This is a genomic window from Arthrobacter oryzae (genome assembly GCF_030718995.1).
Lineage (GTDB): Bacteria > Actinomycetota > Actinomycetes > Actinomycetales > Micrococcaceae > Arthrobacter > Arthrobacter oryzae_C.
Genome location: NZ_CP132204.1, coordinates 2,774,762 through 2,890,104 on the forward strand (window position 1 = coordinate 2,774,762; position 115,343 = coordinate 2,890,104).

Annotated in this window: 100 protein-coding genes, 3 rRNA genes and 2 pseudogenes (2 of these 105 running past the window's edge); 56 read left to right on the top strand and 49 right to left on the bottom strand. The window is 64.2% G+C overall.

The genetic code is table 11. From position 1 onward, the window contains the following. Positions 1–238, top strand: partial view of a GNAT family N-acetyltransferase gene (locus Q8Z05_RS12805; RefSeq protein WP_305940012.1) — the end only. The gene continues 308 nt to the left of window position 1, outside the view; only the last 238 of its 546 coding nucleotides appear in the window; its start codon lies off the left edge, out of view; it ends in the stop codon at positions 236–238. Here Q8Z05_RS12805 and Q8Z05_RS12810 read toward each other — a convergent pair. From Q8Z05_RS12810 to Q8Z05_RS12830, 5 genes are all read right to left on the bottom strand, one after another. Continuing rightward, a complete protein-coding gene (locus Q8Z05_RS12810; RefSeq protein ID WP_305940013.1) occupies positions 233–760 on the bottom strand; it encodes a methyltransferase family protein in 528 nt (175 codons plus the stop codon). The genes Q8Z05_RS12805 and Q8Z05_RS12810 overlap by 6 nt on opposite strands. After that, positions 757–1,578, bottom strand: coding sequence for an alpha/beta fold hydrolase (locus Q8Z05_RS12815; protein WP_305940014.1), 822 nt, complete (start codon positions 1,576–1,578; stop codon positions 757–759). Before Q8Z05_RS12815 ends, Q8Z05_RS12810 begins: the two co-directional genes overlap by 4 nt. Before the next feature lie 39 nt (positions 1,579–1,617). Continuing rightward, the gene (locus tag Q8Z05_RS12820) at positions 1,618–2,511 is read right to left on the bottom strand and encodes a potassium channel family protein (protein WP_305940015.1); all 894 of its coding nucleotides are present in this window, start codon (positions 2,509–2,511) and stop codon (positions 1,618–1,620) included. Between the two features lie 120 nt (positions 2,512–2,631). Next, positions 2,632–2,985 (bottom strand): hypothetical protein, encoded by a 354-nt coding sequence (locus Q8Z05_RS12825; protein WP_305940016.1) that lies wholly within the window; start codon positions 2,983–2,985, stop codon positions 2,632–2,634. A 40-nt stretch (positions 2,986–3,025) separates the two neighbouring features. Continuing rightward, positions 3,026–4,489 carry a serine hydrolase domain-containing protein gene (locus Q8Z05_RS12830; RefSeq protein WP_305940017.1) on the bottom strand — a complete coding sequence of 488 codons (1,464 nt, stop codon included), beginning with the start codon at positions 4,487–4,489 and terminating at the stop codon, positions 3,026–3,028. A gap of 110 nt (positions 4,490–4,599) precedes the next feature. On the opposite strand from Q8Z05_RS12830, the gene Q8Z05_RS12835 reads away from it, so the two are divergent. Beyond that, entirely contained in the window at positions 4,600–4,725 is a 126-nt protein-coding gene (locus tag Q8Z05_RS12835; RefSeq protein WP_305940018.1) for a hypothetical protein, read from the top strand. Here the strand turns inward: Q8Z05_RS12835 and Q8Z05_RS12840 are convergent. Together Q8Z05_RS12840 and Q8Z05_RS12845 are read right to left on the bottom strand one after the other, a co-directional pair. After that, positions 4,722–5,723 carry a bile acid:sodium symporter family protein gene (locus Q8Z05_RS12840; protein ID WP_305940019.1) on the bottom strand — a complete coding sequence of 334 codons (1,002 nt, stop codon included), beginning with the start codon at positions 5,721–5,723 and terminating at the stop codon, positions 4,722–4,724. The genes Q8Z05_RS12835 and Q8Z05_RS12840 overlap by 4 nt on opposite strands. A gap of 116 nt (positions 5,724–5,839) precedes the next feature. After that, a complete protein-coding gene (locus Q8Z05_RS12845; protein ID WP_305940020.1) occupies positions 5,840–7,387 on the bottom strand; it encodes an alanine/glycine:cation symporter family protein in 1,548 nt (515 codons plus the stop codon). 868 nt (positions 7,388–8,255) lie between these two features. Between Q8Z05_RS12845 and Q8Z05_RS12850 the strand changes: the two genes are divergently transcribed. Further along, positions 8,256–8,828: a hypothetical protein gene (locus tag Q8Z05_RS12850; RefSeq protein WP_305940021.1), complete on the top strand. Its 573-nt coding sequence runs from the start codon at positions 8,256–8,258 to the stop codon at positions 8,826–8,828. Between the two features lie 268 nt (positions 8,829–9,096). Further along, a complete protein-coding gene (locus tag Q8Z05_RS12855; protein ID WP_371745977.1) occupies positions 9,097–10,170 on the top strand; it encodes a methyltransferase in 1,074 nt (357 codons plus the stop codon). Positions 10,171–10,193: 23 nt separating this feature from the next. Here the strand turns inward: Q8Z05_RS12855 and Q8Z05_RS12860 are convergent, their stop codons facing one another. The 3 genes from Q8Z05_RS12860 to Q8Z05_RS12870 all read right to left on the bottom strand — a co-directional run bounded on the left by Q8Z05_RS12860 (position 10,194) and on the right by Q8Z05_RS12870 (position 12,821). Next, positions 10,194–11,150, bottom strand: a complete 957-nt coding sequence (locus Q8Z05_RS12860) for a lipid kinase (protein WP_305940023.1) — start codon at positions 11,148–11,150, stop codon at positions 10,194–10,196. 34 nt (positions 11,151–11,184) lie between these two features. After that, on the bottom strand, positions 11,185–11,331 hold the full coding sequence (locus Q8Z05_RS12865) for a hypothetical protein (RefSeq protein WP_305943558.1): 147 nt from the start codon (positions 11,329–11,331) through the stop codon (positions 11,185–11,187). Positions 11,332–11,723: 392 nt separating this feature from the next. Beyond that, positions 11,724–12,821, bottom strand: a complete 1,098-nt coding sequence (locus tag Q8Z05_RS12870; RefSeq protein ID WP_305940024.1) for a LacI family DNA-binding transcriptional regulator — start codon at positions 12,819–12,821, stop codon at positions 11,724–11,726. A 363-nt stretch (positions 12,822–13,184) separates the two neighbouring features. Between Q8Z05_RS12870 and Q8Z05_RS12875 the strand changes: the two genes are divergently transcribed. The 5 genes from Q8Z05_RS12875 to Q8Z05_RS12895 all read left to right on the top strand — a co-directional run bounded on the left by Q8Z05_RS12875 (position 13,185) and on the right by Q8Z05_RS12895 (position 20,663). Further along, on the top strand, positions 13,185–14,465 hold the full coding sequence (locus tag Q8Z05_RS12875; RefSeq protein WP_305940025.1) for a sugar ABC transporter substrate-binding protein: 1,281 nt from the start codon (positions 13,185–13,187) through the stop codon (positions 14,463–14,465). 78 nt (positions 14,466–14,543) lie between these two features. Next, positions 14,544–16,160: an ABC transporter permease subunit gene (locus tag Q8Z05_RS12880; protein WP_305940026.1), complete on the top strand. Its 1,617-nt coding sequence runs from the start codon at positions 14,544–14,546 to the stop codon at positions 16,158–16,160. Further along, the gene (locus Q8Z05_RS12885) at positions 16,160–17,089 is read left to right on the top strand and encodes a sugar ABC transporter permease (RefSeq protein ID WP_305940027.1); all 930 of its coding nucleotides are present in this window, start codon (positions 16,160–16,162) and stop codon (positions 17,087–17,089) included. The genes Q8Z05_RS12880 and Q8Z05_RS12885 overlap by 1 nt, the downstream gene beginning before the upstream one ends. Further along, positions 17,086–18,936, top strand: coding sequence for a glycoside hydrolase family 13 protein (locus Q8Z05_RS12890; protein WP_305940028.1), 1,851 nt, complete (start codon positions 17,086–17,088; stop codon positions 18,934–18,936). Before Q8Z05_RS12885 ends, Q8Z05_RS12890 begins: the two co-directional genes overlap by 4 nt. Then, positions 18,933–20,663 (top strand): glycoside hydrolase family 13 protein, encoded by a 1,731-nt coding sequence (locus Q8Z05_RS12895; RefSeq protein WP_305940029.1) that lies wholly within the window; start codon positions 18,933–18,935, stop codon positions 20,661–20,663. Before Q8Z05_RS12890 ends, Q8Z05_RS12895 begins: the two co-directional genes overlap by 4 nt. 18 nt (positions 20,664–20,681) lie before the next feature. Here the strand turns inward: Q8Z05_RS12895 and Q8Z05_RS12900 are convergent, their stop codons facing one another. Both Q8Z05_RS12900 and Q8Z05_RS12905 read right to left on the bottom strand, forming a co-directional pair. Next, on the bottom strand, positions 20,682–22,340 hold the full coding sequence (locus tag Q8Z05_RS12900) for a thiamine pyrophosphate-binding protein (RefSeq protein ID WP_305940030.1): 1,659 nt from the start codon (positions 22,338–22,340) through the stop codon (positions 20,682–20,684). Between the two features lie 120 nt (positions 22,341–22,460). Next, entirely contained in the window at positions 22,461–22,964 is a 504-nt protein-coding gene (locus Q8Z05_RS12905; protein ID WP_305940031.1) for an Lrp/AsnC family transcriptional regulator, read from the bottom strand. A 93-nt stretch (positions 22,965–23,057) separates the two neighbouring features. Between Q8Z05_RS12905 and hisC the strand changes: the two genes are divergently transcribed. Both hisC and Q8Z05_RS12915 read left to right on the top strand, forming a co-directional pair. After that, positions 23,058–24,167, top strand: a complete 1,110-nt coding sequence (gene hisC / locus Q8Z05_RS12910) for a histidinol-phosphate transaminase (protein ID WP_305940032.1) — start codon at positions 23,058–23,060, stop codon at positions 24,165–24,167. A gap of 41 nt (positions 24,168–24,208) precedes the next feature. Then, on the top strand, positions 24,209–25,621 hold the full coding sequence (locus Q8Z05_RS12915; protein WP_305940033.1) for an amino acid permease: 1,413 nt from the start codon (positions 24,209–24,211) through the stop codon (positions 25,619–25,621). 217 nt (positions 25,622–25,838) lie between these two features. Here Q8Z05_RS12915 and Q8Z05_RS12920 read toward each other — a convergent pair whose 3' ends face one another. After that, on the bottom strand, positions 25,839–26,096 hold the full coding sequence (locus tag Q8Z05_RS12920; RefSeq protein ID WP_305940034.1) for a hypothetical protein: 258 nt from the start codon (positions 26,094–26,096) through the stop codon (positions 25,839–25,841). Positions 26,097–26,118: 22 nt separating this feature from the next. Between Q8Z05_RS12920 and Q8Z05_RS12925 the strand changes: the two genes are divergently transcribed. From Q8Z05_RS12925 to Q8Z05_RS12940, 4 genes and pseudogenes are all read left to right on the top strand, one after another. Next, positions 26,119–26,907, top strand: coding sequence for a hypothetical protein (locus tag Q8Z05_RS12925; protein ID WP_305940035.1), 789 nt, complete (start codon positions 26,119–26,121; stop codon positions 26,905–26,907). Between the two features lie 308 nt (positions 26,908–27,215). Then, complete coding sequence (locus Q8Z05_RS12930; protein ID WP_305940036.1) at positions 27,216–27,410, top strand: hypothetical protein; 195 nt, start codon at positions 27,216–27,218, stop codon at positions 27,408–27,410. A 367-nt stretch (positions 27,411–27,777) separates the two neighbouring features. Then, positions 27,778–28,029 (top strand): annotated as a pseudogene (locus Q8Z05_RS12935) (Putrescine importer PuuP); the annotation flags it as partial. Between the two features lie 65 nt (positions 28,030–28,094). Beyond that, entirely contained in the window at positions 28,095–28,313 is a 219-nt protein-coding gene (locus Q8Z05_RS12940) for an amino acid permease (RefSeq protein ID WP_305943661.1), read from the top strand. 161 nt (positions 28,314–28,474) lie between these two features. On the opposite strand, the gene Q8Z05_RS12945 is transcribed toward Q8Z05_RS12940, so the two are convergent. From Q8Z05_RS12945 to Q8Z05_RS21470, 4 genes are read right to left on the bottom strand one after another with little or no spacing between them, the layout of a single operon-like run. Further along, positions 28,475–29,308 carry a helix-turn-helix transcriptional regulator gene (locus tag Q8Z05_RS12945; RefSeq protein ID WP_305940037.1) on the bottom strand — a complete coding sequence of 278 codons (834 nt, stop codon included), beginning with the start codon at positions 29,306–29,308 and terminating at the stop codon, positions 28,475–28,477. Positions 29,309–29,349: 41 nt separating this feature from the next. Then, positions 29,350–29,841, bottom strand: coding sequence for a hypothetical protein (locus tag Q8Z05_RS12950; RefSeq protein ID WP_305940038.1), 492 nt, complete (start codon positions 29,839–29,841; stop codon positions 29,350–29,352). Then, complete coding sequence (locus Q8Z05_RS12955; protein ID WP_305940039.1) at positions 29,838–30,746, bottom strand: hypothetical protein; 909 nt, start codon at positions 30,744–30,746, stop codon at positions 29,838–29,840. The genes Q8Z05_RS12950 and Q8Z05_RS12955 overlap by 4 nt, the downstream gene beginning before the upstream one ends. Then, a complete protein-coding gene (locus tag Q8Z05_RS21470; protein ID WP_371745859.1) occupies positions 30,740–31,171 on the bottom strand; it encodes a hypothetical protein in 432 nt (143 codons plus the stop codon). Before Q8Z05_RS21470 ends, Q8Z05_RS12955 begins: the two co-directional genes overlap by 7 nt. A gap of 704 nt (positions 31,172–31,875) precedes the next feature. On the opposite strand from Q8Z05_RS21470, the gene Q8Z05_RS12960 reads away from it, so the two are divergent. From Q8Z05_RS12960 to Q8Z05_RS12970, 3 genes are all read left to right on the top strand, one after another. Continuing rightward, positions 31,876–33,777: a DUF262 domain-containing protein gene (locus Q8Z05_RS12960; protein ID WP_305940040.1), complete on the top strand. Its 1,902-nt coding sequence runs from the start codon at positions 31,876–31,878 to the stop codon at positions 33,775–33,777. 131 nt (positions 33,778–33,908) lie between these two features. Beyond that, entirely contained in the window at positions 33,909–37,064 is a 3,156-nt protein-coding gene (locus Q8Z05_RS12965) for a DUF3427 domain-containing protein (RefSeq protein WP_305940041.1), read from the top strand. 136 nt (positions 37,065–37,200) lie between these two features. Continuing rightward, positions 37,201–37,485, top strand: a complete 285-nt coding sequence (locus Q8Z05_RS12970; RefSeq protein ID WP_305940042.1) for a hypothetical protein — start codon at positions 37,201–37,203, stop codon at positions 37,483–37,485. A 23-nt stretch (positions 37,486–37,508) separates the two neighbouring features. Here the strand turns inward: Q8Z05_RS12970 and Q8Z05_RS12975 are convergent, their stop codons facing one another. From Q8Z05_RS12975 to Q8Z05_RS12990, 4 genes are all read right to left on the bottom strand, one after another. After that, positions 37,509–38,507, bottom strand: coding sequence for a competence protein CoiA family protein (locus Q8Z05_RS12975; RefSeq protein ID WP_305940043.1), 999 nt, complete (start codon positions 38,505–38,507; stop codon positions 37,509–37,511). A gap of 309 nt (positions 38,508–38,816) precedes the next feature. Then, complete coding sequence (locus Q8Z05_RS12980; protein WP_305940044.1) at positions 38,817–39,467, bottom strand: helicase associated domain-containing protein; 651 nt, start codon at positions 39,465–39,467, stop codon at positions 38,817–38,819. 883 nt (positions 39,468–40,350) lie between these two features. After that, on the bottom strand, positions 40,351–40,548 hold the full coding sequence (locus tag Q8Z05_RS12985) for a hypothetical protein (protein ID WP_305940045.1): 198 nt from the start codon (positions 40,546–40,548) through the stop codon (positions 40,351–40,353). 304 nt (positions 40,549–40,852) lie between these two features. After that, the gene (locus Q8Z05_RS12990) at positions 40,853–41,089 is read right to left on the bottom strand and encodes a hypothetical protein (protein WP_305940046.1); all 237 of its coding nucleotides are present in this window, start codon (positions 41,087–41,089) and stop codon (positions 40,853–40,855) included. A 789-nt stretch (positions 41,090–41,878) separates the two neighbouring features. Between Q8Z05_RS12990 and Q8Z05_RS12995 the strand changes: the two genes are divergently transcribed. Then, positions 41,879–43,768: a site-specific DNA-methyltransferase gene (locus Q8Z05_RS12995; protein ID WP_305940047.1), complete on the top strand. Its 1,890-nt coding sequence runs from the start codon at positions 41,879–41,881 to the stop codon at positions 43,766–43,768. Positions 43,769–43,772: 4 nt separating this feature from the next. Further along, positions 43,773–46,763 carry a type III restriction-modification system endonuclease gene (locus Q8Z05_RS13000; protein ID WP_305940048.1) on the top strand — a complete coding sequence of 997 codons (2,991 nt, stop codon included), beginning with the start codon at positions 43,773–43,775 and terminating at the stop codon, positions 46,761–46,763. Between the two features lie 545 nt (positions 46,764–47,308). Here Q8Z05_RS13000 and Q8Z05_RS13005 read toward each other — a convergent pair. Both Q8Z05_RS13005 and pdxA read right to left on the bottom strand, forming a co-directional pair. Continuing rightward, entirely contained in the window at positions 47,309–48,130 is an 822-nt protein-coding gene (locus Q8Z05_RS13005) for a DeoR/GlpR family DNA-binding transcription regulator (protein ID WP_305940049.1), read from the bottom strand. 64 nt (positions 48,131–48,194) lie between these two features. After that, positions 48,195–50,576 carry a 4-hydroxythreonine-4-phosphate dehydrogenase PdxA gene (gene pdxA / locus Q8Z05_RS13010; RefSeq protein WP_305940050.1) on the bottom strand — a complete coding sequence of 794 codons (2,382 nt, stop codon included), beginning with the start codon at positions 50,574–50,576 and terminating at the stop codon, positions 48,195–48,197. 184 nt (positions 50,577–50,760) lie between these two features. On the opposite strand from pdxA, the gene Q8Z05_RS13015 reads away from it, so the two are divergent. The 9 genes from Q8Z05_RS13015 to Q8Z05_RS13055 all read left to right on the top strand — a co-directional run bounded on the left by Q8Z05_RS13015 (position 50,761) and on the right by Q8Z05_RS13055 (position 59,790). Then, positions 50,761–52,335: an ABC transporter substrate-binding protein gene (locus Q8Z05_RS13015; protein ID WP_305940051.1), complete on the top strand. Its 1,575-nt coding sequence runs from the start codon at positions 50,761–50,763 to the stop codon at positions 52,333–52,335. 3 nt (positions 52,336–52,338) lie between these two features. After that, positions 52,339–53,274 (top strand): ABC transporter permease, encoded by a 936-nt coding sequence (locus tag Q8Z05_RS13020; RefSeq protein ID WP_305940052.1) that lies wholly within the window; start codon positions 52,339–52,341, stop codon positions 53,272–53,274. Further along, on the top strand, positions 53,271–54,218 hold the full coding sequence (locus Q8Z05_RS13025) for an ABC transporter permease (RefSeq protein WP_305940053.1): 948 nt from the start codon (positions 53,271–53,273) through the stop codon (positions 54,216–54,218). Before Q8Z05_RS13020 ends, Q8Z05_RS13025 begins: the two co-directional genes overlap by 4 nt. A 1-nt stretch (position 54,219) precedes the next feature. Further along, positions 54,220–55,149, top strand: a complete 930-nt coding sequence (locus tag Q8Z05_RS13030; protein ID WP_305940054.1) for an ABC transporter ATP-binding protein — start codon at positions 54,220–54,222, stop codon at positions 55,147–55,149. Beyond that, positions 55,146–55,976 (top strand): ATP-binding cassette domain-containing protein, encoded by an 831-nt coding sequence (locus Q8Z05_RS13035; protein ID WP_305940055.1) that lies wholly within the window; start codon positions 55,146–55,148, stop codon positions 55,974–55,976. The genes Q8Z05_RS13030 and Q8Z05_RS13035 overlap by 4 nt, the downstream gene beginning before the upstream one ends. A gap of 41 nt (positions 55,977–56,017) precedes the next feature. Next, positions 56,018–57,007 carry an aldo/keto reductase gene (locus Q8Z05_RS13040; RefSeq protein WP_305940056.1) on the top strand — a complete coding sequence of 330 codons (990 nt, stop codon included), beginning with the start codon at positions 56,018–56,020 and terminating at the stop codon, positions 57,005–57,007. Positions 57,008–57,075: 68 nt separating this feature from the next. Continuing rightward, entirely contained in the window at positions 57,076–57,855 is a 780-nt protein-coding gene (locus Q8Z05_RS13045; protein ID WP_305940057.1) for an HpcH/HpaI aldolase family protein, read from the top strand. 2 nt (positions 57,856–57,857) lie between these two features. Next, a complete protein-coding gene (locus Q8Z05_RS13050; RefSeq protein WP_305940058.1) occupies positions 57,858–59,117 on the top strand; it encodes a sialidase family protein in 1,260 nt (419 codons plus the stop codon). Next, on the top strand, positions 59,110–59,790 hold the full coding sequence (locus Q8Z05_RS13055) for an SDR family NAD(P)-dependent oxidoreductase (protein WP_305940059.1): 681 nt from the start codon (positions 59,110–59,112) through the stop codon (positions 59,788–59,790). The genes Q8Z05_RS13050 and Q8Z05_RS13055 overlap by 8 nt, the downstream gene beginning before the upstream one ends. 124 nt (positions 59,791–59,914) lie before the next feature. On the opposite strand, the gene Q8Z05_RS13060 is transcribed toward Q8Z05_RS13055, so the two are convergent. Next, positions 59,915–60,463, bottom strand: coding sequence for a hypothetical protein (locus Q8Z05_RS13060; RefSeq protein WP_305940060.1), 549 nt, complete (start codon positions 60,461–60,463; stop codon positions 59,915–59,917). Between the two features lie 176 nt (positions 60,464–60,639). After that, positions 60,640–62,226, bottom strand: coding sequence for an alkaline phosphatase D family protein (locus Q8Z05_RS13065; RefSeq protein WP_305940061.1), 1,587 nt, complete (start codon positions 62,224–62,226; stop codon positions 60,640–60,642). A 496-nt stretch (positions 62,227–62,722) separates the two neighbouring features. Between Q8Z05_RS13065 and Q8Z05_RS13070 the strand changes: the two genes are divergently transcribed. Beyond that, entirely contained in the window at positions 62,723–63,571 is an 849-nt protein-coding gene (locus Q8Z05_RS13070; protein WP_305940062.1) for an esterase/lipase family protein, read from the top strand. Positions 63,572–63,636: 65 nt separating this feature from the next. Here the strand turns inward: Q8Z05_RS13070 and Q8Z05_RS13075 are convergent, their stop codons facing one another. After that, complete coding sequence (locus Q8Z05_RS13075) at positions 63,637–64,044, bottom strand: hypothetical protein (RefSeq protein ID WP_305940063.1); 408 nt, start codon at positions 64,042–64,044, stop codon at positions 63,637–63,639. A gap of 333 nt (positions 64,045–64,377) precedes the next feature. Between Q8Z05_RS13075 and Q8Z05_RS13080 the strand changes: the two genes are divergently transcribed. Next, positions 64,378–65,655 (top strand): S8 family serine peptidase, encoded by a 1,278-nt coding sequence (locus Q8Z05_RS13080; RefSeq protein ID WP_305940064.1) that lies wholly within the window; start codon positions 64,378–64,380, stop codon positions 65,653–65,655. Here the strand turns inward: Q8Z05_RS13080 and Q8Z05_RS13085 are convergent. Further along, positions 65,652–66,389: an SRPBCC family protein gene (locus tag Q8Z05_RS13085; protein ID WP_305940065.1), complete on the bottom strand. Its 738-nt coding sequence runs from the start codon at positions 66,387–66,389 to the stop codon at positions 65,652–65,654. The genes Q8Z05_RS13080 and Q8Z05_RS13085 overlap by 4 nt on opposite strands. 171 nt (positions 66,390–66,560) lie before the next feature. Between Q8Z05_RS13085 and Q8Z05_RS13090 the strand changes: the two genes are divergently transcribed. Both Q8Z05_RS13090 and Q8Z05_RS13095 read left to right on the top strand, forming a co-directional pair. After that, positions 66,561–67,817, top strand: a complete 1,257-nt coding sequence (locus Q8Z05_RS13090) for an FHA domain-containing protein (protein ID WP_305940066.1) — start codon at positions 66,561–66,563, stop codon at positions 67,815–67,817. A gap of 148 nt (positions 67,818–67,965) precedes the next feature. Beyond that, positions 67,966–68,169: a cold-shock protein gene (locus Q8Z05_RS13095; protein ID WP_003806113.1), complete on the top strand. Its 204-nt coding sequence runs from the start codon at positions 67,966–67,968 to the stop codon at positions 68,167–68,169. A 951-nt stretch (positions 68,170–69,120) separates the two neighbouring features. Here Q8Z05_RS13095 and Q8Z05_RS13100 read toward each other — a convergent pair. From Q8Z05_RS13100 to Q8Z05_RS13110, 3 genes are all read right to left on the bottom strand, one after another. Continuing rightward, complete coding sequence (locus tag Q8Z05_RS13100) at positions 69,121–69,603, bottom strand: hypothetical protein (protein ID WP_305940067.1); 483 nt, start codon at positions 69,601–69,603, stop codon at positions 69,121–69,123. A 716-nt stretch (positions 69,604–70,319) separates the two neighbouring features. After that, complete coding sequence (locus tag Q8Z05_RS13105) at positions 70,320–71,426, bottom strand: IS110 family transposase (protein ID WP_305940068.1); 1,107 nt, start codon at positions 71,424–71,426, stop codon at positions 70,320–70,322. Between the two features lie 268 nt (positions 71,427–71,694). Continuing rightward, positions 71,695–73,497 carry an SARP family transcriptional regulator gene (locus tag Q8Z05_RS13110; protein WP_305940069.1) on the bottom strand — a complete coding sequence of 601 codons (1,803 nt, stop codon included), beginning with the start codon at positions 73,495–73,497 and terminating at the stop codon, positions 71,695–71,697. Positions 73,498–73,615: 118 nt separating this feature from the next. Here Q8Z05_RS13110 and Q8Z05_RS13115 point away from each other — a divergent pair, with 118 nt between their 5' ends. After that, entirely contained in the window at positions 73,616–73,765 is a 150-nt protein-coding gene (locus tag Q8Z05_RS13115; protein WP_305940070.1) for a hypothetical protein, read from the top strand. A 7-nt stretch (positions 73,766–73,772) separates the two neighbouring features. Here the strand turns inward: Q8Z05_RS13115 and Q8Z05_RS13120 are convergent, their stop codons facing one another. Both Q8Z05_RS13120 and Q8Z05_RS13125 read right to left on the bottom strand, forming a co-directional pair. Then, on the bottom strand, positions 73,773–74,120 hold the full coding sequence (locus Q8Z05_RS13120; RefSeq protein WP_305940071.1) for a DUF6176 family protein: 348 nt from the start codon (positions 74,118–74,120) through the stop codon (positions 73,773–73,775). 142 nt (positions 74,121–74,262) lie between these two features. Next, positions 74,263–74,568: a DUF1905 domain-containing protein gene (locus Q8Z05_RS13125; protein WP_305940072.1), complete on the bottom strand. Its 306-nt coding sequence runs from the start codon at positions 74,566–74,568 to the stop codon at positions 74,263–74,265. Between the two features lie 101 nt (positions 74,569–74,669). Between Q8Z05_RS13125 and Q8Z05_RS13130 the strand changes: the two genes are divergently transcribed. Next, on the top strand, positions 74,670–76,301 hold the full coding sequence (locus Q8Z05_RS13130; RefSeq protein WP_305940073.1) for an alkaline phosphatase D family protein: 1,632 nt from the start codon (positions 74,670–74,672) through the stop codon (positions 76,299–76,301). Between the two features lie 6 nt (positions 76,302–76,307). On the opposite strand, the gene Q8Z05_RS13135 is transcribed toward Q8Z05_RS13130, so the two are convergent. Next, the gene (locus Q8Z05_RS13135; RefSeq protein WP_305940074.1) at positions 76,308–76,925 is read right to left on the bottom strand and encodes a Gfo/Idh/MocA family protein; all 618 of its coding nucleotides are present in this window, start codon (positions 76,923–76,925) and stop codon (positions 76,308–76,310) included. Between the two features lie 283 nt (positions 76,926–77,208). Between Q8Z05_RS13135 and Q8Z05_RS13140 the strand changes: the two genes are divergently transcribed. From Q8Z05_RS13140 to Q8Z05_RS13160, 5 genes are all read left to right on the top strand, one after another. Beyond that, complete coding sequence (locus tag Q8Z05_RS13140) at positions 77,209–77,703, top strand: hypothetical protein (protein ID WP_305940075.1); 495 nt, start codon at positions 77,209–77,211, stop codon at positions 77,701–77,703. A 144-nt stretch (positions 77,704–77,847) separates the two neighbouring features. Next, positions 77,848–78,933 (top strand): LacI family DNA-binding transcriptional regulator, encoded by a 1,086-nt coding sequence (locus tag Q8Z05_RS13145; RefSeq protein WP_305940076.1) that lies wholly within the window; start codon positions 77,848–77,850, stop codon positions 78,931–78,933. A gap of 11 nt (positions 78,934–78,944) precedes the next feature. Further along, positions 78,945–79,943 carry an aldo/keto reductase family protein gene (locus Q8Z05_RS13150; protein WP_305940077.1) on the top strand — a complete coding sequence of 333 codons (999 nt, stop codon included), beginning with the start codon at positions 78,945–78,947 and terminating at the stop codon, positions 79,941–79,943. Positions 79,944–80,081: 138 nt separating this feature from the next. Beyond that, complete coding sequence (locus tag Q8Z05_RS13155; RefSeq protein ID WP_305940078.1) at positions 80,082–80,345, top strand: hypothetical protein; 264 nt, start codon at positions 80,082–80,084, stop codon at positions 80,343–80,345. Positions 80,346–80,347: 2 nt separating this feature from the next. Continuing rightward, positions 80,348–81,112 (top strand): hypothetical protein, encoded by a 765-nt coding sequence (locus Q8Z05_RS13160; protein WP_305940079.1) that lies wholly within the window; start codon positions 80,348–80,350, stop codon positions 81,110–81,112. Positions 81,113–81,163: 51 nt separating this feature from the next. Here Q8Z05_RS13160 and Q8Z05_RS13165 read toward each other — a convergent pair whose 3' ends face one another. The 3 genes from Q8Z05_RS13165 to Q8Z05_RS13175 form a co-directional block, all read right to left on the bottom strand. Then, positions 81,164–82,408, bottom strand: coding sequence for a flavin-containing monooxygenase (locus Q8Z05_RS13165; RefSeq protein WP_305940080.1), 1,245 nt, complete (start codon positions 82,406–82,408; stop codon positions 81,164–81,166). Between the two features lie 279 nt (positions 82,409–82,687). Then, entirely contained in the window at positions 82,688–83,068 is a 381-nt protein-coding gene (locus Q8Z05_RS13170; protein ID WP_305940081.1) for a type II toxin-antitoxin system VapC family toxin, read from the bottom strand. A gap of 8 nt (positions 83,069–83,076) precedes the next feature. Then, positions 83,077–83,343, bottom strand: a complete 267-nt coding sequence (locus Q8Z05_RS13175; protein WP_305940082.1) for a type II toxin-antitoxin system Phd/YefM family antitoxin — start codon at positions 83,341–83,343, stop codon at positions 83,077–83,079. A gap of 112 nt (positions 83,344–83,455) precedes the next feature. Between Q8Z05_RS13175 and Q8Z05_RS13180 the strand changes: the two genes are divergently transcribed. The 6 genes from Q8Z05_RS13180 (at position 83,456) to Q8Z05_RS13205 (ending at position 91,921) form a co-directional block, all read left to right on the top strand. Continuing rightward, a complete protein-coding gene (locus tag Q8Z05_RS13180; protein WP_305940083.1) occupies positions 83,456–83,848 on the top strand; it encodes a plasmid pRiA4b ORF-3 family protein in 393 nt (130 codons plus the stop codon). Positions 83,849–84,029: 181 nt separating this feature from the next. After that, positions 84,030–84,461, top strand: a complete 432-nt coding sequence (locus tag Q8Z05_RS13185) for a hypothetical protein (protein ID WP_305940084.1) — start codon at positions 84,030–84,032, stop codon at positions 84,459–84,461. Positions 84,462–85,020: 559 nt separating this feature from the next. Then, positions 85,021–86,544 (top strand): 16S ribosomal RNA (locus Q8Z05_RS13190). Between the two features lie 539 nt (positions 86,545–87,083). Then, positions 87,084–90,209 (top strand): 23S ribosomal RNA (locus tag Q8Z05_RS13195). A gap of 206 nt (positions 90,210–90,415) precedes the next feature. Beyond that, positions 90,416–90,532 (top strand): 5S ribosomal RNA (gene rrf, locus Q8Z05_RS13200). The 16S, 23S and 5S rRNA genes sit together here, the layout of an rRNA operon. A 456-nt stretch (positions 90,533–90,988) precedes the next feature. Next, positions 90,989–91,921, top strand: coding sequence for an SDR family NAD(P)-dependent oxidoreductase (locus Q8Z05_RS13205; RefSeq protein ID WP_305940085.1), 933 nt, complete (start codon positions 90,989–90,991; stop codon positions 91,919–91,921). 19 nt (positions 91,922–91,940) lie between these two features. On the opposite strand, the pseudogene Q8Z05_RS13210 reads toward Q8Z05_RS13205, so the two are convergent. From Q8Z05_RS13210 to Q8Z05_RS13235, 6 genes and pseudogenes are all read right to left on the bottom strand, one after another. Continuing rightward, a pseudogene (locus Q8Z05_RS13210) lies at positions 91,941–93,941 on the bottom strand (putative bifunctional diguanylate cyclase/phosphodiesterase); the annotation flags it as partial. A gap of 205 nt (positions 93,942–94,146) precedes the next feature. Then, complete coding sequence (locus tag Q8Z05_RS13215) at positions 94,147–94,416, bottom strand: hypothetical protein (RefSeq protein ID WP_305940086.1); 270 nt, start codon at positions 94,414–94,416, stop codon at positions 94,147–94,149. Between the two features lie 205 nt (positions 94,417–94,621). After that, the gene (locus Q8Z05_RS13220; protein WP_305940087.1) at positions 94,622–95,992 is read right to left on the bottom strand and encodes a UDP-glucose dehydrogenase family protein; all 1,371 of its coding nucleotides are present in this window, start codon (positions 95,990–95,992) and stop codon (positions 94,622–94,624) included. Further along, complete coding sequence (locus Q8Z05_RS13225; RefSeq protein ID WP_305940088.1) at positions 95,989–97,146, bottom strand: glycosyltransferase family 4 protein; 1,158 nt, start codon at positions 97,144–97,146, stop codon at positions 95,989–95,991. The genes Q8Z05_RS13220 and Q8Z05_RS13225 overlap by 4 nt, the downstream gene beginning before the upstream one ends. 237 nt (positions 97,147–97,383) lie before the next feature. Further along, positions 97,384–97,569 (bottom strand): hypothetical protein, encoded by a 186-nt coding sequence (locus tag Q8Z05_RS13230; protein WP_305940089.1) that lies wholly within the window; start codon positions 97,567–97,569, stop codon positions 97,384–97,386. An 86-nt stretch (positions 97,570–97,655) separates the two neighbouring features. Beyond that, complete coding sequence (locus tag Q8Z05_RS13235; protein WP_305940090.1) at positions 97,656–98,690, bottom strand: hypothetical protein; 1,035 nt, start codon at positions 98,688–98,690, stop codon at positions 97,656–97,658. A 187-nt stretch (positions 98,691–98,877) separates the two neighbouring features. Between Q8Z05_RS13235 and Q8Z05_RS13240 the strand changes: the two genes are divergently transcribed. Further along, complete coding sequence (locus Q8Z05_RS13240; RefSeq protein ID WP_305940091.1) at positions 98,878–99,057, top strand: hypothetical protein; 180 nt, start codon at positions 98,878–98,880, stop codon at positions 99,055–99,057. A 75-nt stretch (positions 99,058–99,132) separates the two neighbouring features. Beyond that, a complete protein-coding gene (locus tag Q8Z05_RS13245) occupies positions 99,133–99,924 on the top strand; it encodes a ZIP family metal transporter (RefSeq protein WP_305940092.1) in 792 nt (263 codons plus the stop codon). Positions 99,925–99,943: 19 nt separating this feature from the next. Here Q8Z05_RS13245 and Q8Z05_RS13250 read toward each other — a convergent pair whose 3' ends face one another. Next, positions 99,944–100,192, bottom strand: a complete 249-nt coding sequence (locus Q8Z05_RS13250; protein WP_305940093.1) for a hypothetical protein — start codon at positions 100,190–100,192, stop codon at positions 99,944–99,946. A gap of 8 nt (positions 100,193–100,200) precedes the next feature. Further along, on the bottom strand, positions 100,201–101,634 hold the full coding sequence (locus Q8Z05_RS13255) for a flotillin family protein (protein WP_305940094.1): 1,434 nt from the start codon (positions 101,632–101,634) through the stop codon (positions 100,201–100,203). Positions 101,635–101,884: 250 nt separating this feature from the next. On the opposite strand from Q8Z05_RS13255, the gene Q8Z05_RS13260 reads away from it, so the two are divergent. Next, positions 101,885–103,273, top strand: coding sequence for a phenylacetate--CoA ligase family protein (locus Q8Z05_RS13260; protein WP_305940095.1), 1,389 nt, complete (start codon positions 101,885–101,887; stop codon positions 103,271–103,273). Between the two features lie 135 nt (positions 103,274–103,408). On the opposite strand, the gene Q8Z05_RS13265 is transcribed toward Q8Z05_RS13260, so the two are convergent. Next, positions 103,409–103,870: a DUF4383 domain-containing protein gene (locus Q8Z05_RS13265; protein ID WP_305940096.1), complete on the bottom strand. Its 462-nt coding sequence runs from the start codon at positions 103,868–103,870 to the stop codon at positions 103,409–103,411. 121 nt (positions 103,871–103,991) lie between these two features. Between Q8Z05_RS13265 and Q8Z05_RS13270 the strand changes: the two genes are divergently transcribed. From Q8Z05_RS13270 to Q8Z05_RS13280, 3 genes are all read left to right on the top strand, one after another. Beyond that, complete coding sequence (locus Q8Z05_RS13270; RefSeq protein ID WP_305940097.1) at positions 103,992–105,308, top strand: cell division protein PerM; 1,317 nt, start codon at positions 103,992–103,994, stop codon at positions 105,306–105,308. 201 nt (positions 105,309–105,509) lie between these two features. Beyond that, entirely contained in the window at positions 105,510–105,854 is a 345-nt protein-coding gene (locus tag Q8Z05_RS13275) for a PadR family transcriptional regulator (protein ID WP_305940098.1), read from the top strand. Beyond that, positions 105,851–106,243: a hypothetical protein gene (locus Q8Z05_RS13280; protein WP_305940099.1), complete on the top strand. Its 393-nt coding sequence runs from the start codon at positions 105,851–105,853 to the stop codon at positions 106,241–106,243. The genes Q8Z05_RS13275 and Q8Z05_RS13280 overlap by 4 nt, the downstream gene beginning before the upstream one ends. An 84-nt stretch (positions 106,244–106,327) precedes the next feature. On the opposite strand, the gene Q8Z05_RS13285 is transcribed toward Q8Z05_RS13280, so the two are convergent. Further along, a complete protein-coding gene (locus tag Q8Z05_RS13285) occupies positions 106,328–106,759 on the bottom strand; it encodes a hypothetical protein (protein ID WP_305940100.1) in 432 nt (143 codons plus the stop codon). A 39-nt stretch (positions 106,760–106,798) separates the two neighbouring features. Between Q8Z05_RS13285 and purN the strand changes: the two genes are divergently transcribed. Together purN and Q8Z05_RS13295 are read left to right on the top strand one after the other, a co-directional pair. Next, positions 106,799–107,362 (top strand): phosphoribosylglycinamide formyltransferase, encoded by a 564-nt coding sequence (gene purN / locus Q8Z05_RS13290; protein WP_305940101.1) that lies wholly within the window; start codon positions 106,799–106,801, stop codon positions 107,360–107,362. 133 nt (positions 107,363–107,495) lie between these two features. Beyond that, positions 107,496–108,431: a hypothetical protein gene (locus tag Q8Z05_RS13295; RefSeq protein WP_305940102.1), complete on the top strand. Its 936-nt coding sequence runs from the start codon at positions 107,496–107,498 to the stop codon at positions 108,429–108,431. 75 nt (positions 108,432–108,506) lie between these two features. On the opposite strand, the gene Q8Z05_RS13300 is transcribed toward Q8Z05_RS13295, so the two are convergent. After that, positions 108,507–109,859, bottom strand: coding sequence for an MFS transporter (locus Q8Z05_RS13300; protein WP_305940103.1), 1,353 nt, complete (start codon positions 109,857–109,859; stop codon positions 108,507–108,509). A gap of 163 nt (positions 109,860–110,022) precedes the next feature. Between Q8Z05_RS13300 and purH the strand changes: the two genes are divergently transcribed. After that, positions 110,023–111,693, top strand: coding sequence for a bifunctional phosphoribosylaminoimidazolecarboxamide formyltransferase/IMP cyclohydrolase (purH, locus tag Q8Z05_RS13305; protein ID WP_305940104.1), 1,671 nt, complete (start codon positions 110,023–110,025; stop codon positions 111,691–111,693). Positions 111,694–111,778: 85 nt separating this feature from the next. On the opposite strand, the gene Q8Z05_RS13310 is transcribed toward purH, so the two are convergent. Together Q8Z05_RS13310 and Q8Z05_RS13315 are read right to left on the bottom strand one after the other, a co-directional pair. Next, on the bottom strand, positions 111,779–112,000 hold the full coding sequence (locus tag Q8Z05_RS13310; RefSeq protein WP_305940105.1) for a hypothetical protein: 222 nt from the start codon (positions 111,998–112,000) through the stop codon (positions 111,779–111,781). Then, entirely contained in the window at positions 111,981–112,955 is a 975-nt protein-coding gene (locus Q8Z05_RS13315; RefSeq protein WP_305940106.1) for a trypsin-like serine peptidase, read from the bottom strand. Before Q8Z05_RS13315 ends, Q8Z05_RS13310 begins: the two co-directional genes overlap by 20 nt. Positions 112,956–113,244: 289 nt before the next feature. Here Q8Z05_RS13315 and Q8Z05_RS13320 point away from each other — a divergent pair, with 289 nt between their 5' ends. Next, positions 113,245–115,343 carry the 5' portion of an NADP-dependent isocitrate dehydrogenase gene (locus tag Q8Z05_RS13320; protein ID WP_305940107.1) on the top strand. The gene runs 124 nt beyond the window's last position, so 2,099 of the gene's 2,223 nt are visible here — the first part of the coding sequence; the start codon lies at positions 113,245–113,247; its stop codon lies off the right edge, out of view.

The window sequence follows — 115,343 nt, forward strand, 5'->3', positions numbered from 1 at the left end:
GCCGTCCGATCGTGGGCGCGGGGCGGCGTCGTGGGCCCTGCATGAAGTGTGTGCCCGTTTGGCTGCGCAGGGAGAGCCTGATCGCGTTCTTCTGACCTGCGATGATGCAAACACAGCGTCCGCCAGGACTATCGAGCGCTGTGGCGGCCTGATCGAGGACGTGAGGATGGGCGCGAACGGGCGGCATTTTCGGCGGTACTGGATAGATGTGGCGCGCTCTGAGCCAGGCGGTTTATGAGTACTCTCCCGGACCGTGCCGCACCGGCAGCCCGAGGTAGCGCGGGACCCTTTCCGCGTAATCGGGGTAGGACCGTCCGAAGAGTTCGGCCAGTTTGGCCTCTTCACCGAGGACGAAGGGGTGCTCCACAAGTATTTCAGCAGGCAGCGTCGCGAGGACCCACGAGGAACCGGCCAGGGTCCCCGCTCCCAGCTGGATGAGCCACCAGCCCACATACATGGGATGGCGGCTGATGGCGTAAGGGCCGCTGGTGACCAGTTCCTCCGGCCGTTCCAGTTCGAAGGGGCCCGCCGAGTGGCGCCTCCGTTCAGCGAGCGCCCAAATATTAAGGCCGACGCCGGCGAGCAGCAGTCCTGCCCCCGCAACTCCGTGCAGGGAACGGGAGCCGGGGAGCGGCCGCGGACGGCGCCGGGCGAGGAGGGCATCCAGGGCAAGCCCGGCCACGACGGGCAGCGGCAGCGGAAGGTTTTCGTAGGCCTTCTTCAACCGGCCGGCCAGCGAGGGTGCAGAGCGGTCCGTCACGGTGCCTCCCGTGGCTTGCCGGCGTCAACAACGGAACGGAAGAACGCCGTCGTATCCTCTGCCACCCGGTCCGGGCACTCCCACAGGACCACGTGCGCCACGTCGGGGTAGACCTTCAGGATTGCGCCGGGGATCCGGGCGGCCAGGGTTTCCTGGTCGCCGCGCGGCAGCAGGGTGTCCTCGGCGCCCCAGAGGATCAGCGTGGGGGCTCGGATGGTTCCCGATTCGGTGGGCGGTGTGGCTTCGAGCAGGCCGTTGAGGATGGCTTTCCATGCGCGGGCGGGCATCCTGAGGCCGTCGCGCACACGGTCGTCGATGAACCATGCGGGAACCTCATGAAGCAGGGGAAACCAGGTGAGCGACTTCCGTACCCAGTCCGCGTCGAGCGGGTCGGTCAGGGCGTCCACTTCGTCGGCGAATGCGGGCCGGCCCTGCAGGCTCAGGGGAGAGCCCGCAAGCACCAGCGCCGCGACCCGCTCCGGGGAGGTAACGGCCAGTTGTTGGGCCACGTAGCCGCCGCTGGAGGAGCCGACGACGAACGCCCGGGGAACGTTGAGGGCATCCAGGATCGCCGTGGCGTCCTCGGCCTGCTCCGCCAGGGAGTAGCCGTCCTCCGGTTTGTCCGCCTCGCCCTGCCCTCGGAGGTCGGGGGCATAAACCCTGAAGCCGGTCAGCAGCGGTATGAGGCGGTCGAAGCTTCCGCGGGATTCGGCCCACGCGTGCAGCAGCAGCACCGGCGGTGCGTCGGCGTCGCCCTGAACGAGGCAGGGCACCCTGATGCCGGTGCGGAGCCTGAGATCCCGGACGTCGGATTCCATAGCCTCAGGGTACGCCGGGCACGTCATGGCGCAACGGCGTTAGTGTGCGTCGGGGTCCCCGCGCCGCACGTGCCTGTGGTGGAGTTCGTAGCTGTCGAACACATCGGAGGACGTGGTTCCTGAATGGCCGAATTTGCCGCGCAGGACGTCGGCGAGTCCGTCGAGGGCCGCGTGGAGCATCCGGCCGGCGAACTGGAGTTCAGGGCTTTCGCTGCGCTGGGCCTGGGATGCCAACTCCTGGGCGTAGGCCACCGTGGCCGGCAGGGATCCGCGCTGCTCCACTTCACGGAAGTAGTACGTTTCGTGAAACGCCAGCAGGTCGATGCTTACTGAGGCCACGTTTCCGGCCATCGACTCCAGCAGCCCGGCGGCATGCTTGGGGTCCAGTGACGAGACACCCGCCGGACCTGCGGCCTCCCGGAACAGGTTCAGTTCGTGGGCGAGGGCCCGGCGGCGGTTCAGGGCCGGGTACGTCTGCAGGATCCAGGTGACCGTTGCTGTCAGCAGCCCGAAACCGGTGACGGCCTGGAGGGCCACAACCAGCCGGAGCACCGGATGCCCGGGCACGATTTCGCCGAACCCCACCGTGGAGAGAGTGACGAGGGAGATGTAAAGCGCTTCGGCGAAGTCGCCCCGCTGCGGAACGCCGGCGGCGTGGACAAAGCCGGCCGGCAGGTGGGGCAGATAGAGCAGGGCCCAGCCGACGGCCGCCAGGCCTGCCCAGGCGCCAATGACCGCGGCCATGGCCAAAGGTGCTGCGATGAAGGAGCCCCGGCCCCGCAGTTTTCGCGACACCAGCCAGAATCCGCGCATGATCGCCCGGCCCACAGGACCGGATCCGTGCGGATAAAGGAGCGTGCGGAAGACGTCAACGAGCATCAGCAGAACCAGCCCGGCACCCAAAACCGTCCAGAGCGTGTCCTCGAAGTCCATGCCTCATCTTATGGGCGGCGCCCCGGTGCCTCGTCATGGCCACAGTGACAAAAAGAGGAACCCCGCAGTGCCGGTGAACTGCTCACGGGCACTGCGGGGTTCCTTGTTGACTGAGGCCGGTTACTCGGAATCGGGTTTCTGTTCCCGGTCCCGGAGGTTCTTCTTGATCTCGTCGAACTTCTCCTTGATGACCCGTTCCGCCTCCGCGAGGGTCTTCCCGGCGGTGCTCAGGGGATCCAGCTGAACGTAGACGTCCTGGCCCACGGGCACGTCGTACTCGTCCTTCAGGTGGGTGCCGCCGCCTACTCCCTGAAGGGACAGGTACACCATGGCTTCCGTCCGGGCAATGCCGGAGAGTGTTCCGAAGACAACCGTGAAGTCGTTCGATTGAAAGCTCACAGTCTGACCGATATGGCTGCGGTCCAGGTCACCGGCTGCCACCGGCTTCTCGGACGGGCTTCCGCTGTATGTCATGAACTTCTCCTAAATAGTCGAGGGACACGTACCCAGCAGTCTATACACGGGGCCGGTGGAGCTCCGGCGGTTTCGCTTCCGGCCCGGCCCTCATCGTCAGAAGCAGCCAGACCGTCCGCGGGATCGGCCACAGGACGGCCAGTGCGAGCGCCGGGCCCAGCGAGACGCCGACGTCGGGAAACTGGCGGACGATGACGGACAGGTGGGTGTCGAACCGGGCGGGGGCGTAAACGAGGCATAGCCACAGGGCAAACCCGTCGAGGGCGAGGGCCGCAGCGGCCCAGGCCAGGGGAGTCCACCGCTTTCCGGCAGGGGCATGTCTTCGCGCTAGCAGGAACCGGAGCGCCAGCCACAGGCTCAGCAGTTCCGCCAGCAGGAGTGCGAGCGACACCGCCCAACTGTACTGCTGCAGCCAGTCCTCGTGCACCACCGCAGGCACCGGGGGCCGGCCGTGGAGAATCCGCAGGAGGTTGGTGTCGATTGCCTTCAGCCGTGAGGGGGCAGCGGTGTCATTGCCGTTGATGACCAGGGCCACGCCAAGCCGGGCGGACGGAATCATGGCCAGGTAGGTGTGGCTGTTGCCCCACTCGCCCTGATGCTCCAGGAGAAGAGGCAGCGTTCCCTCGTGGACGGGCGGTGCTGCCGGATCGGCGGACTCCACAAGCGGCCGGGTGAACCAGCCCATGGCGTAGCGCTTGGATCCGTCCACCTGGACGCGTGACTCGAACATCGCCTCAACGCTGTCGGACCGGAGGATCCGGGCGCCACCGTACCGGCCGCCGTCGAGCAGTGCCATCAGTTCGTGGCCCAGGTCCTGGGCTGACGAGTACATCGTGGAGGACGGCATTCCGGTGGTGGGTGCGGGCCCGTCGGTCTGGCGCCAGAACGCGCCGAACCACCGCGAGTAGCCGTCGGCGGCGTTGTCTGCGCGGGCAGCAGCCCGGGTCGGATGGCTGTTCGCCATGTCGAGCGGCCCGAAGACGTGCTGTTGCATGTAGTCCGCGAACGGCTGGCCGGAGACCGTCTGCACCAGGAGGCCCAGGGTGTTGTAGTTGGCACTGGCATAGCCGAATGCTTCACCCGGGGTGCCGGCAAGCGGGGACTCCGACAGGGCCCGCACCCCTTCTTCGAGTGCCGCCACGTCCTGGGCTTCGGAGGCTTCGAATGCCGTGTCCTTCGAAGCCATGCCGCTGGCCTGGTGGAGCAGGTGCCTGACCGTGATGGCCGACGACCGGCTGTCTTTCAGCGTGAACCAGGGCAGGTAGGTCTGCACCGGTTCATCCAGCCGCAGTCTGCCGGCCTCAACCTGCTGCATCACGGCGATGGACGTGAGTGATTTGGTGGTTGAGGCCAGCAGGACGGGCGTCCGGGCGGTCATCGCCCGCCCGGACTCATCGGCCCGGCCAAAAGCGGCCGAGTGCACCTGGCGTCGGTCGCGGACGACGGCGACGGCAGCGCCGGGAACCCCGAGGACATCGATTTGTTCCCGCAGGAAGGAGTCCACCGCTGCGTAAGTACGCTCCGGATTCGGGGGTTCCGTGGCCGTTGTCCCGGCTGAGGCCGCTGCCGGGGGAGTGGCACCGCCGAGGATGCTTGCAAGGAGGAAGCACAGCAATGAGCAGCGCGACGTCCACCACACTGTCCGCATTCCTGCACCTGCTTAGGCTGACCGTTCCTTTACGGTACGGCGTGGCCGGGTGGGGCACAATGCATGTCCTGGCGGATGCCTACAAGGGTTAGTTTGCAGCCGCCGTAACCGGCTCGCCGTCGCGTACAGCAGGAGTGCTGCGGCGGCGCCAGTAGGCGGCCAGGACCGCGCCGGACACGTTGTGCCAGACGGAGAAGATGGCGCCGGGCAGGGCCGCTTCGGGAGTCAGGTACTGCCGCGCCAGCCCTGCTGCAAGGCCCGAGTTCTGCATGCCCACCTCGATCGCGGTGGTGCGCCGGGACGGAACCGGCAGCCGGAACAAACGCGCAGCACCGTAGCCGAGGGCATAGCCCAGGCCGTTGTGCAGGATAACGGCCACGAGAACCAGCAGTCCGGCGGCGAAGATGGCCTTGGCGCTTCCGGCAACCACTGCAACCACCACAAGGGTGATGGCGAGGACCGAAATCCAGGGAAGGGCAGGCAATGCCTTGTTGACCAGGCCCGGCAGGAAGAGCCGGATGACAAGTCCCAGCAGCACAGGGAACAGCACAATCTGGACGATGGACCACGCCATCGAACCGGCATCCACGGGCATGTACTGGCCGGCCAGCCACAAGGCCAGCACAGGGGTCAGCAGCGGCGCAATCAGTGTCGAAACGGTGGTCATGGCCACGGACAAGGCAACGTCGCCCTTGGCCAGGTAGGACACCACGTTGGAAGCTGTTCCGCCGGGGCAGCAGCCCACCAGGATGACGCCAGCGGCCAGTGCGGGAGGCAGCCCCAGCGCAGCCGCGACCAGCCAGCCCAGGAACGGCATGATGGCGTACTGGGCAATGACTCCGATCACCACCGGGATAGGTCGCTTGGCAATGACGGTGAAGTCAGGGGGCGTGAGTGTCAGCCCCATGCCGAACATGATGAGTCCCAGGAGGGGGTTGATCCAGGGGGCCAGCCCGGTGAAGGCCGTGGGGGCGGCAAGCGCTACGGCTCCTCCGGCCAGGATCAGGAGGGGGAAAAGCGTGACGGCGATGCGGGCGCTGCGTTCTTCGGCGGCTGATGCCGTCGTCGAAGATTCGGATAAGGAAGACATACCTACCGGATTATCACAGTGAGGGTTGGCTCCCGGAATCGGTGTGAGTTGATGACGCAGGGGCCGGCGCGGCACCGTGCGCCGAGTGAACGACGCGGCGCACGGTGCACTGCGCACTAGACTCGCGCGGATTCCTTCTCGCGGTCGGCATCGGCCGACTTGTAGGACTCCCAGAAGGTGGCCCCGGTGATTCCGAGGGGCCGGGGGTCGAAGACCGGGTCGAGGCCGAGCTTCTGCTGGCGCTCAAAGTCCTTGAGCGCCTTGAAAGCCGGCTTCTGCAGCACCAGGATGCCCACGATGTTCAGCCACGCCATGAGCCCGACGCCGATATCGCCCATCACCCACGCGTCAGCGGCCGTGTTCACGCAGCCGTACGCGGCGGCGACGAGGATGGCCACCTGCAGGGCGACGGTGGACGCGCGGCCGCGGCTGGTGCGGAGCCCCGGAATCATCCTGCTTGAGGAGTTGCCCAGCAAGAACCGCAGGTTGGTTTCGGCCATGTAGTAGTAGGCGATGACGGTGGTCAGGCAGAAGAAGACCAGTGTGATGGCGATGAACGCTGCGCCGACGCCGGGGAAGACGGAGTCGAACCCGGTCTGCACGTACTGGGGCCCCACGGTGGCCGTGGCCGAAAGCAGGCCGCCCTCGGCGAGGACCTCGCCGTCTTCGCTGCCGCCGGAGAAGACGCGGTAGGCGCCGGTGGAGAGGATCAGGAAGCCGGTGGCCGAGCAGACGAACAGCGTGTCAATGTACACCGCGAAGGCCTGGACCAGGCCCTGCTTGGCCGGGTGCGACACCTCGGCGGCGGCCGCGGCGTGCGGGCCGGTTCCCTGGCCGGCCTCGTTCGAGTAGACGCCGCGCTTGACGCCCCACATCACGGCAAGGCCGATGATGGCGCCGAGGGCCGAGTCCATGCCGAAGGCGCTGCGGAACACCAGTGAGAGGATTTCCGGGAGCTGGGCGGCGTTGATGACGACGACGATGAGGGCTAGGATGATGTAGCCGACGGCCATGAACGGCACCACGAACGCCGCAACGCTGGCGATGCGCTTCACGCCGCCCATGACCACGAGGGCCAGGAGGATGACCGAGCCGACGGCCACGGCCCAGGACGGGATGGTCCAGGCGCCGCTGATCGCGGTGGCCATGGAGTTGGTCTGAACGCCCGGCATCAGGACGCCGCAGGCCAGGACGGTCACGGCGGCGAAGACGTAGCCGTAGACCTTGAAGAAGCCGGCGCCCTTGGTGTGGGCGAACGCGCGGGAGAAGTAGTAGGCCGGGCCGCCGCGGTACTCGCCGGTCAGCGGGTCGCGAGTCTTGTACATCTGGCCGAGGGTGGACTCGACGAAGGACGTGGACGCGCCCAGGAAGGCGACGGTCCACATCCAGAAGAGGGCGCCCGGTCCGCCGAAGGCGATCGCGGTGGCGACGCCGGCGACGTTGCCGGTGCCGACGCGGCCGGACAGGGACATGGCCAGGGCCTGGAACGAGGAGACGCCGGAGGCGGACTTTTCGCCCCTGAACAGCTGCTCGATCATTCCCTTGACGTGCCGCACCTGCAGGAAGCGCGAACGGATGGAGAAGTAGACGCCGGTGGCGAGGCAGAGATAGACAAGCCAGTCGCTCCAGATCACGTCATTGATGGCTGATAAGACATCGCTCATAGGTGTGGGTTCCCTCCATGGAAGAGCGTGGGTGATGCGGTTGGTGCCGCGCGTGGTCGGATGGACATAGTGGCGTACACCACACCAAAACCTGTGAAGTGTCGCACAAAGTATCGTTGCTAGTCCATTTGGTCATCCCCCGGGCAGCCTCGGACACCGTATTGGCGAATTTGTGGTACTGGGCCTGCACAGGGGCAGCCGTCGTGATCGTCGGAAATTTACGCCTGTGATCCTGGAGGAAGGTGCGGTCCGGTTTGCGGGGGCTTGTCTTTCAGCAGGACTGTCGCCGCTATGGCGCCACCAGCTGCGAACAGCACCAGTGGACTCTGCACAATCGCGCCAAGGATAGCCAAGCCTGCATCGGCGACCGGTTTTGACGCAGCGAATAAGCAGGCTACGTCTATGGCCAATGCGGCTACATAGCCTGCGAAGAAGCAGATTCGCAGCGCACGGGTTCTGTAGGTCTTGGTGAAGGCCCTTACCGCAAAGTCGTAGGCCAGGTATTTAAGACCGATGATGGTGGGGGGGGGAAGGTCAGGACATAGAAGAAGTCCACGTCCTGCGGGAACCGAAAGAGAGGGACGTTCGCGTCGCCCCGATAAACGCCGGCAGAGTGGAACCACAAACCGGCCAGATGGGCTGCGACCAACAGGATGGCCACGGCACCGAACCGCAGCGCCGCTCCAGCCCGGGTCATTCCTGTAGCCATGGCGTCAGTATGGCATTGCGTACGACGACGGCACGTCACCTAGTGCGAGACGTCGCCACTGCGTTCCACGGGCGACGCATGCCCGGGGTGACTGGGATAGGCTCCCTTGGGACCTGAACAGGCATTGCTTGGGACCGGAACAAGCATCAACTGCAAAGGGTGGGGAATACCTTGGATCTGCTGGGCGGCCTGAGCCGCGACGAACTCCGCAACTTTTCCTGGGCTGCGGCCATAGTCTTCGCACTTGTGGCCGGCCTTTGGCGTTGGCGCAGGCTCCATTGGACTGCGCTTGGAGCCGTTCTGCTCTTCGCGGCCCTCAACGCGGGTGCAGGGATCTACGTCCTGAACACTTTCCGTGATTCGCGCTGGTCGGCGGGAGGAGAACCGCCGTTGAGCGCTCCGTCGTTTTCCGAGACGCCTATCGTGGGGCAGTACTTTGGCCCCCTGGACTCCGCCCTGCAGGGAATGGTCGGTGGGGTGAACGATTTCCTGGCATTCAAGCAGGCTCTTCCCGTGGCCCTGGACTTCCTTGCCGTGTCCGGCTGGGCCCTGCTGCTCTCGTTCCCGCTCGCCGTTCTCGCCGCAGTGATCAGTTTTGCCATGGCCAGGCGCCGGGCGGCGAACTTCGAAAAATACCGTGCCACCGTTGACCTGCTCAAAGATGAGCTTGAGCAGGTCAAGCGGCAGATCTCTGCAGCGTCGGATAGCGGCCACGGCGCACCTGTATCCTGAGAATGCAGGTTGAATGGCTACAGCGGCCATCAACCACGCTCGGTTCGCGGCCGGATGACGGTCCGGAATCTTGGGCCGTCGCCTTCCACGTCGTGGATCACCGCCGCAATCGTCAGTCGCCGATCGGCTCCTCTGACGCTTGGAATGGATCTTTATCACTACCGACACGCCAGCTCCCGCGGGAATCCCGACGCCGGTCCCCAAACTCTCGCGCACACCTGCGGTGGATGATCCCGCCGTCGTGACCTGGGTTGAGTCTGGTGAGAGCATGACCGCGCGGTGGCGTTCAGCGAACGGCAGACCGGCGCCGACGCGCGTCGAAGTGGTCTCCGACTCCCTCACGGCCGATGATGCGAACCGGATGGCGTCACAGGGGATCGCGATGCTCTGGCACGGTGACTTCCACAACGCACGGCAGATCCTCAACGCCCTGGACCGCCGGGTCGGCGCCGGAAAGAGGACCGCAGGAACGCCGGCCGATCAGTTCTATCGGCACCGCCAGTCCCGCTCGCACCGCGCACGCGTTCTCGGCCTGCTGCTGATTCCTCTTGATCCGGGCCCGGTGGTGCCGCTGCGCCGCGCACCGGACATCCGGCAGGCCGCCACTGAAGCGTACGGTGACATCGGCGAATCCTCCGTTGTGTCCCTGCATGAGCTTGTCGGGGCCATTGGCGCCCACGAGTGGCGACGGAACGGAGTGTACGTCGATGCCCTGCAGGACCGCATCCACCCGCACTACGGCACGTTCTTCCCCACCCGGAGTGAGTATGTGGACCTCGTGGCCGCCGCTGCGCTGCCCTCTGAGACGCTGGCCTTCGACGTCGGAACCGGCACCGGGGTGCTGGCCGCCGTTCTCGCGCGCCGTGGCGTCCACCGCGTGGTGGCGACGGACAATGAACCGCGTGCCATCGCCTGCGCCGCTGAGAATTTCCGGAACCTCGGTGTCCAGGACCGTGCTGAGGCCGTCCTGACCGACATGTTCCCGCCCGGGCGGGCATCCCTCATCGTGTGCAACCCGCCCTGGATTCCGGCCACCCCGCATTCCAGCCTGGACAGCGCCGTCTACGACCCCGGAAGCAGAATGCTGTTCCGCTTCCTGAACGAACTCACCGACCATCTGGAGCCGGGCGGTGAGGGCTGGCTGGTCCTCTCCGACCTGGCCGAGCACCTTGGCCTGCGGTCGCGTGAGGATCTGCTGGCCGCCATCGAGGCGGCCGGGCTGAAGGTGGTGGAACGGCTCGACACCAAGCCAACGCATCCGAAGGCATCGGACCGCGACGATCCTCTCTTCGAGGCGCGCACGGCCGAGGTCACGTCCCTGTGGCGGCTTGTTCCCCGATAGTCACAACCTTCCGCCGTCGGGAATCACGACGGCGGCCAGTTCGCGGCGCCCGGTCCGTCGAACAACGCGCTGGTGCTGCTCTGGGGTACGACGACGTGGACGGCGTTGCGCTGGACGGTGAAGTCCGCGGGCGTGGCGGTCGCGATTTCGCCGTCGAGGTTCACCGGCAGCGGCTGCTCAGTGACCAGCCGGACACTCCGGCTGGTCAGGTGGTACACCTTGTCGTGTTCGATGAAGCTGCCGTCCTTGAGCAGCCGTGCGATGCTCACGTGCTCCCTGAGCGGCCCCGCCAGGATGGCGTAGATGTCCAGGGTGTGGTCGTCTATCCCTGCAGTGGGGGAGACCGTGTTGCCGCCGCCGTAGTGCCGGCCATTGCCGACGGCCACCTGAAGCAGGTTGTCCAGTTCCAGCGGTTCGTGGTCCCCTTCCGGGAACTCGAGGCGGGCCCGGAACGGCTTGCGCCGGGCATAAGCCGTTAACGTGGCGATGCTGTACGCCAATGGCCCGATGTACCGCTTCAGGCGTGGGCTCAGAGCCTCGGTAACAGCCACCGAGAGGCCCACGGACGCGACGTTGAGGAATGGCTCACCGTTGGCCCGGCCGAGGTCGATGTCCACCACCTTCCCGTCAGCGACGGTGGCGCACGCCTCCGAAAGATTGCTCGGTATCTCCAGCGTGCGGGCGAAGTCGTTGGCGGTGCCCAGCGGAAGAACGCCGAGCACAACGTTGGTGCCGGCAACGCGACCGGCGGCGTAGGACACCGTCCCATCGCCGCCGCCGACAACCACCAGGTCGTGCCCGTCCGCCAGCACCCGGTCAAGCGTCCCGGCCAGGTCTGCCCCGGACAGCACGTGGTGCACGTCGGAGATCGGCACGCCTGCCTTGCGCATCGTGTCCACGGCAAGTTCGGGTGCCGCCCCTCGGCGTGATCCGGCGTTGATCACGACGGCGGCAGAGCGGGCGTCCCGGGCAGATTTCATGTGGGCCATGTTAGGCCGCGGACCTGTGGGTTTCCTATGGCGCCTGCGGAGGAGTACGACGGCGGCGCGTGAGTTCCAGCCAAAGGAACCCAGCAGCTCGGCCGGCAGCACCCGCGAGGGCCCAGGAGGAGCCGGCCAAGGAGCCTGCGCCGAGTTGAATGAGCCACCAGCCTACGTACATGGGATTGCGGGTGATCGCATAGGGCCCGCTGTCCACCAGGATCTCCGGGCGCTCCAGGTCGAAGGTGCCCGCCGAGCGCCGCCGACGTTCGGCCAGGGCCTAGACATTGAGGCCAGCCGTCCCCACGATTCGGCGGCATGGTCGGGGCGAAAAGAACGCCGGAGTTCAGTTTCTTAGTCCACAGCACCTCATGGAGCGACCGGATCTTCAGGCTGTCCCTGTCCTGCTTCCGCCAGACGATGTTCACTCATCTTTTTCCCCCACTATTTTGTGCAGGCGCCCGGGACAATAGGGGAGTGCGGCACCCTGCCAGCTGGCCGCCGTCGTGAATTACGACGGCGACCGCTGGCTGGGTGCCCCGGTGCGGGAGTCCGCCGCCTCCTGTCCCGATCTTATGTGCGTCCGGGGACCCGGGCGCTGGAGCGTGGAACGGCTGTGCTGCTCCGGACCAGAAACTCGGTACTGATGAGTTCGTGAAGGTTATCCAGGGGTGGGGACTCTTGAATGCCGGGACCAGCGACTGGGCTGCTTTCAACTGCGCCATTGGAAGGCGCGGCCGTCTCGGACAACTTCTGCAGGAGCCGCCGTGCCGCCAGTTGTCCTTGCTTGCGGGGAAATTGCTGGATGGTGGTCAGCCCGAAAGTCTCGCCGAGCTCATGTCCGTCGATGCCCACCACGGACAGGTCGTGCGGCACCTGGAGGCCAAGGTCCCGCGCAGCAAGCATCACGCCGATGGCCATCTCGTCGGAGGCGGCAAAGACAGCGGTGGGGCGTTCTGGCATGGCAAGAAGCGTCCGGGCTTTTTTGTAGGCATCCTGCACGGTGAAGTCCGACGCTATGATCCACTCCGGCCTGATGGGCGCTCCGGCTTTTTCCATCTCGTGTTCGAAGCCGGCCTGACGCTGGTCGGAAAGTTTGAAATCCCGGTAGGGGTCGGTTCCGCCGCTCACATGGGCGATTTTTTGGTGGCCAAGGCTTAGAAGATGCCCGGTGGCGAGGGAAGCCGCGGCGAAATGGTCGATCCCGATCGTGGGGACGCCCGGCATAGGTCCGCCGATGCCCACCACCGGGCGGCGTAGTGAAAGCATGCGCGTCAATTCTTCTGTTGTCAGCTCAAGCGAGACGGGCAGCACCGCGTCCAGGCGCTGCCTCATGAGGAAATCTCCGAGCACCGCGTCCTGATGGTCCCGGTCGCCAAAAATGTTGTAAAGCGCCAGATCGTAGCCGACCGTAATGAGTTCCTCGGCGATTCCTGCCACCACTTTGGCGAAGTACCAGCGGTCAACCGACGGCACTATGACGCCGATGATGCGGCTGCGGCCCGTGACCAGGCTCGCGGCGTTATAGGAACGAACAAAGTTCAGCTCCTTGGCCGCGGCCAGCACCCGGGCCCGCGTAGTGGCCGCCACCGAGCCGTTGCCACTGAGTGCGCGGGATGCGGTACCCACGGAGACGCCGGCGCGGGCAGCAACCTCCTTTATGCCTGTCACGGTCATCTTTCCTCACCTTGGAGCCGCACCTGTACGGCGCAGGGAGCAGCCGCTGTGACTCCTCGTCTGTTCACGGTAGTGGAAAAACTGCCCATCCGCGGAAGGCAGCACGGCCGTCAATGGCTCCAAATGCGCCTGTACCCCAGCGGACTAGAACTCATTCGCTAAGAATAGCGTAAACGTTTCTATTTGTGCACTTCCCTGCTTTTGCAAGGTTACGCGCGGCCCTAGGTGGATTTGAGAGCTCTTGGAACTGCCGCTAGACACCATAAATGGAAACGTTTACACTAATTCGTGACACAGGTCACGCGGCCCGCCTTGCTGAGGCAGGTGAGGCGCATTCCTCTTTCAAAGGAGAAACAGATGAGTAGGATTCAGGGCGCTCTCGCGGTCACCGCCACCGCGATGCTGCTGCTTACCGGGTGTGGAAACGCTACTGAGGCAAACCAGCCGGCCACATCCTCACCGGCTGCGGCGGGGTCCACCGCAGCCCCAGAACGGGCAGACGCCGACCTGGTGATCTGGACCGACAATTTGAAAGCCGATCCGGTACGCGCGTTTGCGGAAGATTTTGCGGCCGACAACGGCATCAGCGTCGCCGTCCAGGTGGTGTCGGGTGAGTTCCAGACTGCCCTGGTGACAGCAAACGCTGCAGGAAACGGGCCCGATGTGTTCACCGGCGCACACGACATGATCGGTAACCTCGTGCAGAACGGCGCCATCGATCCACTGCAGCTAGCACCGGACCAGCTCAAGGGCTACACCGAGACTGCGGTCAAGGCCGTGACCTACAACGAATCGGTGTACGCGCTGCCGTACGGGATCGAAACTCTTGGTCTCTTCCGCAATACAAGCATCGCCCCTGAGGCCCCCGCGACTCTGGAGGATGCCTTCGCCAAGGGACAGGAGGCGGTTGCCGCCCAGAAGGCGGAAGTTCCTTTCAGCCTGCCGCAGGGGAACAGCGGCGATGCCTACCATATGCAGCCCCTGTACACCTCGATGGGCGGCTACCTCTTCGGTGCAACAGCCCAGGGCGACCCGAACCCATCTGACCTGGGCGTCGGAGGTGAAGGTTCCGTGGCCGCTGCCCGGAAGATCCACGAACTGGGGGAATCGGGAACCGGCGTCCTGAAACGCTCCATCAGCGTGGACAACTCGATCTCTTTGTTCGCTGAAGGCAAGGCGCCCTACCTCGTGGCCGGCCCCTGGGCCCTTAACCAGGTGGAGAAGGCGGGAATCCCCTTCGAAGTAACGCCCATACCCGGCTTCGCGGGGCAGGCCGCTGCCCAGCCCTTCGCAGGTGTCCAGGGCTTCTTTGTGGCGTCGAACGGGAAGAACGAAGCCTTCGCCCATGAGTTCGTGGAGAACGCCATGAATACCGAAGAGGGTATGGCGCAGATGTTTGAAGGAGCGAAACTGCCGCCCACGATGACGTCCGTCCGGGAGAAGATCGCCGGCCAGAACCCTGCTATTGAGACGTTTGCCTCGGCAGCGGAGTCCGCCCAGCCAATGCCGGCCATCCCTGAAATGGCTGCCGTCTTCGCCCCCCTTGGCCAGGCCTTCGCGGCGATCGTTGGCGGCGCTGAGCCGGAAAGCACCATGCGCGCGGCCGGGGAAACCATCGCTGCTGCAATCGGCAAGTAGGAAGCGGCACTGGGGGCCGATGCACGTGTCCTCGGCCCCCAGGGCCCTGCTGCTCAGATTGGAATCCAGGAGAACCCCATGATCGAAACACTTAAGCGCCTGCAGCGCCCCTCGTCGCCTGCACCGTCCGGGTCCGGCACAGGCCGTGAACGCACCACCAAACCCGTGGCCCTCTTCGCCAAAATCCTTGCGCTGGGCACAGTAGTCGGCTCAGCGGCTGCCCTCACCCCTGCCCTCGTTGCTACAGGGCGATGGGGATTCCTCGCAGCAATCTGGGTCATCGCCGGGGTCCTGCTGCTGACCTATATCACCGGCCGTGGGGTGCCGGCCAAGTATCTGGTGCCCGGCACACTACTTCTGGTGGTCTTCCTGGTGTATCCCATCGTGATGACGTTCCAGATGTCGACAACGAACTTCGGGGATGGAACGAGGACGTCGAAGGAAGAAACCATCTCTCAAATCATCGGCGCTTCGGTGGTTCAGAGCCCTGACTCTCCGCGCTACAACCTCTCCGTAGCCACGGAAGGGAACCCCACGACTGGACCGTTCGCTTTTCTCCTCGTTGAGCCCAAAAGCGGAGCGGTGTTCCTGGGTACTCCTGATGACGGGCTCCAGGAGCTTGAACCGGCAGACGTTACCGTTGCCGGCGGGTTCGTCACCGAGGCGGATGGTTACGAGCTCCTGACTCCGCAGGAGGTCAACAACGCGAGCGAAGCGCTCAAGGAATTTGCGGTACCCACCGATCGTGGTGCCATCCGGCAGCTGGGCATCCGCCAGGCGTTCGAGGGCGCTTCGCCGCTCAAATACGACGAGACGCGCGATGTCATCGCCAATACGGCCACCGGTGTGGACTACACCCCAGTCAAGCAAGGCGACAGGGAGTACTTCGTTGACGCAGAGGGAAAGCGGTTGTCCGACCAGTCCTGGCTGGCCAATGTCGGCTTTGCGAACTATCTGCGCGTCTTTTCGGACCCAAGGATCAGTGGGGATTTCCTGCAGATCTTCGCCTGGACGTTCATCTTCGCAACAGTGTCGGTAGCAGGAACGTTCCTGCTCGGGCTGGGGCTGGCTACCGCGCTTAACGATCCGCGGATCAAGGGGCAGCGTTTCTACCGGGCCATCCTCATCCTGCCCTACGCGATCCCGGGATTTATCGCCCTGCTGGTCTGGTCCAGCTTCTGGAACAAAGACTTCGGCCTGATCAACAACTCCCTGGGACTCGACCTCAACTGGCTTGGTGACCCGTTCTTGGCGAAGGCTGCCATCCTGCTGACCAATTTCTGGATGGGGTTCCCTTACATGTTCCTGGTCTGCACCGGAGCCCTCCAGGCCATCCCGGCCGACCTTAAGGAAGCATCACGGATCGACGGCGCCAGCGGATTCCTAGGCTTTCGAAAGATCACGTTCCCGCTGCTCCTGGTGACTGTTGCCCCTCTGCTGGTATCCACCTTCGCCTTCAATTTCAACAACTTCAACGCCATCTACCTGCTGACAGAAGGCGGACCGTTCGATCCCGCGAACCCGACGGCGGGAGCAACTGACATCCTGATCAGCTACACCTACCGCCTGGCCTTCGGCGGGCAGGGCGCACAGCTCGGTTTTGCCGCGGCCGTGTCAGTGCTGCTGTTCGTTCTTACCGGCATCATCGCCGCAATTCAGTTCCGTTTTACGCGCACCCTGGAAGAGGTGAACTGATGTCGTCTTCCCAGACACGTCTCGCTGAAGTACCGGTCCAGGAGCCGCACCGTACCCCCGCCTCCCGGCGCAGGCACCATCGAACCCGATGGTTTGCCGAAGTGGGATGGCGCCACCTCGTGGCACTTGCTGCGGTGTTCATAGCCCTGTTCCCCGTTTTGTTCATTGTCTCGGCGGCGCTCAATCCGCTGGGCACCGTGGCCTCCACCAGCCTGATTCCCCGTGAAGTGAGCCTTGTGCATTTTGAGGCCCTCTTCACAGACCCCAACCGGCCTTATCTGCGGTGGTTTGCCAACACGCTGATCATCAGTACAGTGGTCACGCTGGGACAGATCCTGTGCAGCGCCCTGGCCGCCTACGCCTTTTCCCGGTTCCGCTTCAGCGGCCGGCGAATCGGCCTGCTCAGCCTGCTTCTCATCCAAATGTTCCCCCAGTTCCTCGCTGTAGTGGCGTTGTACCTGATGTTCACTGCCATCGGTGAGGTCATTCCCCAGCTCGGCTTGAACACCCTCCTGGGGTACGGACTCCTGCTCATGGGCGGAGCGCTCTCGCAGGTGTGGCTGATCAAGGGATTCTTCGATTCGGTGCCGAAGGAACTGGACGAGGCGGCGATCATGGACGGAGCGGACCACGCCACGGTGTTCTTCCGGGTCATCTTTCCGCTGGTAACCCCGATCCTTGCAGTCACCGGCCTGTTGTCTTTCATCGGTGTACTGGGCGAATTTGTCCTGGCATCAATCTTCCTCACCGATAACGACGTCAAGACCTTGGCCGTCGGCCTGTACGCCACCATCGATGCCGACCGGTCGGGCAACCTGGGCGTCTTCGCCGCAGGAGCCCTCCTGACCAGCCTGCCCGTGGTGCTGCTGTTCCAGTTCCTGCAGAAGTTCATCACCGGGGGACTTACCGCCGGGGCGGTCAAGGGATGACCGCGCAGCTATGGAACCAGCCGCACCATGACGGCTCGGCGATGTACGTTTCCAATCCCAACCCTGAACTGGGGGAAACAGTCATGGTGTTCCTTCGGGTTCCCCGCGCCAGCGGTGTAACGAAGGCATTGCTCCGCGTGTGTATCGACGGCGAACAGGCCCTCCTGGCCGCGGACGTTGACCGCGAAGACGGCAATGAATTTTGGCTGCGCGCGGATTTCCCGCTGGAGAACCCTGTGGTGAACTACCGGTGGCTGCTCGACGGCCCACCGGGCGGTTACCAGTGGTTGAACGGGACCGGCCTGCACACCGGTGACGTAACGGACGCCAGCGACTTCCGGATCACCGCCTACGCGCCGCCGCCTGCCTGGGCGGCCGGGTCCGTGATCTACCAGATCTTCCCGGACCGCTTCGCAAAATCGATCGACCGGCCGGCACCCGACTGGGCCATCCCCGAGGACTGGGGGAACAAGGTCATCGGACGAGGACCCGAGACCCCCTACCAGTACTTCGGCGGAGACCTGGACGGAATCGCCGCCCGTCTCGGGCACATTGCGTCCCTGGGGGTGGACACGGTCTACCTGACGCCGATCTTCCCCGCGCGTTCAAACCACCGGTATGACGCTTCCAGTTTCGAGCAGGTGGATCCGTTGCTTGGCGGCGACGAGGCACTGCAACGACTGTCCGGTGCTTTGCATGCCCGGGGCATGCGCCTGCTTGGGGACCTGACCACGAACCATTGCGGGGACGCCCACGAGTGGTTCAAGACCGCGATTGCAGATCCGGACAGCGTCGAAGCAGGATTCTTCCTCTTCACCAAACACCCTGACGAGTACGTGTGCTGGTTCGGGCACAAGTCCCTTCCCAAGTTCAACCACGCCAACCCGGAATTGCGCCGGCGCCTCTACGAGGGCAAGGAATCCGTTGTGGCCCGCTGGCTGGGGCCGGACGGGTTTGACGGGTGGCGCATCGACGTCGCCAATATGACCGGACGGCACGGGACTACCGATCTGAACCACATGGTGTCCACCACCCTCCGCCGGACCATGGCCGAAACCGATCCGGACGCGTTGTTGCTGGCTGAACATAGCCACGATGCATCACAGGACTTGCAGGTTGATGGCTGGCACGGAGTAATGAACTACGCCGGATTCACCCGCCCTGTATGGCAATGGCTGAAGCCCGCAGCCCCCGTTCCGTTCGAGCCGGGGCCGTTTGTTGCCATTCCGCGGCTCTCCGGGAAGGACATCGTCGGCTCCATGCGTGACTTCGCCGCAGCCGCTCCCTGGCGTGCCACTGCCCACGCCCTGAACCTGGTGGGTTCCCACGACACCTTCCGGATCAGCACCATGCTCGGCGACCCACGTCTCGTCACAGTGGCTTTTGGCCTGCTGGCCACCATGCCCGGTATCCCCATGTTGTGGGCGGGAGATGAGATCGGGCAAGAGGGCGATAACGGTGAAGACGGCCGGCGCCCCTTCCCCTGGGACAAACCTGACGAATGGGACCATGACCGGCTCGCCGCCACACGTGCTCTATTCCAGGCGCGGAAGCAGTCCGAAGCCCTCCGGCATGGCGGACTGCGGTGGCTCACCATCGGCGAGGACGCCTTCACTTTCCTGCGTGAATCGCCCCATGAAACGGTCCTGGTCCACGCTGCACGGGGGGACCACGCCGCAGTCAAGATGCCGGCCGGCGTGGTCGGCGCCCACCTTCGCGGCCTGGCAGGAACCCCGGACCTCCACGCAGACACCGAGGGAACCATTACCCTGCCCAACCAGGGGCCCAGCCTTGCCATGTGGCGCTGTGAAGCGCCCGCCACAGGATTCGAAAGGAACCATCAATGACCGTCTCATCCCACTCGCGGCAGAAGACCCGCCAACTTTCCCCGGCCCACGACTGGTGGCGCCAGGCCTCCGTCTACCAGATCTACCCGCGCAGTTTCCATGACAGCAACGGGGACGGACTGGGCGACCTGCCCGGTATCACGGCCAAGGTGCCCTACCTGAGGAAGCTGGGCATCGACGCCGTATGGCTCAGCCCCTTCTATCCCTCCGCGCTTGCGGACGGAGGGTACGACGTCGACGACTACCGCAATGTGGACCCCCGGCTGGGCACCCTGGCAGACTTCGACGAGATGACCGCGGCGCTGCACGAAGCAGGCATCAAACTGATTGTCGACATCGTTCCCAACCATTCATCCGACCGCCACGAATGGTTCCGCGAGGCGCTGTTTTCCCCCGCCGGTTCTCCAGCCAGGGACCGCTACATATTCCGCGACGGGCTGGGACCCGGCGGAAACGAGCCGCCGTCGGACTGGCAGTCGATCTTCGGCGGTTCAGCATGGGAACGGATCACGGAACCGGACGGTACTCCCGGACAGTGGTACCTCCACCTGTTCGCCAAGGAGCAGCCCGACTTCAACTGGGAGAACCAGGAGGTCCGCGAGGACTTCCTCACCACGCTCCGGTTCTGGGCCGACCGCGGTGTTGATGGGTTCCGCGTTGACGTGGCACACGGCCTGACCAAGCACCTCCCCGAGACCCTGCCGGCTGAGATCGAGATGCCGGGCATGGCCTCGGAACACGGGCAGCACCTGTTTTGGGACCGTGACGAGGTCCACGACATCTATGCCCAATGGCGGCAGGTGTTCAACGAATACGATCCGCCCCGTATGGCCGTAGCCGAAGCGTGGGTCCACCCGTCCCGGAGGGCCCGCTACGCCAGCCCGGAAGGCCTGGGGCAGGCCTTCAACTTCGACCTCCTGACGGCGGACTTCGACGCGGCGGAGTTCCGCTCCTCCATCACCAGGAACCTCGCTGAAGCTGACGCCACAGGGGCCTCTTCCACCTGGGTGTTCTCCAACCACGACGTGGTCCGCCACCCCACCCGCTACGGGCTCTCTGCAGCTCCGGCGCCTGTGGCAGCCGTGGACACGGAGACGGGCACGCCGATGGCAGGCGGAGCACATGATGGCAAAGCGTGGCTGCTGGCCGGCGCGCCGGAGCACGAACTCAACCGGGACCTTGGACTCGCCCGTGCAAAGGCCGCCACGCTGCTGATGCTGGCCCTTCCCGGATCCGCCTATCTGTACCAGGGGGAGGAACTGGGGCTGCATGAGGTGACTGACATCCCGGATGGGCAACGGCAGGACCCCGCATTTTTCCGCAACCCTGGCGTGGACATCGGACGGGACGGCTGCCGTGTGCCACTTCCCTGGGACGCGGACCACACCGCCTTCGGCTTCAGCGCCACCGGGGCGCACCTGCCCCAGCCGCAGTGGTTCAGCAAGGTGGCCGCAGAACTGCAGGAAAGGAACCCCCGGTCCACCCTGAATCTCTACCGGAAAGCTCTTTGGCTCCGCGGGATCCTGCAGGGGCCGGAGGAACTGCAGTGGATTGAGGAGGATGACCCGCAGGTCCTTCACTTCGCCCGTCCGCAAGGCTGGCACAGCGTCACCAACTTCGGCAATAAGCCCGTGCCGCTCCCCGTCGGCCTGGTGCTCTTGTCCAGTGGCGTCCTTCCCCAGGACGGAACGCTGCCGCCTGCCACTACCGTGTGGATGACCCGCTAGTCATCGCAGGACGGGCAGCTACCCCGCTACCGCCGCCTTCGCCTCCTGCTTGGCCGCCATCCACTCGCTCATCCACGGTGCCCGGACGCTCGACGTGATTCGGCAGTCGGCCACGAAGGTTCCCTTCGCGCCGGCGTCGATCCAGCCCTGGAGCGCGGAAAGATCCGCCAGGGAGCGGATGATCGCCGACTCAGCCCCCAAAGCACGGGCGACGCCGCTGAAGTCCACTTCGGGGATCAGCATGGGCTTTTCGGTCAGGCCCTGGGAGCCGTACTGGTGGATCTCGGCTCCGTAGGCGGCGTCGTTGTAGATCACGACGACGGCGCTGCTCGCCGCCCCGATCAGCGATTCGAGGTCGGACAGGCCCATGAGGAAACCGCCGTCGCCGGAGGCCAGCACCAGGGTGCGGCCGTCCTCCACCGCACGGGCTGCCCCGACGGCGCTGGCAAGGCCCAGCCCGATGGTCTGGAAGGCCGTTCCCACCATGACCAGGTCCTGCGGCCGCGGGATGTTCCAGTACATGGGGGCCCAGCCGAGGAAGTGCCCTCCGTCCTGGACCACCGTGCGGCGCTCCGGCAGCACGGCGTCCAGCGCGATGGCCAGGGAACGCGGGTCCAGCCTGCCGTCCCCGGTCTCGTCGGAGCCGGCCTGGTGGCCCGGTCCCTCGGCCAGGCGCTTGCGGGCTTCCGCGCGCCAGGCAGCTGCTGAAGCCTCGCCGTCCAGCATCCCCAGGATGCGTCCCGCAGCAGACTTCACGTCCGCGCTGACGAACGTGTCCACCCGGGGGTGTGTCGGCTGCAGGGCGGTGTCGATCTGGATGACGGTGCTGTCCTGGCCGAGCAGGTGCCCGAACCGCATGGTGAAGGGGCTCAGGCTTGCCCCGGCCACCAGGACCACGTCGGCTTCACCCATGAGCCCGGCCGCGGTGTCCGTGCCGAACCCGCCCGCGACGCCAAGGTACCCCTCGCCTTCGAGCAGGTTGAGTGCCAGGACGGTTCCGGCGGTCAGCGCGCCCAGGCGGTCGGCGAGTTCCCGGAGCTCCGGGCCGGCGCCGGCGAGGTGCGCACCGCGGCCGGCGAGGATCAGCGGCCGCTTCGCTCCGGCGAGCAGGCGGGCTACCTGCCCAAGGCCGCCGTCGACGTCGTCACTAACTGTTGGTGCCAGCGGCACCGGAGGTTCTTCGTCCGCAGCCTCGAGTGCTGCGAGGTCGTAGGGGATGGCAATGACGACGGCGGTGCGCTTGGTGAGCGCGTATTCCACCGCCTGCTGCGTGATGGAGCCCGCGGCGTCGCGGGTGACAGTGAAGGTGGCCGCGCCGAGTCCTGCGGCGATTGCTGCCTGGTCCACGTCCTGGGGCCGGGCGCCGCTGCTCGGGGCGTCGCCGGTGACCAGCACGACCGGGATCTGCGCCTGGACCGCCTCGGCGAGGGCGGTGAGTGCGTTGGTGTAGCCGGGGCCGTAGGTGGTGGTGCCGGCGGCGAGGCGTCCTGACGTCCGGTAGTAGGCGTCGGCCGCGGCGATGGCGGCGCCTTCATGGCGGACGGCGGAGAAGCGGAGGCCCAGCTTTTCCGCGGCGTCCAGGAAGTAGACGTTGCCGTTGCCCATAACGCCGAAGACATCGCTGACATAGCTGCTGAGAACCTGTGCCACGCGGCCGGAGACGGTAAGTGAAGTCATGCAGGAATCATGTGGTCTGGTTCACAGATAGGCAAGAGAGGCCGATTTGATTGGGATTCTTGGCAGGAAGCAGGACTGCTAACTGAAAATTTGCCCACTTGTGGCGTGCATCATCCGCCCTTAGTGCGAGGGGCGGGATTCCTGCTCGGAGAGCCGGCTCAGGAGGCCGTCGTAGCGGGGCGGCATGAGTTCCAGTACGGAAATCGCGGTGCTGGTCCGTTGGATCCCCTCGATTTCCAGGATCTCGTTGGTGATGCGATAGAGATCTGCCGTGCTGCGGGCCACCACCTTGGCCATGAGGTCCGCGTCGCCGGTGGTGGCGTGCACCTCGATGACCTCCGGAATCGCGGCGAGCCCGTCTTCCACCGCACCTGTCCGCGTCTGGCTGATGGACAGCGAGAGGAAGGCCATCAGGTCATAGCCAAGTGCGGCGGGATCCAGCCTCCGGCTAAAGGAGCGGAGGGCGCCGCTGCGCTCGAGCCGAGCCAGCCGGGCGTGGACGGTGTTCCGTGCGACGCCGAGCGTCCGCGAGAGTGCCAGGGCGCTGGCTTCCGGATCCTTGTCGAGGGCCAGGATGATCCTGCCATCGAGGGAATCCAGGGCGCGGGGGTTCGGGATGGTCATATTTTCACCACAGACTGTTGAAGTTGAGCAGAAGTCCCAATGGGTTGAGGGTATCTTGCATTGTGGGCGGGGTCACAACCATGATCGGTCCTCATGACCCGTGATCAGCTTCTAACCGCACCGGACACCGCGCTCCCCACCCTTCGTGGCGCGGTGGCCGGACTTCCGCCCTACGTCCCGGGACGGCGCAGCGCCGGCGCGGACATTGCAGCCCTCGCCAGCAACGAAAGCCACTACGAGCCGCTGCCCGCTGCCGCCGCTGCGGTGGCCGCGGCGGCCGGTACGATGAACCGCTACCCCGACAGTGCCGCCGTCGAACTCCGCGAACGGCTCGCCGGGCACCTGGGCGTCACCGCCGGGGAGGTCGCGGTAGGGCCTGGCAGCGTGGGCGTCCTCCAGCAGATCATCACCGGACTGTGCGACGCCGGCGATGACGTGATCTTCGCGTGGCGCTCCTTCGAGGCCTACCCCATCCTGGTTGAGCTGGCAGGCGCCCGGCCGGTCCGCATCCCGCTGGACGCCGCTGAGGGCCACGACCTCGAGGCCATGGCCGCGGCCGTCACTGACCGCACGAAGGTCATTCTGCTCTGCACCCCCAACAACCCCACCGGCGTGCCGATCAGCCACGAACGCATCGATGCCTTCCTGCAATCCGTCCGTTCCGACATCCTCGTGGTGATCGACGAGGCCTACGTGGAATACGCCGAAGCGGGCAGCGGCCCCGATTCCCTGGCGCTCTACCGCGAGTACCCGAACGTCTGCATCCTGCGCACCTTCTCCAAGGCGTACGGACTCGCCGGCCTGCGCGTGGGCTACGCCGTGGCGTCGCCGGACATCGCCGAGGGACTGCGCCGGACCGCCCTTCCCTTCTCCGTGAGTGCGCTGGCCCAGAAGGCGGCCATCGCGTCGCTGGACGCGGGGGAGGAGATGGAAGCGCGGGTGGCCGCCGTCAGGGAGGAGCGCGCCCGGATGGCCGCGCAGCTGGAAGCCCAGGGCTGGAAACTGCAGCCGAGCCAGGGCAATTTCCTGTGGATCCGCGCGGACGAGGGCCTCCGGGCGAGGCTGGTGGACGCGTTTGACGCCGCCGGCATCATGGTCCGCGCGTACCAGGGCGACGGCGTGCGGATCACCGTTGCCGATCCCGCCTCCAACGACCGTGTGCTCCGGCTTTTGGAAGCGCACGCAGCCTCGACAATCGACTGACCTTTTACCAACCCGTTCCACCTACAACCAGAGGAATTCCCATGGAACAACAGACAAAGACGTCTGCCCGCGCCCTCGGCGCGGCCCTTAAACCCCGCCAGCTCACCATGATGGGCCTGGGAAGCGCCATCGGCGCCGGTCTGTTCATCGGCTCCGGCGCGGGCATCCAGGCTGCCGGCCCGGCGGTGCTGATCTCCTACCTCGTGGCCGGCACGCTCATCATCCTGGTGATGTGGGCGCTCGGCGAGATGGCCGCCGCCAATCCGGACAGCGGGGCCTTCTCCGTCTATACCGCTAAGGCCTACGGGCCGGTGGCCGGTGCCACGGTGGGCTGGCTGTGGTGGATTCAGCTGGTCGTCGTGATCGCGGCCGAGGCGCTGGGTGCGGCGGGCCTGCTGGCCACCATCTTCCCGGCCCTGCCGGTGTGGCTGATGGCTTTCGTGTTCATCGTGGTGCTCACCGCCGTGAACCTCACCAGCGTGAAGAACTTCGGCGAGTTCGAGTTCTGGTTCGCGCTGCTGAAGGTGGCGGCAATCGTGGCGTTCCTGGCTGTGGGCGCTGCCCTGCTCTTCGGCTGGCTGCCGGGCGTGCAGTCGCCGGGTCTGTCCAACTTCATGGGCGACGGCTTTGCCCCGAGTGGTTTCGCCGGGATTGCCACGGCACTGTTCGTGGTGGCGTTTGCGTTCGGCGGCACCGAGATCGTCTCCGTGGCGGCAGCTGAGACCGCGGAGCCGGCCCGTAGCGTGAAGAAGGCAGTCCGGACTGTGCTGTGGCGCATCCTGGTGTTCTACATCGGTGCCATCTTCATCATCGCTGCTGTTGTTCCCGTGGGTTCGGCGGGGCTGAAGAGCCCGTTCGCCGCGGTGCTGGATGCGGCCGGCATGCCCGGTGCAGCCACCGCCATCACGCTGGTGGCTGTTGCCGCACTGCTCTCCGCCCTCAACGCCAATCTCTACGGTGCGTCACGGATGGCGTACTCCCTCGCGGAGCGGGGTGAGGCACCACGCCTGCTTGCCTCGGTGTCCAAGGCGCGTGTGCCGGTTGTCGCAGTCCTGGCCAGCGTCGCCTTCGGCGTTGTCACGGTTGTGCTGGAGCTGGCCTTCCCCGAGATGGTCCTTCCCGTCCTGCTCAACATTGTGGGCTCGACCTGCCTGCTGGTATGGACGTCTGCACTCGTCGCCCAGCTCGCGCTGCGCCTCCGCGCCGACCGCGAGGGGACGGAGCTTCCCCTGCGGATGCCCGGCTTCCCGTGGCTCACGGTGTTTGGTCTGGTCATCCTCGCTGCTATCTTCACGGTGGGGTTCATCGGCGAGGACTCGCGTCCCCAGCTCCTGAGCACTTTCGGGCTTGTGGCGGTTCTCGCGGTGGGGTGCTGGATGAACAACCGGAACCGGAAGGCTTCGCCGGTTGTCGAATCTTCGGATGGTGCCAAGCAGCCGGTGCTCATCGACTAGATCGGCGTTTGAACCACTTCGTGTTCGATGCACAGATGGGGTGCATCCGGCTTGGCCGGGGGCGCAGTTGGGAACCCATGCCAGGCTGACCGCCTGAACTCAGGCCTGCCGGGTATTGGTCATGGACAGTATCCGGCAACCTCTTCTCCTGGGGGAGACCGCATTCATTATTGCCGTATCGGCGACGATATGGCGGGCGGGGCCCCGACGTTCAGCGCTAAGAGGAGACTGCCGCACGCTCGCGGAAGCTCACGGTTTCGCTGTCGCCAGGGTCTTCGCCGATAATGACGCCAGCGCCTTTGGCGGACGCAAGAGGCCCGAAGCCCGTAATGATATGGATCAAGCATTTCGTGGTCTTCTGAAACTTGCCGATTTCACCACGCCCGACCTCTTGGGTCGGTGCGACACCGGCAGTTCTATATATTTGTTCGGTGACATCAACTGCAGTGAGCGCCGAATCGTCCACATCGTTCAAATCCGCCTCCTGGGCCGGTGACATGGAGGACCTGAAGTATCTGATTAAGGTTTTGGATGAACTTGGCCAAAGCGCGAGCGATTCCATGCGGTTACGGCACCAGCAGTCCCATGCTGCGCGGTTTGCCGAAGCAGAGCGATCCTACGGGGCGAATGCAAGGCATCCAGCCCTTGAAGAGGGCTGGTGGATCGACAATTGGGAGGCTAGCGAGGAGAGTTCGCTCGAGGACGCCCTTCAAAGGATGACTGTCAGAATCAGGGCAGAGCACAAAGACTTTGGGCGGGTGGTTGAGGGGCCTGCGGAAGCGGTATTGGGTGAAATTGACCTTACTGATCTTGTGAGCCTGCGTCTCTCCGTGGGCAAATCCCTATACTCTGGGACGACCCCCGCCGTTCAAGTCAGGATGGATCGAGCGAACGGTGTCGAGGTGGAAATTCGCGATCAAGGATCGGATTGGGTCAGGGTCGCCGAATCAAAACTCAAGACGGCTGTCGCTAAGCACCGCCCTTGGTACTGGTGGATGCGAAGCTCATTAGTGCTAATTCCCTTGTTCTTCCTACCGGTTCACGCACTGGCACGCGTCATGTTCATCAAGGAACGGCTTGACCTGTCCGGAGAACTGACGCTGGGAGTATTCGAGGCGCTTGTGACAGTCGGTTTAGTCCTCCTGTGGCAAAAACTCATGCCGGGTTTTGAGCTATTCAAGGTCGGCAGCCGTGCCCGCGCGGCTAGGATTCTAGCCATGATTGGGACTTTGGCGTTATCGGTTGCGGGCATTATCATTCCGCTACTTATGCCATCCGGTAAATAGGGGCAGGCGCGCGCCTAGAAACGCCCATGGCTGAAGCAGAGGTGTCGTGGTGGACAATCCCACCTAGAACAATGTCTATTGATGATGAGAAGGAACCCCCGGTGCCTGCTGACGTGGAGGGCAAGATCCCCCAAAGGAGGTCCACGGCGTTGGGGACGGGGAAAAGCCGGTTCCCAATGCCGCGTGGAGTCCTCGGATGAGCCGACCAAATACTAGGGACGCCCTCAAAAGCAGTTGCTGTGCTGATTGGGGTTTCTCGACTTGATCAGGTACTTTTCACGGGTCTACTTGGACCTAAGATCGTAGGCATGGCTACATACAGAGTGACTCCTTACAAAGACGACCATGACGTGCTCGCAGTATTTGAAGCCCAGGACATGAATGAAGCTGTATTTCTGGGTATTCAGCACGCGTCCGGAGCTACCTACAAGCTGTGGGTTCAGCAAGCCAACGGAGACTGGGTAGTGGCCTCGCGCGAGCCGGGCCGCCGATACGGCAAATAGCCTCGGTAGGAGCGGACTCGCCATAAGTAGTTCAGCTGCTCGCAGCAAAGTCAGAACACATGCTTCCGAACCACAGTGAGTCCTTCGCCATTCATGTGTACCAGGTCAGATTTGAGGCTAGGGGGCCTCCCGGGGAAGGCTTCTATCGCCGCTCGTTGCCTCGCTCCGGTAACAACGTTGCCTCCGAAGTCCCCCAGAGTTCACAGCCATCCGGCCTACCCCACAGACGTCTCCTGTGGATACTCAGCCCGCAAGACGGAGACAAGCTGCCCCACCTTCCGAAGAGCGCGGGGCGTCTTATTGGGGAACTTAGCCGATCTTGGCGACCCGTTACACGGGGTCATCTACTTCTCCTTGGGGGAACGAAATGAATGCTGCACTGACCGCTCTTGCTGAAGCTCTCGTAGCAGTTGGGGAACGTATACACGTGGTGTCCACCCAGGGCGCCGGCGGTCTGGCCAGCACCCAGCCGTTCTTCAACGATACGTCCAGCTTCACCACCATCTCCGCCGGTGCCGCCAGCGCCGCCTACTCGTTCCTCGGGTTCGACGCCGTCACCACCCTCACCGAGGAGACCGTCGAACCGCGCAAGAACATGGCCCGCGCCATCATGCTCATCCCCCTGATAGACGGCGGCATCTTCGTCACCGTCTCTTACGTGACCCAGCTGGTCCACCCGGGAGGGTGTTTGAGGACTCGGCCTCCGCGGCCAGCTCCATCGCCCTGCAGATCGGCGGGCAGCTGTTCGGCGCCGTGTTCCTCGCCGGACTGGTGGTGGCGCAGTTCGCCTCCGGCCTCGCCGCGCAGGCCAGCGCCTCCCGACTGCTCTACGCGATGGGCCGGGACTCCGTCCTGCCCAAGGCGGTCTTCGGCCGGCTCAGCGCGAAATACCACACCCCGTAGAAATTGTTCCGGCTGGGCTCATGGCGTTTGATACGATCGCGCCGAATCGCGAAAAGATGTTTGCCCATTGTCCAGTTCTGGCCCGTCTTCGGGGGAAAGATTGGCTTGACGCCGTTGCGCATTTCGGACATTATTTGAGCGCCAGCTGCCTGAATCGGCACTTAGGACTTCAGCGCAAGCGGTTCCGGTGCCTGCAGAGGAATTGAGAGATCTATTAAGAAACCCGCCGTTGCCTGCCTGGCAGTCGATGTTAGCCAGTCGTAGAGCATCTCAACGCCGTACGTAAGCCTGAGATCACCGAGGGTCGGCGCGGAACGCTTCGGTTCGGTTGTCGCCCCGGGCACCAGGATACCGATGCCGACCACGGAGAACTCAACCGCCCCCTGCTTACCTTCCACCTGGGCCAGAACGGTGATGTCCCCTGCTGACTTCGTTGGGCTCCCCAAGGAGAAGGTAAAACTAGGCCCTGGTACCTCTCCCTCAGTGGGCAGGTTGCGAAAAACGTGCGTGCTGACAAGGACATGGGCCTTGAGCAGATAATCTTCGTTCAGTTTCATCGAAGCACTTCCGCGTGGGGCGTCCAGATTGTGCAGTCTGCTGGTAACCTTTGCCCGGAATTCAGTTTCCATTCTGGACAGAATGTCCTTTTCCCGATTTCTGAGGTGTGGGAGGGGTATGGGTCGCTCGGTCTGCCCAAGCTCATCTTCCATTGGCAGATTGCGAATTTCAATTCGTTGCCCGAGTGCGGTGGCATAACGCATGATTGTGGATACGCGCGGGTCACCGCCCAAGCTTTCAAATCGACAAACGGCTTCCTGACTCACGCGCATTCGAGACCCCAATTCCTTCTGGGTGAGACCTTGGCGCTTGCGTTCGTCTATCAGCCGGCGGACAAGCTTTTGCTTCTCAGCGGAGTTCTTGAGGTGGAGAACCTCGTGAGGATCGTCGGTGTTACCGCCCAGGGCCTCAAAGATTTCCGTTAGACGATTGACCATGAATATAACCTAAAGCTTATATGCCCCTTTGGTCAACACGGTCAAGGCGTCGCTGTTTGGGCCGGCCTCCAGCCCATGGAACGCAACCAGGCAAGGTACACGTCAGCCGCCTCCAGGATCTGCGAGTTCTGCAATATCTTCCAGTCGCTGCCCTCTTTCAGCGCGTACTTGAGGGCTAGAACCAAGGTTTCGGCTGTGGGCTCGGCGAAATAGATGCGATGCCCTTCTGGGCGTTCCCCCACATACAGCTCTCCGATATCGACACCCCTCTCGGCCGCGGCGACTTTCATCGGGTATGTCACGTCACGGGAGCGGAGGCGGCTCGGGTCCTCGGCCGCAGCATCCAGGACAGCGGCTATCTCACCTCGGATATAGGGATCGGTCCTGGCGACTGCGGCAAGTTCTGCTATGAAGTTTCCGATAAAGACCCACTGCGCCCCGCCCGTTCTAACGGCTAACTCAGTCTTTGTTTTTTGAACGAAGGTTGCCTGGATTAGCCGGGATGGAAGTGTCGGGCGGTCTGCACCAGTCACTGGTGGTCCTCATCAAATAACGTTTGAACTGGAGTCAGCGCCAGGAGACGGTATGTTGTGGTGGACTTCTTGCCGGATCGCTGTTGGATCGTAGATGCCTCAAGCCGCGCGTGAATCCGCTGCCCCAGGTGCTGTTGAACTTGCGGGAGGAGGGAAGCATCAACTGCTCCGTATATGTCCACGCCCGAGTCGGGTTGGAGGTAGAAGACGCGGCGCGAGCTTCGCATCCCGTCCAGCACTCCCTCTTGTTCTATGATCCGGATGTCCTCGTGACTGGCCATGAGAGCATCGCTCAAGACGTCAGCCTGTTCACTTGTCAAAACGCTTGAGTATGAGCGGGAACCCGCCGCAGTAAATGTTAGGCCTAGGCCTGATTCATTGCTCTGTACGGCCTCGACGAGATGACTGATCGCGCTTCTAAGAGTCATTCGCTGCCCCAGCACAGCATCGAGCGACCGGTCATCATCAGAGGTGGACGGGAGTATCTCAAGCAGCTCATGGATTGCCGCCTCCGCCAGCGTGCGATGTGGACCCAAGCCCGGCATCTCGTCTTGCTCTGGGGCGTCGGGCTCAGGGAACGAGAAATAGACTGTCGAGCCTACCTGCCCTCGACAGATAAGCGGCGCCCGTTGGCGATCGACTTTAAGGACTGAGGTGACCTCCGTGCCCCCATCGCGAAGTACATGACCTATTTTGCCTGCGGCGGCTTGGAGGGACCGCAGCAGGGTGGCTGATTCGTAGGCATCCACGGTCGACTTATTGATGGCGGTAACCTTCAGAAGCGAAGACTCGGGACGCCCATAGTATTCACGCTCAGCCGCGAGCAGGGAAGCCTTGGCTAGCCGGTCGAGCCAGTTGCCGGAAGGCGCTGAATTGAAGGCGCTACGCAATGGGTTGTTCACCACGAAACCTCCACGAATCCTCGCCCTGCAGCGGATGTACCGTCACCAGTGCACGCCTTTGTCCAAAATTCCTCTTGGTCAGGTCTTGCTAGAAAAGCCTTAATGACTCCGCCTAGCGGATGGAGATCCTCAACGTAGTAAGGATCAGGAGCTCCGACAATTACGTCGCTGAGCGACAAGAGCGAAAGGATTTCCAACTGGCGAACCTCACTAAGGCGCCCCAGATCCGACCAAGAGTTTGGGTAGATGACCAGCCGTGTGGCCGCAGAATCGTCCGCCCTGTGGGTCATTGCTCCGTCGATCCAGCACCGTCCGCTCCCAATGAAGTCCCGGACCCGAGCCAAGTAGGCAGAGACTCCGCTGTAAAGCTTCTCTTTGTGGCCTCGGTGCTCGGCTTCGACCACAAGCCGCTCGTAAGCGTCGGGCATCGACGCAATATGTCGGCCTTCAGGAAGATAGCCGCTGGTTCCCCACTTAGGAAGCACTCAATTTCCCCCGTTAGTCTCAGCCTGTTCACGGCGTTTGAGCTTATGTGCGCGTCCGCTGTCGGACTCAGTAAACGAATCATAATCCGTCTTCCCTAGAAGACGAGCGACGCGCGAGTGGCGAAGAGCTTTTAGGCTGAGCGCTTCGAGCTCGCAGTCCCGCCGAGAGTCAGGTTGGCCTTATGTCACCTTGAATATGACTTGGATCGAGTGAAGCTGGGCGAATACTCATCCTGTGATCGCAGACGACAAGAGAGTGACTCCTTGGCGAATGGGCCAAGTGGCCCCTTGGCCAATAGACTGTCGAGTGGCGAACTTAGTTTGAGCCGAACCGTGACTCTAGTCCGGCGGGGACTGTTATCTCCGTAGAATAAATGAGTCATGATCCAGGACTGCAAAGTAGGCGCGCCCAGACGCCCCGCCGTTCGCACACGAGTCCCAGGCGGATGACAGGTGAACGCCCGCCTTTTTCCGTCGGCTTTTCCGGGTGCTGGTTAGCACGCAGCCAAGCTAATGTGTGGCTGCTTGGCAGCTTCGGGGGAGGCATCGCATTCAGTCCACTGCGACTGGCCGGAACGAGCTTAGTTGACGAATCTGCGGACTCATATCGTCGCGGAAAAGCGGTCGCCTGATGTATCGTCCCAACCATGGTGAATTCGTTCTTTAAGACAAACCCGGTCTCGCTTCAGGAGCTCTTGTCAAACTGCCAATCAGGCAAATTGCAGTTGCCGGATTTTCAGCGTAGTTGGGTTTGGGACGAGGATAGGATTAAGAGCCTCATTGCTTCAGTCTCCCGCGCTTTCCCTGTAGGTGCACTGATGACCTTGGAGACTGGCGGCGGCGTTGAATTCAAACCTCGGCCGGTTGAGGGCGCTCCGGAGAGCGCGTTCGAGAGGATGCCCGAGGCGCTCTTGTTGGACGGCCAGCAGCGAATGACTTCCCTGTATCAGGTGACGCTCAGGAACCAAGTGGTCAGAACGGTTACGCCGAGGAAGAAGCGAGTTGACCGCTGGTTCTACATAGATATTCGCGCAGCGCTCGACGACAGTGTCGATCGGGAGGACGCGGTCGTTGGGGTTCCTGCCGACAAGGTCGTAAGAGGTGCCTTTGGAAGAGAGATCGAGTTGGATCTCTCTTCACGTGAGGCGGAGCTCGATAATTTGATGTATCCGTTGACTATGGTCTTCGACTGGGATGAATGGAATAGATCCTGGATGGAACGAAACATGGGCAAAGATGGTTTTCAGGAAAACTGGAAGCTGCTAATGAGCTTCAAGGATGAAGTCTTGAACAACTTCATGCAATATCAAATTCCCGTCATAGCCCTGGACCGTTCGACTTCCAAGGAAGCCGTTTGCGTCGTATTTGAAAAGGTCAATACCGGCGGCAAAGCACTGGACGCCTTTGAGCTCATAACGGCGATGTATGCGGCCGATGGGCACGAGCTTCGGAAGGACTGGTACGGTGATTCGTCGACCGAGGGCCGGCACCGCAGGCTGGCTCGCGCTTACCGTCCCGCGGATGCGGAGTCGGGCATTCTGACCAATGTAGCAAATACAGATTTTCTTCACGTCATTTCGCTCTTTCACACACGCGAAAAGCGTCGAGATGCCGAGACGCGGGGAAGATCAGGAAAGGAGCTGCCGCAGGTTTCAGGGAATCGGCAGGCCCTACTTAACCTCCCTCTGACTGCATATCTAAAGTATCAGGACCAGGCCGAGATCGGTTTCCACCGGGCGGCAAAGTTCCTTCACATGTTGCATATATATCGCATCTTCGATCTCCCATATCAGTCTCAAATAATCCCCCTCGCTGCCGTTTTAGCTGATATCGGCAATGCGTGGGAGCATGAGGCAAATCGATCGAAGCTAGTCCGGTGGTATTGGAACGGAGTATTTGGTGAGCTATATGGTTCTACGGTTGATACGCGGATAGCCAGAGACTTCCTCGAGGTCCCCGAATGGCTCATGGGGGGAAAACCTCCCGCCACAGTGAGCGATACCGTCTTCAGGGCGGACAGGCTTCGAACTATGAGGATGCGGCTCTCCGCGGCTTACAAGGGTGTAAATGCGCTTTTAATGCTGGAAGGTGCTCGCGACTTTCGATCGGGCCAGGCATTTGATCACACGGTTTTCTTTGGCGAGGCGGTGGATATTCATCACATTTTTCCCCGCAAATGGTGTGAAGATCATAAGATACCGGCAAGCGTCTATGACTCCATTATTAACAAGACTCCTTTGTCTTATCGGACCAACCGAATAATTGGCGGTGCCGCGCCATCGATCTATTTGGCGCAACTTGAGAGGGGAAACAATGAAACTCCAGCCATTGCGCCCTCTGCCTTAGAATCCTATTTGAAAAGCCATGCGATTGATCCATTTTTGCTTAGAGCGGATGACTTTGACACGTTCATGCAGGATCGGCAAAAGCGCTTGATAGAACTGATTGAGCGAGCGACTGGAAACCTCGTTTATCAAGATCAGGCGACGAACTTGACTGAGGAGATTGATGCAGATGAAGAAGAGGCACTCCAAACAATAGGTAGTTAGGCCTTGCGGTCGAAAAAGGGGGGGGGCGCTGAGGCGCTCCCGAATATCAAATGCCCCGTGCACCATGCTCTGTGACCACTGAGATTCGGGTGACATTGGCCTTTCCTCTTACAACCAAATAGCCTGGCGTAGTGATTACATTCAATGGGGGATCGGCAGCAGAGCGGCTGCCCGCGGGCTTGTACGAATTACTCAAAACGGACGCTCTCGCATCGCGGCTGGACAACCTCCCGGAGCTGCAGCCGATCTTCGTAGACATTGAAGACGAAAATAGCCCAGACTTCCTCTCCCGCCACGTCGCCGACGCCGTCCGTGAAGCCCTCGCCGCCGCCAAGCCGTCAGAGAGAGTCGCCCTAGCCAACCGGCTCCTCCAGGAACTGGACACCACGGACCGCATCGCCCCCGGCCCCACCCAGCTCCAATCCCTCCACCGCCCAGCCACGCTTAAACGCCGCAACCTGCGTCGACCCACTACCAAGCTGAGCGATTCCGCGCTTCTCACCAATAGCAAAGACGATCCGAACCTCGCAGCCGAGCTTCGAGCGGAGATCGAGTCCGCCAACACCGTCGACCTGCTCTGCGCCTTCGTCCGCTGGACCGGCCTCCGCCTCCTCCACCCGGCGCTCGAAGAGCTCAAGGAACGCGGCGCCAAACTCCGCGTCATCACCACCACCTACATGGGTGCCACGGAACGCCGCGCCATCGACGAGCTCGTCACGCGGTACGGCGCCGAAGTGAAGATCAACTACGAAACCCAGGCCACGCGCCTGCATGCCAAGGCCTGGTTGTTCCGCCGTAATTCCGGCTTTGACACCGCCTACGTGGGCAGTTCCAACCTGAGCCAGGCTGCGCTTCTTGACGGCCTGGAATGGAACGTCCGGCTCAGCTCGGTCGGTACACCCACTCTGCTGAAGAAGTTTGAGGTCACCTTCGACAGCTACTGGGAGCAACGCGCCTTCCAAAGCTACGATCCGGAACGCGACGGCGAGAAGTTGGACGCCGCCCTTGAGCGCAATGGAGGCCGGCGGACTGCCGTCCCTGGCGTAGCCACCGGTCTCGAAGTCCAGCCGTTCCTCCACCAGGAAGAGATGCTCGAGGAGCTGGAAGCCGAGCGCTTCAAAGGCTTCAACCACAACCTCCTGGTCGCAGCCACCGGAACCGGCAAAACCGTCATTGCTGCCCTGGACTACAAACGCCTTTGCGAGGCGGCCGGCCGGGATCTGAAGCTGCTCTTCGTCGCCCACCGGCAGGAAATCCTGAAACAGGCCATGCGCACCTACCGTGACGTCATGCAGGACGGCGCCTTCGGCGAGCTCTACGTCGGGGACCACAAGCCGGAAGAGTGGAAGCACATCTTCGCCTCCGTCCAGTCGCTGTATTCGCTCGGCGTCGAGCAGCTGGAGCCTGACTTCTTCGACGTCGTGGTCATCGATGAATTCCACCACGCCATGGCGCCCACCTACCGCCGGCTGCTGGATTATCTCCAGCCGCAGCAGCTCCTCGGACTGACCGCGACGCCGGAACGCGGCGACGGCGTCGACGTCGCCAAGCAGTTCTTCGACGGCCGCACCGCAAGTGAGCTGAGGCTGTGGGATGCCCTGGACGCCGACCTGCTGGTGCCGTTCCACTACTTCGGTGTGTCGGACGACGTCGACCTCAGCCAATTGGAATGGAAGCGCGGCAACTACGACACCACTCAGCTGAACAACCTCTACACGGGCAACGATGCCCGCGCCGCCAAGGTGATCCGCGAACTCCGCGACAAAGTCACCAGCACGGACCAGATGAGGGCCATCGGCTTCTGCGTCTCGGTCCAGCATGCCCATTACATGGCCGAAGTGTTCAACCGGGCAGGTATAGCTTCCGTTGCGGTCGACGGCAGCACCGACGACGCCGACCGCGCAGCGGCGCTGGAGCGCCTCCGCCGGCGGGAGATCAACTGCATCTTCGCCGTCGACCTCTTCAACGAAGGCCTGGACCTGCCGCAGGTGGACACCATCCTGCTGCTCCGGCCCACGCAGAGCGCCACGATCTTCCTCCAGCAGCTGGGGCGTGGGCTGCGCCGTGCCGAGGGCAAGGCCGTGCTGACCGTGGTGGACTTCATCGGCCAGCAACGGCGTGAGTTCCGCTTCGACCTGCGCTACCGGGCGCTCACCGGTTACGGGCGCAAGGAGCTGGAAAAGGCCGTAGAGGACGAGTTCCCGTACCTGCCGTCGGGCTCGCAGATTGTGCTGGACCGGGTGGCGCAGAAGGTGGTGCTGAACAACATCAAGGCCCAACTGCGGTTCAACCGCGCCCAGCTGGTCCGGGACATCGCCTCCTACGCGGAGACGGAGCTGGCAGCCTATCTGGAGCGGTCCGGGAACGACGTGAAGTCGATCTACCGGTCCACCAGGGATTCGTGGACCGGCTACCTGCGCCAGGCCGGGCTGATCGAGGGGTTCTCGCCTTTGGAAGCGGTCCTCAGTGGACGGAACCAGGAGCTCTCCCACGCCGACGAGAAGAAGCTTCTCGGACGGATGGCTGCGCTGATCCACGTGGATGATCCGGAACGCGCCGAAGCCTATTCGATGCTGGTCGGCGCCGACGCGCCCCGCTACGCGGAGCTCGGCATGCGGGAACAGACGTTCGCCCGCATGCTCTTCTACACGCTCTGGGACGACGGGGGAGGCTTCCAGTCGTACGATGCCGGGCTGGACCACCTGCGCGGCTACCAGTTCGTGTGCGGCGAGATCCGCCAGGTCGTGAAGCTTGGAGTGGCCGCGTCCCGGCACGCAGCCAAGGGCCTCGGGGCGGGGCTACAGCACGTCCCGCTATTCTCGCACGCGACCTACCGGCGTGAGGAAGTCCTGGCCGCGCTTCAATACGGGTCGCTGGAGCTCGGCAAGAACGTGCAACACCGCGAGGGCGTGGCCTGGTGTCCCGCGACGGCGACGGACGCCTTCTTTGTCACGCTCAACAAGGACGACAAGAAGCACTCGGCCACCACCATGTACAAGGACTATGCCATCAGCCCGGAGCTCTTCCACTGGGAATCGCAGAACGCGACCTCGCAGGGAAGCCCGACGGGCAAGCGGTACCTGGACCGGGCTGCGCAGCGTTCGAAAATTCTCATCTTCACCCGCGACACGTCCGAAGATGAGACCGGACTAACCGTTCCGTACACCTGCCTTGGCCAGGTGGACTACGTCCAGCACACGGGGGAGAAGCCGATTGCGATTACCTGGAGGCTGCACCGGCCGATGCCGGCGGATGTGTATGCGATGGCGGCGGCCGTGGCGCAATAGTTCGGCATCGGTCCGCGGAGCTTCGTCGCGGGTGGTCAGCGGCGCACGACTATAATCGAAAGTGTTTCCACTTGTGGACAATCCTGTGGAGAACGTGTGTTCGATAGCATCCGAGGTTCCGGTCTAAAATTGAGCCGTGATCAAGGCAGGCTCTCCCGAGGACATGGGTCGGATGATGGTGCGTCTGGACACCGACAAGGTCCGCCCGATGGATGATAGCTCGCCGATCCGGGACCTCCCGAAGTACGGCCGTCCCCTGGTGTGTGTCAACGGGATCTACGGCAAGGCCGCGGCCTGGTCACACAGCTACGGCCTGATGGAGTGGCTGGATGTGTCCGGCACCTACCACCTGGGCTGGGCGCAGTCAGCCAGCATCAAGCGTGTGAGCGTAGAGGACTGGAAGGGCAGCAGCGGGCTCTAAGCCTTGCTGGGTGACGCGACGATTTATCGCTTGCGGCGCATGATCTGTTTGATCGCTTCCTGCTTGCGTTGCTCTTCGCGTTCCGGGTCAATGTAAGGCGCACGTCCGATCGGGTCCCGTCCGCCGCTGGAACGGAAGGCGCTCCAGTACTGACTTGACGGGGCCGCCGGCGGCTGCCACGGTTGCTTGGGCGGCTTCGCCGGTGGGTTCCGGTGGTCATTGAGCTGGGCAAGTCTGCTCGGTTCAGGCTTATCGCCGATGTACTCCGCCATCCCGGGTGGCGGCACGAAAGATCCTGATGCAGAGATGCCCCACTCGCTCAGCGGTGCGGCCGCGTAGTGGGTGGGTTTGATGATGCGGCCCTCGGCCGTGGGGTGGCGGTATTGTCCTGCGTAGTCCGCGACGAGGACACCGATTTCCTCATGTTCCAGGTCCAGGACTACGCTCGCCAGGGGCAAATCCAGGACAAGCTGGGGAACGTCCGGGGACCACAACCACACGGCGAGGACGTCTGCGTTCTGATAGCCGCCGTGGCGGCGGTCCCATTCCTTGGCGTCCATCGGCTTGCGCTGAACCTCGAACGCGAGCTGCCGGCCGCCGAAGATCTCAGCCTTGACGTCGCTGCGCAGCCGGGCCCCGGGCACCCAGACTTCCTTCAGGACGGACCAGGGCATGATGTGGCGCTGGTCGCTGGCCCAGTCCATCATCAGCTGCTTGCCGTGCAGATGCTCAGCGGTTTCTCCGTGCCGTCCCAGTCCGGCTGGTGCCTCGCCCGCCTTATGGCGGAAGTGTATACACCTCTTCTCGGCCTCGACGAGGGACACCGGTACGTCGCGGCCAGCCTCCAGGCAGTCGATGCAGACGATGTCCTGGGAGCCTTGGTAGCCGTAGCGGTCGTAATAGGAGTTGTTCCCGCGGCGCATCCCGGACGCGACGACCACACGCCCGTCGGCCTTGTTGTACGCAACGAGGGGCTCTGAGGGTCCCCAGTCCCGCGGGAAGAGCGGCCGTATCTCGATCATGCGCACAGTATGCGCCGGGGGACTGACATGCGACCGGCTGTCGACAGATGATTTCAGGCAAGATGCGAGCCGAATAAGGACTCATAATCGCACATCCATTTTTCTGGATATGGCTTTATGCATGCGGATATGGAAAAGCGCACTGAACCCGTGTTAGCTCGGTGCCGGCCGGCGTCCGCCCGAACTCGGGCAGGCAGCCCGCGGTGACAGAAGCCATCCAACAGGGAACGGGTTGCACGCCAATGGGGACAGCCCAGCATTGAGCTGGGCGAAGGGCTCCAGCTGTCTACAATGGGCGCAACTTTCCGGTCACCGCCGGGGAGGGCGGCCCCTGGTCCTTCCGGCCTGCCAACCGGGAACTGCCTCGTCCAAGAGCTGGATCTTCGTGGGGTCGAGGTTGCCGCGGCGGTGTGTTTGCCGTTGAGAGTGAATCCACACACCCAGCAGGTGTTCCCGCTCAGAATCGCACTTCTTGTGGCGGGGCCAATCATTGCCTTCCTCGCGGAAGTCCACTAGCTGGGCTAGCCGTCGGTGCCATCTGGCTTCCTCGGCCGCTGTCCTGGGGTTCCAGTGCCATCCGGGGATTCGGGCCAGGCCCTCGCTGTAGGCCGCGTGAAGGGTGCCTTGGGCTGCCTCGCGCCGGCGGTCAGAGAGCCACCGGGCCATCGACCGTTCCCCCTTGTCCTCGGAGCGGTCGCGGGGGAACCGGCGTTCGGCGCTAATCCAGGCAATGATCTCTTCCATGCGGGCAAGGTTTACAGGGGAGCGTCTGGGTTTGGTGCCGACGGCGGTCAGGTGTGCCGCCTCGAGCCCCGGGTCCTGGCGGCGAGCGATGACCAGGTGATAACCGACGCTGGCCGGTTCGGCGCGCACCAGCTCAGCGATGCGTTTCCGGCTCAGCCCGAGTCGGTACATCAACACCCATTCCGCGTCAGGGGCGCGCCGCAACTGCTTGTCCATGATGGAAGTTATCTTGCCACGAGACATGCCCAATTCCTGCCGCATCCGTTCCGTTGAAGCAAACCGCGAGGGTGGTCATAGATGTCCGGCAAGTTGTGGATGATCCTGGTTCAGGCTGTCACGCCGGCCGCGTATCAAACTGCCATCTCGCGCATTTGTAGCAAGTTATAGGGCCTTGACCCTGTGAAACCTGCGCTGGGGATCCGGCCTGTAGCCACACGCTGTGCTGGCTCGGGGACCGCGGGCTTCCGTCCTGACGCGTTTCCGAGAGCGGGTGCGGCTCCCGTTCCGTTGCCGGGAAGCCTTGGCGGGTGCTGCCCACTCTGGAATGATGAACGCAACATGCAAAGAGGGCGAGCCAATGTCCGCTGCAAATGAGGAAACCCGGGCGGCTAGGGAACAAACCATTCGACGGATACGAAGCAATATACGGGCTGCCCAACTCCGGGTCACCTTGGACGAGGTCCGGGGACACCAGACGCCGGAAGCGGTGGTGCGACTGGCGCGTCTGATGCCCCCGAAGCTGCCGTCCCCATTCGATACTTTTGAGAACCCGGATGGGAAGCTCCGGACGGATCCGGCGTCCCGGAGAGAAATGGCTCTCCATGTGCGCCGTTATATTCTGGCCGCGCAGTTGAGGGTTGCCCTGGACTAGGAAGGGCACAGCGACTTCCTAAGCCGTGAAGAGGCTAGCCCAAATGAAACTTCCCACCTTGATATAGGCCTGGCGACGACAGCTGCGGATGGTCGGTCGTCTGTGGCGCACTCGGACGGGGCAGAGGCGCTTTATACGCGACGGCTAAAAGAATCAGACAGCCGTGGAAAGGCCGCTGCTGACCGCGTAGGGGAGGCCGGCGCTGGTCCGGGACGGCGGAGGACCCCTTTAGGCCAGCGGTTCGGTCGACGGGAACTCGATCGACTCGTAACGATCGGTTGTTGTCGAGAAAGCGAGCACGCAGCAGCGGTCAGGCGTGAAGCCCATCGTTCTCAGTGAAGCAACCCACGACCCGAATGCCTCGGCTTGGCCCGACTTCACAGTGGAGCGAAGGTCGTCCTTGCCCGTCGTCTTGAGGTCGATCACGTCGAGGCCCTTGGGGGTTGTGGCTCGCCTCGCCACAGGTGGGTCAACAGTGAAACCCCAATGATTGCCGGCGGTGGCACGACGGCCGTGCGCCTCGCCCGCGACGGTGTAGGGCTGTAGGCTCCTCATACTCATAACCCGATGAAAGGAGCAAACTCATGGCATCCACCAAGTACTGCTGTGGTCAGATCTACGAAGAAGGCGAGAAGGTCTGCGCGAGCTGCGGCGAGAAGCTCTGACGGTACATCCGTCCGCAACGATGAAGCCCACCCTCTGCTTCGGAGGGTGGGCTTACATTTGGCCTTTAACTACTATCGAGGTTGTTTTCGTCGGAGGCATCGCTGTCGATGTCCTGGGCGGACGCCAGCATGCGCTTCTCAAATCTGGCGGCCTGAGTCTGTCTCAGTTTGGCGTAACCGATCATGCTGACTTTGACGAGTGCGGCCCCGGCTAGCAATGCACCAGCGATGAGCAGGTCCTGCTGACGCGTGTCCGTCGAACCGTCATGATAGCCCTTGCCGTACACCGGATTTCCTGCCATGGTTTCCCCTGTTTGTGAGTAGTGACGGTTCGAGCCTAACGAAGCAGTGCAGACAGTTTTTCCTGGCCCGGCCACAGGCGTTGTATGGTCTCCATATGGCTTGTGGTAAATGCGGATTTGAAGGTCACAACAGTCGCTCATGTGAGGGTCCGCATTGGCCGTGTCCTAATTGCGGCAAGCCGACCGCAAACATGAACGATTACGCCGAACGCCATGAGCAATCGTATTGTTCTCCGTTCACCAGTTCCGAATGTTGGCGTTAGCCAGAACTCGTTCCCCTGAGGCCTGATGTCTCACCCAACTGCATCGTGCAACAAAGACCTTCGGGGGCGCAGCTGGCCGGGGCTTGAAGGGTCAGATTTCGAAGGCCTACTTTGGGGCCTGCCACCCTCTCGTGTCCCGCTCCGAAACCACCTATCACTTCGGCCAAGGCTCCTGCAGTGGTGGCCTGGGCATGCCGGTTTAGGCCCCAAAGTGAATAGGGGCACCGGGTTCATGCGCTTGTGTTAGTGGTACAGCGGGCCTGGTGGGGGCGGGCCGTGACCGGCAGGCCGGCATCACCGACGATACGGCGCGCGGTCCGACCGCGAAACCTTCGACCAGCAGAATTGGCGAGAACGGTGTGCGCGTGGACGGTACCCCTGCGAACCACGGATGAGAGCGAGTAGCGCCACCAGTGGTGGTCGCGTAACGTGGTGGAGTTCCGTCTTGGAATAACCTCTGCCGGGCAAGGTAAGAAGGCAAAGCCCGCTCCTTGTGATCAACCGACCCGCCAACCGAGAGGCCACCATGATCCGTGACGCCCGCGAGGCTAACGAGACCGCCAGCCCGAACGACTTCGAGATCGCCCGACTGCGCGCCGCGTTGCCGGAGTATTTCGACAAGGACGGCGGCTTCATGCTCGACCGCCTCCAGGAGATTCTCCGCAGCGACGATGTGAACCTGACCCGGGAGGGTTTCGAGCTCAAATTCCTCGGGAAGTCGTACGCCAAATATCTGACGTCCACGAGGACCGCGACCGTCGTTGTGCCAGACGTCGTCCACAACGCCGAGGATGTGAACGCCGCGTCCGAGAACCTCTACATCGTCGGCGACAACCTTGACGTCTTGAAGCACCTGCTCGGCTCCTACCGCGACCAGATCAAATGCATCTACATCGATCCGCCCTACAACACGGGGTCTGACGGCTTTGTCTACAACGACGACTTCGGCTTCACAGCGAAGCAGCTGGTAGAGAAAATCGGCCTCAGCGAGGACGAGGCCCGGCGGGTCATCGATCTGCGCGGCAAGTCATCTCACTCCGCCTGGCTCACGTTCATGTACCCGAGACTCGAGCTCGCCAAGGAGTTGCTTGCAGATGAGGGCGTGATCATCATCTCCATCGGGGACGACGAAAGCGCAAACTTGAAACTGATGTGCGATGAAGTGTTCGGCGAGCAGAACTTCGTGTCCGACCTCATCTGGCAGTCGCGTAGATCAATATCGGACGATCGTGAGTTCTCGCAGAATCACACTCACACTCTCGTGTATTCGAAGGACCGCGCTAGCTCTCAGATCTGGGGCGACCAACTGGACTTTGCGGAGTACGCCAACCCGGATAATGACCCGCGAGGCCCCTGGAAGCTCGTCCCGCTCGACGCCAACAAGCCCGGTGGGGACACCATATATCCGGTGCAGAATCCGGTCACAGGCGAGGAGCACTGGCCCTCGACCGGCCGTTCGTGGGCGATCAATTCGCGCACGATGGCATCCTTGATTGAGGACGACAGAATCGCATTCGGCAAGCGCGGAGTCTCGCGTCCTCAGCGCAAGCTGTTCTACGAGGAGCGAGTCGCCAAGGGCGATACCAAGACTCCAAGCACCATGCTGCTGGACGTAGGCACTACCGCCGACGGCACCGCTGAGGTCGAAGCCCTGCTGGGCCCTGACATCTTTTCCCACCCGAAGCCTGTCGGGCTGGTCAAGAAGCTCGTTGAGTACTGCACTCTCCGGGCACAGGATGCCATCGTGCTTGACTTCTTCTCCGGATCGGCCACGACTGCTGACTCGGTAATGCAGCTCAACGCACTTGAGGGTGACGCGGGCCGTCGGAAGTTCATTATGGTGCAGCTGCCGGAGAAGGTGAAAGCCGGAGGGGCTGCCGCCAAAGCAGGCTACAGCCAGATCGACCAGATCGGTCGGGACCGCATCAAACGAGCGGCATCGAAGATCAAGAACGAGACGGGAGCCCAGATCGACTACGGCTTCCGCCTGTTCCGGCTCGAGGAGCCGAGCGAGAAGACCCTTGACGAACTGCAGACGTTCGATCCGACCGAGAGCAATGTCCTCCTCAGTGGTGATTTTGTGTCCAAGTTCGAGGCCCACGGGACTCCGGGCCACGACGTAGTTCTCTCCACGTGGCTACTGCAAGATGGTTTCGGGCTAATGGCGGACGCTCGGACGGTTCAGCTGTCCGAATACGAGCTCCGCGTGTGCGGCGACTCCGGTTACGTCATCCAGCCTGGCCTGACGAGCGATGACCTTCTCGCACTCGTGTCCAAGCTCGAGACAGGTGAGCTGGACCTGAGCCGTCTGGTCGTCTTCGGATACTCCGTCACGTTCTCAGTGATGCACGAGTTGAAGAAGAATCTCGGGTCGCTCAAATCGGGTCAGTCCGTCTCCGTGATCGAGCGATTCTAACGACATGCAGATCCGCCTCCAGACTCTTGAACACCAGCAGCGGGCCCTCACGGCGCTGACGCGCGTCTTCGACGGGGTCGAACTCGACCACAGCACGCCGCCCGAGGCCAACATTGCCTTCGACCCGGCCGACCCGCAGGTCGCGCGCAACATCACCGAGATCCAGTCCGGCGCGCTGGACGGCATCGAGGCGATTCCGCGCCCTTGGCGCGGGCGCATCGACGACGGTGTGCTCGGTATCGACGCCAAGATGGAGACCGGTACAGGCAAGACGCTCGTCTATACACAGTTCATGTATGAGCTGAACCGCCTGTACGGGTTCACAAAGTTCATCGTCCTCGTGCCGTCGACACCGATCAAGGAAGGCACGAAGGCCTTCGTGCAGTCGGACTACGCCGGCAAGTACTTCGCTGACGCGTACGGCAGTCGGCTGAGCCTCCATCTGGACGCCCTCGACCCGCAGAAGCGCTCCAAGGGCAGGAAGATGTTCCCGAGCGCGATCGCGAACTTCGTCCACGGGTCCCGTGTCTCGCGCGGGCGCATTTCGGCGCTCCTGATGACCGACGGCATGCTGCTGTCGCGGGCGACGATGGCTGCCGACTACGACCAGACGGTGCTCGGTACCGCAAGTGTTCCCTATGAGGCGCTGCGGCAGACCCGACCTATCGTGATCATTGACGAGCCCCACCGTTTCCGCCGCGAGAACAAGGCTTACCAGGCAATCGTCGACGAGATCCAGCCGCTGGCGATCTTCCGCTTCGGAGCAACCTTCCCGAAGCTAGACAAGAGCGGCAAGACGGACTACAACAACCTCGTCTTCAACCTCGGTGCGGTCGAGGCGTTCAACGAGCAGCTGGTCAAGGGCGTCGCGATCCAGTATCCGGTCGACACGACCGGTGAAACGACACGCCTGAAGCTGACGAACTTGTCTGCGCGTAGGCCCAAGCAGGCGACCTTCCAGAACCTGGACACGGGCAAGCCGTTAACCCTTGATCTAGGTGAGTCGCTCTCGATCGCAGACGGGGCCTTTGCCGGTATCACCGTTGAGTCGATCGGAAAGACGGAGAACCCCGCAATCAAGTCCGGCGTGACGCTCTCGAACGGTCAGGTGCTCGCGACCGGCGACACTCTCGCCGCCCGAGTCTACTCGGACACCTACCAGAGCCTGATGATGCAGCAGGCGCTCGAGAACCACTTCGACGTCGAGTGGGAGAACTTCCGGCGGGCGACCAAGGTGAAGACGCTGACGCTGTTTTTCATCGACTCGATCGAGTCTTACCGTGGCGACGGCACCAGCGGGCACCTTCGGTTGCGCTTCGAGGAGCTGCTCGCTGCGAGGTTGAGCACCGAGATCGATAAGCGGCAGGCCGATGCGTCGCCGGTGGCGCAGGAATACGTCGCCTATCTCAAGGCATCGCTCGCCGATGTTCCTGCGACGAACGGCGGCTATTTCGCGGCCGACAACTCGACCGCTGACGAGGCCATCAAGGCCGAGGTCGACGACATCCTGCGCAATAAGGAAGCGCTGCTCTCGTTCAACGGAGTGCATGGCGCTCCGAACACGCGACGGTTCCTCTTCTCCAAGTGGACCCTCCGCGAGGGCTGGGACAACCCCAACGTCTTCCAGATCGTGAAGCTGCGTTCCTCTGGCTCCGAGATCTCCAAGCTGCAGGAGGTCGGCCGCGGACTCCGTCTGCCAGTCGACGCCAGGGGCACGCGCCTGGCTGGCGAGCAGTTCTACCTGACCTACCTAATCGACTACACCGAGCGCTCGTTCGCGGACTCGCTGGTTTCAGAGATCAACTCCGATACCGCTGTCGGACCCGCCACGGTCAAGGACCTGCTTCCCAAGGTCGCCGCGGAACTCGGCATCGACGAGACCAAGCTTTTCATCGAGCTCCTCACCCAAGGGTTCGTCGATTCGGACAAGAACGTCGTCCCGGGACGCGAGAACGACCTTTTTGAGGCCTATCCGGCGTTCAACAAGACCGGGCTGAAGCCGGACAAGATCCGCAAGGACGGCAAGCCGACCAAGGTCGGGATCCGTCCTGAGCGGTACAGCGAGCTCAAGGATCTGTGGGAAGCAGTCAACGCGAAGTACTACCTCCGGTTGGATGATCTCTCGGCCAAGGAGATCGACGACTGCATCGACGCGGTCCTCGACTTGGAGATCTACCGACCTGTCGTCGGTCGATTCACGCAGGACACGATCGTCCAGGACGCCGGGGCAGGACTTACGCTCCAGTCTGAGACGAAGAGGGTCTTCGATGCGACCGAGAAAATGCCCTATGGGGAGTGGCTCAAGCTCGCCTTCGCACAGACGTACCTGCCGATAGAACGGGTCCATGCAGGGCTCGTGCGCCGGAATGCGAAAACAGCGCTTCCGAACGATTTCTTTAACAAGGCAACGCTCGGCGAGTTCGTCATTCGATTCACCGAGTGGATGCAGAAGGAGTTCCTCGAACGCTTCTCATACTCGCGGATCGATGGACTCATCGGCCGCACGGCGCTCACGGATGCTGACGGTGCCCCGCTGGAGAGCATCGTCCAGGGCAATATAGGCGTGCTCCGCGACGACAGCGAGAAAGTCCCGGACAAGTTCCTCTACGACGCCTTCGTGTACGACTCCCCGAAGGAGCGCGTCACAATCCGGGACTCGAAGCTCGACGAGGTCGTGGTCTACGGGAAGATCCCACGGAGGTCGATCAAGGTCCCGCTGTACTTCGGCGGCACGACCAGCCCGGACTTCATGTACGTGCTAAAACGCGACGACGGGAAGTTATCGCTCAACTTCGTGGTCGAGACAAAGGACGTCGATAAGCAATCTGACATGCGCGAGAGCGAGCAGCTCCGGATGAAGGCAGCGAAGCGGTTCTTCGAGTCCATGAGCTCGGAGAGTTTCAACGTCACGTTCAAGCCACAGGTGAAGCGTGACGACATCGCTGTCATGATCAAACAGTTGTTGGCGGCGGAGAGCGGCTCGGCTGGGGGGTGATCCTGTGCTTAGCGTGCAGGAGGTGCACGACGACACGCTCAGACCCGCAGCGATGCTCGACCGCGATCTGCACTTGTTCCTGCTCGCTCGCATGTCCCGGCGCGCCGCGGAGCAGGCCATGAGTCGTGGCGTCTCAAAGACATCTCCCTGACGAGACGAGACCCGTCCACCGGCAGGTCGCCGGTGAACGGGCCTCGGATTGTTGTCCCGGAAGTTCCGGAGTCGTGTTGGGTTTACCAGACGCACGGAGCGTGAAACGTGGCGTCTTCGGGCTGCGACGAGCCCGCCACGAATTTCGCAAGGTCGCAAAAACAAAAGGCAGGGCGGCTGTGAAAGCCGTCCTCCTTTGGTACGTAAGCGCGGCCCGCCTAGATAAACGGCATGCCACGCCGCGCGGCAAAGCTTCCTCCGAATGAAAGCCCCAGGGAGAACGGCCCATGAGCCCTTTAGGCACCGAAACCCCCGGCCGAGCGGACTCGGCCGGGGGGAGCAACAGGTTCGGACGCTCGGTATCGACAGCCTCAACCACGGAAGGCCAACAGTTTCTACTTTGCGACCAGCCCCGGAACCCTGTCTCTCATCGCGAACGACGCCTTCGTGCTGACCTCGGCCACCTCAACCTGTACCCCCGCGTCCCGGAACTTCTGCACCTTCTCGGGGTCGGCGCCGTCGTTCGTCACCAAAGTCCACGGCAAAGCCAAGCGGGCCCAAGCATGGAACGGACGCATGCCGAGTTTCGATGAGTCCGCGAGGACGTAGACGTTGTTGCCGCGCCGGGCCATCAGCTCCTTGAGCCGGGTCTGGGCGTGGTCGGCCTCGCAGATGCCGTCCTCGGCGGTGACGGCGTCGGCGCCCAGGAACACCCGGTCAAAGCTCATCCGCTCCAGCGCCGCCTCGGCCAGCGGGCCCACGAAGCTCTGGCTCAGGCTCCGCAGCCGGCCGCCCAGGCAGTCCACCTCGATACCCTCCGAATCGGCCAGCTCCTGCATGGTGTTGATGCCCGGCGTGGTGACGGACAGCTTTTCGAAACCCCGCAGCTCATGGGCCAGGGCACCCACGGTGGAGCCGGCGTCGAGCAGGATGTTCTCCCCGGGCCGGATCACCGAGGCCGCCCAGCGGGCGATCGCATGCTTCTGCTCAAACGCCTCGCCCGTGCGCTGCCGCAGCGACGCCTCCGGGTGCGCGCCCAGGGCCATCGCCCCGCCGTAGGTGCGGGCCAGCCGGCCCTGCCCGTTCAGTAGCGCCAGGTCCCGGCGGATAGTGGAGGCCGTTACCTCGAACCGGGCCGACAGTTCCTCCACGGAGGCCAGGCCGGTGGTGACGGCGAGGTGGTAGATCTCCTCGCGCCTGGCATTTGCGCTCAGCATTCCCGGTCTCCTTCGCGTGGGCGTGCTTACCATGCTAGTTCCGGCCCCCAATAAAACAGTGCCGCTACACGGCCACGGATGGCCGGGTGGCCATCTCCGCCGCCTGGTGCAGCGCCTCCACCATGCTGCGCGGATCCGCGATCGCCTTGCCGGCAATGTCGAACGCGGTGCCGTGGTCCACGGACGTGCGGATCACCGGCAGGCCCACCGTGATGTTCACGCCGGCCTCGATGCCCAGCACCTTCACCGGCCCGTGCCCCTGGTCGTGGTACATGGCCACCACCAGGTCGTAATCGCCCCGGCCGGCCAGGAAGAACAGCGTGTCCGCGGGCAGCGGGCCCGTCACGTCGATCCCGGCAGCCTGCGCGGCCTTCACGCCCGGTTCGATCTTCTCCGCTTCCTCGCCCTGGCCGAACAGCCCGTTCTCGCCCGCGTGCGGGTTGATGGCGCACACGCCGATCTTCGGGTTCGGGATGCCCGCGCGGACCAGCGCCTCATGCCCGCGGCGGATGGTGCGCTCCACCAGGTCCGGGTTGATCTTGCGGATGGCGTCCATCAGCCCGATGTGCGTGGTCACGTGGATCACCCGGATCTTGGGCGTGGAGAGCATCATGGACACTTCCTCCGTGCCCGTCAGCTGCGCCAGCAGCTCGGTGTGCCCGGGAAAGATGTGCCCGGCAGCGTGCAGCGCCTCCTTGTTCAGCGGCGCCGTGCAGATGGCCTGCACCCGCCCGGCCATGGCCAACTCGCTGGCCACCCGGATGTACTCGTACGCAGCATGGCCGGCCACGGGGGAGAGCTTTCCCCACGCCAGGTCCTCCGGCAGCAGCGCCAGGTCGATCACGTTCACCCGGCCCGGCGTGAACACCGCGTCCTCCACGTTCTCGATCGTCCGGATGTCTGCCTCGATGCCCAGGACGTCCGCGGCCTGGCGCAGGCGGAGCGCGTCGCCGATCACCACGGGCCGGCATTCTTTGTTGCTCTGCGGATCCAGCACGGCGGCCACCACCACCTCCGGCCCCACCCCGGCGCCATCGCCCATGGTGACGGCCACGTAGGGGAGGGCGTTCTGCTCGGTCTTGCTCGTTGCGGTTGTCATGTCTGCTCCAGATCTTTCGGAAGTCGTGCTGGGAAGGGTGGGGGCGGGAGCCGGCGCGGACCGGCCGCGGCGCTCCCGGATTTCGTCGTAAAGCTGTAAGAGGGCCAGGTCATCGCCGAAGCTGCCGGGCTTGGTGCCCACCAGCGTTCCGTCCCCGGCGCGGCTCAGCACGGCCCCGTGCTGCACGGCCGCGAGCGGCACCAGCCGGTGGAGGCCGACGGCGTCCAGGACTTCCCGGGCCGTCTCCCCGCCGGTGAGGATCAGGTCCGCATACGTTCCCTTGACTGCCTCGGCCGCGAAGGCGGACAGCGCCCGGACGATGCCGGCGGCTTTTGCCGGGTCCACTGTCCCGGCGGCCAGGGTGACGGCCACGTTGCTGCCGGCCGTGAGCAACTGCCGGGCTTCCTCAAGCTGCGGCTGGTAGGCGCCGGTGGCGCCGGCGTACAGCGGGTGCAGCCGGACCACCGTGAAGCCCTGCGCTTCCAGCTGCGCCAGTTGCGCCTGCGCGGTTCCGGACGCGGAGCCGACGACGGCGAGCACCGGCCTCGTGCCTTGCTGCCGTTCCGAGGCGGCTGCTTCAGCCGGTATCCCGCTTTGCGCATTCCGCGCAAGTTTCGCAGCCAGCCGCTGCGCGAGTGCGTCGGCGGTTCCGCCCGTTCCGACCAGCACCACACGCCGGCCGCCGGCGCTGAAGCCGTGCTGCAGCAGGGCGTCCACCACGGGGTCCAGGTCCTGGACGGTTTCGCCGTCCGCCACCACCAGCGCCGGCTGCCCGGATTCGAGCAGCCCGGCCAGCTTCGCGGGAAGCGAGCCGGAGCGGACGTCGGCAAGATTTAGGGTCCGCACCGACGCCGGATCCTCCGGGCGGAGAAGCGAAGGAATGTCGGTTGGCGGCGCGGACAGTTCGGCCTGCCACAGCTCCGTCTCCGCCAGGGGAGTCCCGGCAACCAGCGGCCTCCCGCCAAGGACGGAACGCTGCAGCTGGGGGAGTGCCCCGGCAACAACGGCGTGGTATCCCAGACCGGTCAGCGCGGCCAATTCGGCCCGGACGTTCCCCCGCCAGAGCGAGTCGATCTTCTTGAAAAAAACCTGCGCCCCCGCAGCTGCAGGCCCCGAAAAGGCTTCAGCCACCAAGGCCCCGGCAGCAGCCTCAGCAAGTCCGCGCGAATGCGTATCGGTGACCACCACGTCGGTGACGTGCCCCGGAAAGGAGGCATCGCCGTCGTGCGTTGCCTCAGCGTTGCCCGTTCCGAGCAGCACCTGCACGGACAGCCCGTGCTGCACAAAGCAGTAGCCAACCTCGGCGGCGCCGGAGAAATCGTCGGCCTGCACAAATACGGAAGCCACATTGCTCCTCTCCACGCACTAATGATTGGACCCCGCCAGGTGCGGGATGCATTCATTCTGACACGGTTGCGCGAATCGCGCTAGCAGGGTTGCGCAAATTGCGCAGGAGTGGCAAAGTGATGGAGACAACATTCGGCGCAGCCAACCGGCAGGCCGCCGTCCCGTACAAACCGAGAGGTCAACGATGACCGTTCTTCCTCAAGGAAGTGAGATTTCCCGCCGCAGGCTGCTGCAGTTCGGCGCCGCGGCAGGGTTTCTGCTGGGCACAGGTAGCCTCGCCGGCTGCGCCGGCCCCACCGGACTGCCGGGCCCCAGCACCCTGACCCTGGCCCTCAACCGGTCCCTGGTCAGCCTGGACAACAAGCTCAACCAGTTCGACGCCGCCGTCACCGTGCAGCGCTCCGTCCGCCAGGGCCTCACCGCCATCGGCCCCGAAACCAAGCCCGTCCTGGTCCTCGCGGACCGCTTCGAGATGACCGGCCCCACCGAGTGGACCGTCCGGCTCCGCGAAGGCATCCGCTACTCGGACGGCAGCCCCGTCAAAATCGAGGACGTGGCCACCGCGCTGAAGATGTACCAGCAGGTGCAGGGCTCCTTCGTGGCCGGCTTCTTCCCCGAATTCCCTGCGGTGGTTCCAGTGGATGACCGCACCTTCAAGATGGTGTCCAAGAAGCCCGTCCCCATCCTGGACTCGCTCATGAGCATGATCCTGATTACCCCCGCCGCGCAGAACAAGCCGGAGGAACTGCAGGAAGGCCTGGGCACCGGCCCCTACGTGGTCACCAAGTTCAACCGCGGCGCCGGCACCTACAGCCTGCAGCGCAACCCGAACTACTGGGGCCCCGCACCGCAGGTGGAGAACGTGGAAGTCCGCTTCCTCCCCGAGGAGTCCAGCCGCGTCATCGCGCTGCGCAGCGGCGAGGTGGACATCATCGACTCCATCACCCCCGACTCGCGCGAACAGCTCGCCGGACTTCCCGGCGTCGAACTTAAAGAGGCCTCCAGCCTCCGGCTGAACCAGATCTTCTACAACTTCCGCAAGCCCGCCGGCCACCCGCTGGCCGACGTCCGCGTCCGCGAAGCCCTCAGCTGGGCGATCGACGGGGAAGCGCTGGTGAAGGACGTGCTGGTGGACTCCGTCAGCGCGGCCGAAGGCGTCACGCCGTCCAGCCTCACCGGCTACCACAAGACCGGCACGTACACCTACGATCCGGCGAAGGCCAAGGCCCGGCTCGCGGAACTCGGCGTCAAGGACCTCACCCTGAAGATCATCTGGGAAACCGGCGAGTTCGCGTCCGACACCTCCGTGATGGAGGCCCTGGTGGAGATGTTCGGCGCCATCGGCGTGAAGACCGAGCTGCAGCAGTTCGAACCCGGCGGCAACATCCTGGCCTGGCGCCAGGGCAAGCAGGGCGACTGGGACCTGCTGGGCAACGGCTTCAGCAGCCCCACCGGCCTGGCCATCACCATGATGCAGGGCATGTACGCCGGCACCCCGGAAAAGGAAAAGACCCGCGACACCTACCAGGGCTACGTCATCCCGGAGGTGCAGGCCAAGATCCAGGCCGCCTCCTCCGAGGTGGACCCCGCCCGCCGGCAGGAACTCCTGGCCGTGGCCCAGCAGGCCATCTGGGACACCTGGCCCTGCGCCTGGGCGTTCGTACCCAAATCCGTCCTCGCCCACCGGGAGCGGGTGTCCGGGATCAACCTGGCACCCACCAACTCCTACCCCCTCGTTGATGCCCGGCTGGAGGCCTAAGCCATGACGAACTACATCCTCAAGCGCCTGGGACAGGGCCTGCTGACCGTGTTCCTCACGGTCTCCACCGTCTTTGTCCTCATCCGCATGGCCCCGGGCGATCCCGCCGTCTCCTACGCCGGACCGCTGGCCACCACCGAACAGCTCGACGCCGTCCGGGAACAGTTCGGCCTGAACAAACCGGTGCTGGAGCAGTACTGGATCTTCCTGCAGCAGCTGTTCACCGGCAACCTGGGCCAGTCCTACTCCTTCCAGGCCCCCGCCATGCAGGTGGTGGCCGAGCGGATGCCCTACACGCTGACCCTGGCCACCGCGTCCATCCTGCTCACCGCCGTGGTGGCCATCCCGCTGGGCGTGTGGATGTCCCGCCGGCCGGACACCGGCAAGGAACTCGGCGTGAACGTGCTGACCATCGCCGGGCAGTCCATGCCCGACTTCTGGACCGGCATCATGCTCCTCACCGGCTTCGCCGTGCTGATCCCCATCTTCCCGGCCTCCGGCTTCGCCACCTGGGGCGGGCTGGTGCTCCCCACCATCACCATCGCCATCCTGCAGATCGCCCTGATCTCCCGGATGGTCCGGCGTGAAATGACCGCCAACTTTGCCGCCCCGTACCTCACCGTGGCCCGCTCCCGCGGCGTCCGGAACTCGGTGCTCACGTGGCGCTACGCCATGGGCAACTCCGCCATCCCCGTGTTCACCGCGCTGGGCACCCGATTCGCCGCCATGCTCAACGGCGTGGTGGTGGTGGAAGTGGTGTTCGCCTGGCCCGGCGTCGGCTCCCTGATCGTCCGGGCACTCGAAACCCGCGACTACCCCCTCATCCAGGCAACGGTCCTGCTCACCGCACTGCTGGCCGTGGGCGTCCAGCTGCTGATCGACCTCGCCTACCCGCTCCTTGATCCCCGCGTTCGTCTTGGAAAGGCGGCAACAGCATGAGCCTCGACACCGCAACCCCCGCCGGTTCTTCCGGCGGCGCCGGAAATGCAGCGCAGCCGGCCCGGCAGCCGAGCCCCAGCGCCGTCACCAAGGCGGACATCGCCGCCGCCGGCGCCACCCGCCGTCGTAAAGCCGCCAAATGGAAGCTCATCGTCGGCACCGTCTGCACCCTGCTGGTGATCATCCCGATCATCCTGGCCCAGGTGCTCCCGCTGCCGGACGCCAACTTCCAGGACCTCGGGGCCCGGCGCCTGCCGCCTTTCACGGACGGCCACTTGTTCGGCACCGACCAGCTGGGCCGCGACCTGCTCTCCCGCGTGCTGCACGGCGGCCAGGTCTCGCTGACCATCGGCCTGCTGGCCGTGCTGGTCTCCGGCGCCATCGGCATCATCCTCGGCGCGGCCGCCGGCTACTTCGGCGGCTGGGTGGACACCATCGTCTCCCGCCTCCTCGAAGCCCAGATGTCCCTGCCGCTGCTCATGATGCTGCTGCTGGTGGTGGCCCTGTTCGGCCCCTCCATCCCGGTGATCACCTTCGTGATCGCCATCGCCCAATGGCCCGAAGTGGCCCGACTCACCCGCTCCATGGTGCTGGTGGAACGCGAAAAGCCCTACGTCTCCGCCGCCCGGATACTGGGCCTGCACCGGATCCAGATCCTGATCCAGCACATCATCCCCAACGTGATCAAGCAGGCCACCCTGGTGGTGCTGCTCCTGCTGGCCCAGGCCGTGCTGCTCGAGTCCGCTTTGTCCTTCCTGGGTGCCGGCCCGCAGCGCCCCTTCGCCACCTGGGGGCGCATCATCTCCGACGGCCAGGACTACATCACCACCTCCTGGTGGATGGTCACCCTGCCCGGCCTGGTGATCGTGCTCATGGTGGTGGGCGTCAACCTGCTGGGCGACGGCCTCCGCGACCGTCCCCGCCGCAAGAAGAAGGGTGCCTGACATGACCGCACAAACTCCCGCTGCAGCTCCCGGTTCCGGCCGCCGGGCGCAGCCCGCGCCCGCCGGGCAGCCCGCCTTCCAGGAGCAGCCGCTCCTGGAGGTCCGCGACTTCCAGGTGGAACTGATCACCGACGCCGGCATCATCCGGGCCGTGGACTCCGTCAGCTTCAGCATCCACCGGGGCGAGACGGTCACCATCATCGGTGAGTCCGGTTCCGGCAAATCGACGACGGCGATGGGCATCCTCCGCCTCCTGCCCGAGGATCTGGCGGTGCTGTCCGGCACCGTGCTGATCGACGGCGTCGACGTCACCGCCGACCCCAAAGCCATCGACAAGGTGCGCGGCAAGACCCTGGCGCTGATCCCGCAGGACCCCATGACGGCGCTCAGCCCGGTGCACTCGATCGGCAGCCAGCTCTTCGAGGCCATCCGGATCGCCGGTGCCGCGTCCGCCAAGGACAAGGGCGCGCTGCAGGCCCGGGCCGTCCGGCTGCTGGAACAGGTGCACATCCCCACCCCGGAGAAGCAGCTGAAGAAGTACCCGCACCAGCTCTCCGGCGGCATGCTGCAGCGCGTGCTCATCGCCATCGCGCTCGCCAGCGAGCCGCAGCTGCTGGTGGCGGACGAGCCGACGTCGGCCCTGGACGTCACGGTGCAGGGCGGCATCCTGGACCTGCTGCTGGAACTGCAGGAGCAGCGCGGCATCGGCATCCTGATGATCACGCACGATCTGGGCGTGGCCCGGCTGATCTCGGACCGCATCCACGTGATGAAGGACGGCCGGTTCGTGGAGTCCGGCGAGGTCCAGCAGATTGTGGACCATCCCGCCACCGAATACACCCGGGCCCTGCTGGCCGCCGTGCCCGTCCTGGGCCCGTGGGACGAAACCCCCGCCGCCACACCCCTGACCACAACTGGAGCAAAGCCATGACGAAGCCGTTCCTCGCCGTCGAAAACCTCGTGGTGGACTACCACGTGCCCGGCGGCACCTTCCGGGCCGTTGACGACGTGTCCTTCTCCGTGGACAAAGGCAAGACGATCGCCGTCGTGGGTGAATCCGGCTGCGGAAAGTCCACCATCGCCAAGGCGCTCATGCGGCTGGTGACCCCCACCAGCGGGCGCATCGACCTGGACGGCACGGACATCGCGTCGATGAGCGAGGCGAAGCTGCGGCCGCTGCGCTCCAAGTTCCAGATGGTGTTCCAGGATCCGTACGGCTCGCTGGACCCGCACATGACCGCGCAGGAGATCGTGGCCGAGCCGCTGAAGCTGCAGGGCGTCCGGTCCAAGGCGGAGCGGCACAAGGCGGCCGCCACGCTGATCGACCAGGTGGGCCTGCCCGTTGCGTCCCTGGACAAGCACCCGTCCGAGTTTTCCGGCGGCCAGCGCCAGCGCATCGGCATTGCCCGGGCCCTGGCGTCCAAGCCGGAACTGCTGGTCTGCGACGAAGCCACCAGCGCGCTGGACGTGTCCGTGCAGGCGCAGGTGCTGCGGCTGCTCAAATCTATCCAGGACGAAACGGGAATCACGTACGTTTTCATTTCGCACAACCTTGGCGTGGTGCAGGAAATCAGCGATAGCGTCATGGTGATGCAGCGCGGCAAGCTGGTTGAACACGGCACCACCGCGTCCGTCCTGACCGCCCCCAAGGAGGACTACACCCGGAAACTCCGCCGCGCCGCGCTGGACCCCTCCACCATGACGGGCCTCAAGCCGCGGCACCTGGTCCGCTCCCTGGCGCTGGCCAACCAGGCCTAAACCTACTTTTCTGAACTAACTCAACCGCAAGGAATCAACGCATGAGCAAGCAGCCCGAAGGCGCCCAGGTGGACGGCCTGAAACTTCCCATCTCCCGGCTGGTCCTGGGAACCATGACGTTCGGCGACACCGTCGATGAGGCCACCGCGGGGCGGATGGTGGAGGAAGCGCTCGACGCCGGCATCACCACCATCGACACCGCCAACGCTTACGTGGGGGGAACCACCGAGGAAATGCTCTCCCGCCTCCTGAAGGAGCGGCGCGGGGAGGTCATTCTCGCCTCCAAGGCAGGCATGCCGCACCCGGACCACGGCCAGCACTCGCCGCTGTCCCCGGCCGGGCTGCGCAACAGCGTGGAAGGCAGCCTCCGCCGGCTCGGGGTGGACAGCCTCGACCTGTTCTATCTGCACCAGCCGGACCGCGTCACACCCCTGCACGAAACGCTGACCACCGTGGCCGAGCTGTTTGCGGAGGGAAAGATCGGCGCGCTGGGCGTCTCCAACTTCGCCGCCTGGCAGATTGCCGACATCATCCACACCGCCCGTGAAGTGGGGGCGCCGCGGCCCGTCGTCGCGCAGCAGCTCTACAACCTGGTGGCGCGCCGGGTCGAGGAGGAGTACCTCGAATTCGCCGCCACCCACAACGTGCACACCATGGTCTACAACCCGCTGGGCGGCGGCCTGCTCACCGGCAAGCACAGCTTCGACGCCAAGCCCACCGAGGGCCGCTACGGCGATTCCAAGCTGGCCGCCATGTACACCCAGCGCTACTGGGACCGGCAGCTGTTCGTCGCCATCGAGGAACTCTCCGGCATCGCGCAGGCCGCCGGCATCACCCTGGCCGAGCTGTCCCTGCGGTGGCTGGCCTACCGCGACGGCGTGGGCTCCATGCTGCTGGGCGGTTCCAAGGTGGAACAGCTGCAGTCCAACATTGCCGCCGTCGCCAACGGGCCGCTGCCGGCCGACGTCGTGGAAGCCTGCGACGCCGTGGGCACCTCGCTGCGGGGTCCCATGCCCGCCTACAACCGCTGACCCACTCCTCCGAACAAGCCGGCCCCGGCCGCCCCTCCGAACCCCCGACCTGAAGGTAGAAGATCCCCATGACATCCGAACTGGCCCTCGAATTCGCCCGCAAGATCCGCGCCCGGGAACAGGCCGTGGGCTACTGGGCCGTGCTCGACGCGCCCGTGGCCACAGAACGCATCGGCCGGCTGGGCTACGACTATGTGGCCCTGGACGCCCAGCACGGACTGCTCGGCTATTCGGGCGTGCTGAACGGGCTGATGGCCATCGACGCCGGGCACACCGCCGTCGGCATGGTCCGGGTGGAGGACAACAACATCACGGCCATCGGCAAGGCGCTGGACGCCGGCGCCGTGGGCGTCATCGTTCCGCTGGTCAACACGGCCGCGGACGCCGCTGCCGCGGTGGCCGCCGCCAAGTACCCGCCGATGGGCGGACGCTCCTATGGTCCCATGCGCTCCGCCCTGCGGATCGGCCCGAAGCCTGCCGACGCCAACGCCGCCACCCTGGTGTTCGCCATGATCGAGACCCCGGACGGCCTGGCCAACGTGAAGGAAATCTGCGCCACCCCGGGGCTGGACGGCATCTACGTGGGCCCGTCGGACCTGGCCATTGCCGTGGGCGGGGCCTTCCCGGGTGATCCGGCCATCGACACCGAATTCAACGCCGCGCTGGAGACCATCGCCGAGGCCGCCGCGTCCGCGGGCATCGCCGCCGGCATCCACACCCCGGCGGGGGAGGTGGCGGCACTCCGGCTGAGCCAGGGTTACACGTTCACCACCATCGCCTCGGACCTGACGCACCTGGAGCAGATCGCCAAGGCCCACCTCGACGCCGCCACTTCCAAGGACCAGTAACCATGACAAACACAACTACCGACGCCTACAGCACCATCACCCCGGACGGGACCGTCAAGCGGGCGGGCGGCGCCGACTTCGCCTACCTCCCGGCGCCCACCGTGCAGAGCCACGCCGCCAACCTCCTCACCCTGCCCGACGGCCGGCTGGGCTGCGTCTGGTTCGGCGGCACCCAGGAAGGCGTGCCGGACATCTCCATCTGGTTCTCCGCCCTGGAACCCGGCAGCAGCCAGTGGTCCGCCCCGCAGCAGCTTTCCGACGATTCCACCCGCTCCGAGCAGAACCCCATCCTGTTCACGGCGCCGAATGGCGCCTTGTGGTTGCTGTACACCGCGCAGAAGGCGGGCAACCAGGACACCGCCGAGGTCCGCCGTCGTACGTCCACGGACGGCGGCCGCACCTGGGGCGAGGTGGAAACGCTGTTCCCCGCGAACGAAACCGGCGGCGTGTTCGTCCGCCAGCTCCCGGTGGTGCTGCCGTCCGGCCGCCTGATCGTCCCGATCTTCCGGTGCATCACCACGCCGGGGGAGAAGTGGGTGGGCAACAGCGACGACAGCGCCGTGATGATCTCTGACGACGCCGGCGCCACCTGGACCGAGCACGTGCTGCCGGGGAGCCTGGGCTGCGTGCACATGAACATCCAGCCGGTGGCCGACGGAACCCTGCTGGCCCTGTTCCGCAGCCGCTGGGCGGACTCGATCTACGAGTCCCGCTCCACGGACGACGGCTCCACCTGGAGCGAGCCGGTCCCCACCGAGCTGCCCAACAACAACTCCTCCATCCAGTTCACGGCGCTCGCCGACGGCCGCCTGGCGCTCGTGTACAACCACAGCCGGGCGGAGGCCTCCACTGAACGGAGGCTTTCCCTCTACGACGAAATTGACGACGACGGCCTGGCCGAGGAACAGGGGCAGCTGGCTGAGCCGGATGCTGCTGCCGTTGCTGACGACGGTTCGCGGAAAGCGTTCTGGGGCACTCCGCGCTCGCCGATGACGTTGGCGATCTCCGAGGATTCGGGCCGGTCCTGGCCGATCCGGCGCAACCTGGACGTGGGGGACGGGTACTGCCTGTCCAACAATTCCCGCGACGGGCTCAACCGCGAATACTCCTACCCGTCCATCCACCAGGGCCCGGACGGTTCCCTGAACATCGCGTACACGTACTTCCGGCAGGCCATCAAGTTTGTCCGGGTGGACCCGCAGTGGGCGTACGAAGGCACCACCACACCGGGCGGGGACGAGGATGGTTCCATCAATGACTGAACAGCTGCACGCCGTTGTCACCGGCACGAGCTCGGGGATCGGCAAGGCGATAGCCGAACGCCTGCTCGCCGACGGGTGGCGGGTGACCGGCCTGAGCCGCAGCGAGTCTTCTTTGGGGGAGGGGTTCCAATGGCTGCGGGCTGATCTCTCCGAACCGGAATCGTTGGGAAGCGTGGTCGAGGCCATCGGGCCGGCCGACGCCCTGGTCCACGCCGCCGGGATCCAGCGCACCGCTCCCTTGGGCGAGCTGGACCCTTCGGCCCTTTCTGGCATGTTTGCCGTCCACGTGGCTGCGGCGTCAGTCCTGGCCAATGCCCTGGTGCCGTCCATGCCCGACGGCGGCCGGATCGTCCTGCTGGGCAGCCGCACCTCCACCGGGATGCCGGGCAAGAGCCACTACGCCGCCACGAAAGCTGCGTTGATGGGGCTCGGACGGACCTGGGCGCAGGAACTCGCGCCGCGGGGGATCACCGTCAACGTGCTCTCCCCGGGCCCCACCGACACCCCCATGCTGAACGACCCCGGCCGCGCAGCCACCCCGGTGCGGATGCCGGCGCTCGGCGCCCTGGTGGACCCGGCCGACGTCGCCGCCCTGGCTGCGTTCCTGCTGGGACCGCACGGGAAGTCCATCACCGGGCAGAACTACGTCATCTGCGGAGGCGCCTCCCTCTAACCCCGACCCCCCAACCACGACGCTCTCTCACTTCCTGCCCCTTTTCCCCGGGCCCTCTCTCACTCTTCTGAAGAGAGTGATAGAGCGTCGCTGCAAAACCCACCTTAAGTGAGAGAGCGTCCTTTCAGCTTGGCGGGATCTCGTCCGCCTTGCAGGTGGGGGAGTCTACCGGGACGCTGATGCGCAGGTAGGCCGGGCTCTTTGATTCGATCGTCAGGGTGGCGCCGGCGGCGTCCGTGCTGCGGGCAACCACCCAGCCCCCGGGAACTGCGTCCGTTCCATCGAAAGCTGGGAATCCGTGCTGCGTCAGAACGGGGTCGCCAGCGGCGAAAATGTCAGCGAACTGATTGGATGGCTCCACCACGTCGGAGCTGCTCTTCATGGTCTGCGGGTAGAGCATGCATCTGCCGTCCTTCAGCATGGCCAGGGTGGCCGGCTTGTCCACGGTCCAGCTGATGTCCGGCATCGTCGCTTCCAGTGCCGCAATCAGCTCTGCACGCAGGGCATCGTACTTGGCGAAGCTTTCCGGCACGGGTGCGGGGGCTTCGGTGACAGGTGCCGCGGCGCTGCTTGTTGCCTCCGTGGGTTGCTGCGGTGCCGTGCAGCCAGCCATGAGGGTTGTCCCGAGGACCATGAGGGCCGCCCGGACGCCGGACGACCGCTTCGGTTGCATTCGGCCGTTCATTTTCCCCCAGTTCTGATGACGGGCTTCGGTGACCGGCCCACCGGGAATGCTGTCACACCTGCGCCTCGTCCGGCCATGGGCAGAACAACCCCGCGGAAAAGTGGGCGGACGACGGCGGGCACGCGCCCGCCGTCGTCCGCCTCCCCAGCGCAGGGGTTCTTCGGCTACCGTGCCACCAGCCCCGGCACGCCGTCCTGGATCGCGAACGATGCCTTCGTGCTCACAGGTGCGCCCGGCGTCGTGACGTAGTCCAGCGTCCGGAAGTCCGCGGTCATCGCGTCCTTCGTGATGCGCGTGTTCACGTACCCGCGGTTGTCGTTGTAGAACTTCAAATGCGGGTTCCAGGCCATCACGGGATCGGCCGTTGAGCCCTTGCCGTTGCCGGTGGAGGTGATGGAGGTGCAGACCAGTTCGGAGCCGACCACGGGGGAGGCGGGGTCCTTGTAGTCGACCTTGAGGTCGTTGGCCCAGTTGCGGTGCACGTCGCCGGTGAGGACGACGGCGTTGCGGACGTTCGCGTCCACCCAGCCCTTGGTGATGCGGCGGCGGGAGGCGGCGTAGCCGTCCCATCCATCCATGGAAACGTCGTCGATCTCCGGCGCCTGGTTCCGGTCCCGCTCGGCGAAGAACACCTGCTGGCCCAGGATGTCCCAGCGCTGGGTGGAGTTCTTGAACCCGTCCAGCAGCCACTTTTCCTGCTCGGCGCCGGTGATGGTGCGGTCCTCGGCCAGGCGCTCTGCAACGTTCTTCTTCCAGCCGTCGCCGGCGAGCTGGTCGTCGCGGTACTGCCGGGTGTCCATCATGTGGAAGTTGGCCAGCTGGCCCCACTGGATGGTGCGGTAGATCTTCATGTCGAACCCGGCCGGCACGGACGAGGCCCGCAGCGGCATGTTCTCGTAGTACGCCTGGAACGCGGCGGCGCGGCGCTGCCGGAACCGCTCGGTGGTGTCGTTCAGCTGGGCGGCGTCCGTGTTCTCCGGGACCTCGTCCGCCCAGTTGTTGTCCACCTCGTGGTCATCCCAGACCACCAGCCACGGTGCGATCGCGTGCGCGGCCTGCAGGTCGGCGTCGGACTTGTACTGGGCGTGCCGCTGCCGGTAGCCGGCCAGGCTGGAGGTCTCGGGGCCCTGGTGGTCGCGCGGGTTGCCGCCGCCGATCACGTAGCTGCCCTTCTTGTATTCGTACATGTAATCGCCCAGGTGCAGCACAAGGTCCGGGTGGTCCTGGGCCAGACGCGTATAGGCGGTGAAGTAGCCGTGTTCATACTGTGAGCAGCTGGCGAAGGCCATGGCCAGCGCCCCCGGCGTCTCGTGGGGCGCAGGGCTGGTGAGCGTGCGGCCCACGGCGCTGACGTGCCGGCCGGCGCGGAACCGGTAGAAGTATTCCCGCCCCGGCCGCAGGCCCTTGAGCTCCACGTGGACGGAGTGGGCGGTTTCGATCCGGGCGGTCTCGACGCCGCGGGCTACTACTGAGTGCATGCCGGCGTCTTCCGCCACTTCCCACGCCACCGCGACGTTGCGGGAGGGCATGCCGCCCAGGCCGTCCTCCGCTACGGGGTCCACCGCAAGCCGGGTCCAGATGACAAAGCCGTCCGGCCACGGCTCGCCGGAAGCGATGCCGAGCATGAACGGATCGGTGCGGAGACCGGCGTCGTCCGCGGTTGATGTGGCGAACGCGGCACCCGGGATAGCGGCGACGAGGCCGGCGCCGAGGCCAGCGGAAAGGAGGGACCTGCGTGAAATGTTTTCCATGCAGTCGACCGTAGGGAGGCTGGTTGGACAGGTTCTGAGGGAGATATGAATGGGCGGTTAACTGCGTGACAAAGATTGTCGAGGTGGCTTAGGTCCGGGATTGACTCGCAGGTATTCTCCGCTACCGCGGCCGGGACGCGGTTCCGAAGGGGGCAACGGTTTCCACTAGCAAAGTGGTGACAGGTTCAGCCCATGAGTAAGAGCGATCCGTGAACTGAATCGCTGCTGATGCACGTTTGTGCAGATGCCGATGAGAGCTCTCCCATGGCTCAAGCGCAGGCGAAACAGCTACTGACCAGTAACAACGCCGCGGATTGAGGCATCTGAGTACGGGGAGAATGCTCCGCCCAACAAAGCCCTTTTTGGCGCACATTCGTGCAGCCCGGCTCCGCTGGGACGGCAGTGATGCCAGCATGGAAAACCCGGACGATGCGTGAACGCCACGAGCGATCTCCCCATCGGCCGCCCCCGTTGACACACGAACAATGAGGTTTCTATGTCACTGCTTACCAAGACACTGTCCGTCGCCGCAGCCGCCGTCCTCGCCGGATCCTTGACTGTGGCTCCCGCCCAAGCGAACACGCTCGACGTTGCCCCGCCGGGGGCCAACGACTGGTCCTGCAAACCAACCGCCGAGCATCCGTATCCGGTCATTCTTGTGCCCGGAACCTTTGAGAGCATGGCGAAGAACTGGTCCACCCTGTCGCCGTACCTCAAGAGCGCCGGGTACTGCGTCTTCGCCCTCAATTACGGAGAGACGAACGGCGTGTATGCCACCGCCCCCGTGGCCGACTCCGCGCAGGAACTCGCCCCGTTCGTGGACGCGGTACGTGCTGCCACCGGTGCTAAGAAGGTGGATCTTGTGGGCCACAGCCAGGGCGGCATGATGCCCCGCTACTATATGGGCTTCCTCGGCGGTGCCAAGAATGTCAACAAGCTCATTGGCATCGCACCTTCCAACCACGGCACTGAAGGCGTCATCGTCCCGCCGCCGGGCTTTGTCGGGGATCCGGACTACACCGGCCTGGGCTGTGCAGCCTGCGCCGACCAGCAGGCGGGCTCGGCATTCATGCAGAAGCTCAACTCCATCGGCGACACCGTAGCGGGACCCTCCTACACCGTGATCTCGACGGTCTACGACGAAGTGGTCATTCCCTACAACAGCCAGTTCCTCAGTGGCCCGTCACGACAGGTCACGAACATCACCATCCAGGACAAGTGCCCGGCCGATCTCTTCGAACACGACCAGACGCCGAACGACCCTGTGGTGCACCAGATCGTGGCCCATGCACTGGGCACGCCTTCGGGTCCTGCAGACCCGGCATATCAACCCGCCTGCATCTAGCAGTCCTAAACCAGTGACTAACGACGGCGGCCGGCAGCAAAGCCGGCCGCCCGCCGTCGTAATGACTACTTAGGGGAGATCAGGGCGTCGAACTGCTCCTGCCAGAGGGCCAGTTCCCGGTCCACGTCCCGCCTGCGCGACGGAGTCCACTTGGGCCAGATATCAGATGCGACGCGGGTTTCGACCGCGGCCTGCACGCGGGCGGGAGGAGTGCTGCGCTGGGAGTTGCCAGCGGTTTTCAGTGGCGGCTTCGGCCCGGAAAGTCCCCGGGGCGCGTTCCGCTGGGGCGGCACCCGGGCTATGTTGCGCTTGGATCTGCCAGCGTTTTTCCGCCCGGTGATCCGGTGGGTAAGTTCCACAAGGCCGACTAGGAGACCGCCCACGCCCCAGATGATTCCGAGCAGGACCAAGGCAACCACCAGCAAGGCAAACCACAGCAGGATCCCGATTGCAGGTATGAGCACCACCAGCATGGCCGGACTCAGAGTGTGTCGGAAATTGCGCGGCCCGGAAAGAGCGCAGGGGCCGCGGTCTCGCCAAGGTGAATGGTGAAGAATTCGGTCATTAGAACGGGCCCCTATCGGTCGTCATGCAAGACCAGGACCTCACCCAGAGCAGCATGATATCGCCTGCCCTCATACCGGACAATGGCACGCGGCTTAGTTCCGCCGCACTATTGTCCCGACGGAATTATCTCGACGGGCCCCGGCACCGGGTCGAGCCGGAAACGGCCCGATTGGAATTAACAAAACGGGAATTGCCAAAAAGCACTATCCAGTGGGCGGATTCTGCCGCAAGATGACGGAATGAAAAAGATCTTCGTAGCCGGTTTTGCAGCCGTAATCATGGGCCTCGGCGGAATTGCCGGGGCAGCCCCGGGCAACGCAGCCCCGGGCAAGGCAGCCTCCGAATCATCACCTGTTGCGGGACAAATCATGGTGAAGTTCCGGGACAACGCCGCGGCAGCCGGCCTGTTGCGCCAGCATGGGCTCAAGGAGGGTGCGGGAATCGGCAGCACCGGAGCTCAACTCGTCAAAGTGCCGGCCGGTAGTGAACTCAAGCTCATCGAAGCGTTGAGCCGGAATCCGGCGGTTGAGTACGCCGAGCCGGACGAGCTCGTGACCGCCGCAACCGATGACCTTTACTTCGACCGCCAGTACGCCCTCCAAAACGACGGCCAGTCCTTCACCAACACCCTCAACACGATGACTGTCGGCGAGGGCAAAGCGGACGCTGATGTGGACGCCGTCGAAGCGTGGACCGTCACCGGAGAAGCGGGCACGCGGGTTGCCATCGTCGATTCGGGTGTGGCAATCGACCACGAGGACATCTCGCAGAGGGTCGTTGCACGGACCAACTTCAGTGACACCAAAATCGCTAAACCCGAGGACTACGACAAATACGGCCACGGCACCCACGTTGCCGGCATCGTTGCCGCCGTCCACAACACCAAAGGTGTCGCCGGTGTGTGCCCGGACTGCACCATCCTGGATGCCAAAGTGCTCAACGACAACGGGTCCGGTGCCAGCTCAGCCATTGCCAAGGGCATTGACTGGGCGGTGGCCAATGGTGCCAAGGTGATCAACTTGAGCCTCGGACAGCGCGTCTCTTCACGCACCCTCGAGACCGCCGTGAACAACGCCTGGAATCAAGGTGTGGTGATAGTGGCCGCCGCCGGCAACGCCGGTACCCAGGCCAAGATCTATCCGGGCGCCTATCCCAACGTTATTTCCGTGGCCGCGACCGACAACACCGACACCAAAGCTTCCTTCTCGACGTACGGAAAGTGGGTGGATGTTGCTGCGCCCGGCGTCAACGTCTATTCGACCTTCCCGAACCACACCTTCGTCCTGGGCACGCAGAACGGCCGCTCCAAGGGTTACGACGTTGCCAGCGGCACCTCAATGGCGTCGCCCGTCGTTGCTGCCACTGCAGCCCTTGTCTGGAGATCGCAGACAGACCCTACCAACGCATCCGTCCGGGAAAGGGTTGAATCGACTGCCGACAAAATCCCCGGGACGGGCACCAACTGGGCGTTCGGCCGCGTGAACGCCTGCGCTGCGGTAGGTTGCACCGTCCCTTAGCTTGTGGTCGGCCGGCCCTCCACGACGGCGGCCTGGCCGCCGTCGTACGTCCCTTCCGCACGTTGCTTGATGCCGCGCAGCATGCCGACTTCCATGTAGTGGTGCAGCGGGTCGCCGATCAGAAAGTCGATGCCGCGAGCCAGCAGCATGGCGCCGGGCACCCGCTGAAGGGCGAACGCCACGGCCTTGGTGAACAGCGGGGCATCGGCCGCAGCACCCTGGGCCGCGGCACTGATGTATCCCATCCCTCGGGATCGAACGATTAAGCGGGTGCGGTTCCCCGGGAGAGGACGCAGCACGAACGCCTCTCCCGCGACGAGATGGCGGTTGGGCTCGATCTCCGACACGGTCGCATAGACGCCGCCGCCGTAGGGCACCTGGTCGCCGACCTTGAGGTCCTGCAGCTCCGGGTGAATGCGCGTCGCGGAGTGCTTTCCTTCAACGTACCGGGCGCGGAACATCGCCCGTTCCACCAGGTCGTGGGTATAGAACCCGGCACGGTAGATCCCCATTTGGACGATCCAGGGCCATACTCGCTCCGGCGGCACGTCAATGGTGATCGCCCGGGTGCTTTGGAACGTCGGACGAGGCACGTGGTCATCACCCGGCAGAGGTTCATCGGCTTCGTCACCCTGTGTTCCCCACCGCAGCATCGCCGGACGCCACACCAGATACGCGGCGATCTTGACGGACAGTGTTGCGCCCAGAACCAGTAGCCTTGTGCGGTTTACCATCCTGTTCACCTGCCTCGTGGTAGCAGCCGCCATACCAACACCCTCCACGCGATCCTGCAGCCGGGGAAGTGCCTAAAGTCCCCGTACACCCGCCTCCGCAGCACTGGGTTCCCATGCTTGTCAGGCCCACCCGCCCCGAGGAGACTTGCTGTATGCCGTCCGCTAACGCGGGTGGCGGTGTTTCTCCTTTCGGGGGCGGCGCCCTCCTGGCTGGTCGGGGAAGTCGTGGATGCATCGGGGTTGCGGGACGAGTTTGTGGTGGTCAACGGGGAGGCTGCGGGAAGCCGGATCCGCATTCCGCACGGCACCACCACCATCGGCAGCGGCGAAGGCTCGCGGCTGCGCCTGCCGGTGTCCGGAGTGAGCCGCCGCCACGCCGTGCTGACCTCTCTGGATGGCCGGACCGTCGTCGAGGACCAGAACTCGCGCAACGGCACCTGGGTCAACGGCCACCCGATCACGGCGCCCACCGAACTCACCGACGGCGACGAGGTCCAGTTCGGGCAGGTGCAGCTCCGTTTTGTTGAAGGGGCGTACGACGGCGGCAACGGCCCGCCGCACGCGGCCGGCGGCCACGATTCGCAGCAGCGGGCCCCGGCAGCTGCCCCGAAGAAGGGCCTCGGGGCTGCACTCCTGTTCGCAGCGGCGATCAACGTGGTGGGCCTCATCGGCAACAGCCTGACTGCGTTCCTGACCGAGCTGACGCCCACCTGGACGTGGTTCGTCACTCCCGCGATGGGCCTGGCAGTGGCCCTGGGCGGGGAGACGCTGAGCTACTTGAAGGACAAGGGCGCGAAGCCACCCAAGCGGCCGGAGCGTCGGTACCACCCCTCCAGCCAGGGACAACCGTCACGGCCGCCACGCCCGCTTCGGCCCGGGCGCCCGGAAGACGCTGCACCACGTTCCCGCCCCATCGTGGTGACGCTGATCGCGACGCTGCTCCTCCTTGGCGGCGGCGGCTGGCTGGTGGCCGCAGGGGCGAGTTACGCCGTCGGCTATTTCTCCGGGAACGAGGAAGGCACCCAGCGGCTGGCCCGCCAGGTGGTGACGGAAGCGCAGGGCGTCACGGTGACCGTCCTCGGAGTGCAGAGCACCGCCCACTTCACCCGCGTGGAGATCCATGTCAGGAACGGGACCAGCAATTCCATGTCGCTGCCGCTGTTCCACAACGCCATCCTCACCGGCCCGGATGGCACCACCTTCGACGCCGATGCCTTCCGGAGCAGCTGGCAGCCTGAGATACCGCCCGGGGGGCAGCGCAAGGGGACCATCAACTTCGAGAGTCAGGTGCCGGACACAGGCGGCACGGTGTCCCTCAGCTTCATCACCGTCTTCCTGCAGGGGTTCGACGGGCCGCGCTCCATCACCGTCCCGGACATCCCGCTGATGCCCCTGGTGGTGCCGATTGCCGAAACCCGTGTAGAGTAGTTCCTGTTGTTGTGTTTATGCAGTTGGTAGTTCAGGCAGTACGCGGGGTCGAAAGTCCTCGTTCTTCTGAAGTAGCGGTTTTGAACACCCCACACCGGAGGACCCGAAAGTCGGGACTTTTCCTCCACCTTCACGAAGGACAAAAATAATGGCTACTGGTACCGTCAAATGGTTTAACGCTGAAAAGGGCTTCGGCTTCATTTCCCCCGATGACTCCTCACAGGACGTTTTCGCACACTACTCTGCGATCAACTCCTCCGGTTTCCGCTCCCTCGAAGAGAACCAGAAGGTCTCCTTCGAAACCGAGCAGGGCCCCAAGGGTCCCCAGGCCGTAAACATCCAGGCTATCTAATTTCCTAGATACCCGGGACCGTTTAGGTTTCATAGAGCAGGGCCTGCCGTTTGGCAGGCCCTGCTTTTTGTTTAACCCGGGTGTGCCACGGCTCCTGCCTTCGAAGAAGCCCCCGTCCGATTTGGGACGGGGGCTTCTGTCGTTGCTGACTACTTTTCGTCGTTCATTAGCTGATGGTATTCCCGTGTTTCAAGGAGCCATATATCGAAGTTGGCCGGTGACTGCATCGCCTTATTGGTAATTTCGGGCTTTTCTGGGAGACCGAGATGCTCCGTAGTGGCCTTCATATGCCGTTTGGTTACCGGTACTGCAGAGAAGATAAGGGACCCAGACGCAACGGTCAGTACGAGCGTCATGGGGACGGTTACGATGCCCGGCGCGCCAGACCAAATCGTCAGAACGTTCACCGTACCGCCGACTGCCGCTACCAGCCATCCACAAAAGAACCGTACCCAACTCTCGGCGTTCAGTCGTAGCGCAGTAAGGCCGATCCTGGACTCCCAAAGTGGCGCCAGCTTCCTGGCCCGCCTATCTACCATGCGCCAGTAGAGATTCTTGGGGGTTATTTGCACGTCGTGCTCACCTCATCAGTTCCCATAACGTCCAGAGTATCCAAGGCGCCCCCACCTGTATTGACTACTTATGCTCATAACAACCACGCGGTTCTGTCGGCGAGCAGGCTTGCATTCGTTGAAAGAAGGACTACAAGGCGGGAACGACCTCGAACAGAACTCAATATCTTCAAGCTTTATCGGACAGTCCGCCGCCATGCGCTGGTCCTCAATCAACGAACTGCCCTTAAACATGAAACTGCTCCCCGAAAGTCAGAACTGAATTTTCAGTCCAACTTTCGGGGAGCAGTTCATTTGGCAGGCCCTGCTTTTGCTTAACCCGGGTGTGCCACCGCCCGTGCATGGCGGTTGAACGCCATCCCGAGCGGAGGGGATCAGCTCAGCTCAGCGCAGCACAGACATCGATTACTCGGCCCGCTCCGCTGAACACCCTCTTTTCTTCGAAGTTGTCCGCGTAGATCGCGTAGTTGAATTCGCCGACCAGCACGTAGATGCCTTGTAGGTCTGAATCCGGGTTGTTGACTACGACGTTTCTGCCGGTAACAACGGTCTCGATGATGTCGCGCGGCGTTGCGTCCACGACGACTTCCCGGCGAACGCCGGTAATGACGTAACTGACAGATTCGTCTGTATCTTCATTGGTCAGCGTTATCTTTTGACCCGGTGACGTTACCGTTTTCACGTTCCCGTTCGTGATCGTCTTCGTCTTGCCGGTCAGCGTGTACGAAACGTCGAAGTTGCAAAAGATCCCTTCTGGCAAGAGGCCGCCCTCATCGACGGGCGTGGGCGTCGCCGCATACACCGTCCCTGAACCGGCAATGAGGGCTACGAGCAGCAGCGGCAAGGCAAGAATTTTCTTCATGGGGAATTTCCTCCAATGAGTTGGGAAGTGCGCATTTCGTTCGACTCAGTTACTGCGCACATTGTCGGCCGGACGATCAATGAGTGCGTGTTCTCACGCGAGAACAGCGCGAATGAGTCACCCCAGTAAAATTAGCTCATTAGCCTTACCCGAAAGTAAGTGTCGACTCTCAGCATCAACGTCTTTGAATGATGCTTAGATGCAGGATATTAGCGCCTTGTAGCACCGCGGGGAAGTTACTTCTGCGATTTTATAATCGAACTTATTTTCGCTCTTTACTAATTGCTCACCGTGATATCTACGCTCATTGGTCTACTCATTTAACAACACAATGACGTAACCTAATTGCAAAAATTTATCTATGGTGCCCGCCATTCGCGCTCGAGAAGCCTAATATGTGAGCGGTTCTGTCAAGGGGGCAGGGAGAGGCCGTCCCGGGTTGTGTGGTCCTGGGGGTTGCCTCTTCGATGTGGGGCCGTGACTGGTTGTCGGTGGTCCGCGTCGTTGTGGCCGGGGTGTCTGGGGGTGCTCAGCGTGTCGTTGGCGACAGCGTGGTCAGACTAATATGCGCGGGTTGGTTACCGCAGGGCGAAGGTGTTCGGCTGGAGCATATCGCTTCTCTAGAGTCGGGCGTGGCTGTTGGGAGCTGCCCATAGGCTTGACGCGAGTTCACTCCACGCGCTGCGAGGCACCGGGGCCAGACATCCCGGAGTTTTTCAGGGCCGCGGCTGTGCGGCGGTGGTTTGTGCTTCGCTGGCCAGGGACCAGCACCAGCCTGCCAGTTCCCGGGCAATGGCGACGTTCGCGACGACGGGTCGTTTCCGGTGTTCCAGGTAGACGAGCCAGCGATCATGCAGGCGGCGGTTGCCGGCTTGTCCGCGGGCCCGTGCTGCGGGGGTTGCTGCTTCCCAGCGGGAGCGCATCAAAACGGATGGGTGTGTGTAGGGTCTGCGGTGGTGCCAGGCGGCTTCGATCAGGAGCCGGCGGGCATGGGTATTCCCGGTTTTGGTGATGCCGCCTTGGGAGCGGTGCTGGCCTGAGGAACTTTCCGAAGGCACCAGGCCAAGGTAAGCGCCGATCGTGCGGCCGGTGAAGCGGTTCCAGTCCCCGATCTCCACGGCCAGCCCGAACGCGGTCAGGGTCGAGATCCCGCGCAGGCATTCGAGCGACCTCACCACGGGGGTGTATTCGCTGTCGTAGGCGATTTTCGTGATGGCTGCGTCCAGGCGGTCGCGGCGGGCCAAGGTCTCGGTGATGGTCTCGAGGGCAAGGTCGTAAGCAAGTTGCAGGGCCGGGGAGTCGAAGCGTTGCCGGTAGAGCCAGGACATGTGGGCCCGGGTCCAGGTATCCCCGCCGCGGTAATGAATGCCCTGGCGCAGCAACAGTTTCGAGACCCGGTGCCGGGCCCGCATCAGGTCCCCGCGGGTATCTTCCCTGGCCCGGACCAGATCCCTGGCCGCTTCCTGCCCGGGATCCGGGACGGCGACCTCGGTGATCTCATCCAGTTTCAACAGCCGGGCCAGGTGCAGGGCGTCATTCCGGTCGGTTTTCACCCTGTCCCCGGGCGGGCGTTGAAGCTTGGACGGTGCCGCGACCACACAGTCAACACCGGCCCTCCGCAGGAACCGGGCCAGCATGAAACCTGTCGGACCTGCCTCGTAAACTACCCGGCACGGCCCAGACAGGCCCTGGATCCAGGCGAGAATCTCATCATGGTCCGGCGTCAGCCGGCCGCGGAGAATCTCACCCGTCTGCCCATCGATCGCGCACGCAACAACCGACAGGGCGTGGACATCCAGGCCGACGTGAGTACGCTCGTGCATAGCTGGAACCTCCAAACTTCAAATGTGGCTCTGCCCCAATGGATTAAGTCTGGGGACAACCCACGCGAGATTGAAGAGAAGGTTCCAGCCCATCACTTCCTGGTCCTTCTGACGGAGGCCATTCACGCCGGGGGCCAAGGTTGCCGGACCGCGGACACCCGGAACCAGTCACACCCCAAAGCCCGCGGTCCGGAATCCGCCCCGGCAACAATGGACGATCAGAAGGACCAGAACCCTGCCCGGGCCACCGCCCCCTCACACATATCGCCTAGACCTGCCCCCGCTCCGCCAGGAACGCATCCAGCGCAGGGTTCCCGATCTCCTTCGTCAGCCAGGGCACCGCCTGCGCGGCGGCCTCATCCCCGAGCACGGCGCGGTGGGACTGCGCCCGCACCGTGAACTCCCGCATTCCGCTCCGGCTTGCCAGCTCGGCCAGCCGCTCCACGAACTCGGTAGCCCGCGGCGACTTCATGGCGATGGCCACCTCCGCCGCCGTGTCCAGCAGCCGGGCCGAATACCAGAGGTACCAGGGCTTGGGTTCCAGCCCCCGCTCTATCCAGTGTTCGGCCGCCGCGAGATCGCCATGAGTCAGGAACAGCCGCGCTTCAGCACCCGCCGCCAACGCCATGTAACAGTGGTCGCCGGCCAGCTCGGCCATCACCCAGGAGCGGTCGATCATGGCTGCGGCTTCCTCCAGCTTTCCGGCAGCCAGATAGGTCTCGCCGCGGATCCCGTCCACGAACGGCTCGAACGCCGTCCAGTGTTCCTCCGCAATGCAGACCAGCGCGCGGTCCAGGGAAGCAGCCGCCAGGTCCAGCTCACCCCGGAGCAGGTGCACCCGGCCGAGAAGCGCCTCGCTGAACGCCTGCTGCCGGCGGTTCCGGATCGCTTTGGCCAACCGGCCGGACTCGGTCAGCGCCGTCACGGCATCCCCGTACCGTGCCGTATCCGAGGCCAGCATGCCCTGAATAGCCAGGACTCTCGCCTGTTCGTCGGGGAATCCCTCAGCCGCGGCCATCGCCCGGTCCAGCCATCCGGCCGCCCGGTCCGGGACACCGCGCTGCACGGACAAGTACCCCAGCTCCCGGTACGCCGCACCGGCAGTCCGGGAGGCGCCGTCGGGCCCTTCCGCCTGCAGCGCCCGGTGCAGGAAGTCCGCCACCTCGGCGCCGCGGCCGCCCGCCTGGTGGATCAGCGCGCCGGAGAGCGTCACGAGGGCCTCGGCGATCAAATGGGCGTCGCCGGTGCGCTGGGCCAGCACCACCGCGAGCCGCAACTGGTCCAGCCCCCGGTCCACGGCGCCCGCCCAGAGCGACGCGCCCCCGGCAGCGAGATAGGACCGCACCGTCGCCACGGTGGCCGGCATCCCTGGGTCCGTTTCGGGAGCGGCAGCGGATAAGGCCCGGCGGACTTCGGTCGGCAGCGGCAGCCCGAGCTCCTCGCGGTAGAGGTTTCCGCATTTGGTGACGTGCTCGCGGGCCCGGCGGTGCTCGCCGAGAGCCACGAACGCCTTGACCAGGACGGCGTTGCAGTCCGCGTGGAACGGATCCCGGCGCAGCGCCAGCGCGGCCAGCTCCGCAGCCTCCCCGGGACTGCCCGATGCGAGGGCGGCCAGAGCGGCTTCGTAGAGCAGTGACTGGACCACGTTGTCCAGGCGGTAACGCTGGTCCGCCAGCCACGAATCAAAGACGGGCGAATCGGCGAAAGACAACCCCTCCAGCAACTGGCCGGTGAAGCGTCGAGGGTCAACGCCCGGGCCGCCGGCCGAGTCCACCACTTCCAGGGCATCGCAACGCCACGGCGGCTGAAGCGTCAGCCGCAGCGGATCACCGGCAACCGTCACGCCGTCGAGCGTCCGGCGCAGCTCGGACAGGTTCCAGCGTAGGGCACCGAGGGGATCCTCGGCATCTGGGAAAAGCAGCGACGCCGTGCGGGAGCGGCCGGTCCCGTCGGCCTGCAGCGCGAGGTAGGCCAGCACCGCCCAGGCCTTGCGGCCCCTGGGTTGCGGGGGAGTCGCGCCAAGAGACTCGATCCGCGGCGGACCGAGGAGCCGGATCCAATTCTCGGCCATACGGCTCATGGTACGCCGGGCGCCCTCCGGCGTCTGCGGGGTTCACACGCTTGCTCACACGCCGCCCGGACACACTGAAATCACCCCATCCGCACACACTCACAAGAGGTGCAACACCATGGAATTGCTCGGCATCCTGCTACTCGGACTCTGGGTTCTCAGCGTCACCGTCCGCGCCCTCCTGACCGACGGCCGCGGCCACACGCCCCACGTCCGGTCCACCGCGCCGTGGACGGCAGGCAACCTTCCCAGCGCTCCGTACGCGTAGCTGACGCTCAGCCGGCCTTGTAGTCAAAGATGACGGTCGCAGGAAGAGGCCCCTGCAGCATCTCGGCGCTGATGCCGTGAATTTCCATGATCTTTGCCCGGAACCACTCGTCAAAGGGATGGTCGGAGGTCGCGACGGACTGGAAGGCCCGGTTAAGATCGTCGGCTTCGTGGAAGACTGCGATGAAATCCCCTTGCGGCGTCTGCGCGTGGCTGAGGACCTCACGGGTTACTCCCATCCGCTCGCGGGAGCGGCGGAATTCCTCCTGACGGGGGCCTTGAATCTCCTCGATGAGCGACTTCCACTCATCCAGCTTCCCGGGCAGAATCGGCGCGAACCAGCTTAAGCTTTCCATGACAGGTCCTTCCACGCAGTTGCTCCAGCATTGTTGCGGCGCGGTGTCCAACGGCAGCCGTGCACCTGCATGATAGTCCTGCGGAAAGACGCGGTATAGGGCCTCGCGCAAGTGATCCGCTTGAGTCCGGGCGGGAGCGAAATCAGCCCTCGAGCTCCAGCACCAGCTCCACGTCCACGTCATCCCCGTCGCGGATGCCGGCCGCAGTTCTGATGGCCTTCTTGACCGGCAGCAGGTAGGAGCCGCTCTTGCTGTCCGGGAAGATCGACGTTGACCAGCTGTTTCCGGCGATGGAAGCAGTCACCTTCACCGAGCCGAAGCCCTTGCGGAAGGGCGCGGCCTCGTCCCCGATCTGGTCCGCCAGGTCCTGCGGCAGCGTGATGAAGTGCCACCCGGCTTCCTCCGGATAGTGCCACAGCTCGCCGCGGAACGAATACGTCGTCGTCACGCTTTGAGTATGGCACCGGCCGGCATCCAGACAGCCGCGATCAACGGCCGGTTCACACCCCAGCCACCCCCGGTTCACGCACACCGGAAACCATAAGCAGCATGACTGCTTTCACCCGCCGAAATGTCCTCAAAGGTGCGCTGGCCGCTGCCGGTGCCGCCGCCGTCGTACCCGCCGCTGCCGCAACCGCCCAGGCCACCAGCCCGGCCGGCGTCGCGCTGGTCCGCAACCGCCTCACCCTCCCGTCCGGCATCGCCACCGGCGATGTGACCTCCGGTTCCGGCGTGCTGTGGTCCCGAGCGTCGGGACCCGGCCGGCTGGTGGCCAACCTGCTCGCCGTGGACGAGGACGGCGCCCCGCTCAGCGGCGGCCGCGCGTTCCAGCGCGTGCTGCGGGGGAGCGCCGCCAGCGAAGCCACCGACTTCACCTCACGGATCAACGCCGAGCACCTCCCGTCCGGCACCCGCTTCGCGCTCTCCCTGCACTTCGAGGACGCCGACGGCAACGCGGGCGAAACCGCGCAGGGCTCCTTCAGCACTGCGCCCGGCACCGGACTCATCAGCAGCGGCCGCGCGCCCCGCAAACAAAGCTTCGTCTGGACCGGCGACACCGCCGGCCAGGGCTGGGGAATCAACGAGGAGATCGGCGGCATGCGCGGCTACGCGGCTATGCACGCCACCAAACCGGACTTCTTCATCCACTCCGGCGACACCATCTATGCCGACGGTCCCATCGCCGCGCAGGTCACCGAGCGGGACGGGCAGATCTGGCGAAACCTGGTCACCGAGGAAGTGTCCAAGGTGGCGGAAACCCTCAATGAATACCGCGGCCGGCACCGCTACAACCTCATGGACAGCAACGTCCGCGCCATGTATGCCGAGGTTCCGGTGATCGCCCAGTGGGACGACCACGAAACCACCAACAACTGGTATCCCGGCGAGATCCTCACCGACTCCCGTTACACCGAACGCCGCGTGGACGTCCTCGCCGCCCGCGGCCGCCAGGCCTGGCAGGAATACCAGCCGATCTCCGGCCTCAGCACCCGGATCGGCGACGGCAGCACCGGCTTCGAGCCCGCCCGCATCTACCGCAAAATCTCCCGCGGACCCCAGCTGGACATCTTCTGCTTGGACATGCGCACCTTCAAGGACGCCAATACCGACGGCAAGGAAACCCAGCTCACCCACATCCTGGGCCAGGAGCAAACGGACTGGCTCATCCGTGAAGTCAGCAAGTCCAAGGCCACCTGGAAGGTCATCTCCGCCGACCTTCCGCTCGGACTGATCGTCCCCGACGGCCCCGTCAACCAGGAATCCCTCGCCAACCGCGACCCCGGGGCCCCGTTGGGCAAGGAACTCGAGATCGCCGGCGTGCTGTCCGCGTTCAAGCGCAACCGGGTTAAAAACGTGGTCTGGCTCACCGCCGACGTCCACTACTGCGCCGCCCACCACTACTCACCCGAGCGCGCAGGCTTCACCGATTTCGACCCCTTCTGGGAATTTGTAGCCGGCCCCATCAACGCCGGGAGCTTCGGCCCCGGCGAACTGGACGGCACCTTCGGCCCCGAGCGGGTGTTCTACAAGACGGGCGCCTACGCCAACCAGTCACCGCGCACGGGCGAGAACCAGTTCTTCGGCCACGTGGACCTGAACGAGGACGACGTCTTCACCGTCAGCCTCCGCAACGCCAACGGCGCCGTGCTCTGGAGCAAGGAGCTGCAGCCGGTGCGGTAGCGGCGCTCAGCCCTCGAGGTCCACGGACCGCCGCTCGGCGTCGCTGAGCCGGGCGGCGTCCAGGACCTCGAGCGTGTGGACAGCTTCGGCGCCGGGGACCGGCTCGGGTCCCTTGCCAGCGACGGCCAGCGCGAACGGCTCGTAGTACCGGTGGTACGCGCCCTGCTGCGAGACGTAGCTTCCCTCGGAGCCGAGCAGACGCAATTCCCGTGCGACCAGGGCCTCGAGGGTGTCCGGCTGGTCAAGGTCGAAGCGGGACTCAAAGCGCGCCACCTGGCCTACGGCGCCGGACTCCAGCACGGAGCGAAGGGTCCGGATGTCCGTGTCCCAGCGGCGGTTGTGGAAGACGTTGAGGATCACGCCGGCGTCCGCGGCTGCCTTCACCAGTTCGCGCCCCACCTCCGCATCCGGGGCGAAAGGCTTGTCCGCCACGACGTGGACGCCGGCCTTGGTGGCTTCCAGGACGAGCTCGCGGCGCGTCTCCGGCGGCGTGGTGATGACCACCGCATCCACGCCGGCCGCCAGCAGGTCGGTGAGGGAATCGTAGAGCGGGACGTCCGGGTATTCTTCCACAGCCTCCGCGCGGCGGACGGGGGAGCGGGTGACGATGCCCGCGAGTTCCACCCCGTCCGCGGCCGTGATGAACCGTGCGTGGAAGATCCGCCCGCCAAAGCTGAATCTGGGAGGGTTGTGGACTCCCTGCCATGCGCGGTTAACGTACCGGCGAGTAGAAACCGTGCTAGCACGGAAGTGCGGGCGGGGTGCCCTGAGCCACTATGGATACATCGGAACGCGCGGGGAATCCCGGCGGACCCGGAGCCTGAATCCGAAGGCTCAATCCACAGCCCGGAGTCGCCGGGCAACGCACCCCACCCACACCGCATCATGTCCCCTCAGGAGCACTGCCATGTCCCACTCATCAACCACCAAGAAGCCGCACACCGTTCGCCGCAAGGTGGCCCTGCTGACCGCCATCGGGCTCGGGGCGGTGGCGGCGCCGTTCGCGCTGGCCGCCCCGGCGCAGGCGGCCGGTACCAGCTACGCCTGCTCGGTGACCCCGCTATCCCCGGTGTTCGCCGGCCACAACTCGTCGGGCCAAAAACTGGTGGACTACCGGATCCGGGTGTACTGCAACACTGACCGCTACATCAACATCACGCAGGAGCGGTGGGAGGAAGACGACTGGCCCAACGGTGACGACCACCTGGGCACCTCGTACTTCAGCCGCCACCTGAACCAGTACAGCGGAGTCGTGACCATTTCCAACGTCCGAACCCTGGTGGACGGCGAGATCGGCAACGAGGAGGTCTACCAGAAGGTCCGCTTCCAGGAAGGCAGCAACGGCGTCTGGTCGCCGTACACCGGCTGGTACCACAGCGGCGTCACTTCAATGTCGAACTGACGCCCTTTACCCGGGGGGCGGGTCCTGACGGGCCCGCCCCTGAAATGCCCAAGGCCCGGTTCCCCCAACCGGGCCTTGGGTTGTTTAACCCAAGCAGTCCACCGTTATGCAAGCGCTTGCAAATTGAACGCAAGGATGTCTAGCATGGACAGCATGTTGGTCAGTGTTGAAGCGGTTGCGGAGCAAGCAGGAGTTTCGGTTTCCACGGTATCCCGAGCGCTGCGGTCCATTCCCGGCGTTTCGGCAGCCACCCGCAAGCGCGTGCAGGATGCCGCCGATGCGTTAGGCTACGCGGCATCCCCTGCTGCCTCCCGCCTTGCAACGGGGAGGACCATGACCGTAGGCATCGTGGTGCCGGTGCTGGCCAAGTGGTTTTTCGGAAAAGTCATCGGTGAGGCAACGCAAAGGCTGCGGCAAGCCGGATTCGATGTGCTCCTTTATGAGCTGGCCACGGCCGAACAGCGGCAGAGGTTCTTTGGCAGCGTCCATCTGCACGGCCGCACGGACGGGGTGATCATCATGGCCCTGCAGCCGAGCCGGGAGGAACTGGAATCGCTCGCTTCGCAGGGGCAGAGGGTCGCTTTGCTCGGAGCCGAGTCACCGGGTGTCGGATCCGTGAACGTGGACAACCGTGGGGCCGGGCGGGCTGCTGTGAGGCACTTGTTGAACCTCGGTCACCAGCGGGTAGCGTTCATCGGTATCCGCGCTGAGGACGGTAGTAACTTGGGCGGCGTGCCGCCTCTTCAACGGCTCATGGGCTACCGGGATGCCCTGGGCGAGGCCGGACTGGCCGGGGGCGACGTCCTTGAAGAACTCGATGAAAACAGCGTCGCGGGTGGCGCGGCTGCCATGTCCCGGCTGCTCGTCGCGGAACATGCGCCCACCGCAGCATTCGTAGCCTCCGACGAGATGGCCTTCGGTGTCCTCAAGGTTCTCCGTCAGGCAGGCTTGGACGTTCCCCGGGACTTCTCCGTGCTGGGCTTTGACAACCACGAACTGTGCGACGTGGTGGGCCTGACAACCATGGACCACGCGGTGGCCGAACAGGGCCGGGACGTCGCCGGGATCCTCTTGGACGCCTTGGACGCCTTGGACAGCAGCGTGCCCAAGGCCATTAGCCGGCCCGCCAGGCTTGTTGTCCGCGAGAGTACCGCACCACCCCGTGCCCTGCGCACCACACCTGTCGGCCCGGACTCCCGGGATTCTGCCGGTCACTCCGGTCACCTCTGAAAGGAAACTTCATGCAATATCGCAAACTCGGCAACAGCGGCATGTACGTAAGTGCCATTGCCCTGGGAAACTGGGCCACCCACGGCGAAACCGTGGACCAGGACGTTGCCACCGCATGCGTGCAAAGGGCCCTGGACCTGGGCATCACCACCTTCGACACGGCTGATGCCTACGCGGGCACTAAAGCTGAAACGATGCTCGGCGAAGCCCTCAAAGGCGTCCGCCGGGAGGGCATCGAGGTGATGACCAAGGCGTACTTCCCCACCGGCCCCGGCATGAACGACCGCGGGCTGTCCCGCAAGCACGTGATGGAATCCATCAACGGGTCCCTGCGCCGTCTCCAGATGGACTACGTGGATGTCTACCAGGCGCACCGCTACGACTACGAAACCCCGCTGGAAGAAACGATGGGCGCCTTCGCGGACATCGTGAGGGCCGGCAAAGCCCACTATATTGGCGTATCCGAATGGAAAGTAAAGGAAATCCGCGCCGGTGCCGCCCTGGCAGCCGAGCTGGGTATCCAGCTCGTTTCAAGCCAGCCGCAATACAACATGCTGTGGCGCGTCATCGAAGCGGAAGTAGTGCCGGCCTGCGAAGAGCTCGGGATCACCCAGGTGTGCTGGTCACCGCTGGCCCAGGGTGTGCTTAGTGGAAAGTACGACGGCGGCCGGGCCGTGCCGTCATCGTCACGCTTCAGTGATGGTGACGGGACGCTGAAGACTGAGCACAGGTTCATGAAGCCGGAGGTCCTGGAGGCCGTCGATAAGCTTCAGCCTATCGCCGCCGGTCTGGACGTCCCCCTGGCAACCCTGGCCGTGGCCTGGGTCCTGGCAAACCCCAACGTCTCCGCGGCGATCGTCGGCGCCAGCCGGCCCGAACAGCTCGTAGACACGGTCAACGCTGCCGAGTTGGTCCTTGATAGCGAGACGCTCGAACTGATCGACGGCACCTTGGGTGACGTCGTGGAGCGCGATCCTGCCAAGGTGGAGTCCTTCCCCCAGCGGGTCTAGGAGCGCTGCCGCGAAAGTCATTCCCTCGGCCGGGACCGTCCGTGCCGCCGTCGGACTCTTTCGCTCCGGGCCCGCCCCCACGGCACGCCAAAGTGCGGGACACTGGAAGTCACACCACCCACGAAAGCGGACCACACCTTGATCACTCTCCAGCAGGACGCCGACGGCTTCATCCGGATGAGCCGGCACTTCCCGGAAAAAGTCCGGATCGCCGTCACTTTTGCCGACGGCACCACGGAAGAGCTCTCCGGCGGCAGGCTCAACAAGGCCTACGACGACGCCCTGGCCGAATTCCGCGCGCAGAACAACCTGGACGCGAAGGGCTTCTCGCGGTCGCCCAAGAAAACCGGCGCCGGCAACAAAATCGACTTTGTGCCGGTCCATCCCGGCATGGGTGACTGACCTTGACGGAGCCCGCCAGCCGGCCCGATCCGCTGCTCTATCCGTGGGATCCGCCCGCAGCCTCGGGCGTCATGGACGCCAGCGGTTTCCAGCCCCTTGAACTGGCCGGCCTGGACGAAGCGCTCGCGGCAGCCAACGCGGCACCGCTGGAGTCCCGCTCCCTGGTGGTCTCCATCGGCTCAAATGCCAGCACCCACGTGATGCGGCGGAAGTTCGCCGCCTACCACCAGCCCGTCAGCCCGGTCCTGCCGCTGGTCCGCGGACAGCTCAGCAACATCGCGGTCGGCCACTCCGCGCACGTGAGCAGTGCCGGCTACATCGCCGCCGCCCCGTATCCCCGGCCGGGGGAGCGCACCACGGTGTGGGTTTCGTGGCTGGACGAACTCCAGCTGCTGGCCCTGGACCACACAGAACCCAACTACCGGCGGATAGAGCTCGACGGCGGCGCCTGCCCGCTTGCGCTCGAAGGAGCCGTCCAGGACGCCGAGCGTCCGGGTGACTTTTCGCTGTTCACCTCACGCTGGGGCGTGCTGACCGATGGCGACGGCGGGAAGCTCCCCTTTGTGGACCAGCCGGCACTTTTCGAGCTGCTCGCCGGGAGCGGCACCGGTGAGTATCTGGAGGAGGGAAAGTCTGTGTTCGACGGGCCGCCGGAACTCGTGGCCGAGCAACTCGCGCTGCCTTCGGTCCAGGCATGGGCCACGGAATGGTTCAGCTCGGCCGGACTGGCCGCTCCGGCGGACTTCGACGGGTTCCGCACGGAGTAGCTTCCGGCAGCGTAAGCCGGCGGCAGCAGGACGCATCAGCAGCCGGCCGCATCAGCGGGCGGCGATATGCTCCGCGATGTACTCGGCGTCGCGTCCGACTCCTGCCACGATTGACGAGCCGTGGCCGGTCAGCCACGGCAGCCCGACGGCATACAGGCCCGGGTGCTCGGTGACGCCCCGGTGGTGCCGCGGGTAGTTCCACTCGTCCAGCACCGGGATGTCTAATATGCCGAAGTCCAGCCGGTAGCCGGTGGCCCAGATGACCGACGTGATGTTTGCGGCCCCGAGGTTCAGCCGCGCCGGTTCCGACGGCAGCCAGTCGTCCTGGCGGGGCCTATCCGATGCCGGTGCCGACATCCCTGTGGCCGCGATGTAGCTGTCGAACATCGGCTGCATCCGCTGGTAGAACGTTCGCTCAACAACGCCCAGGCGCTCCGGAAGGTCGTCGCTGAAGGTGAGTTCGCCGTCGTCGGCCGCTGTTTCCAGATGGCCGTGCAGCCGGACACCCCGGCGGCCGAGTTCGCGCAGGTGAAGGTCGTGCCCGCCGCCGGCCCCGGACACCAGCGGGTTGCACATGAACCTCGCCGCGGGGGAGGGCAACTGCCCCACGGTGAGGCCGTTCAGTCCGTAATCGGGGCCGTACTGGGCAAGGTGCATCATCCAGAAGATGATGTCCTGCCCGCGGTACCGGCGCGGCGCCTCCGGGCAGGTAGACACCGCCAGGTGGATTTCCCGGCCTGCGGCGAGCAGCTCCTCGGCGATCTGGCCGCCCGACTGGCCGCTTCCCACAATCAGCACCGCGCCGTCCGGCAGCTGTTCCGGCTTGCGGTAATCGTTGGTGTGGAGCTGCAGGATGTGGCCCGGAAGATGCGCGGACAACGCCGGGATTTTCGGTTCCTGGTAGCCGCCGGTGGCCAGCACCACGTTGCGGGCGCGCCACCTGCCCCCGGTGGTTTCCACGTCGAAGCCGCCGTCCGCTGGCGCGATGCGCGTAACGTCCGTTCCGGTCCGCACCGGGGCGCCGATGAACTCCGCATAGTGCCGGACATATCCGATCAGCTCATCCCGTGGCATAAAAGCTTCGGGTGCCGGACCGTCATATGGCATGCCCGGCAACGTCAGTGAAAAATTCGGTGTGTTCAGGCAGAACGCGTCCCAGCGGTCCTGCCAGGCGCCGCCCAAGGCGGCACGCCGTTCCAATAACAGATGTTCGACGCCGGCCCGGCCCAGCCAGTAACTGGCCGCCAGGCCCGCCTGCCCGGCTCCGACAATAAGGGTGTTCACCAACGGTCCCATGCAAAAACGATACGCCCGGCCGGGCAGGTTTCAAGGGGCGTAGGTGCGCGACGAAGGGGGCTGGCGGAGGCCTGGCAAGCGTCCGTGCTGCCGGCAGCGTGAGCGGCCGTCCGGCGTCGTACGTCATTTTTCCGCCGGTACAGCGATGGAGAACGAGTTTGCCGCTTGAGTCTGCAACAATGCTGGAGGTGTCCGGGCGGCTCAGCGTCCGGCACTCTCTGCCTTTGCAGCCGGGCCCGTGGGCGGCTCGGGGTACTGCGTCATGATGCGGGCCGACGTTCAGGGACCCGGGGACAGGATATTGAGACCGGCGTCCACAGCGGCCGCAAGCAGTTCAGCGTCATAGGCAACCAGGACGTCGGCCTGGAGCCGGATTGCCGCCGCCAGATGAATGGCATCTGCGCTGCGCAGCCGTCCGGGCAGCGCGGCCGCGTACATGAGGTCCGAGCGGGCCACGTCCAGCAGATTGATTGCGCCCAACACGGAATTGACGAGCTCGCCCTGGAGCCGGCGCCGGTGCGCCGCGCAATGAAGCTCAGTGTAGAGGAGCATGGAAGCCACAAGCTGGTCGCCCCGTCCGGCGGCCGTGGAGAGATACTCTGCCGCGGAGGAGGAGTCCATCTCCTCGATCACCAGCTTCAGGACTGCCGACGTGTCCACGTAGATGATCAACGGTCCCCGCGAAGGTCGGCCAGGATTTCCGCCGTGCTGTTCGTTGAAGCTACACGTGGCAGGGCTCGAAAATCTACGACGGCGGTGGAAGCCGGCTTGACTTGGCCCGCCAAAAGGAGCCGCTCGAAGGGGGAGGCCGACGGCGGGATCAGGGTGGCTGCGATCTCCCCGTTATTGGTCACGTCAATAATTTCCCCGTTTTTCACGCGCTCCAGGATCCTGCTGCTCTGGTTGCGCAGTTCGCGGTGCGGGATGGTTGTCATGTGAGCCTCCGTAGCAATCGTAGCAACGGCTTGTCGGCGGAGGAAGGGCCCGGCGGCGGTGATTTCGTAACTCGTCCCAGAGCTCGCATGTCCGTCTGGAATGATCGCCTCTATGCAGAACGTCCCTGCCTTTGACCTGCGCATCAGCACCGCCGACACCGAGCCGGAGATTTGGCGGCGGCTCATCCTCCCGGAAACAATCACCGTGCCGCAGTTCCACGAGGCCGTCCAGTGCGCCTTCGGGTGGCAGAACCGCCACCTGTACGGCATCCGGTGCCGCGACCGTAACGGCGAACCGCGCGTGATTGTTGGCCCGGACGAAGCGGCTGGCGACGTTGACGCGGAGCCGGCCTCCGGCGTCGTGCTCTTTGAACTGATGGATGCGCGGGAGACAGGACCGACTCCATTTGAGTACGAATACGACTTGGGCGACTCCTGGACGCACACAGTGGAGCTTGTAGGGTCCGGGCCGTGCCGCGAATCAGAAACACCCGGAGTTTCATGAGGCCGCCACCTGGTATTCGGAGATTACCGGTCAACGCGCCGGGGCGTTCGACGTCGGAGCCTTCGACGTCGACGCCGTCAACCGGAAGCTCGGCAGGCTCAGCCTGCAGCTATGGCCGCTGCCCGTCAACCCGGCCGGGCGGGACGCGGTTCTCCGGCCCATCATGTGGTTCCTGGAAAACTTGGCTGGGAAGGGGCTGGAACTGACAAAGGACGGCTACCTGAGGCCGGCGATGGTCCGGCGAACGCTCGGGCTGGAGAATCGGGACGCCCTCTGGGACTACATGGTGAAGACGATCGGAGCACCGAAGCACCAGGCTGTGAAGCTTATGACCCGGCTTCCGGCGCACTGGCGGGTCCAGGGGTTTGCGCCGGCCTACTCGGTCCGCGACCAGGTCATCATCAGTGCACTCGAGGCTTCCGGCTTCGCGACGCGATCCGGCGACCCCATCCCTGAAGAGTGGGTGTGGGAAATCGACCGGACGGTGCGCCAGTCCCTGGACTGCCTCCAGTTGACGATCCCCGGCCGGCGCTTCCTGCTCGCCGAGCAGGACCTGAGCGACGGCGGCCTGAAGTTCCTTCTCCAGGTACAGGCGCTGCTGGGGGACAGGTAACCGGGTGTGACCCACTCCATAAAAGTCCGACGCCGGCCGTCTGGCCGTGTGGGGCGGCTGGTTTGGCCAAATTCGCCGCCATTCCGGGGTTTTTGGGCTTTTCTTTGGTGTGGGGGGTGGATTTGTGTGTGGTGCTGTGGGCGTGTAAAGTAATTCGAGTCGCCGCCGCTGATGCGGAAAGATTGCGACCGACCCCCTTCTGAATGGCCTGAAAAACGGCGCCTTTATGGCGTGCGGAAACCGGGCGGGGGCCCTTCCTGTGGTGCTTGTGGTTGGCGGTAACGCCGGTTTGCAAAGCGGTCCGGGATCGGGTAAGTTTGGGAAGTTGCTCCGGAGCGAGCTGCGACTGGCTGGATGTTGGTTGTGGTGGTGCCGGGTGTGTCTGTTGTTTGAGAACTCAATAGTGTGCCAAGTTTGTTGATACCAATTGTTTTATTGATTGGTTGTTTTGGCCAGGTTTGTCCACCCCGTGGATGGGTCTGGTTTTTACAGCTGGTTTCAAATTTTGTGCAGCCTGGTTCCGCGTTTTCCCGTGGTTCCTGGTTGTGTCTGTTTTACTTCAACGGAGAGTTTGATCCTGGCTCAGGATGAACGCTGGCGGCGTGCTTAACACATGCAAGTCGAACGATGATCCCAGCTTGCTGGGGGATTAGTGGCGAACGGGTGAGTAACACGTGAGTAACCTGCCCTTAACTCTGGGATAAGCCTGGGAAACTGGGTCTAATACCGGATATGACTCCTCATCGCATGGTGGGGGGTGGAAAGCTTTTTGTGGTTTTGGATGGACTCGCGGCCTATCAGCTTGTTGGTGAGGTAATGGCTCACCAAGGCGACGACGGGTAGCCGGCCTGAGAGGGTGACCGGCCACACTGGGACTGAGACACGGCCCAGACTCCTACGGGAGGCAGCAGTGGGGAATATTGCACAATGGGCGAAAGCCTGATGCAGCGACGCCGCGTGAGGGATGACGGCCTTCGGGTTGTAAACCTCTTTCAGTAGGGAAGAAGCGAAAGTGACGGTACCTGCAGAAGAAGCGCCGGCTAACTACGTGCCAGCAGCCGCGGTAATACGTAGGGCGCAAGCGTTATCCGGAATTATTGGGCGTAAAGAGCTCGTAGGCGGTTTGTCGCGTCTGCCGTGAAAGTCCGGGGCTCAACTCCGGATCTGCGGTGGGTACGGGCAGACTAGAGTGATGTAGGGGAGACTGGAATTCCTGGTGTAGCGGTGAAATGCGCAGATATCAGGAGGAACACCGATGGCGAAGGCAGGTCTCTGGGCATTAACTGACGCTGAGGAGCGAAAGCATGGGGAGCGAACAGGATTAGATACCCTGGTAGTCCATGCCGTAAACGTTGGGCACTAGGTGTGGGGGACATTCCACGTTTTCCGCGCCGTAGCTAACGCATTAAGTGCCCCGCCTGGGGAGTACGGCCGCAAGGCTAAAACTCAAAGGAATTGACGGGGGCCCGCACAAGCGGCGGAGCATGCGGATTAATTCGATGCAACGCGAAGAACCTTACCAAGGCTTGACATGGGCCGGACCGGGCTGGAAACAGTCCTTCCCCTTTGGGGCCGGTTCACAGGTGGTGCATGGTTGTCGTCAGCTCGTGTCGTGAGATGTTGGGTTAAGTCCCGCAACGAGCGCAACCCTCGTTCCATGTTGCCAGCGCGTAATGGCGGGGACTCATGGGAGACTGCCGGGGTCAACTCGGAGGAAGGTGGGGACGACGTCAAATCATCATGCCCCTTATGTCTTGGGCTTCACGCATGCTACAATGGCCGGTACAAAGGGTTGCGATACTGTGAGGTGGAGCTAATCCCAAAAAGCCGGTCTCAGTTCGGATTGGGGTCTGCAACTCGACCCCATGAAGTCGGAGTCGCTAGTAATCGCAGATCAGCAACGCTGCGGTGAATACGTTCCCGGGCCTTGTACACACCGCCCGTCAAGTCACGAAAGTTGGTAACACCCGAAGCCGGTGGCCTAACCCCTTGTGGGAGGGAGCTGTCGAAGGTGGGACTGGCGATTGGGACTAAGTCGTAACAAGGTAGCCGTACCGGAAGGTGCGGCTGGATCACCTCCTTTCTAAGGAGCACCTACAGCAACCTCACCCCGTGTATGCGGGTGTGGTGGTGTTGTCAGGAAGTTGCCCGTTGCGCAGACGCAAGTTCTGCGGCGGGTGCTCACGGGTGGAATATCAACAAATAGCGGCCGCTGGTTTCCTGCCGGCACCCAGTACGGATGTTCTTCACTTGTGGAGGGTTGTCCTGGAACGGTGCGGGGAGGGTTGCGGGTGGTTTAGTGTTTGGCACACTGTTGGGTCCTGAGGCAACAGGGCCATGGCATTGCGGGGTTTCCTTTCGGGGAGGCGTTCGTGGTGGTGTGGGTTTTGTTTGTTTCTGGTTTCCTGGCTGCACCGATCACACGGTTTGTTCTTCCTTCGGGAGGGGTGGTGTGTGGGGTGTGTGGTACGGGGTTGTTGTTTGAGAACTACATAGTGGACGCGAGCATCTTTTATAAGAAGCAATTTCCAAGAATATGAACCTGGATCTGTTGTGCTGTCTTTCGGGATGGTGCAGTGGTTTTCGTGGTTCTCTCGAAAATTAGCGTTTTTGATCTTTTGTGGTCAAGTTTTTAAGAGCACACGGTGGATGCCTTGGCATTAGGAGCCGAAGAAGGACGTAGGAATCTGCGATAAGCCTGGGGGAGTCGATAACCGGACTGTGATCCCAGGGTGTCCGAATGGGGAAACCCCGCCAGGGGCGCGAGTTGCCTGGTGACCCGCATCTGAACACATAGGGTGCGTGGAGGGAACGCGGGGAAGTGAAACATCTCAGTACCCGCAGGAAGAGAAAACAATAGTGATTCCGTTAGTAGTGGCGAGCGAACGCGGATCAGGCTAAACCGTTCCATGTGTGATAGCCGGCGGGCGTTGCATGGTCGGGGTTGTGGGACTTTCCGTATCAGTTCTGCCGGACTGGTGAGGTGTGATGTGCAGGCATAGGTGAACGGTCTTGAAAGGCCGGCCAGAGAGGGTGTGAGCCCCGTAACCGTAATGTTGTGTACCGCCTGGAGAGTATCCCAAGTAGCACGGGGCCCGAGAAATCCCGTGCGAATCTGTCAGGACCACCTGATAAGCCTAAATACTCCCTAATGACCGATAGCGGACCAGTACCGTGAGGGAAAGGTGAAAAGTACCCCGGGAGGGGAGTGAAACAGTACCTGAAACCGTGTGCTTACAATCCGTCGGAGCCAGTCTGATTCTGGTGACGGCGTGCCTTTTGAAGAATGAGCCTGCGAGTTAGTGTTACGTCGCGAGGTTAACCCGTGTGGGGCAGCCGTAGCGAAAGCGAGTCTGAATAGGGCGTTGCAGTGGCGTGATCTAGACCCGAAGCGAAGTGATCTACCCATGGCCAGGTTGAAGCGACGGTAAGACGTCGTGGAGGACCGAACCCACTTCAGTTGAAAATGGAGGGGATGAGCTGTGGGTAGGGGTGAAAGGCCAATCAAACTTCGTGATAGCTGGTTCTCCCCGAAATGCATTTAGGTGCAGCGTTGCGTGTTTCTTACCGGAGGTAGAGCTACTGGATGGCTAATGGGCCCTACAAGGTTACTGACGTCAGCCAAACTCCGAATGCCGGTAAGTGAGAGCGCAGCAGTGAGACTGTGGGGGATAAGCTTCATAGTCGAGAGGGAAACAGCCCAGACCACCAACTAAGGCCCCTAAGCGTGTGCTAAGTGGGAAAGGATGTGGAGTTGCGAAGACAACCAGGAGGTTGGCTTAGAAGCAGCCATCCTTAAAAGAGTGCGTAATAGCTCACTGGTCAAGTGATTCCGCGCCGACAATGTAGCGGGGCTCAAGTACACCGCCGAAGTTGTGGCATTCACATTTTATCCAAGCCTTTGTGGTTCAGGAGTGTGGATGGGTAGGGGAGCGTCGTGTGGGCAGTGAAGTCGCGGTGTAAACCAGCGGTGGAGCCTACACGAGTGAGAATGCAGGCATGAGTAGCGAAAGACGGGTGAGAAACCCGTCCGCCGAATGATCAAGGGTTCCAGGGTCAAGCTAATCTGCCCTGGGTAAGTCGGGACCTAAGGCGAGGCCGACAGGCGTAGTCGATGGACAACGGGTTGATATTCCCGTACCGGCGAAAAACCGCCCATGCTGAACAGGGGATACTAACTGCCCGAGACCTGCCCGATCACCCTTGTGGTGTGAGGGTTTTGGTGGAGCGCGGGACCTGATCCTGGGAGGTAAGCGTATTAACAGGTGTGACGCAGGAAGGTAGCCGAGCCGGGCGATGGTTGTCCCGGTCCAAGGATGTAGGGCGAACGGTAGGCAAATCCGCTGTTCATGATGCCTGAGACCTGACGGGACCCCCGTAGGGGGGGATTCGGTGATCCTATGCTGCCTAGAAAAGCATCGACGCGAGGTTTTAGCCGCCCGTACCCCAAACCGACACAGGTGATCAGGTAGAGAATACTAAGGCGATCGAGAGAATTATGGTTAAGGAACTCGGCAAAATGCCCCCGTAACTTCGGGAGAAGGGGGGCCCCAACCTTGAACACCACTTGCTGGTGGGAGGGGATCGGGGCCGCAGAGACCAGGGGGAAGCGACTGTTTACTAAAAACACAGGTCCGTGCGAAGTCGCAAGACGATGTATACGGACTGACTCCTGCCCGGTGCTGGAAGGTTAAGAGGACCGGTTAGCCGCAAGGCGAAGCTGAGAATTTAAGCCCCAGTAAACGGCGGTGGTAACTATAACCATCCTAAGGTAGCGAAATTCCTTGTCGGGTAAGTTCCGACCTGCACGAATGGAGTAACGACTTCCCCGCTGTCTCAACCATAAACTCGGCGAAATTGCAGTACGAGTAAAGATGCTCGTTACGCGCAGCAGGACGGAAAGACCCCGAGACCTTTACTATAGTTTGGTATTGGTGTTCGGAGTGGCTTGTGTAGGATAGGTGGGAGACGTTGAAGCCCGGACGCCAGTTCGGGTGGAGTCATCGTTGAAATACCACTCTGGTCACTTTGGACATCTAACTTCGGCCCGTAATCCGGGTCAGGGACAGTGCCTGATGGGTAGTTTAACTGGGGCGGTTGCCTCCTAAAAAGTAACGGAGGCGCCCAAAGGTTCCCTCAGCCTGGTTGGCAATCAGGTGTCGAGTGTAAGTGCACAAGGGAGCTTGACTGTGAGAGAGACATCTCGAGCAGGGACGAAAGTCGGGACTAGTGATCCGGCGGTACATTGTGGAATGGCCGTCGCTCAACGGATAAAAGGTACCTCGGGGATAACAGGCTGATCTTGCCCAAGAGTCCATATCGACGGCATGGTTTGGCACCTCGATGTCGGCTCGTCGCATCCTGGGGCTGGAGTAGGTCCCAAGGGTTGGGCTGTTCGCCCATTAAAGCGGTACGCGAGCTGGGTTTAGAACGTCGTGAGACAGTTCGGTCCCTATCCGCTGCGCGCGCAGGAAATTTGAGAAGGGCTGTCCTTAGTACGAGAGGACCGGGACGGACGAACCTCTGGTGTGTCAGTTGTACTGCCAAGTGCACCGCTGATTAGCTACGTTCGGATGGGATAACCGCTGAAAGCATCTAAGCGGGAAGCTCGCTTCGAGATGAGATTTCCATACACCTTGTGTGTGAGAGGCCCCCAGCCAGACCACTGGGTTGATAGGCCGGATGTGGAAGCGAGGACTAACGACTCGTGAAGCTGACCGGTACTAATAGGCCGATAACTTACACCACACACCACCCCCGCAAACCGTTCAAAAGAGGTTTGCACCCAGGGGTGGTAAAAAGAAAACAAGACTGCTTGCGTCCACTATGTGGTTCCCAAACAACAAACCCGTTGCTTTGGCGAACCGACAACTAAATAACAACACCACAATGTTGTAACCACATTTTTCCCACCCCCCAGGGCACACAACCGACGGGGGAACGGGTAACAGGGTTACGGCGGTCATAGCGTGGGGGAAACGCCCGGTCCCATTCCGAACCCGGAAGCTAAGACCCACAGCGCCGATGGTACTGCACCCGGGAGGGTGTGGGAGAGTAGGTCACCGCCGGAACATCATTCAGGTCGAGAGCCTCCAAACACCCGTTTGGAGGCTCTCCCGCTTTAACCACCCAAAACCCCCACCCCACCCTCACACCCTCTCTCACATCCGGCACCCCTTTTGCCGGACCCTCTCTCAGTACCCGCACCTTTTCGACGGACCCTCTCGCACCCGTGCCGGGACCCGGCACACCCCACCCGGCACACCCGCCGTCGAACACCCACCCCAGGAACTGAGAGAGCGCCCGGGGAAACCCGGCAGCAACTGCGAGAGCGCCCGGGGAAACCCGGCAGCAACTGCGAGAGCGTCGCGGGGAAACCCGGCAGCAACTGCGAGAGCGTCCGGGGAAACCCGGCAGGAAGTGAGAGAGCGTCGCAGGGGAGAGGGAACGCTGGACGTCCCGGCATCGTTGGAGATCCGTAGGCCCGACTCGAGGCCGGCTCATTGCACCCGCACAAAGGACTCTTCATGGCTGAACGAACCATCGTCATCACCGGGGCAAGTGACGGGATCGGAGCTTCCGCCGCGCGGACGCTGGCCCTGGCAGGGGAGCGGGTGGTCGTCGTCGGGCGTTCAGGCGGGAAGACGCGGGCGGTCGCGGAGGAGATCGGTGCTGACTATTTTGTCAGCGACTTCGCGGACCTGTCGCAGGTGCGGGCGCTTGCCGCGCAGCTGAAGGCGAGGTACCCGCGGATCGACGTCCTGGTGAACAACGCCGGCGGGATCATGGGCAAACGCGAGCTGACGGTGGACGGCCACGAAAAGACCTTCCAGGTGAACCACCTGGCGCCGTTCCTGCTGACCAACGAGCTGCTGGACGTTCTCACGGCCAGCAAGGCGACGGTTATCAACACGTCGAGCGCGGCGAACGCGTTCGGACACGTTGATATCGATGACCTCGATGCTGCCGGCAAGTACTCCACCAACCGGGCCTATGGCACTGCCAAGCTGGAGAACATCCTGTTCACCACCGAGCTGCACCACCGGTTCAACGCCGCCGGAATTTCCACGGCCGCGTTTCATCCGGGCGGGGTGGCCACCAACTTCGCGGCAGAGTCGACCAGCTGGTTCCGGTTTGCCTACAAGACGTTCATCAAACGGTTCATGCTCACGCCGGAGCAAGGGGCAGACACCCTTGTGTGGCTCGCCACCACAGAACCGGGGCGGGACTGGGCCTCCGGCGCGTACTATGCCAAACGGGCGCTGGCCAAGGCCAACAGGCAGGCCTACGACGCCGGCCTGGCGCGGCAACTGTGGGACCGCAGCGAAGAACTGGTCAGCCCTCGAGGCGAACGCCGTGGATCTCGTCGATGGCATCCGCTGAGCGCAACAGAGCGATCTCCAACCCGGATTCAGGTTCCGGGTGGGAGAACAGATAACCCTGGAGGGAGTCGCAGTTGAGGTTGGTCAGGTAGGTTGCCTGGGCCGCGGTCTCGATTCCCTCTGCAGTCACCGTCAGGCCCAGATTGTGTGCCATGTTGATCATGGAGTTCAGGATGGGCAGCTTCTCTGCTCCGGTACGCACCATGGAGACGAAGGAACGGTCGATCTTCACCGCGTCCACGGGGAGTTCCTGCAGCCGCCCCAGTGAGGAGTATCCGGTGCCGAAATCGTCGAGCGCCACCCGCACGCCAGCGTCGCGGAGCAGGTCGAGTTGCCGGATCACGTGTGCATCCGGATCAAAGAAGACGCTCTCCGTCACTTCGAGCACCAGCTGACGCGGATCCGTAGCGCAGGAGGCGGCGAGCCGCAAAACACCCTCGGCGAACGTGCAGTCCTTGAGCTGCACTCCTGAAACGTTGACGGCAACTGACCGCGTTGCGTCGGCGGCGAGCCACGGGCGCAGCTCGGTGAAACTGTGCCGCATGACCTGCAGGCCAATGGCAGAGATCAGGCCGCTTCGCTCCGCCGTCGGAATGAACTGTCCGGGCGGCACCATTTCCCCGTCACGCTTCCAACGGGCCAGGGCCTCGAACTGCACCACCTCGCCAAGCTTCGGGGAAATCACCGGCTGGTAGTGGACCATGATCTGCCCGGCGTCGACAGCGTGCCTGAGGCCGGCCTCCATGTCCGTCCGCTGCACCAGGGCCGTCATCATGTTCGGCTCGAACCGCATGTACCGGTTTTTTCCCGCAGCCTTGGCTGCATACATGGCGACGTCCGCCCGGCGCAGCAGTTCGGAGCCCGCCACGGGATCCTGGCCCGCCGAAGCCAGTCCCAGGCTGAGGCTGGGACGGAGCATGGTGCCGTCGATCCACATCGGCACATTCAGCGATGACACGATGCATTCGGCCACTGCCTCGGGTTGAGGGGAAGCCGTCAGCAGCACCGCGAATTCATCGCCGCCCAGGCGGGCCACCGTATCGTCGGGACGGACGCAGGACCGCAGCCGGCGTGCCACCTCCGTGAGCATCTCATCACCGGCATGATGGCCCAGGATGTCGTTGACTTCCTTGAAATCATCCAGGTCAAGAAGCAGGACGTCGACGCTGGAGTCGAAGTCCCCGCGCAACGCCTCGGCCAACTGGTCATGGAACAGTTTCCGGTTCGCCAGACCGGTCAGAGGGTCTTGGAACGCCAGGGCCTTCAGCTGTGCCGCCTGCTCGGCAAGATCGGCCATGGCCCGTTTCGCCTGGTCCTGGGCTGCCAGGCGCGGGGTGACGTCACGGAAGCTCCAGACCCGGCCCACCACCTTGTCCGCCACTTTCTGGGGGCGCGAGTATCGTTCGAAGGTCCGGCCGTCGAGGAATTCCAGAATGTCGTTGCTCTCCGCCAGCGGGTTGGCGTAGAGCTCGTGGACCTTGGCCAGGAAGTTTCCGGGATCTTTCAGCAGACCAAGCACGAAGTCAATCACGGCTTCATCGTCGTGCGTGGTCAGCAACCCGCGCGGAATGCCCCACATGGACACGAACTGCTCGTTGACACCGGCGATCTGACCGTCCGTACCCACCACGAGGATGCCGTCCGCCGTCGACTCGAGCGTGGCGCTCAGCAGGGATACCGCTTCGCGGAGTCCGTCCTCGGCTTCTTCCCGCGGGCGGGTGGCGCGGACCGTCACCGTCATGGCCACGTCGGCTCCCAAGCGGAGCAAAGCGCACGCCACCTCGCCGTGGATTTCTGAGCCGTCGCGCCGGAGGCCGTAGGCCTCAAACGGAGGGTTGTCTGCTGTGTCCCCGTGGCGGCGCATACCGTTGAACAGCCGCTGGAACCCCTCGCGGAAGCCCTCTGCGAGGATGGTCCGGTGGTCCCGGCCCACCAGTTCCGCGCGGGGATAGCCGAACATCCGCTCCGCTGCGCTGTTCATGAAAGTGATCGTGCCGGATTCCCCGACGACGAACAGGGCATCAGGCAGCGAATCGATGATGGCCTGGTGATCGGGACCCGCAAGCGCGCCCGGTTCCTGGCTTCCCGGCAGCGCCATCACAGCACCCTAGAGACAAAATGAGACCGTACCTGCTTCATGTCATGTCCTCCCCTCCGCACATCATAAAGGCCGCCGGGAAGAAGCGCTTGTCACATGGCAACCTTGGGTTGGTTCAGCCGCCCGTCGAGGAGGTCTTCAACGTGGGCCACGCTGAGTTTCTCCTGTTATGCACGCCGTCAGTCGACCCGGCGGTGCCACCGTATCAATGCGAGTGGAGGCGTCGGCCGCCATGGCGCGTGCGAGGCCGATCCCTTGATTTTCTGACTACATGCGCAAGGCGGCGGATCAGCCCGGCGCTGTAACGGTGGATACCCACGGCGACTGCCCGTATCCCCAGCGCCAGAAGCTGCACCACGCCGGCTGCCAGCAGCAGCAGAAAGATCGGAATCAGTACGGGCAACAGGATCAAAAAAACCACGATGAGTGCCGCAACGTAGCCGACGGCGTAACTGACGATTGCCGCCTGTTCCACCTGTCCTCGCCCCCAACCTGCCCGCCGTGCCGGCGCCGGCTAGTGAACACCCCGCGTGCCCGCACGCAGCTTCGTCGTTGCCTGCGGACCCGCGAGCCTCCTTGACAACATAATAAGCATGCTTACGAGTAGGGTCTAGAGGCAGCGTGAAAATACCTGTCGTCCTCGCCCGCGATTCCCGCAGCTTCCTATCCGAAAAGAACAGCTACAGCCCGACGGCGGGGACGGCCACGGCGCCCGCCCCTGTTCCCAGCCCGCGAACCGTCCAGCCGTCCGCCTGCCACGCGGCGGCGTCCAGTACATTGCGTGCGTCCAGCACCGTCCGCCGTCGTACCAGCGCACCCGCAACCGCTGGCGACAGCGAGCGGTACTCGTCCCATTCAGTCAGCAGCATCACCAGTTCGGCGCCCTCGAGCGCCCGGTCCGTGCGCGCCTCGAATCGCAGCTGTGGGTACCGCATCCAGGCGTTGTTGATCGCCTTCGGATCCGTCACGGTCACGTGTGCCCCTGCCGCTGCCAGCTGCAGGGCGACATCCAGTGCGGGGGAGTCGCGGATGTCATCCGTGTCCGGCTTGAAGGCCGCGCCCAGCACCGTCACCGTCCGGCCGGCAAGATCGCCGCCGCAGAGTTCGCGGGCGATCCCCACTGTCCGGGACCGCTGGCCGAGGTTGATGCCGTCCACCAGGCCCATCCAGGCGTCCACCGAACCCACACCGAGAGCCGCCGCCTGCGTCCGGAAGCTGCGGATGTCCTTGGGCAGGCAGCCGCCGCCGAACCCCAGCCCGGCATGCAGGTACCGGCTGCCGATCCGCGGATCCAGCCCCATGGCCTCGCCCAGTTCAGTGACGTCCGCGCCGGACGCATCGCACAGCTCGGCCATCGCATTGATGAAACTGACCTTCGTGGCTAGGTACGCGTTCGACGCCGACTTGATCAGTTCCGCCGTGGCGAAGTTGCACACCAGCCGCGGAATCCCGGCGCGCAGCAGCGGCTCGTAGACGGCGTCCAAGGCCGCGGTCACGCCGCGGCCGGCTCCAGTTTCAGGATCGAGCGCGGCTGCCTTGCCGCCCGGCACGCCGTAAACCAAACGGTCCGGCACCAGCGAATCCTTGACGGCCGTGCCCTGCCGCAGGAACTCAGGATTCCAGCCAAGCAGCACATCCGGGCGCCCCGACAGGACGCCATCAAGCATCTCAACGGTCCCCACCGGGACCGTCGATTTACCCACGACGGCGGAGTGCCGGCCCAGGTGCGGAAGAAGGCTTTCGGTGGCGGCGAGCAGGTAGCTGAGGTCGGCGCCGTCGGACGTCTTGGACTGCGGGGTACCCACGCAGAGGAAGTGCACCCGGGCGCCGGCCGCGGCCGCGAAATCCGTGGAGAACGTGAGCCGTCCGTTGGCCTGGCCGTCCTGCAGGAGCTCGTCCAGGCCGGGTTCAAAGAAGGGCGCCAACCCGCGGCCAAGCTGTTCCACCTTGGCGGCGTCGACGTCGATGCCCACTACGGTGTGGCCCATGGACGCCAGGGTGGCTGCATGCACGGCACCAAGGTACCCGCAGCCGATCACGGAAATCTTCACAGTGTTGCTCCTCTTGTGGTTTCGACGGGATCAACCACCGCATCGCCGGCGATCACCGCCCGGTAATGGCGCACCAGTTCCGCGCTCAACGCCGGCCACGTCCGCCCCTGCACCGACGCGTGCGCCGCCGCGGCGAACGCGCGGCGCTTGGCGTCGTCGCCCATCAGGTCCATGACGTGGGCGCGCAGCCCGGCCAGGTCGCCGGGCTTGTACAGCCAGCCCGTCCGCGAATTCTCCACCAGGTCCAACGGGCCTCCGCGGCCCGTGGCCACCACGGGCACGCCCGATGCCATGGCCTCCTGGATGGTCTGGCAGAAGGTCTCAAACTCGCCCGGATGCACGAACAGGTCGAAGGATGCCACCGCCCTGGCCAGTTCCTCACCGCCCAGGAACCCCGCAAACACGGCGTTCGGCAGGGCCTCCTGCAGCACCTCGCGCTGCGGGCCGTCGCCGACGATCACCAGGCGCGTGCCCGGCACATCGGCCAGTACGGCGAGGTCCTCCACCTGCTTTTCAACGGCCAGCCGGCCCACATAGCCGATGATCCGCTCGCCGCCGGGCGCCACGGACGCCCGCCACCCGTCGTCGCGCTTTCCCGGCGCAAACCGCGCGGTATCCACACCGCGCCGCCACATGTCCACCCGCAGAACACCGCGGCCGCGCAACTGGTTCAGCGCGAAAGTGGACGGCACCAGCGTCCGGGAAGCCAGCAGGTGGATGTTTTCCACCCGGTTCCAGGCCCAGTTCTCCATGAACGGCACCCCGTAGCGCGCCGCGTAGCTGGGGACCTCGGTCTGGTAGATGGCAACCGTGGGAATGCCCAGTTGGTGTGCCGCCTGCACTGCCCGCCAGCCGAGCACGAACGGGGACGCGAGGTGGACGACGTCCGGTGCGTAATCGGCAAGGATTCTCTTGACCCGGTTCACACCGCCCAACGCCACCCGCACATTCGTGTACCCGGCCAGCGGCACCGACGGAAGCCGGTGCACGAAGGCGCCATGCACCACGTCCAGGACCTCTGTGTCCTGGGTGGACGGGGCGATCACCATGACGTCATCGCCCCTCTCCTGCAGATGCTCAAGCACCCGAAGGATGGAGTGCGTAACCCCGTTCATCAGTGGCAGGAATGATTCAGCAACAATTGCGATCCTCACCCCTCCACGGTGCGGGCGGCGCGTTGCGCCGAGGGGGAGCGGGCATGACGGGCAAGGGAAGGTTGGGTTAACAGCGGGGCTGCCGTGAAGCACGACGACGGCGGCGCCCGCAACCGGGGGCAACGCCGCGCGTGGTGCCTGTCGGTCGTGTGGTGAGTGTCGTATCAGAGAGGGCCCGGACGCTGCCCCTTGCCACCCCCAGGGAGGCAAGGGGCAGCATCCGGACCGGCCTGTGAGTCAGCCGCGGGCGGGTGAACCCGCGCGGCCCATCGGGTCGGGCCAGTTGCCGATGCGGGCCTTCATGAGGTCGGGCCACCAGCCGATGCGGGCATTCATCGGGTCGGGCCAGTTGCCGATGCGGGCGTGGCTTGGTGCGGAGCTGACGACTGTGGTGGTGCTGAAGAGCTGGGTGTTGACGGACATGACTGTTCTCCTGACTGAGTTTGATTCCGTACGCCGATGGCGTCGGTGGGCCGTGCTCTGCCTGGAAAAGCGCAGAGGTGACCTGCTCAGTCGGGGGAAGACCCCGGATCAAAGGCCGGGCCGGCAGTCAGGACCAGCGCTGCGTCCGGCACCAGGAAGCGCCCGGCGTCGTGCAGCTGGTTCCAGAAGCTGTCGACGTCGCCTGCTTCGGCTCCGGCGCTGCCTGCTCCTGCCGACGAGGGTCCGGTCTGGTTCTGCAAGCCCGGGAAAGTGAGCGCCGCTCCAGGTTCGCTTTGTGGTGCGGGGGCTGCGGACATGACGTGGCCGATGGCTGCAGCCAGCGCCCGGACTGCTTGGGTATTTGCCAGGAACTCCAGCGGCGAAACCGCGCGGCTGGCCTGCTGTGGAGCAGCTGTGACCTCGGCGGGCAGGGTGCTGTCAGAGAAGAACGGAGCCTCGACGCCCTGGGCAGCAGACGCCGGTTGGGTGTGAACGCCCGACGACGGCGCTACCGTCGCCGATGGACGCGCGGGGAATGCCTCCTCCGGCGCTTTCACCGGATGCTCCCGGCTCGGAATCTCCGGCTGCGGAATTGAAGGAACAGGAACGGTCGGAATATTGATTACCGGCAGCCCCGGTGCCAATGAATCCACGACGGACACGACACTGTCGACCGCGCCGGTCACCGCATCCGTCACGGTTTCAAGGAGCGGCGTGTCCGTGACCGTGTCCGTGACCGTGTCCGTGAGCAGCGGGGCAGCGCCGTCCACCGCGCCGGTAACAGCTCCGGCTGTCCCGCCGAGCACGGGGGCATCGGTTACGACATCGACGACGTCAGCGACGGTTGCCGCTGTGCCGGAAACCGGCGGCACCACGACGACCGGAACGGGATTGTCCGGGACTGCCGGGTCAGAGATGCTGCCAACTTGCGGGACAGTTTCGTTGACAGTCTTCTGAAGCAGCGAATCAGTTGCCTGCGCGACTGTGTCCAGTGGGTTCGCTTTGTCAGCCGCGGCGCTCGCGGGCCCGGCGGCCAACACCAGCCACGTGCCGGCCACAAGGGCAGCGAGCAGGAACGGGCGCAGGGCAGTTTGGCAACGACCGCACAAAGTTGCGCCCATCCGGATCACCCCCCAGTGGCAATGGAAAATCAGGATACGCCCGCGCACGCGGACCGTCCAGACCTTCGCGCTTGCCGGGCGGAACACAGACGGGAAGGCGCCCCCCGCTGTCCACGCGGGACAGCGGTCCTGGACCTCCGCAGCCGGACCAAGGCGCCGTAATATTGGAATCAGAGGTGCTCCAGAAATGTTCGGGCCAATCGTCGTCGTCCTGATTTTCCTTGCCGTTGTAACCCTGCTGGGGGTGATCGGAACGGTAGTAGTGGTGGTGCGCGACGGACGCGGAGCCCTTCCCCGTGAGGCGTCGGACCGGCCGTGGATGGCCGGGAACCTGCCCAGTGTTCCCTACTCCGTCTGGCGGTTCTGATTCCGGTAACGCCCGGCCGTCCGCGCGGGACCGCAGCTCTGTTGCACGCCGCTGCCCCGCTCCTATACTGACGGTGTGTCGGCGTCGCTGATATTTGGGGTTGTGGCGTCCAGCGCGCTGGTGCTGGGTGCATTTATCGGTGCCCGCTTCGAGCTACCCAAACGCCTTCTTGCCATCTTCCTGTCCTTCGCCGCCGGTGCGCTCATAACAGCCCTGACGTTCGAGCTCTTCGAGGACGCCTACGAGCGCGGCGGGATCGTCCTGGCCGCCGTCGGCCTCATGGTGGGTGCCATCGTGTTCACCGCGTTGAGCGCGCTCCTTGACCGCTGGGCACAGCCCGGTTCGCAGGCGACACCGGCCGATGAGTTCAGGGGCAGCGCCAAGCTGGACACGGATGCAGCCGCCGCCGACCGCCCTTCCAGCCCGGTATCCACCCGGGGTGCAGCCGGGATGGCGCTGCTCGCGGCTGTCACGCTCGACGGCATTCCCGAGAACATAGCCCTCGGTGTTTCGCTGGGTGAAGGCACGGGAGGGCTGGCCCTGCTCGCCGCAATCTTCGTTTCAAACCTCCCTGAAGCGCTGGTGGGGGCCTCGTCGATGCGCAGCCAGGGCAAGTCCGCGGGCGCCATCATGGGCCTGTGGTCGGTGTGCGCGGTCCTGCTGGTGCTTGCCGTGGTGATTGGCGCCGGGCCGTTGTCCGGCAGCGACCCGAAAACCATCTCGCTGCCCTTGGCGTTCGCCGCCGGTGCCGTCATTGCCTCGCTGGCCGACACCCTGATGCCCGAGGCGTTCGAGCACGGAGGTCCGGCCGTAGCGCTCAGCACCGCCGCCGGCTTTGTCCTGTCCTTCGTTCTCTCGCTCGCGTAAGGATGCCCAAAAACGCGGCCTACGGCCCGCCGTCGTGCCTCAAAACGTCCGGGAGTTCATCCACATAAACCGTTTGCGGCGGATCAAAATAGATCACCAGCACTTCCTCGCCCACCGCAAACACACTGGCCTTGTCGAACGGATGGGCGTGGAACGCCATGGTGCCGCCGAGGTACGGCAGCATGACCTCGCCGATGGTGCCGGGCCCGATGCGCCCGGTCACCCGTCCGATCTTGCCGGTGAGGCTGCGGTCAACGTCTTTACGCATCGGGGTCCTCAGGCATCGGGGGCTTTGGCCGGGCGCTTGCCTTCCCGGCTGTTCTTCAGCGCCGAGGAGAGCGCGGGAAGGTAGTCGCCCACCTGGGCGAGGATGCCGCCGAGCATCTTGTTGACCCCTTCGCCGCCGTTGAGCACCGTCATCTGTCCCACATGCGAGAACGGCTCCGCTGCCGCCGCGATGATGGCCGGCATGTTCTCGGCCAGTTGCTGCGAAATGACCGCGTCCTGGTTGGTCCCGAGGGCTTCCGCGCGGGCCTTGATGCCGTCCGCCTCAGCCAGTGCCTTCGCCTTGATGGCCGAGGCGGCAGCCTCGCCGCGTGCCCGGGTGGCTGCAGCCTCAGCCTCGCCGGTGACCTTCGTGGCGCCGGCCGCGGCCGCGGCTGCCGTGGCATTTGCCTGGGCCTGGAGTTCGGTCCGGCGGGCGTTCACCTGGGCTTCGAGTTCGGTGCGGCGGGCCAGGGCTTCGGCCGCGCTGATGTCGGCCGCCTTCTGGCCTTCGGCGTCCGTGCGCTTGGCGTAGGCTTTGGCGTCGGCGGGCTTGCGGATGGTGGTCTGGAGCTTCTGCTCCTCGCGGTCCGCCTCGAGCTTGGCCACTTCGGTTTCCTGGACCACCACCTGTTGGCGGGCCGTCGCGTCAGCCAGCGGACCGGCCTGGGCGGCGTTCGCCTTGGCCCGTTCGGCGTTTGCCTGCGCCACCGACTGCCTGATCGCGGAGACGCTCTGGGCATCGGCGATGAGTGCCGCGGCCTCCGCTTCCTTTTCCGCGGCCTCGCGGTTCCTCGTGGCTTCGGCGATGCGGGCCTCCATTTTCACCTGGGCAATGTGCGGCTTGGCGATGTTCTGGATGTACCCGGTGGGATCCTGCAGGTCCTTGATCTGGAGCGAATCCACCACCAGGCCCAGCTTCTCCATTTCCACACCGCTGGCGCTTCGGACCTGGGACCCGAGCTTGTCCCGTTCGCGGATGATTTCCTCCACCGTCATACTGCCGATAATGGACCTCAGGTGTCCTTCAAAGACGTTGTACACCTGGCTTTCCATTTTTGGCTGCTGGCCCAGGAAACGCCGGGCCGCATTTGCAATGAAGGGCGGGGCATCGCCGATTTTGTAAATCACCACGCCTTCCACAATTACCTGGATGCCCTGCGAGGTAACACAGGAAACTTTAAGCTCAGTTTCATTCAGGGTGAGGGACAACGTCCGCACGGTCTGCAGCCCGGGAAATACCAGCGCCCCCTTGCCGGTGACGATCTTGAAGTCCATTCCGGCCCGTGTTTCCAGGGTTCCGCGGGTCAGGCCGGAGATGATGAGGGCCTCGTTCGGCTCAGCAACCTTCCACATCAGTTTTATTGCCACCCAGATAAAGCCAATGACCACAATCGCCCCGATGAGGGCGGCAATGAGCGGGAAGAATGCTGACAAGTCCGGCATGACCCACGTCCTTTCACGGTTATGGAACGGGTATCGCGGTAAAATCCCGATAAATGCCAGCTGCCCGTTTCCTGCCGGTTAAATGCGCGTCATTCCGGCCTGCCGGGCCAGCTGTTGTAGACAGTCTGGTGGGGCCCCGGCGGGAAGTCCAGCAATTCGGAGGCAGGGGGAAGAAAGCCCCTGTTGCGGTCCCCGCTGCAGTGGAATGGTTGGGCATGGGGCAGCGGACTGATCCGGAGGGAGATGCGCGATGCTTGGCCTGGCCGGACGGACACTCGAAGCCGCGTGGCGCACCTGGCGGGCTGAGCGCGGAGGCCCGGAGGCGATCCGCCGCCTGCAGCAGGCACGCCTTGCGGAGCTCGTGGAGTTTGCCCGCTCCGGATCGCCCTACTACCGGCGCCTGTACAGGGACGTGCCGGATAAGATCACGGATCCGCGCCATCTTCCCCCTGTGGGCAAACGGGACCTGATGGCGAACTTCGACGACTGGGTGACGGACCCGCACATCACGCTGGCCAAGCTAAAGACGGAGCTGCTCTCCGATCTGTCGCAGCTGGGGACCCTGTTCCGCGGGCGGTACCTGGTGGTGACCACGTCCGGCAGCACAGGAGAACCGGCCGTCCTGATTCACGACCGCTTCTCCTGGGTGGTGGTGAACGTGGTGGTGAGGGTCCGGGAGCGCCGGACCCTGGTGAAAGCTTCGGAAGTACGGGACTTTCTGTGCCGCGGCCTGCGGGCGGCGGCCCTCGTTGCGGGTGGCGGCCACTTCGCGGGCGTTGTCCTGACCGAAAACGCCCGACGGCGTGCCCCGGCCATTGCCCGCCGCCTCCGCGTGTTTTCGGTGCTGAGGCCGCTCCCGGAGCTCGTGGCGGAACTCAACACCTTCAAGCCAACGTTGCTTTTCGGGTATCCGAGCGCCATGATCCAGCTGGCGGCGGAACAGGACGCCGGGCGGTTACGGATCCGGCCCGTCCTGGCGATCAGCTCCGGCGAGAACCTGTCCGCCGCCGGACGCGCCTCCATCGAAGCGGCGTTCAGCTGCCGGGTCACCGAACGCTATCTGTCATCGGAGGTCCCCGCGCTGACCAGCCAGTGCCGGCTGGGGGCGTTCCACGTCAACACGGACTGGTACATCCTTGAACCGGTGGACGCGGACTACCGTCCGGTTCCGGCCGGCACCACCTCCCATACCGCGCTCGTGACCAACCTGGCCAACCGGGTGCAGCCGCTGATCCGGTACGACCTCGGAGACCGGGTAACGCTCGCAGCAGATCCATGCCCGTGCGGCAGTCCGTTTCCTGCCGTGACGATCGACGGCCGCAAGGGGGACCTGCTTTCCTTCGCGGCGCCCGGCGGCGGCACCGTCACCGTCCTGCCGCTCGCACTTGGCACCGTGATCGAGGAGACCCCCGGCGTGCGCAGGTTCCAGGCCGTCCGGACGGGGCCCGGCAACCTGACAGTGCGGCTCGAGGCCTGGCCGGATGCCGCTGTGGCCGAGGTGTGCCAGGCGGTGACAGAACGGCTGGAGGGCTATTTCGCCGCGCTTGGCGCCGGGCCGGTCGCAATCGAGCATACGGATGAGCTGCCCCGGCCCGACCGCAGCGGCAAATTCCGGCAGGTCTGGTCCGCGGTGAGGTGACGGCGGCTTGTAAAAAGCTGGTGCAGCCGCCTGCGACTACGCAGGACAACTGCACCAACCGGTGGTTAAAACATTCAGATTGCTACGAAGCGTTCCTCATATGCGGCTCCTTATGTCCCGGCTACGCGTTCCGGGTTACCTGCGGTCCTCGGCCAGATGCCTGGAAAGGATCCAGCCGGCGCCAATCATCAGCACACCCAGCACCATGTGGGTCCAGTTATCCATCGTGTTCAGCGACAGGAAATTGGCCGCCGAATCCACTCCGACACTGAGCCCGAAGATGCTGAGGACGATGTACAGCGCACCAAAGCCCATGAGGAAGTTCCGGGCGCCCATTCCACTGCGGGACATTGCCCAACCTGTTGCACCGATGACCAGCTGCACAATGTTCAGCAGCATGGAAACCTGGAACAGGCTAAGGAACATGGCGTGCGAATCAGGTCCCAGGAACCTCAGTTCGCTGTACTGCTGGGTAATGCCCGGGATGAACCCCAGGACACCCACCAACATCAGGACAATACCTACACCCATGCCGACGTTCTGGACATCCGTACGTCCAAAGTGAACGCCATGTGCATGTGGGGATGCGGTAGTCATTTTTCTGCCTCCAACCACTGATTACGGACAATCCAATTTTACGGCTGAGTAACGAAAAAAGCGCTGGCGGGCGGGCACTTCTGCGGCCGCGGGGGTCCCTCCCGTGACACCATGGGACACGATGAAACTGCGCGCTGATCAGACCGGAGACCGTGGCATTCCCATGCCCTTGTGGCTGCAGGGAGCGCTCGAGTCGGCGCAGGCGGCGGTCATTTCCGCGCTGGTGGTGCTGGCGCCCATTGTCGCCGTCTGGGCCACTGCGGGGTTTCAGAACAACAACTTCGACGCCCTCGCCCGGCTCGGCGGCCAGGCGTGGCTGCTGATCCACGGCGTGCCGCTGCACCTGACAACGGTGGCCGGGGAGGCTGCGGCCCAGCCCGAGTCCGGCACGCTCTCGCTGATTCCGCTGGGCCTCACGCTCATCCCGTTCCTGCTTGCGTGGCGGGCGGGCCGGCGCCTGGCCCGGGCCTCGTACACGGACCAGCTCTGGCAGGCGCTGCTGGGTTCCTGGCTGGTGTATGCCGGGTTCGGCATGGCTACGGGATTCGTGTGCCGGACGGACGACGTCGCCATTTTCCTGTGGTTTGCCGGGCTGATACCGCTGGTGCCGTTCGGCCTGGGGATGGTGGTGGGTGCCCGCCGCGAAGCCGGTTCGTGGAGCCGGCTTATCGGCGTCGACGCCGTGGACTGGATTGCCCGGACCAGCCAGCATTCCCGCTGGGCTGGCTCCTACCTGGGTTCCGCCATCAAAGCCGGCTTCGTGGCCCTGATGGCGGCCTTCTCCATGTCAGCCGCACTGCTTACGGTGGACCTCCTGATCCACTGGGATCTGGTGATCGCCGTGTATGAAGGGCTCGACGCCGGCGCAATGGGTGGTGCCGTCCTCACCATCGCGCAGCTCGGCTTCCTGCCCAACCTGGCCGTTTTTGCGCTCGCCTGGACGTCCGGCTCCGGCTTCGCCCTGGGCGTGGGCTCGCAGGCCGGGCCGCTGGGAACCGCTGTTGGCCCGCTGCCATCCATTCCGGTGTTCGCCGCACTGCCCGCAGGCCCGCTGGACTACGCCTTCGTAGCGCTGGTGGTTCCGGTCCTGGCCGGTGCGCTGGCCGGCTGGTGGTTCCTTCGCGAGGGCGAAAACCACTTTGACGAATGGCTGTCCATCAAGGTCCGTGCCCGCTGGTTCACGGCGTCGGCCTCAACACTCGTCCTCGGCGCCATCATCGGTGTGGCGGCTGGCCTGATGGCCGGAGGGCTGGCTTGGATGGCGCGGGGATCGGCCGGGATCGGCCGCCTTACGGACATCGGGCCGGATCCGTTGAGCACCTCGCTGTGGGTGGCCGCGGAAGTGGCAGTCGGCGTCGTGATTGGTTACGCGGCGGGCCCGTGGCTGGAACGCCAGCAGAAGCTGCGCGAAGCGGATCTGGACGCGGCCAAGCCGTAGGAGGTCCCGCCGTCGGGCGTTACTTCTGTTGACCAGACGGCTTTTTGACCAGACGGCGCGTCGGCGGACCTGGGCGGTTGCTCACCAACGTCGCAACAGTTCTCCTGGAACGTGGCAGCAACGCAAGGATTTGCTGTCTTAGGAGGCTTATAAGTCCGCAAAGGAATTGCCAACCTATCTAGGTAGTGACACTATCTAGATGTGGAACATCTCGACTTTGACCAAGAGCTGACCCGCGCGGCGCTACCGCAGGCTGTGCTCGCAGTCCTCAGCCACGGGGAAAGTCACGGTTATGCCATCGCCGAGGTCCTTCGGCAGCACGGCTTCGCACGCATCAAGGGGGGAACCTTGTATCCACTCCTGAAGCGACTAGAAGACCAAGGCTTGGTTATGCACACTTGGCACCACGACCAGACGGGTCCGGGCCGCAAGCAGTTCACACTTACTGAACACGGCCGCGACGAGCTGGACCGTACGGCAGAAGCCTGGCACCGGATGAGCCGGGCTCTCACCGAAATCCGAATAACCCGACGGGAAAAGCCATGAACTACGAGCGAAACCTAACCTTCAACCTTAGAGTCCGCGGATTGTCGGAATCCGAGATCACGGAAGTGCTTGATGACGTGCGAGCTCATCGTGCAGCAGCAGGGGCCCCTGCGGCAGTAGAATTCGGCCCCGCAGATGAATACGCAAAGCAGTTCCCAAAGACGAAACGGCGGACGTTGGGGAAGACCATCACGAGCGTCGGGGCAGCTTTGGCGATTGCCTACCTTCTCCTCGCGGTCCTCCTGATGCTCCTGTTCAAAATCGACGTTCGCGACTTCGTTGGTCCGATCACGCTTCTGCCAGCCGTGATACTAATTCTGGCCAGTATCCTGGCCGGATTCCTGACCGACTACTTCAAGCCCGCACAAAGCTCCCGCGGTGCCCGCTAATCCTCTGCCCATACTTCGGGTCGATTCGGATTGTCCAAATAAGACAGCAGAGGTTAGCCCGGCCACCAGGGCACTCTGTCCGGGCTAACGGAGCTGGGCGGGGAGGGACTTTTCCAGCTGGGTCTGGCACTGGGTCATGGCCTGCTGGGTGAGCGCCGTGCGGGAGCACTGCTGGAAATCCCGGACCTGGTTGAAGAACACCGCGGCGACCAGGATCAGCAGCACCATCACCGCTGAGACCACCAGCCCCGAAATCGTCCCGAAGAGCACCAGTTTGGATTCCTTCAGCTTGACGGCCCTGACAAGCACCATGATGCCGAGCACGATGCTCACGGCCGTCAGGATGGAGCTCAGCCACAGATGGGTGATGTCCAGCTGGTAGACGAAGAACGCCCCCAGGACGGCAACGATAAAGGCGCGGAACAGGTTGTGCGTCTTTAGCAGTGACGTCTTCGCGGCCTCGCTGAGGGGTTGCTTGGCCGGCTGGGGACGTGCGGAGTCCTTCGGGGGGTTCATGTTTTCCAGCCTACGCGAGCAGCCCCATAAGCTAGAGCCATGCGCATCGTTGTCCTCGTGTCCGGTACCGGTTCCAACCTCCAGGCTGTCATCGACGCCGTCAAGGCGGGCGAGCTGGACGTGGAAATCGCCGCAGTCGGTGCCGACCGGCCGGGGACTTACGGGGTGGAGCGTTCGTCGGCTGCCGGAATCCCGACGTTCGTGGTGGACTTCAAGGCCTACGCCGACCGTGCCGACTGGAACGCTGCGCTGACTGAAGCTGTGGCCGCATACCGGCCGGATGTGGTGGTGTCCTCAGGCTTCATGCGCATTGTGAGCCCGGAGTTCATCGACGCGTTCGACGGGAAATACCTCAACACGCACCCCGCCCTGCTGCCGGCCTTCCCGGGTGCCCATGGAGTCCGCGATGCCATGGCCTACGGCGTGAAGGTCACCGGCTGCACCGTTCACTGGGCCGACGCCGGCGTGGACACGGGCCCCATCATCGCCCAGGAAGCCGTGGCCATTGAGGAGTCCGACACCGAGGACTCCCTGCACGAGCGCATCAAGGTCGTGGAGCGCAGGCTCCTGGTCTCGACCCTGGCGCAGCTCGCCGCCGCCTGATCCCTCCCAACTAAGTAGCAGTTAACGTCGTGAAACGCGGTTTTGAGGACGTTAACTGCGAGTCAGTTGGGTGAACGCATGCAGATCTGTGGATAACTTCCGGGCGCCCGCCCGGGATTTGAAATCATGAGGAATGCGAGATCCGAGCCCGCTGCCCGCAGCGCTGGGCGAAGCACCCTTCACTGTCCATGAAGCGGCCGACGCCGGGGTGAGTCCCGGGCGTCTTAGGTTCCGCGGGCTGCACGTGCCCAGCCGCGGCGTCCGTATCCCGAGCACCGACGTGCCGCTGGACCGACTCAACGTGGTCAGGCCGTACACGATAGTCACCCCGTTCTCGGCAGCTTCGCACGCCACCGCTTTTGCGCTGTGGAACTTTCCGGGGTTTCTTCCAAACCAGGATGATGACCATATACACATCTCGCGGCCTGACGTCATGGCTATCCCGCGTCGCCGAGGCGTAGTGGGACATGTCGGGCAGTTTTTTTCGGACGAGGTGGTCAGCAACGGTGGGGTGTTGATCACTAGCCGTGCACGGACGTGGCTGGACTGCTCGCGGAAGATGAGTATCAACGAGCTCACGGTCGTGGCCGACCACCTTCTGCGGGTTCCGCGGCCCGAACTCGAGGGCAGGACGGAGCCGCACGCCACGCTGGAGGAACTGGCGGACATGTTGGACCGGCACAAAGGAACCCCCGGCATTCGAAAAGCCCGGCTGGCGCTGGATCAGGCGCGCGTCGGTGCAGACTCCGCACCGGAAACGCGGCTGCGGCTGGCACTGGAGAACGCAGGCCTGCCCGAACCGCAACTGAACGTACCCACGGAGCTGAGCCCCGGCGTCGTGCGTCAACCGGATCTGGCCTATCCGGAGCACAAAGTGGCGGTGGAGTACGAAGGCGAGGGCCATTCCGAGGCGGCTCAGATCATCCGGGACATTGCCCGCGAGGAGGATTTTAGCCGCGCAGGGTGGGAGCTGGTCCGGATCTCCAAGCGGCACATGGTGCATGATGCCCGGCCGGCGGTGGCGAAGGTCCGCGCGGCGCTCGTGAGCCGCGGCTGGGTGCCCAAGTGACTGGCATTTAGCGTCGTTAAAAGCCCGTTTCGCGACGTTAAATGCGAGTCAGTTGGGAAAGGAAAAGAGCGGGGCCTACGTCAGGGTGCGTTGCTTCGTCTCGGGCGAGAAGAACGCCATCCACAGCACGGACAGCAGCACCAGCCCGCCGGCCAGCGCGAAGGACGTCGCCAGGCCCAGCTGCGGCCACAGGACCGAGGCGAAAATCAGGGGTCCGAAGCCTGCCCCGAGCCGCGAGAACGTGGACGCCCAGCCGAAGCCGGTGCCGCGCAGGTCCGTGGGGTACAGCTCGGAGACGTACGTGTAGAGCACCGGGATGGCCACCTGCACGATGAAGCCGAACACCAGCAGCCAGAACACCGCGGCCGACGGGATGTCCACGACAAACGCCACAATTACCAGGGTCAGTGCGGACAGCGGCCCGGTGATCGCCAGGATCCACTTGCGGCCCACGCGCTCCACCAGCACTGCGGCCACCACCACGCCGAGAAGCCCGACGGCGGCCATGGACGCCGTCGTGAGGAAGGCCTTGTAGTCCTGGAAGCCCGCGCCGATCAGGATCCGCGGCATCCACGTCAGCGACAGGTAGTACACCAGCAGGATGCTGAAGAACAGGGACCAGGCAGCCGCCGTGATCTTCCAGTTGAAGCGCCAGACGCGGACCAGCTGGACCCAGGCGCTGCCGGCGGAGAGCCGCGGGGCATCCTGCGCATCCGGGAGGCTGTAAGCGCGGGGCTCGGCGCCCGTGGCCTTGACCAGGTCGTCGATCACTTTGGCGGCCTCGTCGCGGCGGCCCTTGCGGATAAGGAACAGCGGCGATTCCGGAACGCTGCGCCGCACCCAGAACACCAGCAGGGCCGGAAGCACCATCACCAGCATCGTCAGCCGCCAGTCGCCGAAAGCGGCCACCAGCCCTGCCGAGACGAACCCGGCAAGGGCAGCACCCACCGGCCACCAGCCGTCCATGGCGGTGAGGACCTTGCCGCGTTGCTTCCGCGGAGTGAACTCGCCCACCAGGGCATAGTCCACCGGGATGCACCCGCCCAGGCCAAAGCCCGCCATGAACCGGAACAGGCAGAACCAGAGGAAGTCGGGGGAGAATGCACCCAACACCGTGAAGAGGGAGAAGATCAGCAACGTGGCTGTGAAGGCCTTCTTGCGGCCGATGGTATCCGCGATGGTGCCCCACACAAAGGCTCCGAGCGCCATGCCGATCAGGTTGGACGTGCCCACCCACGCAACCTCGCCGGGCGACAGCGCCCAGTGCGTGGACAGCAGCGGAATCAGGATCCCGTTGAGCGTTACATCCCAGGCATCGAACATAAATCCCAGGCCGCCGATCAGGAAGATCCGGCCCTGAACCTTCCAGCGCCACGGCAGTTCCTGGACCACCTGTTCGCCGCTGGGCACAGTGGTGTAAGTATTCATCTCGGCCTCCTGGGAAAACTCTACGTTGCATGCGGGGTCCGCGCGCGACCCGCCCGCGGACTTCACACTCCGGCTCGCAGGGAGGGCATCCCGGCGGACGCGATAAACTTGCCACATCCCCACCAACCGCGGCTTTGATCCGCGAGATAAGACGGAGACCTTTGTGAGCTTTACGCAGCTAGACCGTGTTCCCATCCGCCGAGCCCTGATCTCGGTCTACGACAAGACCGGTCTGGAGGAGCTCGCGAAGGGCCTGCACGAAGCAGGCGTCAAGATCGTTTCCACCGGCTCCACCGCGAAGAAGATCGCAGCCGCAGGCATCCCGGTCCAGGAAGTTGAGGAAGTCACCGGTTCCCCAGAGATGCTGGACGGCCGCGTCAAGACGCTGCACCCGCGCGTCCACGGGGGCATCCTGGCGGACCGCCGGGTGCCCGCCCACATGGAAACGCTGGCCAGCATGGAGATCGAAGCCTTCGACCTCGTCGTAGTGAACCTCTACCCGTTCGTGGAGACCGTCAAGTCCGGCGCTGCCCAGGACGACGTCGTGGAGCAGATCGACATCGGAGGTCCGGCCATGGTGCGCTCCGCCGCGAAGAACCACGCCGCCGTCACGATCGTCACGGACCCCGGCTTCTACGGCGATGTTGTCCGCGCCGCCGCTGAGGGCGGCTTCGACCTGAAGACCCGCCAGCGCCTGGCCGCGAAGGCCTTCGCCCACACGGCCACCTACGACAACGCTGTGGCCACCTGGACTGCCAGCCAGTTCCTCGACGAGGACGGCGACGGCGTGATCGACTGGCCCGCCTACGCCGGCCTGGCGCTGGAGCGCTCCGAGGTCCTCCGCTACGGAGAAAACCCGCACCAGCAGGCCGCCCTCTACGTGGACAAGGCCGCTCCCGCCGGCATCGCCCAGGCGGACCAGATCCACGGCAAGGCCATGAGCTACAACAACTTCGTGGATGCCGACGCCGCCCTCCGTGCCGCGTTCGACTTCGCAGAGCCCGCCGTGGCCATCATCAAGCACGCCAACCCGTGCGGTGTGGCCGTGGGTTCCGCTGATGCAGCAGACCCCATCGCCGACGCCCACGCCAAGGCCCACGCCTGCGACCCCGTCTCCGCATTCGGCGGCGTGATCGCGGCCAACCGCACCGTTACGGCTGGCATGGCGCAGACCGTGGCAGGCATCTTCACCGAAGTGGTCATCGCGCCCGGGTTCGAGCCGGAAGCCGTGGAGATCCTGTCCAAGAAGAAGAACATCCGCCTGCTGTCCCTGCCTGAGGGCTACGGCCGCTACCCGGCCGAAATCCGCCAGGTCTCCGGCGGCGTGCTCGTCCAGATCTCGGACAAGGTGGACGCCGAAGGCGACAACCCCGCCAACTGGACCCTCGCTGCCGGGGAAGCCGCGGACGACGCCACGCTGGCCGACCTCGCGTTCGCTTGGACCGCCTGCCGCGCCGCCAAGTCCAACGCCATCCTGCTCGCCGACCACGGTGCCGCCGTCGGCATCGGCATGGGCCAGGTCAACCGCCTCGATTCCTGCAAGCTGGCCGTGGAACGCGCCAACACGCTCGGCGTGACCGTGGAGTCCGCGGTTGAGGGTGCCGGCGGTGCTTCGAATGCCGACTCCAGCGGTGCCCCGCAGCGTGCCCGCGGTGCCGTGGCTGCGTCCGACGCGTTCTTCCCGTTCGCCGACGGCCTGCAGATCCTGATCGACGCCGGCGTCCGCGCCGTGGTCCAGCCCGGCGGCTCCGTCCGGGACGACGAGGTCATCGCCGCGGCCAACGCCGCCGGCATCACTATGTACTTCACGGGCGCGCGCCACTTCTTCCACTAGGACCTGGGGTCCACCAGGACCTGCCCGCCACGTACGACGGCGACCGCCCCCGCGAAGGGGACGGTCGCCGTCGTCGTTAATTCAGTTAGTCCTCGCCAGTTCCAGCATCAGCTTCGGCGTCAGTGCGCCCCGCAGGTTCCGGAAGCCGGACCTCCCGCGGTTTCGCTTCGGCCATCCGCTCCGGAGTCCAGTACGCGATGATGTCCTCCGGAGCCTGGGTGATGTCGCTGCGGCTGACGGCGCCGTCACCGGACGGACCGTCGTCCGCGGGGCCGGGGCCGGGGTTGTCAGTTCGCGGAGGAAGCACTCGAGTACGCCTGTTGGATGACGGAACCCCAGTATGGTCCGTACATGATCTCGGACCGGCTGCCGTAGCCGTAGCTGTTGACGGAGTTCTGGTAACCGCTCGAGCTGGTGCCGATGAACCACGGACCGCCCGAGGACCCGCCGGTCATGTCGCAGGGAATGCCCTGGGACTGGAACTGCGGGTTGTAGGGATCGTTGCGGGCGGGGCCGGTGCAGCTGACAAGTGAGGAGCCGTCGAACGGGGCCGCGGCGGGGTAGCCGAAGGCCTTGTAGGTCAGGCCGCGGGCGGCGTTGAACTGGACGCCGGATGCGCCCACAACATCGGCCAGGTTCTGGCCGTTGAGCTGCGAGACGACGGCGAAGCCTGTGTCGTACTGCATGTCGCCGGCCGAGCTCCACTGGGTGGGGGCGTACAGGGCCTTGGCCGCCCATTTGCCGTACGGCGCGGCACCGTCCAGGTAGGCGGGGACGAAGATGAAGTTGGTGGCGAAGGCGCCCGGGCCTTCGTTAAGGCAGTGGCCGGCTGTGGAAACGGTGCTCTTGTTGTTGGACGCCACGGAGTTGCCGGAGCAGACATAGTTGCTGCCGCCCAGGGTGAAGAAGACCTTGCCAATGTGGGACACCGGGTTCTCGTCGGTGTGAAGGGGGGCGGGCTTGCCGTTGCCTGCCTTGCCGGCAATCTTGGTGCTAGAACCCTTTTCCACCGCCGCGGCAGGGGAGGTGTTGCCGCGCTGGAGAGCCTTGCTTGCCAGCACATCGCCGGGCACCGCCGCACGCATGCGCTCGGCCGTCCAATAGCTGGCGGCGTTCGTGGCATCCACTGCCTGGCTGGCAACCTGCCCGCCGTCCTGCGGCGAGGCGGGCGCGGCACTGGCGCCGCCGGCTGCACACACAGCCAGCAGTGCTGCGGCGGACAGGCTCAGCAGGCTGGTGGCCAGAGTCTTCGATTTTGTCATGGTTGTCCTAACCAGTCGTGATGCGGCGGCCTCAGATGGTGGCCCCGCTGGTGGAGATCAACCTACCCACTGTGACAATTGTTGTAAATAGATACACGAGTCTCGTATTGTGCCTGGTGTGACCAAGGCCGGGTCTCTCCGCGACTCTGACAGTTACGACAGTCGGGGGCATGCTACGCGTCGCCGGACGCCCCGATGGGCGCCGACGCGCCCTGCTCGGGTAAGTTAAGAATGTTGAAATAACGCCAGAGTTCCAGATGTATGTATACCTTCAGGAGACGCCCAACCAATGGCCAAGATTATTTACACCCACACTGACGAAGCGCCCATGCTGGCCACCTACTCGTTCTTGCCGATTATCGAGGCCTACGCGTCGACTGCCGGTGTGGAAGTGGAGACCCGCGACATCTCCCTCTCTGGCCGCATCATCTCCGTGTTCGGTGACTACCTCACCGAAGAGCAGCGGATCAGCGATGCCCTGGCCGAACTGGGTGACCTGGCAAAGAAGCCGGAAGCCAACATCATCAAGCTGCCCAACGTCAGCGCCTCGATTCCCCAGCTGAAGGCGGCCATCGCCGAGTTCCAGTCCCAGGGCTACGACCTTCCGGACTACCCGGACAACCCGTCCTCCGACACCGAGACGGACATCCGCTCGCGCTACGACAAGATCAAGGGTTCGGCCGTGAACCCGGTCCTCCGCGAAGGCAACTCGGACCGCCGCGCGCCCCTGTCGGTGAAGAACTATGCCCGCCAGAACCCGCACTCCATGGGGGCGTGGACTTCGGAGTCGAAGACCAACGTTGCCACCATGGATGCCGAAGACTTCCGCTCCAACGAGAAGTCCGTGATCATCGAGGCCGATGACACCCTCAAGATCCAGCTGGTCAAGGAAGACGGCACGGTCAAGGTCCTGAAGCGCGGGTTCCCCGTCCTGGCCGGCGAAGTAGTGGACGGCACCGTGATGCGCGCCGCCGCCCTGGATGAATTCCTGGCTGCCCAGGTGGCCCGCGCCAAGGAAGAGGGCGTGCTGTTCTCCGCCCACCTGAAGGCCACCATGATGAAGGTCTCGGACCCCATCATCTTCGGCCACGTGGTCAAGGCCTACTTCACCGAACTGTTCGACACGTACGGTGAACAGCTCGCCGCCGCCGGACTGAGCCCCAACAACGGCCTCGCATCCATCCTGGGCGGACTCGAAGAACTTCCGGAAGATGTCCGCGAAGGTGTCCAGACCGCCATCAAGAAGGGCCTCGAAGAAGGCCCTGCACTGGCGATGGTGGACTCGGACAAGGGCATCACCAACCTGCACGTTCCTTCCGACGTCATCGTGGACGCTTCCATGCCCGCCATGATCCGCTCCTCCGGCCACATGTGGGGCCCGGACGGCAAGGAAGCCGACACGCTCGCCGTCCTCCCGGACAGCAGCTACGCCGGCATCTACCAGGTTGTCATCGACGATTGCCGCGCCAACGGCGCCTTTGATCCCACCACCATGGGCACTGTGCCGAACGTTGGACTCATGGCCCAGGCCGCCGAAGAATACGGCAGCCACGACAAGACCTTCGAGATCCAGTCCGCCGGCACGGTCCAGCTCGTGGACAGCAAGGGCGCCGTCCTGATTGAACACCAGGTGGCGCCGGGTGACATCTGGCGCGCCTGCCAGGCCAAGGACGTGCCGATCCGCGACTGGGTCAAGCTGGCCGTCACCCGCGCCCGCGCCTCCGAGACTCCCGCCGTGTTCTGGCTGGACGAAGAGCGCGCCCACGACGCCAACCTGATCGCCAAGGTCAAGGAGTACCTCAAGGAACACGACACCGAGGGCCTCCAGATCGAGATCATGTCCCCGGTCAAGGCCACCGCCTTCACGCTCGAGCGCATCCGCAAGGGCGAGGACACCATCTCGGTGACCGGCAACGTGCTCCGCGACTACCTCACGGACCTCTTCCCGATCTTGGAACTGGGCACCAGCGCCAAGATGCTCTCCGTGGTTCCGCTGATCAACGGCGGCGGCCTCTTCGAGACCGGCGCCGGCGGGTCCGCCCCGAAGCACGTCCAGCAGTTGCTGAAGGAAAACCACCTCCGCTGGGACAGCCTGGGTGAATTCCTGGCCCTCGCCGTCAGCTTCGAGCACCTCGCCACCACCACGGGCAACAAGCGTGCCCAGGTTCTCGCCGACACCTTGGACCGGGCCACCGGAACGTTCCTGCTCGAGAACAAGTCCCCGCGCCGCAGCGTCGGGGAACTCGACAACCGCGGAAGCCACTTCTACCTCGCCAAGTTCTGGGCGCAGGAGCTCGCCAAGCAGACCGACGACGCCGAGCTGGCCGCCGACTTCGCCGCTGTTTCCGAGGCACTGACCGCCAACGAGGACACCATCGTTGCCGAGCT

Bases quoted from the DNA above. Each gene is read 5' to 3' on its own strand.
- Q8Z05_RS12815 (WP_305940014.1), bottom strand. From the start codon at position 1,578: ATGGAATCCGACGTCCGGGATCTCAGGCTCCGCACCGGCATCAGGGTG.
- Q8Z05_RS12820 (WP_305940015.1), bottom strand. From the start codon at position 2,511: ATGGACTTCGAGGACACGCTCTGGACGGTTTTGGGTGCCGGGCTGGTT.
- Q8Z05_RS12825 (WP_305940016.1), bottom strand. From the start codon at position 2,985: ATGACATACAGCGGAAGCCCGTCCGAGAAGCCGGTGGCAGCCGGTGAC.
- Q8Z05_RS12835 (WP_305940018.1), top strand. From the start codon at position 4,600: ATGAGCAGCGCGACGTCCACCACACTGTCCGCATTCCTGCACCTGCTT.
- Q8Z05_RS12840 (WP_305940019.1), bottom strand. From the start codon at position 5,723: ATGTCTTCCTTATCCGAATCTTCGACGACGGCATCAGCCGCCGAAGAA.
- Q8Z05_RS12845 (WP_305940020.1), bottom strand. From the start codon at position 7,387: ATGAGCGATGTCTTATCAGCCATCAATGACGTGATCTGGAGCGACTGG.
- Q8Z05_RS12855 (WP_371745977.1), top strand. From the start codon at position 9,097: ATGACCGCGCGGTGGCGTTCAGCGAACGGCAGACCGGCGCCGACGCGC.
- Q8Z05_RS12860 (WP_305940023.1), bottom strand. From the start codon at position 11,150: ATGAAATCTGCCCGGGACGCCCGCTCTGCCGCCGTCGTGATCAACGCC.
- Q8Z05_RS12865 (WP_305943558.1), bottom strand. From the start codon at position 11,331: ATGTACGTAGGCTGGTGGCTCATTCAACTCGGCGCAGGCTCCTTGGCC.
- Q8Z05_RS12875 (WP_305940025.1), top strand. From the start codon at position 13,185: ATGAGTAGGATTCAGGGCGCTCTCGCGGTCACCGCCACCGCGATGCTG.
- Q8Z05_RS12880 (WP_305940026.1), top strand. From the start codon at position 14,544: ATGATCGAAACACTTAAGCGCCTGCAGCGCCCCTCGTCGCCTGCACCG.
- Q8Z05_RS12885 (WP_305940027.1), top strand. From the start codon at position 16,160: ATGTCGTCTTCCCAGACACGTCTCGCTGAAGTACCGGTCCAGGAGCCG.
- Q8Z05_RS12890 (WP_305940028.1), top strand. From the start codon at position 17,086: ATGACCGCGCAGCTATGGAACCAGCCGCACCATGACGGCTCGGCGATG.
- Q8Z05_RS12895 (WP_305940029.1), top strand. From the start codon at position 18,933: ATGACCGTCTCATCCCACTCGCGGCAGAAGACCCGCCAACTTTCCCCG.
- Q8Z05_RS12900 (WP_305940030.1), bottom strand. From the start codon at position 22,340: ATGACTTCACTTACCGTCTCCGGCCGCGTGGCACAGGTTCTCAGCAGC.
- Q8Z05_RS12905 (WP_305940031.1), bottom strand. From the start codon at position 22,964: ATGACCATCCCGAACCCCCGCGCCCTGGATTCCCTCGATGGCAGGATC.
- hisC (WP_305940032.1), top strand. From the start codon at position 23,058: ATGACCCGTGATCAGCTTCTAACCGCACCGGACACCGCGCTCCCCACC.
- Q8Z05_RS12915 (WP_305940033.1), top strand. From the start codon at position 24,209: ATGGAACAACAGACAAAGACGTCTGCCCGCGCCCTCGGCGCGGCCCTT.
- Q8Z05_RS12925 (WP_305940035.1), top strand. From the start codon at position 26,119: ATGGAGGACCTGAAGTATCTGATTAAGGTTTTGGATGAACTTGGCCAA.
- Q8Z05_RS12930 (WP_305940036.1), top strand. From the start codon at position 27,216: ATGGCTACATACAGAGTGACTCCTTACAAAGACGACCATGACGTGCTC.
- Q8Z05_RS12945 (WP_305940037.1), bottom strand. From the start codon at position 29,308: ATGGTCAATCGTCTAACGGAAATCTTTGAGGCCCTGGGCGGTAACACC.
- Q8Z05_RS21470 (WP_371745859.1), bottom strand. From the start codon at position 31,171: ATGCCCGACGCTTACGAGCGGCTTGTGGTCGAAGCCGAGCACCGAGGC.
- Q8Z05_RS12960 (WP_305940040.1), top strand. From the start codon at position 31,876: ATGGTGAATTCGTTCTTTAAGACAAACCCGGTCTCGCTTCAGGAGCTC.
- Q8Z05_RS12975 (WP_305940043.1), bottom strand. From the start codon at position 38,507: ATGATCGAGATACGGCCGCTCTTCCCGCGGGACTGGGGACCCTCAGAG.
- Q8Z05_RS12980 (WP_305940044.1), bottom strand. From the start codon at position 39,467: ATGGACAAGCAGTTGCGGCGCGCCCCTGACGCGGAATGGGTGTTGATG.
- Q8Z05_RS12990 (WP_305940046.1), bottom strand. From the start codon at position 41,089: ATGGCAGGAAATCCGGTGTACGGCAAGGGCTATCATGACGGTTCGACG.
- Q8Z05_RS12995 (WP_305940047.1), top strand. From the start codon at position 41,879: ATGATCCGTGACGCCCGCGAGGCTAACGAGACCGCCAGCCCGAACGAC.
- Q8Z05_RS13000 (WP_305940048.1), top strand. From the start codon at position 43,773: ATGCAGATCCGCCTCCAGACTCTTGAACACCAGCAGCGGGCCCTCACG.
- Q8Z05_RS13005 (WP_305940049.1), bottom strand. From the start codon at position 48,130: ATGCTGAGCGCAAATGCCAGGCGCGAGGAGATCTACCACCTCGCCGTC.
- Q8Z05_RS13015 (WP_305940051.1), top strand. From the start codon at position 50,761: ATGACCGTTCTTCCTCAAGGAAGTGAGATTTCCCGCCGCAGGCTGCTG.
- Q8Z05_RS13020 (WP_305940052.1), top strand. From the start codon at position 52,339: ATGACGAACTACATCCTCAAGCGCCTGGGACAGGGCCTGCTGACCGTG.
- Q8Z05_RS13025 (WP_305940053.1), top strand. From the start codon at position 53,271: ATGAGCCTCGACACCGCAACCCCCGCCGGTTCTTCCGGCGGCGCCGGA.
- Q8Z05_RS13030 (WP_305940054.1), top strand. From the start codon at position 54,220: ATGACCGCACAAACTCCCGCTGCAGCTCCCGGTTCCGGCCGCCGGGCG.
- Q8Z05_RS13035 (WP_305940055.1), top strand. From the start codon at position 55,146: ATGACGAAGCCGTTCCTCGCCGTCGAAAACCTCGTGGTGGACTACCAC.
- Q8Z05_RS13040 (WP_305940056.1), top strand. From the start codon at position 56,018: ATGAGCAAGCAGCCCGAAGGCGCCCAGGTGGACGGCCTGAAACTTCCC.
- Q8Z05_RS13045 (WP_305940057.1), top strand. From the start codon at position 57,076: ATGACATCCGAACTGGCCCTCGAATTCGCCCGCAAGATCCGCGCCCGG.
- Q8Z05_RS13050 (WP_305940058.1), top strand. From the start codon at position 57,858: ATGACAAACACAACTACCGACGCCTACAGCACCATCACCCCGGACGGG.
- Q8Z05_RS13055 (WP_305940059.1), top strand. From the start codon at position 59,110: ATGACTGAACAGCTGCACGCCGTTGTCACCGGCACGAGCTCGGGGATC.
- Q8Z05_RS13060 (WP_305940060.1), bottom strand. From the start codon at position 60,463: ATGCAACCGAAGCGGTCGTCCGGCGTCCGGGCGGCCCTCATGGTCCTC.
- Q8Z05_RS13065 (WP_305940061.1), bottom strand. From the start codon at position 62,226: ATGGAAAACATTTCACGCAGGTCCCTCCTTTCCGCTGGCCTCGGCGCC.
- Q8Z05_RS13070 (WP_305940062.1), top strand. From the start codon at position 62,723: ATGTCACTGCTTACCAAGACACTGTCCGTCGCCGCAGCCGCCGTCCTC.
- Q8Z05_RS13075 (WP_305940063.1), bottom strand. From the start codon at position 64,044: ATGCTGGTGGTGCTCATACCTGCAATCGGGATCCTGCTGTGGTTTGCC.
- Q8Z05_RS13080 (WP_305940064.1), top strand. From the start codon at position 64,378: ATGAAAAAGATCTTCGTAGCCGGTTTTGCAGCCGTAATCATGGGCCTC.
- Q8Z05_RS13085 (WP_305940065.1), bottom strand. From the start codon at position 66,389: ATGGTAAACCGCACAAGGCTACTGGTTCTGGGCGCAACACTGTCCGTC.
- Q8Z05_RS13095 (WP_003806113.1), top strand. From the start codon at position 67,966: ATGGCTACTGGTACCGTCAAATGGTTTAACGCTGAAAAGGGCTTCGGC.
- Q8Z05_RS13100 (WP_305940067.1), bottom strand. From the start codon at position 69,603: ATGAAGAAAATTCTTGCCTTGCCGCTGCTGCTCGTAGCCCTCATTGCC.
- Q8Z05_RS13105 (WP_305940068.1), bottom strand. From the start codon at position 71,426: ATGCACGAGCGTACTCACGTCGGCCTGGATGTCCACGCCCTGTCGGTT.
- Q8Z05_RS13110 (WP_305940069.1), bottom strand. From the start codon at position 73,497: ATGGCCGAGAATTGGATCCGGCTCCTCGGTCCGCCGCGGATCGAGTCT.
- Q8Z05_RS13115 (WP_305940070.1), top strand. From the start codon at position 73,616: ATGGAATTGCTCGGCATCCTGCTACTCGGACTCTGGGTTCTCAGCGTC.
- Q8Z05_RS13120 (WP_305940071.1), bottom strand. From the start codon at position 74,120: ATGGAAAGCTTAAGCTGGTTCGCGCCGATTCTGCCCGGGAAGCTGGAT.
- Q8Z05_RS13130 (WP_305940073.1), top strand. From the start codon at position 74,670: ATGACTGCTTTCACCCGCCGAAATGTCCTCAAAGGTGCGCTGGCCGCT.
- Q8Z05_RS13140 (WP_305940075.1), top strand. From the start codon at position 77,209: ATGTCCCACTCATCAACCACCAAGAAGCCGCACACCGTTCGCCGCAAG.
- Q8Z05_RS13145 (WP_305940076.1), top strand. From the start codon at position 77,848: ATGGACAGCATGTTGGTCAGTGTTGAAGCGGTTGCGGAGCAAGCAGGA.
- Q8Z05_RS13150 (WP_305940077.1), top strand. From the start codon at position 78,945: ATGCAATATCGCAAACTCGGCAACAGCGGCATGTACGTAAGTGCCATT.
- Q8Z05_RS13165 (WP_305940080.1), bottom strand. From the start codon at position 82,408: ATGGGACCGTTGGTGAACACCCTTATTGTCGGAGCCGGGCAGGCGGGC.
- Q8Z05_RS13175 (WP_305940082.1), bottom strand. From the start codon at position 83,343: ATGACAACCATCCCGCACCGCGAACTGCGCAACCAGAGCAGCAGGATC.
- Q8Z05_RS13180 (WP_305940083.1), top strand. From the start codon at position 83,456: ATGCAGAACGTCCCTGCCTTTGACCTGCGCATCAGCACCGCCGACACC.
- Q8Z05_RS13205 (WP_305940085.1), top strand. From the start codon at position 90,989: ATGGCTGAACGAACCATCGTCATCACCGGGGCAAGTGACGGGATCGGA.
- Q8Z05_RS13230 (WP_305940089.1), bottom strand. From the start codon at position 97,569: ATGTCCGTCAACACCCAGCTCTTCAGCACCACCACAGTCGTCAGCTCC.
- Q8Z05_RS13235 (WP_305940090.1), bottom strand. From the start codon at position 98,690: ATGGGCGCAACTTTGTGCGGTCGTTGCCAAACTGCCCTGCGCCCGTTC.
- Q8Z05_RS13240 (WP_305940091.1), top strand. From the start codon at position 98,878: ATGTTCGGGCCAATCGTCGTCGTCCTGATTTTCCTTGCCGTTGTAACC.
- Q8Z05_RS13250 (WP_305940093.1), bottom strand. From the start codon at position 100,192: ATGCGTAAAGACGTTGACCGCAGCCTCACCGGCAAGATCGGACGGGTG.
- Q8Z05_RS13255 (WP_305940094.1), bottom strand. From the start codon at position 101,634: ATGCCGGACTTGTCAGCATTCTTCCCGCTCATTGCCGCCCTCATCGGG.
- Q8Z05_RS13260 (WP_305940095.1), top strand. From the start codon at position 101,885: ATGCTTGGCCTGGCCGGACGGACACTCGAAGCCGCGTGGCGCACCTGG.
- Q8Z05_RS13265 (WP_305940096.1), bottom strand. From the start codon at position 103,870: ATGACTACCGCATCCCCACATGCACATGGCGTTCACTTTGGACGTACG.
- Q8Z05_RS13270 (WP_305940097.1), top strand. From the start codon at position 103,992: ATGAAACTGCGCGCTGATCAGACCGGAGACCGTGGCATTCCCATGCCC.
- Q8Z05_RS13280 (WP_305940099.1), top strand. From the start codon at position 105,851: ATGAACTACGAGCGAAACCTAACCTTCAACCTTAGAGTCCGCGGATTG.
- Q8Z05_RS13285 (WP_305940100.1), bottom strand. From the start codon at position 106,759: ATGAACCCCCCGAAGGACTCCGCACGTCCCCAGCCGGCCAAGCAACCC.
- purN (WP_305940101.1), top strand. From the start codon at position 106,799: ATGCGCATCGTTGTCCTCGTGTCCGGTACCGGTTCCAACCTCCAGGCT.
- Q8Z05_RS13295 (WP_305940102.1), top strand. From the start codon at position 107,496: ATGCGAGATCCGAGCCCGCTGCCCGCAGCGCTGGGCGAAGCACCCTTC.
- Q8Z05_RS13300 (WP_305940103.1), bottom strand. From the start codon at position 109,859: ATGAATACTTACACCACTGTGCCCAGCGGCGAACAGGTGGTCCAGGAA.
- Q8Z05_RS13315 (WP_305940106.1), bottom strand. From the start codon at position 112,955: ATGACAAAATCGAAGACTCTGGCCACCAGCCTGCTGAGCCTGTCCGCC.